A 115,343-nucleotide genomic window follows, 5' to 3' on the forward strand; every position below is an offset into this window, starting at 1 on the left:
GGTGGAAGGCTATCACCGGCAACTGCGAAAGGTCACCAAGACCAAAGGCGCGTTCACCAGTGATATGGCTCTGCTAAAACTGGTCTATTTAGCCACTAAAAACATTGAAAAGAAATGGACATCGCCCTTGCAAAACTGGGCCTTAACTGTTCAGCAGCTGGCTATTCGATATGGCGATCGGCTGCCGTTGGACTTAACCCGTAACCACGAAAAATAAACAAACCAGACAGAGTTTAGTTTACACACCCGAACAGATAAAAAGAGGAAAGGTCATTGATCAGATATTGGCACTGCCAATACCCTTTATTTCTGACTTTTCAAATTGTATATAAAAAACTGTTCCCTTTCCCGGAGATGTATAGCTATAGGTAGCTTCTAATTGTTTAGCAAGGGTGTCAATCAGGCGATATCCTAATGAATTGCTATTCTTAATATCAAAATCTTTGGAAAATCCTACTCCATTATCCCGGATGATTAATGTTAATTGCTCGTTATTTTCTGATTGATTAATAGTAATTTTACCCGTTTCTCTTCCCTTAAAAGCATGTTTGATAATATTTGTAATTATTTCATTAACAATTAAGGAACAGGGGATTGCTTGGTTTAAATTTAATTGAATGGGTTCAAGATCCAGATCAAGAGTAATATCTGTTGGTATCTGCATGGTATCAATGATCTTGTTAACCAGCGCTCTTAAGTTTTCAGAAAAATCAAGTTTTGAAAAATTGTTGGATTGATACAATTGTTCGTGAATCGTTGCCATAGAACCTATTCGCACGACACTGTCCAGTAACTTTTCTTTTAATTCCTCATTTGTTTCTTCAAAGACCTGTAACTGCATCATCCCAGATACTACAGCTAAGTTATTCTTAACCCGGTGATGGACTTCAGCTAAAAGTATTTCTTTTTCTTTAAGAGTCTCCCTTATTTTTTCTTCCTGTTTTTTCTGTTCTGTTATATCCTGAGCAATACCTTCAAGTAATTTTGCATTTCCCTCGTCATCTCTGTGAAGCGTTATGCGTTCCATAATCCATTTTACTTTACCATCCGGGGTAATAATTCTGTGTTCAGAGTCATAAAAACTTTTATCGGGGAAAGCCTCTTCTGCGTCGACTATGAACATAGCGCGATCTTCGGGATGAATGGTTTCTAAAAATTTTTCAAAGGTAGGGTCAAAACTTTCAGGATTCCGCTCCCATATATTATAAACCTCTTCGGTCCATTCTGATTTATCTTCAACTAAATCATGGGTCCAATAACCCATTTTGGCTATTTGGTGGGCTGTTTTTAGCTTTTCATATGCTTCTTCCAACTCTTCTTGGTCTTTTTTCTTTTGAGTAACATCTTCCAGTGTTCCATATACTTTGGTAACCTTTGCACCTTCGGTTTGTGGAAAGCCATTAACACGTATAATTTTATTTTCCTCCGCACGCGTTAAAGTCAGTTCTATTTCGTATGATTTTTTATGACTTATAGCCTTTTTTAAAGCGCTATCAATTTTGTCAAGTGATTGTTTGTTAAATAATTTTTTATTGATTTCCAGATCTAATGATTCAACTTTCGATATTTCATAAATTTCATAGGCTTTGGGAGTCATGAAAATTTTTTTAGTCATAACGTCGTACTCCCAGCCGGCAACACCCGAAATTTCCTCCGTCCGCTCATTGATTAGTTGGAGTCGACGTTGTTCAGTAATATCCCGGAAATACGCAGAGATACCTTCTTTTGTAGGATAAACATCAAACGTAAACCACTTTCCCCAAGGCTCGTAATATTCTTCGAATGAGGTTGGAACTCTTTTGTTCATTACCTTTTTGAACTCGGGATAAAATTTTAACTCTTTCCCCTCGGGAAAAGCATCCCATATTTTTTCTCCAAGAATATCTTCCCGTTTTATACCCAGAAGATTTTCAGCTTCTGGATTCCAACTTGTTATGACCCAGTTCTTATCTATTTCATAAAATCCATCAGTAATACTTTCCAAGATATGGCCTTTTTCTTCGTAGTCCTGTTGTGACTCTGTCTTATCTGGAATAGATTTGGCTTGTTCTTGACAGATAACCAAAACACCATCGGTATCACCATTTTGATCTGTAACAGGATTAATATCATAAATCCATGAATTCTCTTTAGGTGTAGGTATTAGCTCTCTACAATGAATGGATTTTTCTTCGTAAAAAATCTGATTGATAGAAGGTTTAATAGAACTCCAAGTTTCTGGCCATACCTTTTCCCCTTTTTTACCTATTGCTTTTGTGTGTATGTCTTGAGTATCCAAAAAGGGGACAAAAGCGTCATTATAAAAACAGTTAAAATTGGGCCCCCAAAATAATATCATAGGAATATTGGACCCTAAAACAATTCCGAGAGTGGTTTTTAAATTGGGCGGCCAAGTGATATAAGCACCCAGAGGATGGTCAGACCAATCATTAGACTGTATAAATTCCCCGACTTCCCCACTATTACTCAAAAATTCAGGATATGGGTTCTTTTGTTCTGTCATAACAATAAGGAAGAATTGCCCAAATGCATAAAGGGGTATTAATCAGCATAATATCTTTTATCAAGATATTACACCCATGGCCCATGGGCAAAGTTATTTATCTAATAGAAAAGAATAGCTATTTAATGCAAATAGGGCAAACCCTACAACTATCGGGTTTGGGTACCCCCCCCTTAAAGCAGTAGAGGAATTAATTAGAGAAGGACAAGCAAATATTAAAAGGTTATACCTTTTTAAAAACCACAATACCATTGTGACCACCAAAGCCAAAGGTATTGCTCATCACCACATCCACCTGCTTCTCTCTGGCTTCACCCAGCACAATATCCAGTGACGAGGGAATTTCCTCATCAATATTCTCCGTATTAATAGTTGGAGGAATTACACCGTCGTTAATTGCTTTAATGCTGGCAATGGCTTCAATAGCTCCGGCCGCACCGAGCAGGTGTCCTGTCATCGATTTTGTAGCTCCGATAGTCAAGTGATCGGGAGATTCTCCAAATACGTTAACAGTTGCTTTTATTTCGCTGATGTCTCCCACAGGGGTAGAGGTTGCGTGGGTGTTCAGGTAGTCAACCTCTTCAGCATTGTGCTCACCGTCTTGTAGTGCCTGTTTCATAGCGGCAGTCGCTCCCTTTCCTTCGGGATGGGTGGCCGTCATGTGATAGGCGTCGGCGGTCATTGCAGCTCCGGTAACCTCAGCATAAATGTTGGCACCGCGAGCTTTGGCGTGTTCATATTCTTCGAGGATAAGAGTAGCTGCCCCCTCTCCCATTACAAAACCATCGCGGTCTTTATCAAATGGACGTGAGGCTCCTTTGGGATCATCGTTGCGCTGCGACATGGCACGCATAGCCGAAAATCCACCGAAAGAAGCTTCGGTAATTCCTGCTTCAGAACCGCCGGTGATCATAACTTTAGCTTTACCCCAGCGGATGTAATTAAGTGCATCCATAATGGCTGTGTTCGAAGTAGCACAGGCCGAAACGGTAGCATAGTTGATACCCATGAGCCCGTATTTCATAGAGATAAGACCCGGCGCCATATTAATGATCAGCTTGGGAACAAAGAAGGGATTAAAGCGCGGATTAAAGTCACGCTGCGTATAATTCTTTACTTCTTCTTCAAAGGTCTTCATCCCTCCTTGACCGCTACCCCAGATGACCCCCGTATCAAAAGGATCCATTTCGTCAAAATCGAGTCCGGAATCCCTTACAGCCTGATCAGTAGAAACCAGCGCATATTGGCTATAGGGATCCGACCGGCGAATCATGTTGTGTTCCAAGTGGTCGGCGGGATCATAGTCTTTGAGTTCGCAAGCAAAATGCGTGCGGAATTGGGAAGGATCAAAATGGGTGATACGATCGGCACTACTCACGCCATCGGTTAAATTGGACCAAAATTCATCGACAGTATTTCCAAGGGGTGATAATGCTCCCAATCCGGTGACAACTACGCGCTTTGGTTTGCTCATTGTGAAAAAAGAGAATTTATTTGAAGTAAATGTATGTGCTAAAAATTGATGAGGTGAAGCGCGTGGAAATTACGGATTCTTTCTCCCTCAACCAATTTGATATCGGGAAATAGAATAAGAGTAATAAAATAAGGGTATGAATAAATAAAAAAGCCCTCCTGTTAAAGGAGGGCTTAGGTAACGGGTCTATGGGAGTGTGTTAGTCCGTCTGTGTACCATAAAAACGCTCGGTATCAATTTTATCACCGTCCCAGTGCTGTACGGCAACTTGCTCAAGATCCATAGGTTCGTCGGTACCTTTAAAGGTAACGGTCATGGTAGATTCAACAGCTGTAATTCCTTCGTCTTCGTTAGCGGTAATACCTTTGACTTCGATACCATGAAATTCTTCAACGCTGCTGAAAAACTCGTTTTCACGTTCGCGATTGGCATCTTTACCTTCTACAGCGGTACCGTCTTCTAAGATCATAGTAACATCTTCGGCATAATACTCTTCAAAAGCATCCATTGCTGTTCCCTGGGCAATGTGATCGTAAATGTCAGAAATTTTATCGAAATAACTCATAAATGCTATATAGTTTGATATTAAAGTATCTGTGAGTATATATAACGGAGGTCGATGAAAAATCGTTTACGCAAAAGAACATTTTTTTGGTTGCAGGGGGGCACGCATCAATCTATCTTTACCTATAACAGAAAACAGAATGCAGAGCACAAAAAATTATGGCTACAGTTAAGCTCATCGATATTGCACATGGACGCAGCGGCGACAAAGGAGACGGCAGCAATGTGGGAGTAATTGCACGTCACCCGGATGTATATCCCTTCTTAAAAGAAAAGCTCACTGCTGATGTTGTTAAAGAACACATGAAGCATATCTGCCAAGGAGAAGTTGAGCGTTTTGAATTGCCCAATATCGGGGCACTTAACTTTGTACTGCACGAAAGCTTAGGCGGTGGCGGTACGGTATCCCTGAAATTGGATGCGCAGGGTAAAACCCATGCCTCTATGTTATTGAGAATGGAGCTGGAAGTACCGGATGAGCTCTTGGAGAAAGTGAAAGAAAAAGCGTAAATATTTACTACTATAATTGAGTCTTGATGTAGTTAAATGCCCGATATTTTCGAAGTAGTGAACATTTATATTAATTGGTCTTTACAGTTTTTGGCAATTCTTCACGATTAATTATCCTGCCATCTGACGAATTCCATCATAAATAAATTGGATGGAAAGTGCCGCCAGAAGCACCCCTAAAAATCGACGGAGAATCTCATCTCCTGTTCTCCCGATAATCATTTTGAGATATTTAGATGTAAGCATCAAAATAAAGGTAAGTAGTAAAATAGAAAGAATAGCTGCAATAACTGATAGGTTGGCGGATGTTTCTGAAGCCTTGGAAAATAGAAGAATGGATAACGTGAGTGCACCCGGTCCGGCCAGCAGCGGGATAGTCATAGGAAAAACTGATATATCCTTTTTGTGAGTGGTATCTTCGTATTCTACAGCTTCAGTAATCATATTAAAAGCGGTATAGAATAAAAGTAGTCCGCCGGCAATACGCAGCGAATTGATGTTGATACCCAGCTGATCGAGTAGCGGTTCTCCATAATTGCCGAATACAATGAGCAGAAAAATTGATATTAAAATTGATTTTACAGCCATCATCCGGCGATGATGCTTTTCCCCTTCAGGAATAAGGGAGTGAAAAATCAAGGCAGCACCGATGGGATCGATAATCACAAAAAAACCGGTTAAGGCATTTAGAAAAACAGCTAAATCCATATTGAGTTACGACTTTTACTAATTAGAGAATTCAACGGGGATTCTAACCTCCGTCTGATCCCATTCCATAATAATGTTGGTTGAATCTTCCTGTATATCAGCAAAGCGAATAGTAAAGGCTTCGGTAACTTTTTCTGTGTATTGGGATGGAACATTAACTCGAAGAACATCGTGGGCTGAGTTGTAATCGAAAGCACCCCATTGTCCTAATTTACTGTTTAGGATAATGGTCCAATTCCCATTTTCTTTGGGGATACTGAATAAAGCATAAGTTCCGGCCTCAAGTAACTTATCGGCAAAGGTAACGTCTCTGGTAGTTGTCAGCTCGGTTGCTTCGTTGGCACCAGTTCTCCATACCTCATTATAAGGAACTAACTCACCAAAAATTTGGCGACCGTTTTTGTAAGGTTGACCATATACAATCTTGATATAGGTATTGCTTGGTTCATGAGTTGTTTGGGCAATGGCAATGGGACTTTTCCGCCGTTCGCGGTCCGGTTCCTGAGGCTGCGACTCTCCGCATCCTGTCAGTAAGAAAAGCCCGATCAAAAAACTTGGAATTACTTCTCGAAAAAAGTAAAATGGCAGTTTCATAGGATGTTGATAAACTAAAATTCTGAGGTAAGTATACGTTTAAAAATCTCCTATAAAAAATTGTGTCTGGTTACGAGTGGGTTCGTATCCAAAACCGAAACCAATATTGAATCTAAGATTTGAAATTTGAAAATTTGTCCGCACACCAATCCCAAAAACAGTGCGTGAATCCTGATACCAATTAGAAAATGTAGGATCGGTAACCGTATTAGAAAAAGCGACTAAATAAATATTGCTCAAGTATAAAGGGAGTAGCAGTCCACCGTCATCAACATACGTGACAGGAATAGTATAACGAGTATTAAAGCTCAAAAGATTAGGTGAATTAGGGAGAACAAAATCAGAGAATCCATCGGAAACGATGGATTGATTATCAAAAAGCAGTCCCGATTGCGTAAGTCCGCGAATCCCAACTCTTAACGATTGATTCCACCGTTTGAGCGGTGCAACAAAACCATAAATCCCTACCTGCAGAGCTGTTGCATTGGGGGGAGAAAAAGTAATTTCATTATTCGAGGATTCAAATGTAACCTCATCACCGGACAAGTAATGTTCGAATTCAGAAAATACCATAATACCGGTATTGGGTTGGAGATCCCGAACATTTTGTTGGAGGCGGTAATTAAACTGGCCATATATATTGCCGACAGAAATATTGGCAAAATCAGAGATCGAATTGTCAAAATCTGCGTCAAAAAAGCGCACTTGTGATCGACGAATTTCAGGCTCTACAAATAGCGAAGTGCTGTATATATTTTGATTGATATTTACTCGCATTGGTACGCTCATTGCCAAACTTCGTTCTTGCCGGCCTAACAGCCCAATGTCCGAAGCCGAACGGTATGAAGGCTCGTTGAATGCACGAAGTTTTATCCCCGGCCAAAATGATTTGTTCTGGTAGGTGATATCATACCATCCTCGCTCTTTGAAGTAAGAGACATCCGCGGAGTAAGCTTGGGTCGACAATGTATTTGCGCTGTGAAGCGATATTCCGGCCTGGTATTCATTATTGTTTGAAACTTCTTCAGCAAATGGTAAAAACGTACGCGGCTTCAGCCAGCCCAAACCCGATGCATATGAGTCCGTTTGCCAACTTGCAGAAGCTTGGGCAACAGAATCAGAAACAAGATCTGTAAACCCGGTCGCACCTTTTGGCAACGGCGTTTGCCAGAGCCTGCCCTTTACTGGTTTTTGTAAAAATGCTGTTCGCTCCAGCACTCCCGGTAGCCGCATATTCTCTTTTTGTCGAACAAAAGCAACCCGGTTACCGTCCGGGCTGTAGCTCCCCTCAAAAGCGTTGAATTTTGAATCGGTTACCTGCAGAATTTCTTGCTCTGAAAGATGATATTCGTAGAGCTGCATGGTGCCCGAAAAATCACTGCTGAATAACAATTTGTTGTCCTCCGGATGCCATTCGGGATCAAATATTGATCCTTGTTCAAAAGCCACATCAGGCGCCCTATTTAATTGCTCAGATATCTCATCTCGTCCTGTAATCCACAGGGCTTGCTGCCCGTTTTTGTTGGATACAATAGCCAGTTGTCCGTGGTTTGGGTGAGCTGCCACAGTTTTAATCTCGTGATTCGGTGCCGAAAAAACCTCTCGCTTATCGCTGTAGTCAGAGCTGTCCAACGTCACCAGCTTCGAGCGGCCTGGATGTGATTTGAGGGCAAGTAGCTCATCTCCATTAAAAGCGGGAGCATACAACCGGGCGTTTTTGGTAAGCTGCTTTTTCTGATGGGTATTAAAATTATACTGTACTAATTCAGTTTTGGTCGTATTATCGTAAAGCGGATTGGTTTCGTAATAACTGAAGATCATCTGAGAACGATCGGAAGATAGATCATACTGGAAATCGCTAACTGAATTTGTAGTGATCAGACGACGAATTTTCTTGTTGGGCAAATCATAGATATAGAAACCGGAACGAGCATTGTAAAATGATCCGTAGAAGATTAGTTCGGATTCGGACAGCCAATCAGGCCGTCGGATTTCTGCTCCCTTGTAAGGCAAATCCAATTCTAAGAAGCGAGAGCCATTTTCGTTCTCCGAAAGTCGGTCTTTATGATAGGCTTCGAATCGGTTGTAAAGCTGCCCCGGCCACAAACTGGTAGTATGACGCAGGGCAACACCGTAGCCCAAGAATGGGAAATCCATATAAAAACCCAGTGTCTTTCGGGTAATACTATCACCAAATTTGGTGTGGAGCCAGTCGGTAAACTCGTAACCTCCAATATAGTGCCGCCCAAATGGTTGCGTGTAGCTGGAGGTCTGCATTAGCTGCCCCATCGACCAGCGTTGCCCGCTTTTAAAGGTAGCATCAAATTGATTGGTAAAAACAGGGTAATTGCCTCTACCACCGTCCCTGGTAATCTGTTCTGTTTCGTGATAAACGGCAATACCCTCGAGCATGCCCATTGGAATGGCAGCGTGAAACATGCGTGCCAGGTCGGGTGAAAACAGGCTGACGAAACGTGGGATATTGTAATCTCCAAGATTGTTGAATTGCAGGGCATGTACCAGCTCATGCGGTCCCACGTTAGCAAGCCAATTTCCCGTTTGGGGATTCAGTGACTTGCCTTTGATGGGGGGGAGTTCAATTTCCGAGCGGAAGTTATAGGGCGTCACAAATCCGTTGGAGCGATCATTGTAGTTGTTTAAAATGATGGGAAAGTTATTGAGCTCACCCCCGACAATATCTTGTACTTTTGGATACTGTGTTTCTAATATTTGTGCCAGATCAAAGGCTTGGGACTCATTTTTCTGGGCATAAATAAACTCAAAATGAGGGGTATTTAGCTGTTGCCAGTTCTGGTTAGGCGGACGATGCTGGGTGGAATAGAACTGAGCAAAAGAGGAAGCAGAAAGTAGGAATATAAAACAGAGAGTTAACAGTGCTTTGCGAGCCATGCTTCCGTTATGGGTAGTTATTAAAAAATAGAATCTAATAAATATTTGGGGCAATCATCAATATTAGGTTTATAACCGGGTTTTAATTTCTACTTATAGGTAGGAAAACGTTGATTCAGAAACGCTCTATCCCGCGTATCCGGGCAGGTAATAATAAATAGCCCAGAAATGCGAAAAGGTGCCGGCCATTACAAACAGGTGCCAGATTTCGTGATGCCCAAACCAGTTAGGTATGGGATTTGGTTTTTTAATGCCGTAGATAACGGCACCAAGCGTGTAGGCCAGCCCACCGAGAGCAATCCAGATTAAAAAGGCCAAGGGCAATTTCTCTATCAGGGTGGGAAAAATGATGACGGCCAGCCAGCCCATCCCCAAATAAAATAAGGTAGAAAGCCAACGCGGGGCATTCATCCATAAAAACTTTTTGATGATACCAATAATTGCAAGGCTCCAAACTGTAGCAAAAAATCCCCACTTCCATCCCCCTTCAAGTACCAGTAAGCAGATGGGAGTATAAGTCCCGGCAATGAGCACATATATCATGCTGTGGTCGAGCTTTTGCAGCAGTTCCAGGGTCTTCTGTTTTACAGGCAGGGCATGATAAAGCGAGCTTGCCGTATAAAGAAGGATCATGCTAAGGCCAAATATTGAAAAGGCAACGAGCTGACTTACAGAACCGCTTTGAAGGGCTTCGTAAATGAGAAACGCTAATCCTATTACAGCAAGAATGGCACCCATTCCATGGGTAAGAGTATTGATAGGTTCTCGAATATAGTTTAACAGTTTTTTCATTGGTCCTCAGAATATTGACCAAGATAACAGTTTATCTGGTTACAGGGAATACATGTATTTAATTTTTTGAAGATTCCCAATCAGAAATTTCAATAATTTTTTCTTCCCCGTCTTCGTTTATATATACTAACCGATCTGACTGGGAAACCGTTTCCGAAGTTTTTGGAAGTTTGGATGAAGAGCGAATGATCTTTCCAGAAATTGTTTTATTCCCATCCGTGGAGTCAGAAACTGATGCAGAAAGTGATTTTCTGTTGTTGTAGATAATATATTCTGGCGTGAAATCGGAGGGCCAATTCTTTACTGTAACAGTTAGATCGGTACCTACTTCCGGCAGGTCGGAATTGCCAACAGGTGGATGGGACCAGTTATCGTAGGTCGCATTTAAAATCTGAATATGTTCATTACTTGCTGTATTTTCTGTAGATGAACACCCTGAAGAAAACAGAAATATTGATGTTGTAAATAAAATTATAAACTTCATTGGGAATAAAAGTGATCTGGAATTAGTTTTATAAGTATATAACAGCTATTACTTAATATTAGTACAAAAGTTATGAAAAATTTGCGATTAATCTGGGTTTTGTTGCTTGTATTAATGATTGGAGGGTGTGACCTTTTTACAGGTTCTGATGATGAAATCAAAGAACCTACAGCTGAGAAGAAGTTTATGTGGAATGCCATGAATTACTGGTATTACTGGCAGGGAGAAGTTGATGAATTGGATGACGAATTTAATGACGATAAAAGTAAATTCTATAACTATTTAAATAATAACTCTGATGCAGAAGAGTTGTTTGAATCCTTACGCCATCCCGAAGATGATTTTTCCTTCTTTATCGATGATTATGAAGAATTCCAAGACGAACAGGATGGTGTTTATGCTGCGTTAGGGTTTAATTATGGATTTATCAGAATCTCACAAACAGAATATATGGGCTATGTTCGGTATGTAATCCCGAATACGCCGGCAGAGGAGGCGGGTTTTAAACGATTGGATCTTTTTACTGAGGTAGATGGAAATACTATTACCGAAAATAACTATTTGGATCTTTTAACCAGTGATTCTAATCACGAACTTACGATGGTTCATTTAGAAAGAACGGAGGACGATTTTACTATCGTTGAGGATTCTACTGTGTCTGTGAACTCGGAAGAGGTGGTTGAAGATCCGGTTTTAAAAACAGAGGTGATTGATACTGCTGGGGTAAGTATTGGGTATATATCATATAATGCGTTCAGGGATAATTATCACTCTCGACTTAATGAAGTTTTTGGGGAATTCCAGTCGCAGAATATTGATGATCTTGTACTCGATTTGCGTTATAACGGAGGGGGATCGGTATTAACGAGCCAGCTTTTAGCCAGTTTAATATCTGGATTGGGAAGTAATGATAAATATGCAACGCTGGCGTATAATGAGAAGAGATCAGAAAGAAGCCGGGATTTATACTTTTTGGATGAGGTTCCGTTAAAGGATGAAGATGATGAGTTTAACAATTCTGAACCCATAAATAACCTTTCACTTTCAACAGTTTATATATTAGTAAGCAGAAGTACGGCATCGGCAAGTGAGGCTGTTATTAATAGTCTGAAGCCATATATGGATGTAACAATCATCGGATTGAAAACCGTAGGTAAAGATGAAGGATCGTTAACGTTATATGACACTTCGCCCCCTTATTTAGATGATTCTGATGCTAACCCGGATCATAAAAAAGCGATACAGCCTATAGTTACAAAAATTATAAACTCACAAGGTTCAGATTACCCAGATGGTTTTGCTCCGGATGGATACGTTAATGGAGAATGCGCAGAGAATGCGGATGGTAGTGATGTAGTTGATAATTGTATTAACGAAATAACGGTTGATAATTTAATTGAAAGGCCGGCACTTGGTAGCCCTGATGAGCCGCTATTTTCGCGAGCAATAGATCTTATTATCGGTCAAACCGCCAAGCAAAAACAGGCTACAGAAACGCGTTTGCCCACACTTCGTGAAATAGAAATAAAAAATGGAGTACAAGATCTAAGACCTAATGGTAATGGCATGTATATTGAGCCTTTTATGGTACCAACAGATGAGAAGTGATAAGCGACGGCAGATATAAATTTTTAAAGGGGAATCAGAAAAATCTGACTGATTCCCTTTTTATTTGTTTGATTAACGAATAGCTCAATATCCTTATACATTGGAAATATAAAAACATATTTTATTGATAAAATGGGCTGATAAAGGTTATCTTCTTATTTAGATTTATTCCATATTAAAACATCAATTAAAAAATCATATTTCGGCAATGAAAAAATTATTACCAAAAAAAATACCAGCATATTTATTAGCAATTATTATGGTGACCGCAGTGGCTTGCGGCGGTAGTACTGAAAAAGAGTCCGATTCGGATCAGAAAGAAACTACAGTACAAACGGATACAGCATCCACTCCGGAAACCAAGCTAAATATTAATACTGCAGACGAAAAAGCCTTTAGAACCATCCCGAATGTTGGAGACAAAATGGTACACGAATTTGAAGAATATCGTCCCTATGTTAGTATCCAGCAATTCCGAAAGGAGATTGGAAAGTATGTCGATGAAAATCGGGTAGCGGCTTACGAGAAGTATATTTATGTGCCTATTCATCGCAATGACAGTGATGTTGCTACGGTAATGCAGATTACTGGGCTCGATGAATCGGAAGCTGATGAACTGGTGTCGGGTCGTCCTTACAAGACCAATCAGGCATTCTTGGATGCATTGTCTTCTTACGTTAGCGAAGAAGCGTTGACTAAGGCTGAACGTTACCTTAAGTCAGAGTAGGGATATGACAAATGAAGCAATATTACAGCGGCTGCGCCGATTTTTGTTCGGTGTAGTCGCTTTTACTTTGATTGGAATTGTTGTTGAGCTAATCCTTCTTGAGCATACCGAAGAAACATTGCAGTGGATTCCTTTTATTGCTTCTATAGTAGGAGGAATTTCGGTTGCTACGGCATGGCTTAAACCGAATGGGATAACGCTTAAAGCGTTCCGATGGATAATGGTCGGGATGATTGTGATCAGTTTTTTGGGAGTCTACTTTCACTTTCAGGGGAACCTTGATTTCATCCGAGAAATAAATCCCTCTTATTCTCTTTCGGAGTCAATTTGGCCGGCAATAAAGGGATCATATCCACTTCTGGCCCCCGGTGTGTTTTTCCTGGTAGGAATTCTCGGATCAGCAGCAACATATAAACACCCTAAACTGGAAGAGTAGTCCTTGGATTATATTTGTACGGCTCCTTTAAATTCCAAAGAACTGCTCTTTTATCAGCCACAGTTGATCTTGCTCTCTCCTCGTTATTGTAGAGTTATACACTAATTTGTACGTCATTCTATAAAATAGCTTTCGCCTATTACACGCTATGCCTATTTTGAGTGAGAAAGTATGTTGTAGATGAAATCTTATATTTAGATTTATGGCCCTCCCATACTACAATAACTAATCGAAACAGGCAGAAAAACCATTTATGAAATTTGGCAGCATTGATAGTCCCGCAGACCAAAATCTTTCGCTACCAGAAAGTCATCCCGAAACAAAAAAGGTGCTTTCTGCTCATGGTAATTCTGATACCCCGAATGTCTTTGTGGGGTGCGCGAAATGGAATAAGAAGGATCTAAAGAATTTCTATCCCAAAGGCGTGGGAGATGAGCTCGAATATTATGGAAAAAATTTTAATTCCGTGGAGCTCAACGCTACTTTTTACAATACGTTCGATGAAGATCAGATAACAACGTGGTACAATAAAGTGCCGGCAGGATTTAAATTCTTTCCCAAGGTAAATCGCTATATCAGTCACTTGAAGTGGCTGAATGGAATTGAAGAAGCTACTGATAATTATTACGACAGCATCGTGCATTTTAAAGAGAAATTAGGAACCATTTTTCTGCAGCTGCGTGGGAATTTTAAACCAAAGTTTTTTGATAGGGTCGCTAATTTTGTGGAGTATTGGCCCGATGGTGTGCCTTTAGCTATAGAATTCCGCCATCCTGATTGGTTTGCTGATTCCGGAGTAGCCGATGAGCTTTATCAGCTGCTGGAAGAAAATAATGTAGCTAATCTAATTACGGATACAGCGGGTCGGCGCGATCTGCTGCACATGCGTCTGACCAATAACGAAGCATTTGTCCGGTATGTGGGAGCGAACCATGAAACGGATTACAGTCGCCTCGATGAGTGGGTAGAGCGGCTAACAACCTGGAGTGATCAGGGACTTGATAACATCCACTTCTTTGTCCATCAGAATGAAGAGCGAAAGTCTCCTGAACTGTCGGCCTATTTTATCGAAAAGCTAAATAATGCTCTGGGAACCGATTTGGACTCTCCCAGGCTTCCGGGCGATCAAAATGATCTTTTTTAAGAAATGAGTTAATAAAGGGTAATCGGTCGTCATTCGTTAGAATAACCATACACCGGTATTGAATAAAAGGGAATATTATGGCTAACGATTTTTCCAGAAAAGATTTTCTTAAAACCGCGGGAACGGCCTTTGCTGCTGCCTCATTTGGATTTCCCAACATCCTTTTATCTAAACAAAAAGAAAAGCTGGGGGTAGCCTTGGTGGGGTTAGGCAGCTACAGCACAGGACGATTGGCTCCCGGATTGCAAAAAACGGAGCACTGCGAACTGCGGGGCATTGTAACGGGATCTCCTCACAAAATTCCAAAGTGGCAAAAGCAATATAATATTCCCGATAGCAATGTATATAACTACGAAAATATGCACGAGGTGGCCAAAAACGATGATATTGATATCATCTATGTGGTTACACCGCCGGGACTGCATGCCAAGTATTCGATTATTGGAGCCGAAGCTGGTAAGCATGTGTGGTGCGAAAAGCCTATGGCGATGAACGTGGAAGAATGTCAGTCAATTATTGATGCGGCCAATAAAAATGGGGTTTCACTCTCAATCGGTTACCGCCTGCAGCATGAGCCCAACAATCGCACGATCATCCGATATGGAAAAGAGGAAACGTACGGCGCAGTTCAGGAAGTAAAATCAGGAGCAGGATATAATGGTAGCCATTCGGCTGATAGCTGGCGCCGTGATCCGGAGCTGGGGGGCGGTGCGCTGTATGATATGGGGGTGTATCCCATTAATGCATCCCGTTATTCCGCAAACATGGAGCCGGTTGCAGTCCGTGGGAAACAGTGGTCGGAGCGTGATATTTACAACGAGGTGGATGAATTTACCGAGTTTGAGCTCGAGTTCCCTGATGGCGTCATGGCTTTTGGCGAAACCAGTTTTGGCAAATCTACAAATTACTTAAACGTAGATTGTACGGATGGATGGTACCGCCTGCAGCCATTTCAAACATACAGCGGTGTCAAGGGTGAAACCAGCGATGGTAAGGAACTACCACCGGACCCTCACCATCAACAGGCGCGGCAAATGGACAATGAAGCCCTGGCTATTAAAGAGGGTCGTGATCCCATCGTCCCCGGGGAAGATGGATTGCGAGATATTCGAATTGTTCAGGCCATCATGGAATCATTCCAAAACAGTGAAGCTCGAATATCGCTCTAAAAAAATTGAGACTATTTTAGGATAATTAATTTTGAAGCCTAAATACCACGGGTAAACTGTATTGTACGCGTACCGGAACGCCGCGCTGGCGGTTGGGTTCAAACTCCTATTGTTTTTTGATGGAGAAGATACTTTACATCAGAAGTATCCAGTATAGATATACCAAGGCGAAACCAGTCAAAAATACTAATCCACTCCAGCTGAGCCACTTAAGCCAGGGTTTGGGTTTGCAATTATCAGGCATGTGATCCGCGGTTACCAGCTTATAGTTGAGATACGCTAATACAGGTGCAGTTAAAAATGATAAGGTAGTAGCCAGATCAACCATCAGGGTAAAAGAATCGCCCAGAAAGTAGAGTACGCCGAGAGAAAGCAGAGAAATAACAACAATAAGTATGCGATATACGGTGAGGTTATCTTTATCTTGCATAGTGTCTGGCATGAGAACTTCCAGCATGTTGCGACTTACGCGCGGATAGGCGTCGGTGACGGTGAGCGTGGTACTGAACATAGTGGTAAAAGCACAGATGATGATCACCGGATAGAGCCAATCACCGAGGCTTTCGGTGTACAATCCAAGCAGCTGGTTGGCAAAAACAGCTCCGCTGCTTGCATACTCTTCTCCACTTCCGTACATAACGAGTCCGCCGAGCAGAAGAAATCCCAGTGCTAATAGCGCGGCACCGATGTACCCGATATTAAAATCGAGCAGTGATTCTTTAAGCTTGGGACGATACTGGGTTTGTTTTTCGCGCTCCAAGGTCCACAGCGAGTGCCAGGCCGCAGCATCAATCGGAATCGGCATCCATCCCATTAAAGCAATTAAAAACGAAACTCCGGCCACATCCCATATGTTTGGATAGTAGCTGGAAACTTCGTGTTGTCCTCCTTGAAAAAGAGCTGCCCCCAGGGCAACAATTGTTGATACGGCAAGCACAATCATAATCAATTTTATGGCGCCGTCGAGGGCTGAATATTGTCCCGAAATAAGCAGGAGAATACAGATGCCCAGTAGTATGGCGCTCCAGGCCAATGGAGAAAGGGCAATACCGGTAAGCTCGGCAGCCAGGCTTGCGCTTACAATAGTGACCGCAGCTTGCACGGCAAACATAGTGCCAATGGTGAATATCACAAAAATGCCAATAGCCCACTTTCCCAGCCTGTTGTATCCCTCAATCATGCTTTCGCCGGTGGCAATGGCATAGCGAGGTCCGTATTCTAAAAAGGGATATTTAAAGAAGTTGGCCAGAATTAAGGCCCATACCAATGCAAAGCCATAGGTAGCCCCGGCACGTGTGGATTGTACAAGGTGCGAAACACCGATGGCTGCCGCCGCCATTAGGAGTCCCGGGCCTAAACTCTGCTTTATCCCCTGCCAACGATCTGTATCCCTGTTTTTTTGTTCTTCCTTATCCTGCACAGCAGATGGTGACTCTTCAGCCATATCAGAAATCTGTGGTTAGAAAACTTTTCAAATTGAAATGAACAATAATAAAAATGGAAATGAAACAAAAAGAGATGGTTTTTATCACCAAGAACTCGATACGGTGAGAAAGATCAGGGGTTATATCATAGTATTTGGGATAAATTGTTCTGGCCCATCCATTACCACTCCAATGGGATTGAGATAATGATGAATGTTTATAGTATCCTGATGATAATTGAGTACATCATTAAGTTGGCGGTATACTTGGGGCGCTTCATCGAGTCCGCCGCCGCGCAATTCCACACCTTGTTCTTGTAGCCGATCATAAATCATGTTGGGCTTTATGGCAGATTTTGAAAGGTTGCGACCGCGGTAATCACCTTTGGCCTGAGTGCGCGACATCACACGTCCCGCCCCGTGAATAGTAGAGAACAGAGATCTTTTACTTTGCTCTGATTCAACTCCTTCCAGGATAACCGAAATATCGCCCATACTTCCGCCAACGAATCCACGCTGCCCGGGGAATGCCGGCGTAGCTCCTTTTCGAACGACAATCAGTTCTTGTCCATCGTGTTCTTCTTTCCATGCAAAATTATGGTTGTTGTGAACTTCATCTAAAATGGTAGCATCAAAAGCTTCTGCCAGGGTATGACAGACCCATTCGCGTCCGGCATAGGCATAGCGCCCGGCAAGGTTCATGGCGGCAAAATAGTCTTGTCCCAGCGGCGTATCGAGATCGAGAAGCACTTCCTTTTGTTCAAAACTGGCATTCCAGTCTTTACCCCGGGAAAGATTCATAAATCCCCGGGCTGTTTTATAGCCAAAGCCGCGACTGCCGAAGTGAACGCCAATCCAGATATGATCGTCTTCGTCGTGGAACAGATCTACATAGTGATTTCCGGACCCTACCGTGCCGAGTTGTTCGCGGGCGGTCTGTTTTAGCGATGAGGCTACCTTTTTATTTGGAAAGGCATCCCATTCGGGAGCATCAAAAATAGGGTGGTCACTCGGGGCGTCGGGATTTTGTTTCCCCACTCCGAACTGTATACGTTCTTCAATAATGTCTAAAGCAGCAGAAGTATCAAATGAAGAAAGAGCTTTGTCCAATTTTACGGCCATGTTACCACAGCCAATATCAAAGCCCACGCCTACCGGAGATACCTTATTCTGATAAGCCATAACTCCGCCAATTGGCATAATATATCCTACGTGGGCATCAGCCATAAGGGCGCCGCGCTCGGCTCGCATCAGGACATCATGAAATTGCTTAAGCGTATTTTCATCGGGCTGTCCAAAGACTGGTTTTTCCTCGGTCGATTGAGAAACCATTGTAATATCTATAGCTTTATTTGGTTATACTACCTTTACAAAATAACAGGAATCAGCTTAAAAACGATTAGCTGGCTTTGAATTTTTAAATATCAAAAACTGTTTTTAGATAACAAGCTGGCAGTTAATTAAATATTATTTGGAGGTATTTATGATTACGCGTGAAAACATCCTCAACCTTGCCCAAAAAGAAAGTGACCAATGTATATCTATTTATTTACCTACGCATAAAGCCGGAGAGGAGGTTCAGCAAGATCCTATCCGGTTAAAGAATTTGCTCACACAGGCTGTTGAGCAATTAAAAGACAGAGAGGTTAGAGAGAAAGAGATTGATGGGCTGCTGGATGAGGCCAGAGAGTTGTTGGATAATCCTAAATTTTGGCGGCATAATGATAAGGGCTTAGCATTATTTTTAAGTGATGATGAGTTTGAATATTATCGCATTCCGCATGCGTTTAAAGAGCGGGTGATGGTAGACGATCACTTTTTAATTACTCCGCTGGTGCCTATGATTACGCTGGAAGGTACCTACTGTATTTTGGCACTCAGTCAAAAGAAAATGCGGTTGCTGAAATGTACAAGAGCCAGTGTTGAAGAAATAGAGCTGGAAGATGGTCCCAATAGCCTGGAAGAGTTTTTGAAGTATGATGTTAATGAGACAAACCTTCAGCATCATGCCGGTCAAGGGGCTAATGCTCAGGCAATTTTTCACGGACAGGGTGGATCGAGTGATACCAATACCGAGGAAGTTATAAATTACTTAAAGGCTGTTGAAAATGAAGTGACTTCAATTCTTCGCAAACGCAATGATCCCTTGATTCTGGCGGGAGTGAACGAGGTAATTGCTGAATATAGAAAAGTCAATAATTATAGTCGACTGCTGGACCAAACCGTTTCGGGAAATCCTGATCCCAAAAGCAATGATGAAATAAAAGATGAGGGCTGGAAAGTTATAAAGTCGTATTTCTTGAAAGGGATGTACGAAGATATTGAGCGATTTGGCGACCTTTCCGGGTCAGAAAAACAGTCCGACAATTTATCCCAAATTGTTGAAGCGGCCTACTATGGTAAGGTTGAATCGTTATTTGTGCCGGTTGGAGAACACAGCTGGGGCTGGTTTGATATGGAACGCGATACGGTACATCACAGTGCAGAACCCAAGAATGGGGAGCATGATTTGATAAATATGGCTGCCATCAAAACATTAACCCAAAGCGGTAACGTGTATGCGCTCGATAAGGAAGATATGCCCAATGGATCTTCAATTGCGGCTATCTTTAGGTATGCATAATAATATCTGGTTAATGTGATATTTCTTAAGGCATCGGCTTTTGAGTCGATGCCTTTATTTTTTTAAAACATTTTTCATTTATAACCTTTACACTATGGCACAAACTGTTATTCGCTAAATAAAACTATCCGTTTATGAAATTACGCACACTTGTTATTTCGCTATTAGCTTTGCTCGTCGGTACGGGAGTACAGGCTCAAAGTCTGGCCGATGCCGAAGCTTCTATGGAGTACTACCTCCCACAGGATGTTGAATATGATGAATCCATTCCTACGCCGCAGGAGGTATTGGGGATGGTCCCCGGAGAATGGCATGTTCGCCATGATCAGCTTGTGCAGTATATGCACGCGGTGGCGGAAGCATCCAAGCGGGTAACGATTCACAAGTTTGGTGAAACGTACGAAGACCGAGACTTGGTTTATTTAACGGTTACTGCCCCTTCTAATCATCAAAATATTGATCAGATTCGAGAAGAGCATGTAGCGCTTACGGATCCGGCTAAGTCTGGTGAGCTGAATACAGCAGATATGCCTATTGTGTTATATATGGGATATAGTATTCATGGCGATGAACCGAGTGGCTCCAACGCGTCAATGTTGGTGGCTTATTATATGGCTGCAGCTCAGGGTCAGGAAATCGAAGAAAAGCTACAGAATAGTGTAATTTTATTGGATCCGAGTCTAAACCCTGACGGATTAAATAGATTTGCCAGCTGGGCTAATACGCACAAGAGTAAAAATACGGTGGCTGATCCTAACAGTATGGAACTTAACCAGCGCTGGCCAAGCGGACGTACTAACCACTATTGGTTTGACTTGAATCGCGATTGGATGCTGGTTCAGCATCCCACGAGCCAGGGACGTATTGATAATTTCCACAAGTGGAAGCCCAATATTTTGACGGATCATCATGAGATGGGTACGAACTCAACCTTCTTCTTTCAGCCGGGTATACAGTCGCGGACGCATCCCATTACGCCCGAGAAAAACCAGAACTTAACAAAGGCTATAGCCGATTATCACGCCGAGATTTTTGATGAAAATCAGCGGCTATATTATTCCCAGGAAAGCTTCGATGATTTTTATTATGGCAAAGGGTCAACCTATCCCGACGTAAATGGAAGTATCGGAATTCTTTTTGAACAAGCCAGCTCACGCGGACACGCACAGGAAAGTGAGCACGGTGTTTTGAAGTTTCCTTTCACCATCAAAAACCAGTTTTTGACTTCGCTTTCGACCTGGGAGGCCTCACAGAATTTACGGCAGGAGATTCTGAACTATCAGCGTAACTTTTATAAGCAGGCCAAGGAAGCTGGCGAAGATGCTGATATTGAAGGATATGTATTTGGTACTGACGATGATCAGGCTCGGACCTATCACTTGGCAGAACTGTTGCGTCGTCACAAGGTAGATTTATATGATCTGAATCAGGATATAACGGTTGATGGAAAGAATTTTAAAAGTGGTTCTTCGTACATGATTCCATCTGACCAGAAACAGTACCGATTTGTGAAAGCATTGTTTGAGCGTCGCACTACGTTTACCGACAGTTTATTTTACGATGTCTCAACGTGGACGATGCCTTACGCTTTTAATCTTCCGTTTGCTGAACTACAAGGCCGTGATTACAGCGACGATCTTCTCGGCAATAAAGTAGATGGATTGCCGGAGTTCCCTAACGGCGAAGTGCTGGGCGGCAAAAGTGATTATGCCTATGTGTTTGAGTGGGATGAATATTACTCACCGCGAGCGGTAAATCGTCTGCTGGAAGCAGGAGTACGTGTAAAAGTTGCTTCAAAACCATTTACAGGCGTAACGGCAGATGGCACGCACGAGTTTGATTATGGAACAATATTGGTGCCGTTAGGACCCCAGTCGGTAGATCAGGAAAAAATCTATAAGCTCGTTCAAAAAGCTGCAGGTGAAGATGGGTTGACAGTGTATTCTGTTGGAACAGGACTTACGCCAAACGGTATTGATCTGGGAAGTGGTTCGTTTGAAACCTTGGAACAGCCAAGCGTTGCCTTGCTATCCGGTGATGGCGCTAGCCCGTATGAAGCAGGTGAAGTCTGGCACCTTTTGGATCAACGCTTTGAAATGCCACCAACGCTTTTCCCCATGGATCGCGTAGAACGAGCTGATCTGGATCGCTACAATGTAATGGTGATGGTGAGCGGCAGTTATGATAACTTGTCTGATCGGGCTACTAAAAAGATTAAGCGCTGGACCCAAAATGGCGGGACGCTCATTACTACAAAATATGCCAATAACTGGGCCGAGCGAAATGGGCTGGCAAATATTGAGTATCTAAATGGCGATGAAGAATCCGAAGAAGAGCAAGAGGTAACCCCCAAACCGTATGCCGATATGAGTCAGGCCCGTGGCGCGCAATATATTGGCGGTACCATTTTCGATACCAAACTCGATCTGACCCATCCGCTGGGATATGGGTATAATGATGAAGATCTGACGGTCTTTCGTAATAGTACGCTCTTCATAAAGAAAGCCGAAAATCCTTACGCTACTCCCCTTTATTATACCGAAGATCCATTGGCCAGTGGATACGTTTCAGATGAAAATCTGGAAAAACTATCGGGCACCGCAGCTGTTGTGGTAAGTGATGTTGGCAGCGGACGTGTTATCTCGATGACCGATAATCCTAATTTCAGGGCCTTTTGGTTTGGTACGAACAAGCTGTTCATGAACGCTATCTTTTTTGGTCAGACCATTGATGGCGGATCGGGTAATTAATTAAAGACAATAGTCCATTAACTTCTTTAGGCATGGAAATGATTTCAATTTCCATGCCTTTTTATTTTCTCAAATATTTTGATTGAACCCTGTTATATTTCAACAATCAAAAAATAAGATGGATATATGAGCTTGTTTAAGTCAAAATTAGATTTAAAACCTGTTTTTCAGGTCCTTTTCGCTATTATTGTAATTGGTGCTATAGGGGCACTTATCCTTTCGTTAAGTATCGACAATATGGTACGGTCCAGCTTGGAAAGTACCACGGCCGAAGTACTTAATACATCGGTAGATGTTGAAGATGTTTCAATATCACTCTTGAATGGTTCCGGGACGATAAGTGGGTTTACTATTCACAATCCTGAAGGCTTTAGCGACAAGTCAGCCGCGAAGCTGCAAGAGATTTCTATTAAAATGAAGGTTTCATCGCTTCTTTCGGATACCGTTATTGTCGAAGAAATACGAGTTCAAAAACCGGTGCTTTATTATGAGCAAAAAGCGACGGGTAATAACTTTGATGCGCTTACCGAAAATATGGAGGGATCATCCTCGTCGGATACAAATCTAATTGTTGATTACCTGTTGGTTGAAAATGGACAAGTTACATTGACGGCCGACATTGGCAGTGAAAAATCTATAATAGCCGAATTTTCTAAAATAGAAATGGAGGGTATTGGCCGCACTGGTAACAATACCATGGAGCAGACGATACAGCAAATACTCAAGCCCGTTTTAGAAAAGGCGCTGCGAGAAGCAGCAACTCAGGGTTTAATGGATAAAGCAAAAGACGCCCTGCAAGATATGCTTGACGGGTAGCAGGTTTCTCCATTATCCTTGTAAAAAATAAAAAGAGACATCCCGCAAAGAGATGTCTCTTTTTTAATAAATCAGTGATTTTAAAAGCTTAGCTCCTAACTTCTACAGAGCATTAGTTAGCTTATCAGTATAATCTAACTTTTCCCAGGGAAACTCGTTGCGACCAAAGTGGCCGTATGCAGCGGTTTTGGAATAAATGGGTCGTTTTAAATTGAAACGGCTGATAATGCCTGCGGGCGTCAGATCAAAAGCCTGTTTAATAGCTTGAGCCAATTCGGCATCTTCAACTTTTCCAGAACCATAAGTATTCACGTTAATGGAAACCGGTTCGGGAATTCCGATAGCATAAGCAAGCTGTATTAAGCACTCTTCAGCCAGATCAGCAGCCACAACATTTTTGGCAATATGTCGCGAAGCATAGGCTGCACTGCGATCTACTTTTGAAGGATCCTTGCCGGAAAAAGCGCCGCCCCCATGAGCACCGCGCCCGCCATAAGTATCAACAATGATTTTACGTCCCGTAAGGCCGGTATCTCCGTGTGGTCCGCCTATTACAAACTTTCCGGTGGGATTTACATGAAAAATTGTTTCCGCATCCATCAACTCTTCTGAGATAACTTCCGGAATGAGATGCTTCTTCAAATCCTCTTTTATTTTAGCTTGATCAACCCCTTCGTCGTGCTGGGTGGAAATAACAATAGTATCTACCCTTTTGGGATTTCCTTCCTCATCATATTCAACCGTCACCTGACTTTTACTGTCGGGTGCAAGATATGGAAGCAAGGCAGTCTCTTTTCGGATATGTGCCAGCTCGCGAAGCAAATCATGAGAGTATTGGAGCGTCATCGGCATGTAGGTATCCGTTTCGTTTGTAGCGTAGCCAAACATCATACCCTGATCGCCGGCCCCCATTTTTTTGTCCTTTCCTTCGTCAACGCCTTGAGCAATATCCGGGCTCTGCTGGTGGATGGTTGTCAAAACGCCACAAGATTCCGAATCGAAGCGATATGAATTTTTAGTGTAGCCGATATTTCTTATTACCTCGCGTGTTAACTCTTGTACATCCACATAGGCGTCGGTGGTAACTTCGCCCGAGATAACGGCAAGTCCCGTAGTAACCAATGTCTCGACGGCTACCCGGGAATCGGGATCCTGTTCGAGCATGGCATCGAGGATGGAATCAGAGATTTGATCAGCGACTTTATCGGGGTGACCTTCTGATACAGATTCGGAAGTGAAAAGGTTTTTCATTTGAGTAAAAAAGTTCGTGTAAATAGTGATTATTAAGAAGCCTTGAAGCTACAAAAATATGTATAATTATGCAGAACGATCTGCCAATAGAAAAAGCCGCACTCCTTTTTACAGAGTACGGCTTTTATCAGGGATGGTGTGGCTAAAAAAAGAAAATTTTTAGCTTGGGAGTAACACACCGTCAATAATATGGACTACTCCGTTGGTGCCTTGCAGATCAACGGTAGTAACGGTAGATGTATTTCCGGTTTGATCAGTTAATGTAACGCTGCCATCACTGTTAACAGTGATTTCAAGTTCAGTTCCATTAACTGTGGTTACGGTTCCGGATGATATGTCGCCAGAAAGTACCTCCTGCGGGAGTACGTGATACTCAAGAATATCTTGTAATTCCTGATCGGAAAGGCCACTGGTATCCACTTCATCAAATGCTGCATTAGTGGGGGCGAAAACAGTAAAGGGACCATCTCCTTGAAGTGTTCCGCCCAACCCGGCCTGAACAACTGCATCTTCTAAGGCTTGCAGGTTATATCGCTTGGATATAATGCCAACAACATCCTGATAACTATCGGGAAGCAGTACATTGCCAATGGCATGTATCGTGCCATTGGATGCTTCAACATCTGCTGTCACGACGGTTGCAACATCGTTGACTACTACTTCACCATCAGCAGTGACAAAAAGGTTGCCCCCTGCTAATGCCTCAACGGATTGTTCGGCTTCCAAATCAGCAGCAAGTATATTGGCATTCACTACATGGTATTGTAGTATTTCAGCAAGTTGATCGTCAGAAAATCCACTGAGATCAACACCGGAGAAAGCATCGTCAGTGGGGGCAAAAACCGTAAACGGACCAGCTTGTTGTAATGCTTCGTCCAGCCCTGTTTGCCCGAGCACATCAACGAGTGTAGTAAAGTTTCCGTTATCGATGGCTACATCTACGACATTGGGGGCGGGATTCAGCACACCATTAATAATATGAACTACGCCATTAGTTCCCTGAAGGTCAGCTTCGGTAACTTCGTACATTTGTCCGCTGTTGTCAGTAATGGTTACGGTGCCGTCAGCCGATTCAATCGTTATTTCTTCCCCCTGTAGGGTCTCAACTGTTTGGACGGCATCAAGATCACCAGAGAGTACTTCGCCAGAAATGACGTGGTATTGCAGGACATCAGCTAAACTTTGATCGCCCAGATCAACGTTGCCAAAAGCTTCGTTAGTGGGGGCAAAAACCGTAAACGGTCCATCTTCCTGAAGTGCAGAAGCAAGGTTTTCACTGACTACGGCATCTTCAAGAGATTGCAAGTTGTACCGTTTTGTTACAATGCCAACGACATCAAGAAAACTATCTGGCAGAAGCACTTGGTCAATTGCGTGAATGGTGCCATTTGATGCTTCAATGTCGGCATCAACTACGGTTGCATTGTCATTAACGACGACATCACCGTCAGCTGTGATAAAAAGCTCTCCGCTGGAAAAAGCTTCAACAGCTTGTTCGGGTTGTAGATCTCCAGAGGCTATTTCTGAACCAGCTATAACGTGATAACTTAGTATTTCTGTAAGCTGTTCATTGGTAAGGCCGGACAGAAGTCCGTCAGGTAGGTTGCCAAAAGCTTCGTTAGTGGGAGCAAAAACGGTAAATGGTCCGTCACCTTCCAATGTTGAAACCAGGCCAGCATCACTTAGTGCAGATACAAGGTCACTGAAATTATCATCAGATTGAGCAACTTCTGCAACATTACCGGTTTCATTTAGAGGATCGGTTGGTCCGTTATCATCGTCGCCACATGCCTGCAGCGTAAAAACCAATAGAACGGCAATAAAACTGTTGAACAAAAATGTTCTCAGTTTTAATAAGGGATTGTGAGTTGTTGTTTCCATTGTGATATGTGATTAATTAAGGATTGTGATACCTGATAATCACATATCAAAACAATTAGTTCCCTAAAATATTAAGTATATATATTTAAATAATTTAATTTTATTAAATGAACGAAGGGCAAATAATCAATGTTAATCAGTTATTTTTTTACATGCCTAATTAAATAAATTTCCTTCTATTTTGTCGGGGTTGACTCCTAAATACTCAAAGGCTTGACGGGTTGCTATTCGTCCCTTTGGTGTTCGTTGAAGAAAACCCTCTTTAATTAGGTATGGTTCGTAGACTTCTTCAATAGTACCCTTGTCTTCGCCGACGGCAACACCCAGGGTGCCCAATCCTACAGGACCACCTTCATAATTTTCAATAATAGCTTTTAAAATGCGAATATCCATTTCGTCCAGGCCATTCTCGTCCACATCCAGGGCATTGAGTGCAGTGTCCGCAATTTCATCATTAATGGTATCCATATCTTTTACCTGGGCAAAATCGCGGGTACGCCGCAAAAGCTTATTAACAATTCGAGGGGTTCCCCGACTACGGCGCGCAATTTCATGTGCACCCGTTTCGGTGATACCCATATTTAAAATGCTGGCCGTGCGGAGTGCAATGCGCTGCAGAAGTTCCACATCGTAGTAGTCCAGCCGCATGTCGATACCAAAACGGGCACGCAATGGTGCCGTTAGGAGCCCCTTTCGGGTAGTTGCTCCCACCAATGTAAAGCGGTTAAGTTCAATTTGGATACTGCGGGCATTGGGGCCCGAATCGATGACAATATCCAACTGGTAATCTTCCATGGCGGAATACAGATACTCCTCAATGACCGGATTCAGCCGGTGAATTTCATCAATAAAAAGGACATCGCCCTCTTCGAGATTGGTAAGCATACCGGCAAGGTCACCGGGCTTTTCAAGAACAGGTCCCGTAGTGGGTTTAATCTGAACGCCCATTTCATTTGCAATAATATGAGCCAGCGTTGTTTTTCCCAGGCCGGGAGGGCCCGAAAGAATAACGTGATCTAATGCTTCGTCACGTTTTTGCGCTGCTCGAATAAAAACCGAAAGGTTTTGAATAACCTTTTTTTGTCCAATAAACTCGTTGATACGAGTTGGACGCAAGGTACGTTCAAACTCTTGATCATTATCAGAAGCATCTAACAGTGGGTTTTGCAAAATAAAGTATGGAATGAGTTAACCGACTTTTACGACAAGTAAATTAACTCATTATTTGCAAAGTTTCGAAAGCTTATTAGCCTTCTTTCATCTGTTCTTCAAAGTTATCAAAATCTACATTGCCCAACTCGTAATCCAGCTTTTTAAGCAGCCTGAAGGAAGGTTTGCGATAAATGCCGTCCATCGTATAAACCTTGTGGATAGCCTCGCGTGCTTTGTCTGTTTGCTCAATATTGATATAAGCATTACCCATATACCAGTATGCTTTCTCTTTTAAGACCTCTCTTTTTGTGTCTCGTTTTATAACCGCCTGAAATGATTCGATAGATTTACCAAAACTACCGTTATTGTATTGTATGATTCCTTTATTCAGGTACGCTTTTATAGCAGCCGGCTCATCATCGTATTTGTTGATTATTTCATCGTAGGCAGCTATCGCTTTTGATATATTACCGGATAGTGCGGCTTCGAATCCATGGTTCAACAGAGAATCGGCTGGGAGTGTTTCTGTTTTTTGGCTGCGAAATACTTCTGCAGAAGAAAGATTCTCTACCAGGTTAAATTGGTTGGGCACCTCACTTTGTAGGGATTGATTGGTATCAAGCTGAAAGAAGTTAATTGAAACAACTAACAGGGCTACCGCAGCAGCGGCTGCCATCCATTTCCATGAGCTCTGGATGGAATAAATAATACTGCTTTCTTTGGCAGAGGTGGAATTATTGCTGGAAGAACGTTTTTCAAGAATAGATTTTACGGCCAATTCCGTTTTTAAAAGGTCGATATAATCGGGACGCTGGAGCAGTTTTTTCCAAAGCTGTTGAGCTTCCTCCTCCGATAGCTTGCCCTTAACATAGGCATCAATTTCTTGTTCCAGTTCTATGTCTCTTGACATTTTGTTCATTCTCAAATGGTAAATTATACGCTTTAAAAAGTATTAACCCATGTTTATGTCTCAAGGTCTGTAAGTAAGACCCTTGAGAAACCCAATCCTTACATTATAATTTGCTTTTTTCTTGATAGCAGTCATTAAGTTTTTGAATGAGTCGGTGTTTCCGGGTCCATACGTTGTTAACACTGATCCCAAAATACTTGGCCACTTTTTTAGCATGGGAGTCGGGGTGATCAAACCAGTACTGCATAAACTCCTGATACTTCTCTTTAAGTTGACCTAGGCACCACTCGAGCAGACGCTCCTGTTCTTCATCCAGTAGCGACTGTAGTTGGGTAGGAGCCTGTTGATGAGTATCGGGGATTTCATCCGTTGCTTCGGGCCGCTTTTTTTTCTGCATTTTAAGGTAATTGTTTCTGCATACCGACAGAATATACGAGACCACCTGATCAGGATTGTTTAGCCGGTCCTCATTTATTACCTCAAGCGAGGTAAGAAGGGAATCTTGGGCACAATCCTCTGCATCAGATCTACTGGCATTCATGTGAATGCGTAGAAATGCTATTAACCTTGGACGAAGAGCCTCGATTATTTTATTTATCTCTTGAGTATTGTTCTCTTGTATGGCTGATACTAAATTCGCGTAATCCATAGTTTATGTTTCAAAAAGCCAATGTTGATGTAAAAAGTATAAAAAGTTAGGCAATAAACAACAGTTACATTAACTTTGAGTAGAAAAGCTACAAATAATTCCTTTTTATCCCATTAGAAATAGGTGGGAAGCCCAAATTCGAACGGTGGTTAATGTATCGAGTTCAACTTAAAAATTTTGAAGGTCCGCTCGACCTCCTTCTCTTTTTTATAAAGCGCGATGAGCTTGATATCTACGATATCCCTATCTCCTACATTACCAACCAATTCCTGGAGTATATCAATTTGATGGAGGAGCTGGATTTAGATGTCGCCAGCGAATTTATTTTGATGGCCAGCATGCTGATGTCGATTAAGGCCAAAATGATGCTGCCCCAGGAAGAATCCGATGAAGAGCTCGATGAGCACGATCCCCGGTACGAGTTGGTCCAACGGCTGCTCGAATACAAGCGCTATAAAGAGATGGCCGGGAAGATGGAAGATGTGGCTGAAGAAGCTCAGAAATCATATTTTCGCGGATATACCAAAGTTGACCAGGTTGATAAGCAGGCCAGTGGCGAAGCCCTGAAGGATGTAACCATGTTTGATTTGATGTCGGCTTTCAAAAAGGTATTGGCCGATATCAAAAAACAGGAAAGTGTACACCATGTTGAAAAGATAGAATTTACCATCGAAGAGCAGACTGAGTACGTGTTGGACCGTCTGCAGCAAAGTGGACGCACCTCTTTTAGAGCGATGTGTAGCGAGATTAAAAACCTGACAAAGATCGTTGTTACCTTTTTAGCAATTTTAGAAATGCTAAAAGAGCGGCAGATCAACCTGTATGTCGAAGATGATGATCCAACGGAGTTTTATTTAGATTTAAAGCCCGTTGATGAAATTATTGGCACCCCCGAAGCAAATTAGAACTAAAAAAGAAAGAGCGTTACTTATGAAGATGCACCTGCAAGCCGTTTTTATTGGGCTGCTGATTTTTACCGTAAGCTGTGCGGGATCAGGGCCGTCGAGCCAGGATCAACCTTCGGAACCTGTTACTGATACCGAACGGCTATTAAATTTCCAACAGGAGATATCGGCGGATTATTTGAAGCCTCATTTAACGGCTTTTGCCCACGATACCATGAAGGGGCGTGAAACAGGCACCCCTGCCGAAAAAAAGGCCGCTTATTTTCTTGCTAAAGAATATGAGAAACTGGGATTAACACCTGTTGGTGATAACGGCAGTTATTTTCAGAACTTTGAGCTCAATGCATCGAAAAGTGATAGCCTTGTTTTTGAGTTGTATAAAAAAGATAACTCTTCAAAAGAATTAATCGATCGATCTGTGGCCAACAGCAATCAAACGGCCAATTTTTCGCGATTGTTTGGGGGTACTGATACTTTGAGAGGACAGATTGTATTTGCAGGATTTGGTATTAACGATCAGGAACGCGGGGTTACCCATCTGGATGGTGTTGATCCAAAAGGTAAGTGGGTAATGGTATTTCAAAACGCCCCAAAAGTGGTGGACGGGGATACGCTTATCAATCCCAAGATTGATGCCCGGGCACGGTTTCAGATGATTATGCAACAGGGAGCATCAGGTATTTTGACTATACCGGTCAAAGAACCTCAAGAGTTTAATGTTATAGCTCAAAAAATGCAGGGTAGTTTTGGAGAAACCGGTCGTATGAGTTTAGCCTATCGGGAAAGCGAGAGCTCTTTGAGCGGATTCAGCGGCGGATATAATATTGTTAAACCGGAATTAGCTGCACAGTTGCTGGGATTGAACTCCGTAGAAGAACTGACAGAACATCGTAAAAACTTGATAGATAATATTACCGACTTTCAAGCCAAAGAGCTTAGCTATGAATTGACGCAAATCCCCTATTCATCCACAGAAACGATTAACTCCCGAAATGTTTTGGCTTTTCATGAAGGAGCTGATCCGGAGCTGAAAGATGAAGTTGTGGTGCTGACATCGCATTACGATCATGTGGGAATCGGAGAGCCAGATTCTACCGGCGATCATATTTACAACGGTGCAGATGATGACGGAAGCGGAACGATCGGGCTTTTGAATATTGCCAAAGCATTTGCAGAGGCGGAAAAGAACGGCATAAAACCCAAGCGATCTATTTTGTTCTTAAATGTGTCGGCGGAGGAAAAAGGATTGCTCGGTTCGCGTTACTATTCCGATCATCCGGTGTTTCCGATGGAAAAAACGGTGGCAAATCTAAATACGGATATGATTGGTCGAATCGATTCTACGCATAAAAGTGAAGGTATTGAAAAGTATGCCTATATCATTGGAGCGGAACTGATTTCTTCGGATTTGGATAGCCTTATTAGTGTCGCCAATAAGCAGTCGGGGCAGATAAAGCTGAACAAAAGGTATAACGATCTGAATGATCCTCAGCAGTTTTATCGCCGCAGCGACCACTGGCATTTTGGCCGGAAAAAGGTGCCTTTTGCTTTTTTCTTTTCGGGTATCCATGAAGATTATCATCGTCCATCGGATGAAGTGCATAAAATTCGTTTCGAAAAAATGGCAAGCATCCTGCAAACGATGTACGCCACTACAGTGATGATTGCCAATACCGATAATCCTCCCGCTGTTGATAATCAACAGTTTATTGAGATAACGAAGAGCGATAATTAGGGGAATTGAACTAAGATGGAAAAGGATTTATAGGATAGCCGGGATGAATATTCTAAGTTAGGGCATCTCAATCCCTGTAATCCTTTAATCTTATTAATCAGGGTTCTAAATTCTTGTTGTTAAAAAGGCGTTTAAATTGAAGGGAGCGAGAGCCAAAGTTAATGAGAAGTCCAGTTTTTAGATCGTAAGCCTCGAGATAGTTTAATGCCTGGGCCAGGTGAACGTCTTGAAGTTGAATAACGGCTTTTATTTCAAGTAAGACATCTTCTTCAATGATAAAGTCAGCTCTCCGGGTGCCTACCTGAACACCTTCGTAAAAGATTTCCATTTCTTGTTCACGCCAGAAAAGCAGGTTTCTCTTTTTAAATTCAAGAGCTAAACAACGTTGATAAATAACCTCCTGGAATCCATTTTCCAGTGTATTATGGATGTTCATCGCACAGCCAATAATATCTTGGGTGATCTTCTTATATTGCATCTCTCTGTGATTAAAATAGTCAAATAAGTAAGACCCGATGAAGAGCAAATCCTTACAAAAGTAATTTTCCTTTCTAAATTGTGGCTAAACTTACTTATTACCAATTATGGGTTTTGAACCGGGCTATATAAGATTAGAGGATAAAATGATGCCGGGCATCTAAATAAGCGCTTTACCGGCCGACCACAATAAAAGGCGCCCAGTAAACCGGATGATTAAACAGGGGATGTTTAATCATCTTTAGCTTGGCTTCGCGCATGGCTTTGGCTTTAGTCCCGAATGGAATGGATTGCTCCCAGCCGATCCAGCGCAGGGTACCATCGATCCAGCCCGTGGTTGTGTCTTGTTGGAGAAGCGACTTGTAAAACTCATTCATGAAGGAAGCCGTTGATCGGTCGTATACATTCCATAGACTTACCACAACCGTTGAGGTGCCGGCATAGAAAAAGGATCGCTGCATACCCAGCATGCCCTCGCCGCCCACTATTTTACCCAGCCCCGTGTTACAGGCACTTAGTACCACCATATCTGAATTGATGTTCATTCCGAAAATTTCGGAGCTGTGCAGCATGCCATCTTCGGTAGATGAAGCCGAAATTTCGCTGTCGGTAGAAAGGGCCAGCCCGCTGCGATTGGGTTGATTTTCATCAATAATACCGTGAGTAGCCAAGTGGACATACTGGTAGTTATTCTGGCGCAGTAAATTTTTTAGTGCTCCTTCTGATATCTGCTCATCTTTTAGGATAGAGGCATTTTTAAAGTGTGTGGCTATGGAATCAACTTCGATAAGGGTGGACGGTAGGTTGTTGAGATTATCCCGTTGTAACCCACGGTCATTATTGCGGACAAAATTGGATCCTGCAACGGCCAGTAAATTTTTACGGGCTGGGCTTTGGGGATCTTTTAAGAGCGTAAGGCTGGTAAGAGAAGGCACGTACTTGATATTAAAATTTTCAATCAGGTACTGGTCGCCCTGTGAAATAGCCTCAAACGGGAGATAGGCAAGGGCACCGTCGGGGACAATGGTCAAATTAGAAAAGTTTTCAAGGTCATTCTCAAAAGGTTTTAAAAGAATATTATACAATGCTGTGGACTGCGACCGTAATCGCGTACGCGAAGCGTTTGAAAGAATAGCATCCTTAAAATTGGTTACCATGGTTGTCAGCTCGGTAGCAAGCTCCTCGGTATTGCTCGACCGTGATATCGTTTCAACGCGTACATCCTCTCGGCTGATCATAAAAGCCAACAGCTCGTTGCCCGCCAGTGCGTATTCCAAGATGGCGGTTTGTTCGTCAACACTGTTTTGAGCCTGCTTAAGGGTAATGGGTTTGGGGGGTTGCAGCGATTTTAGCCGGGGATGTTCCCTCTGCAATTTATTTTCGTAGGAGGCATAGTCAAGTTCAGCATTTCGAATTTTTTGTCGCAGTTTTTCCCGTTTTTGGGCGTTAACGGTATTTTCAAGCTGGCTGAAGAGCTGGTCTATCTTATTTCGTTTTTGATTGCGTTCAAGGCGGATCTTCTCGGGCAGCTGCTCGTCAATATTCTGGGAGGCTTTCGCCAGCTCATCGCTGAGGGCTCGGGCCTTGGCCTGTTCAACGAGTTTATAAGCCCGGGCAACATCTGAAGTATACGTTAACACCCACGATGCCACCTCGGTGTAAAAATCGGAATGTTTGCCAAAATATCCCGACTTGAGATCTGAAAGCGCCCCGGCGTTGGAGCGATGTTGTTCAATAATATCAATAGCCTTTTGCCCGTAGGTAACGGCGCTGTCGGAGCCAAGCTTGTGATACTGCCGGGCCAGATCTTTGATGGGCGCAAGCTGACGACGAGGAGACAAATACTGACTGTAGCTGTGGGCTTTCTTGAAGTGTTGGAGAGCTTCTTCATCTTGATTTTGCGCTTGGCCAATCCGTCCTAAAAAGAAAGAAGCTTTTTGTAGCATATCGTAACTGTCGGTGGAATCGCCCATGGCTTTAAGCCGGTTGGTATAGGCGGTTGCCTGCTTAAAATCTTTTTGATCAATCGTTAACCGGAGCATGGAATTTAGAGATGAAGCAATATCTCGATTATTCCCGTTTTGCTCGCGAATTTTAAGAGCTCTGCGATAGTACTGTTCGGCTTCTTTTGTTTTGTCTTGATTAAAATAGAGCTGCCCGATATTGTTTACTGTGGTAGCGATGGAACGAGGACCGGAGTTTTCTTCACTGATAGCTAAACTTTGTTGGTAATAATCAATGGCCGTGTCATATTCGTTTAGTCTTTTATAGAGAAGGCCCAAATTGTTAAGAATGGTTGAGCTCAGTTTGGGCGTGGAGGCTTGCTGACTGTAATCCAAAGCTCTTTTATATGAAATCAGCGCTTGGTCGTAGTTTGCAAGGTTGCTTTGTATCGAACCTATTTGGCTATATCCATTAGCTAATAAATGGACACTCCCAATTTCTTCTTGAAGTTTTAAACTCCTATTGGCATACTCCAAGGCTTGGTTATAAAGGGAGAGGTCACCATAAATTCTACCAATATTAGATAAGGTAACGGACCGATATCTTTTATTGATATAGTAGTTAAGGGCCCGCTCGAAATATTCCAGTGATTTGGAGGTGTTTCCTTTGCGATTATATAACCTACCCAAATTATTATAGACTGTACCAATGAGTAGGCTGTCTCCCGATTGCTGTGCCAGTGGCAGGGCCCTATTGTAATATTTCTCGGCCTGTTTTGTTTTTCCCATTCTGTTGGAGGACCAGCCCATGCTGGTGTAAAGATCGCCGCGGTTATAGGTGTCATTGGCCGGGTGGTCGACCTCCAATAGTTTTTTATAGAGTTCCATGGCCTGTTCATTTTTTGAGCGGTAAACCATGGCGCTGCCATATTCTTTTCCGGCTTTTAGCCACGAGGCCGTATCCTGGAATTGTCGGTATATATTATAGGATTCTCGATAGTAGAATTCCGATTCCGCCATTTTTCCCTTATCGTCGTACTCCTTACCCTGTTTAAAAAGGGAATCGGCCAGCTGTATGCTTTGCCCCATGCCCGATAGAGGGAAGCAGATAAAAAGTGTGAGGCAAAGGAGAAGCCGTTTCATACCCTAATAGTTAATATCACCAAGTATTTAGATGTGTGCTAAGAGCCTTGAATATATACACAGAATTTGGGAAAAGATAAAAAGTTTGGTGTTGAGCATTAATTGTAGAATATTAAAAGAGCTTCTTCGCTGAGGAGAGGTATTTACAAATAACCGAAAATAAAAATCAGGAGATCATTATGTTTGATTTAAACAAAGATCAATTTTCACTGGCATTACCTGACCAAGATGGTGGAAGTACTAAAGAAGATGATGACGATGCCGGTAGTGTTTCTTAAATGAAAACTGCAGTTATTTTGAGCCATGTCTTTTATTGAGGCATGGCTTTTTTTATTGGCCGATAAAAACAAAGGGGGCCCAGAACTTGGGATGGGCATATTCGGCTTGGTCAATCATCTTTTGCTTGGCTTTTTGTAACGCTACGGGCATTATAGCACCATCATGGTGCTGGGCATAGAAGTTATGCATTAATTGTGCTGTAGATCGGTCGTTTACTCTCCACAGAGAGACCAGCAAGTTTCGGGCACCCGCATATTGGAAGGCCCGGCTAAGCCCAATGATTCCCTCTCCTCTTTTAAAGGTCCCCATACCGGTATTGCAGGCACTGAGCGTAACAAGATCGGCCTGCAGCTGCAGATTATAAATTTCTGAGGCGTATAATGTACCATCTTCTTGTTGGTCGGGTGTGGAGAAGAGTATTCCTGATTGTTCTGAATCTTCTTCCTGCAGAAAAGCGTGGGTGGCGAGATGGATATATCGATAGTCGGTAAGAGGCTCCTGTTTAAATGTTGATTCGGTGGCTTTTTGATCTACAAATAGATCGGCCTCATCGGTTGGTGATTTGAGGAATGAAAAGAAACCGTCGGGACTATTAAACAATTCTCCTAAATGCTGGACTTCCGTTTTGTTAAAAAGCAGCGGAGAGATGGGTCGATCAACCTGGGGATAGACTTCTCTGCTTTTAGAAGCGGCAAGATCTTTAAAGCTTGGTGCAAAGGCGGCAAGAGTTTTATTTTTAGGAGATTGTTCCTGATGGGCGCGAAGTTTCAGGTACCCCGCTGAAGGGGCATAACTTATGCTATGTTTGTTGAGCAGGTATGGGAGATCATGGAATCGGCTGGTTTCAGTTTCGGATATTGGGCGTGTCAGCAGTGCTTCAAAAGGCAGGTAATGCAGTGGGCCCGAGGGGATAATAAGGAGGTTTTTACCCGTAATATATTCTGTTACAGGATCAATGAGTTGTTGATACAGCTGATGACTTTGATTTGCAAAGGTATCCACTGAAGTGGTTTCAAGGATTGTTTCTCGAAAATTGGTAATGGTTTTATCGAGCAGCGTGTCGGTGCCAACCTCCTGTACTTCAAAAGATTCCTTGGTGATCACGAAGGCATACAGAGAGGCATCCCCAAAGAAATACGAGATCATCGTTTGGGATGGCGTTATATGATTTTGCTGTATCTCTGATATGTTGGCAACAGGCGGTTCGTATTTTAAGCCATAGTATTTTGGATATTTGTCCTCCAGCTTTTGAATGTGATTATGTAATGTTTTTTGGGCATGGAAAAGGGAATCCTGTAGGGAAATTCTTTTGAGGGAATCGCCGGCCATTCCTCGAATTGTAAACCCGGAAAGCTCTCGCTGCAATCCGGTAACGGATTCGCGCAACTGGTTTTCGCGTTCAATGAGTGAGTCGGGAATCTGTGCAAAACTTTTATTATTTAGCTCCTGTATTTGCTCCAGCAGAATCTGGTTACGACTTTTCTGGGCGAAATAGAACAGGTGATGCTTGTAGTCCTTGTCTCCGGTTTGCTCAAAGAGAGTAAGAGCAGTCTTGAATCCTTTCTGATAGATATCAACCGTGCGTTCCCTAAGTAAAAATTTTGACTTGCTACGGTTCAGCGATCGTTGAAGCTCGTCGATGAAATCCACGGCCTGTAGGTAGGTTTGCAGTGATTGGTGCAGTTGTTTGGTGTTTTCATTTTGATTGCCTGCCTGGTAGTGAGCTTCACCTTTAAGTCGCAAGGTATTAAGCATAAGCTCGGGATAAACGACATTTTCGAGCGAGAGTTCCTGGAAGGGATCTTCAGCACTATAATTGGTGAGAAGCACTTCCATTGCCTGCCGGTAATAATTGAGCGCCTGCCGATGGTTACCCATATCGGCATATATTTCCCCTATTTTTGTATAGGTATCGCCAATAAAGGGATGGTCATCCGACAGCATTCGGCGGTTGATATCCAGATCTTGAAAGTAGAAATCGAGTGCCTTGTTGTAAGCTTCTTTTTGTCCATAGGCCTGCCCCAGATTGACATAGACATTGGCTAACTCAGGGTGCCCGTCGGGAAAACGCTGTTGGTAAATCTCCTTGGATTTCTGGTAGTAAGTTATGGCTTTATCATATTGTCCGATATCCGAGTGGGTTGCGCCCAGGTTTTGGTAGCCGACGGCTACTTCGGGATGGTTAGCGCCAAGTAGTTTTTCTTTAATTTCCAATGATTTCTTGAGGTAATTGGCAGCTTGTTCCATCTCACCCATTTCGGAATAGACTACGCCAACATTGTTATATCCGGCCGCAACCAATCGGTGATTTTCTCCATGGAAAGACGCCAATACATTGGTGGCGTTTATCATATAATCGAGTGCCCGCTGGTAATCACTTTGATAATAGTATACAAGCGCCAAGTTGTTATATAAGATTGAGAGCTCGGGATGGGGATGCGGAAGTCGCTGCTGGTCTATTTCAAGAGCAAGCCTAAAAAATTTAAGTGCCTGTTGCTTGTCCCCCCTTTTTTGATGAGCCGTACCGCGGCCGTTATAGATCCGGCTTAGCAGTGCTTGGCCTTCAAGTTCATTGCGGTGGTAGCTGTCTTGGGCATTAGAAAACTGGGTTATAGCTTTTTGGTAGTTACCTTGCGATGAAAAAACTTCTCCTATGCCGGTATTCATCCGGACCTTAAATATCGTGCTATTTTCAACCAAATCTGCGAGTGACAGTCCTTTTTGATACCAATTCAGTGCGGTTTGGTACTCGGCATTGGACTCTGCCAGAACCCCTTTTTGATGATAATAGCGGAGCTTAAAAATCTCATCATCGGGAAAGTACTTGGTGGATAGAGTCCAGGCTTTTTTAAGAAAGGTAGTGGCTGCTTCGTTATCGTCTTGACTGTACTTGTTTAGGCTAACCTGGAAAAGCGCATTACGTTGTCCCTTTATATTAGATCGCTCGTCAAAAAAGTCAGCGGCCTGTTGATAATAATAGGTGGAGGAATCATACCGGGCAGTATGCTGCAGGGAGTCTGCCTTTTGCATGAGTTGTTCACCAGAGTGGACGTCATCGACACGCTCTTGCCCCCATCCCAAAAATGGGATTAATAGCAATAAGGTAGATAAAAGAATACCCCGATAAGTAATCTTTGCCCTTTTTGTAACAGCCATTGCAAGAGGATTGGCTATAAAATGCCGTACAGGCAAATGGTATCACTAAAAGTCGAAAAATAAAAATCAAATAATAGAAAAGTGATTTTGCAGCGGTATTTTTCTGTAAGAGCAGATGTTAGTCCTTGAACATAGAATTGACAAACAGCTCTCGATCAAATACCTGCAGGTCTTCGATCTCTTCGCCCACGCCGATGTACTTTACGGGTACGTCCAGTTCGCTTGAGATGCCGATAACAATTCCGCCTTTTGCCGTACCGTCCAGCTTGGTGAGCACCAGCCCGGTGATGTCTACAAAATCGGTAAAGGCTTTGGCTTGCTGCATGGCATTTTGTCCGGTGGATGCATCGAGAACCAGCAGAACTTCGTGGGGCGCACCGTCAACAACTTTGCCCATCACGCGTTTAATTTTAGCGAGCTCGTTCATCAGCGACTTTTTGTTATGTAGTCGCCCGGCCGTATCTACCAACGCGATATCGGCATCTTTGGCTTTAGCCGATTCCACAGTGTCATAAGCGACAGCAGCGGGATCGGCATTTTGTCCCTGTTGAATAATAGGAACTCCGGCGCGCTCACTCCATATTTTGAGCTGGTCAACGGCTGCAGCCCGAAACGTATCAGCGGCGCCCAGCATCACATTTTTTCCGGCTTTTTTGTAAAGATGAGCCAGTTTACCGATGGAAGTTGTCTTGCCAACGCCGTTTACGCCAACAACCATTACAATGTGAGGTTTTTGGGGAAAATCGGCATCGAATTCGGCGGGTTTATCGGGCGAATGATCTTTGAGAAGGGCAATGATTTCTTCCCGGAGAATGCGCTGTAGCTCGTCACTGTTCAGATACTTGTCTTCAGCAACGCGCGCTTCAATTCGATCGATGATTTCGATTGTAGTAGATACGCCGACGTCAGAAGTAATTAAAATCTCTTCCAGTTCATCGAGCACGGCAGCATCTACGGTATCCTTACCGGCAATAGCCTTGCCGATCTTTTTCATAATGCCGGAGCGGCTTTTTTCAACGCCCTTTTCGACTTTCTCCTTTTTCTTGAGACCAATTTTTTCTAAAAAACCCATAGTAGATACTTCGTATTAAAACATTTGTGTCATCCTGAATTTACTTCAGGATCTATATTATGTCCGTAAAATGGTAGTTTTCAGTTAAATTCCACTCCTTTGCGAATAAGATTGAAACGATGAAGATAATCAAAGAAGGAGTAAAACATAAGGGCTGCCGAAGCACCCATCAGCATAAAATGTACTTCCACTTCCTGTGGAAAGAAGAAGGCGGCCATCCAGTATAACCCCAACACGTTAACGCTTATTTTTCCCGACATTACAGCCATAGCCACTTTGCCGCGCAGATATTGAATATATGCTGATCCAATTACAATGACAGCATCGCGACCTACTTCGAGCAGGAAGAACCAGAGTGGAATAATATCAATATAAGTGGCGTACAGAAATAGAAAAAATGCACAAAATTTATCGGCAACGGGATCAAGTATTTTCCCCCACTCCGACACCTGGTTGGTCATACGAGCTACAAACCCATCCAAATAATCAGATACAATGCCATATATTACAAGTGTGGTAATAAGCCAGGTGATTTGATGCCCATTGGTATAGTGCAGGTAAATGACGGGTACAACGATCAAAATGCGTGACAGTGAGATCAGGTTTGACCATGTAAACAGGTCTTGCTTAACGTCTATCTGTTTGTGATCTATGTTAAATGTTTCTGACAATGGAAACCTAATTGTTTGTTATCATTCGCCTCTACTCTGTCTCGATGGAACAGCTTAAAAGATACATAAAAAATTTTCTATGTACGATTCTGATAAACTTGTTGAACGCAAACGGACCTCTCAAAAAGTTTTTAGCGGGCGACTGCTTCATGTTTATTTTGATGAAGTGGAGCTGCCCGACGGAACAACTTCAACCCGGGAATGGATTAAGCATCCGGGAGCATCGGCGGTCGTGCCCATTTTTGAAAATGGGGATGTGATGATGGTAAAGCAGTTTCGATATCCGATGTCACAAATATTCTACGAAGTGCCCGCCGGCAAGATTGATCCCAATGAAGATGCCGATTCAACGGCACGTCGCGAGCTTCAGGAGGAAGCGGGATTATCCTGCAAGAGCTTTCAATATATCGGGCACTATTACCCGGGTATTGGCTATTCTGATGAAATTATTCATCTTTATACAGCATGGGATATCACCTCGTTTGACCAGCAGGTAGATGATGATGAGTTTCTGATTAAGGAGCGATTGCCTTTTCAAGCCACCGTTGATATGGTGCACAATGGAGAAATATCAGATGGAAAAACGATGGTTGCTATTCTGCGCGCTTGGCACTGGTGGCAAAACGAGGGACCGTTTACGATTAACGGAGATTAGTAGCATTTTTGTAGTTGAACCGATTGCTATCGGGGAACTGCCTACTGAATAATTTCCTGCTCAACAGCCAGATCATAGAGTGACTTATGTAAGTTGGTGTCGGTAATATCACCACGGCTGATCAACTCTTCGACCTCGTCCCCGCGCAGCAGTAAAATACAGCCCATTTCGTTGAGTACTTCATCAAATTTTCGGGGATCGGCGTTGGAAAGCTTTTCCAGGTCTATCCCATCGGGACTTTTGGTGGTGTTGACCAGGCAGTAAAAGGTATCTTCGTCACTGTCATCGTCCCCAAATCCAAAAATTTCGAGCTTGGTGTCGTCTTTTTTAAGCATAATGTATTACTGATTAATTTTTTACTAAGCTGTTAAACATACATCACTTTTTAATGAATGCCCATTTTCTAAAGTCGATAAATTGCTATTAGCTATATCGATCAAGGAAATCACGTGCTTTAATGAGTTCAGTCACTTCATCAGTTTCACGATCAATAATAGCGACCTGAAATAGACTAATAATAGCCTGCTCCTCAATACATTCTATGGTTTCGTCGATTGTTTCGCATTCTTCCTGTTCGCTTACCAAATCGTTAATTCCCTTAACAACATAGCGGTAATTTTTGGGTTTCTTTTTGGGAGACTTAGCATCACCGGCAGTAGGCTCATTGAAGTACTCCCGCAAAGCCTCTTCGGTAACATACCACTTAACGCCCAGTTTGCGAGCACGTATTTTTCCCTCCCTGAGATAAGCTCGGATCGTCATTTTACTGAGTCCCAATTGTTCGTGGAGATCATCAACGGAATAAAGAGTAAGATTGCCAACTTGCTTGGGCATAAAGCACAAATAAAGTTAGTTGTTAAGTATTATACATCAATTCTATTTGATTATAACCTAACAACAATTATATAATAGATAAAGTTTAACTAATATTAGTTATATATTACCAACTTGTTAGTTGGTCTATATCAAAAATACTTGTTCTGTATGGGGTAATTCCATTATATTGTAAACAGTTGATTGAAAAAGAGCTCTGCAAGCGCAGGGCTTTTGTTATTTTAACTCCATTCTCAGCACCATTTCTCCTTTCCTTCCCTCCCTTTCTATATTGATACTCTGTATCTTATCCTTTGTACAAAAGAAGAACTTTTGTGCTATGGTTATTACATTAGTGGCCTTAAGTATTTAGAATTGACCAAATACATATGGGATCAGATAAAACAGTTCGATCATTATTGCTGGAACAACTCGAGGGTAGGAATGCACATGTTGATTTTAATCAGGCAGTGCAGGGGCTTACCTTTAAGCAGGTTGGTATACGGGTTGAAGGTGTTCCCCACACTATTTGGGAACTTATTGAGCATATCCGAATTGGACAGGATGATATCATAGAGTTCTGCAAAAATCCTGATTACGAAGCGCTCGACTGGCCCGATGACTATTGGCCCGAAGAGTCAAAACCTGAAAGCAAGGAACAGTTTGAGGAATCGGTACAGGCGGTCCAAAATGGCATTGAGGAGATGAGGGAGCTCATTCAAGATCCCCAAAACAATGTTCAAAAGGTTTTTCCCCACGGCGACGGACAAACGCTGTTTAGAGAAGCAATGCTAATTGTTGATCACAATGCGTATCATATTGGTCAAATTGTGTTAATCAGGCGTTTGCTTGGCAGCTGGTAGTTTATTGACTATGAGATAGATTAAAGTGAGTACGGTATGAAAGAGATTTTACGATTTTTGCGCGAAGCCCGGATGGGATATCTGTTTTTTACCTCCCTGATTATCCTGGGAGTGGTATTTGGCGCATTTGAGATCATTGATCAAACCTTATTTAAGGATACCTCTCAAGATACCATGCAGTGGCTCTACTTTAGCCGCGGTGTTATCGTTTCGCTTGTTTTGATGGTTTGGGCCGCGTGGACAGTCTATAACTACCGAGAGTACTATGAGGATCAGCTGGAAGCCACCAAAATGCGATACAGTGATATTATTGAGCATTCGGCTGATGCGATTATTTCTATTGACAACGATAATAACATAACTTCGTGGAATAAAGGAGCCGAAGAAATGCTTGATTGGCAGCGCAATGAAATCATCGGTGAAGAAATAAAGAAAATAGTGCCCGATGAACTAATTGAAATGCGGGAGTTGGAGTGCATTGAATTCGGGATGAAATTCAAGGGGAATGTTAGCAACTACGAGACTGAACGACTGACGAAAACAGGAGAAAAGAAGCTGGTTCATTTAACCGAATCCTATATCCGTAACAAGGACGATGAAATTGTAGGACGCTCCCAGATTTTACGGGACCTGACGGATGTTAAAATGAAGGAGGAGCAGATTCAGCAGTCGGAGCGTCTGGCTACAGTGGGACATATGGCCGCTGGCGTGGCCCACGAAGTTGGAAATCCATTGACAGCTATTTCGTCGTTGGTACAGGTTTGTCAGCGTAAGACGGATGATGAGTTTATTCAGGATCAGCTGAAAAAAGTGCGGGACCATATTCAGCGCATTAACAAGATTGTACGGGATTTGGTAGACTTCTCCCGACCTTCGAACATGCAGTCTGAAAATGTGCAAATCAATGAAATTATTGAATCGGCAGTGGGTTTACTGCAGCACGATGCCCGCTGTCGCGATGTGGAATTTGAGATGAATCTATCCAGTAAATTGCCACTTGTTTCTTGTGTGCCCGATCAGATTCACCAGGTGCTGGTAAATTTATTGCTTAATTCTGTTGACGCGATGGAAGGCGAGGATAAGCCTAAAGTTACGATCGTGACTGAGGAGCAAGATGGAATGGCTAAACTTACGGTTTCAGATATTGGAAAGGGAATTAAAGAGGAGCACAAATCTCGAATTTTTGAACCGTTCTTTACGACTAAAGAAGTGGGCAGCGGAACCGGTTTGGGGCTTTCAGTTAGTCACGGTATTATCAATAAGATTGGAGGCTCCATCCAGGTGGAATCGGACTACGGCGAAGGAACAACATTTATTATCAAATTACCGACTAAAAATTAATTTATGAACGGATCGATTTTAATTGCAGATGATGAAGACAGTATCAGGGAATCATTAACCATTGTACTGGAGGATGAAGGGTATAATTGCACCGCGGTAAAAGATGGCAATGGGGCTATTGAGGCAATCGACAAGGCCAGCTACGATATTATTATTACCGACCTTAAAATGCCAAATGCCAGCGGTATTGATGTACTTGAGTACGCTTTGAAGCATTCATCGGATACGTTGACGATTATTATTACGGCTCATGGTACTATTGAAACTGCGATTCAGGCCCTTCGAAAAGGAGCGGCAGATTACATTTTAAAGCCGCTGGAGTTTGATGAAGTGCTTATCCGGATCCAAAATTTGTTGGAGCATAAGAACTTAGCTCAGGAGAATAAATACCTGCGCGAACAGATCGATAAGGAGTATAACTTTAATCATATTATCGGTGAGAGTTCCGCCATGAAGGAAGTGTATAAAATGGTGGAGCGAGTCAGCCAGGCAAAAAGCAATGTGCTGGTAACTGGACAGAGTGGTACGGGCAAGGAGTTGGTGGCTCGTGCTATACACTCCAACAGTGATCGGTCCAAGAAACCGTTTTTGGCTATTAACTGTGGCGCAATTCCCGAAAACCTGGTGGAGTCGGAGTTATTTGGCCATAAAAAAGGTTCTTTTACCGGGGCTAATGCCGACAAAGACGGTGTGTTTGTTGCAGCTCACGGGGGAACCGTCTTTTTAGATGAGGTAGCTGAGATTCCACTGAATCTGCAGGTGAATTTATTACGTGTTATCCAGGAGCGAGAGGTAAAGCCAGTGGGGTCAAACCAGATGGTTTCATTTGATACACGAATTATTGCAGCGACGAATAAAGATTTGGAGAAAGAGGTTGAAGAGGGCAATTTCAGGGATGATTTGTACTATCGCTTAAATGTGGTTGAAATTTCCCTGCCTCCATTAGAGCAGCGCAGAGAAGATATCCCATTGCTGGCCCATCATTTTTTACAGAAATATAACAAAGAGCTTAAACGAAATTTAAAAGGTATTAATAGCGATGCCATGGGCGCCATGATGTCGTATCAATGGAAAGGCCAGGTACGGGAGCTTGAAAATGTCATTGAGCGCGCGGTGTTGTTAAGTGATGGCGACTTTCTAACAGTTGAAGACCTTCCGGCAGCGGTTAAGAAATCATCAGATAGTGAAGATTTTCAAATGGATAGTGACAAACTGGATGAGGCCATTCAGGTTTTCGAGAAACATCATATACAAAGTGTATTAAAACGAACGGATGGCAATAAATCTGAGGCGGCGCGTCTGCTGGGTATCGACCCTTCTACGCTGTATCGCAAAATGGAGCGACTTGGGGTTACAGATTAATTATTTAATCTGCGTGGTATCCTCCTCAAGCTGAACAGTCACATTAAAATGGACGCTCAGGTCTTTGCTCGCTTTGATAAGACCTAACATGGCTGTGGGCCGCTCAATATTAAAGGTATCCATGTGGATTTTTTTGGATCCTTTTACTTGGAATCTATTGTCATTCAGTAACTTCCCTTGCACGGTGAAAGAAGTGGTGTCCTGCACTCCTGCAATTTCCATAATACCGCGGGTATGAATGTCCATCCATTCGGTAGTATCACTACTCTCATCGGCCAGTTCAGCGCTTAAAAGCCTGTAGCTAATATTCGGATAGTTATCCGATTTGAGTGCCTTATACATGTCTTTATCCATAGCACGCTTGCCACAACTAAGAGCCTCGACCGGTAACGAAACCGAAATCTCAATTTCGCCGTCTTCTTGATTGATATTGTTTCGGGGATTATTTGGATTGTTGATTTTACCGACTCCGGATAGGTTTTCGGCATTACATTGATAACTTATCATCCCGGCTTCACCTTCAATCCAAACCTTTCCTCCTTTTTCGATAGTGATGTTTTCTAAGAGATAAGATTGCGCCCCGCTTTGGGATATATTGGCAAGGATTAACAAGGGGGTTAGTAGCAGTAAGAACTGCCATCTAACCTTTTCCAATATAGAGGAGGATAATAGAGAGGTAGCGGGGCGCATTAATTAATTTTTATTAGGATTTACCTACATAAATCTCAAAAGGTATTGTAACCATTTCTCCGGCTTTAATAGTTCCGAGCATAGCTGATGGAGGATCGACCTTATAATCTTTCATGTTGATTTCATATTCGCCGGTAAATTTAAAGGACCCATCGTCTTGCTTTGTACCGGTAACGGGCAGTGTAATGTTATTGCTTGTTCCGGCAATGGTCAAACTTCCTTCTACATTGAGCTTCATTGATGTTAGCGAAGAGTCAGAACTAACGAGCTCAGCTTTGTTCATTTGAAACATGATGTTGGGAAAATCATCAGATTTAAGGGCATCATACGTTCTTCGGTTCATTCCACCTTTTCCACTTTCGATGCTTTTAACGGGGATGGTGAGCGAGAGTGATTCCACTGGATTATTTAAGGTATCCCCTTCTAACGCGGCTGCATTAAACTTAATGTACGAACTAAACTTTTCTACGTCGGATGTCCAGTCATGTAGAGTAGAAGTTCCCTCAACTTGTATGGTACTTTTTTCAAGAATTTTATAAGAATCAGACTGTGCCAGGACATTGCCTGATATTGTGAATAAAAAGATTAAAAGTGTTGTAAATAAAGATTTCATAGTGACCCCTTCTTAACTGTGGTTATTGGGTTATTATAGTTTGTCTGCTATTAATAATGCAACCATCGTTCCAAACTATTCTTAGGGTGCTATTTTTTTATAAAGGGCTGTTTGAAGCGTATTAATTGGTTTAAATCATTAAAATAAATGCAACAGGATAATTTATTATAGATAGTTTAAAAACATAAGCTTGCAGTAATGCAAGCTGCATTATGAGTCTTGTTGCAGCTCTGCAAATGAATAATAAGAGTTTTTGAAAACGAGTTTAAAAATATGCCTTTATATAGCTTAAGGGGCACTTATTGATAAATTTGATATAGATGAAAAAAGTGGTCTTGTAATTGCATTACTAATAATGAAAACGTAGAAATGCTAACCACTTTGCTTTCCATGGAGCCTCAGTCAATTCTTATTGTTGATCAGCAGGAAGTAGTGCGCGACTCTCTTCAGCTTATCCTGAGCGAAGAGGGCTTTCGTTGTTATACGTCATGTAACGCAAGAAAAGCACAAAACGTATTGACGACTAAAGCTGTTGATTTGATAATAGTAGACAGCCAGCTGCTGGACCGCAATGGATTGTTTTCGTTTCTTCGGGCAAGATATCCAACGATTAAAATTATTGTGATGAGCTCCTATGTTGAGATTGAAGTAACTCAAAAAGCACTTATCGACGGAGCGCATGACTTTGTGATTAAGCCTCTCGATTTTAAGGAGCTGATCGACAAGATCAACTATCATCTTTCTGTTGTCCGCTCCTGATTATATTCTGGTTATTAGCTGGTTAACTTTTCCATATCTCTCCCTCAAAAAGCTAATAGTTAAATTTACTCCCTTAAGAAATAGGGTTTAGTAAAGAGTAATTATCTTAGTTGATGAAATTATCAGGATGCCTACATCAAATAAGAGAGGGTGTTTTGAAATCACGCCCTGTCTCAATTAAATTGGCAATTTTTAAGCATGCCCCTCATATATAGATTCTTGAGATAGGGCCTTACAAGACAATTGTGGGATTAATATTAGTAGCAAGATCAAACATCCGGTTCAATACAACCGCAGGTAAGTTATAGAAGGCTGTTCATGAATTTAAATGATTAATCAATAGTAAAAGGTTCCGGTTCCTCGTTTGTATATACCAGTTAACTCCTCAATAAAGGGGAACAAAAAAGCTGTGATTACTATGCCAGTCCTTTCAGGTAAGGTAACCTGCTGGGATATGACCTTGTCCTACTCTTGCGCTACAGACTATGGAGAATCATCATGCCCGGCGGAACCCAAGTATTGATGTGGGGGGGACTGTGGCATAAACCCATACCAAACACGCTACTAAAAAAGAAGATCTGTTTAGTTACTTAGCGTGATACTGTATGATAAATTATAGTAGCCGGGCAATGACATAAATCCTACAGGAAAGGGATGATACCTTATAGCGTCACTTTAAGCAGTCAAACATACCGTACTGTGTGAGAACATCATGACTGATGTAGGTGTGGGCTAATAAAAGAAATAGATCAGTGAGGGAAGAAAAATTGTGATCTATAGGGTTGGCATTTCTTGGGGTCTGAAAATAGGTACAAATAAAAAACGGTGTTGCCTTTTCACAGGCAACACCGCATCAGGGGATCGGAACTTAGACTTAGGGATAAGTCATACGCTCCTATGGTTAAAAACTTGTGTTAGAAGCTAATTACGGCTTCGAGCATAACGCCGTCGAATTTTCCGTCTTCATACTTAGTTCCAACATAACCGTCACCGCTGTATGATTGTGTTACATACTCAAGCTTGGCCATTACGTTTTTGGTTAGGAACCAGCCACCGCCAATATTGAAGCGATCAATTTCGATATCGCCACTAGTCATTTCACCATCAACCAAGTTGTAGCGGGCACCGAGATAGAAGTCTTCATTGGCTCCGAAACGATAGAGTGCTTCTGCACCATACTGGTTAAATGTTCTGCTATCATTTCCTTTAATATTTCCAGTAGTGTTTTCATACACACCGTAGAATTCCAGTCCGCCGAACTTAACAAAAGGGTTCAGCATAAACGCAGTCATCTCTCCGGCTGCAGCAGGGGCGCCACGTCCAGGAGTAAAGCTTGGAGCAAAACGTCCACTACGGAATCCATCATCCATTACGCTGTAGTAACGAGAACCGGCACGGTCTCCAGAGTACAAGTACATTGATGGTGAGTTGGATACGTTAAGGATAGATGCACTTAAACGGAAACGCATGTCTTCGCCCATCTTCTTGTCATAAGCTAACTTACCATAAACGGTAGCGTGTGTCTTAATATCTCCTGCAACAACGCTTTGGTTTAGTTTACCGTTACTTAAACCAAACATTGCCATTATGCCTTTGTCATAGTAGTAAATCTCACCGGCTACCTCAGTAGTAAAGGAATCCATGATGTAGTTTCCTACAAATGGGTTGTGGATAGCAGAAGCATTATCTGTACGGCGGAAGTGGTTGTCACCGTAGTTGAGCTCCATGTGACCTACTTTAATACGCAACTTGTCCATTAGGCCTGAAAGTAGTCCTTCAGAAATAAAGTCAAGGCGATCTACCTGCATATATCCACTTTTAACATAGGCCTCGGTGTGGTGCTGTGAGGTCAAATAGGTTCGCAAGTGCATGCGAAGACCTGTTGCCAAGGCTACGTCAAGATCTAAATTAGAAGTAGCAAGGTTAAAGTTGTTTTCTAACTCAGGAAGCGTTCCTGCATCGTTGTCTTGCGAAATACCTTGGAATTGTAGAGTATTGGCGCCGCCAATGCGAACATTAACGCCATCAAATTCTACATCGGTTTCAAAGGGTGCCTCAAACTGGTTTAGCCCCGTCTGGTCAGGATTAGTAAAGTATTGCATGTCCCGATCGAATTGAGCAGAAGCAATTCCGACAGCCCCGAAGATCAAAAGTAATACCAAGCTTAAGGACTTGGTTATGTGTTGTAACGTCTTCATAATAGAACCTCTGGTTAATTTATGTTTGTGAAGATTATGTTGTTTTTGTGGTTCGTTAGATAGTGCTACAAGATCTGTTCCAAAAGAGTATTTTGTCTCTAGATTATTTTCAATACTTCTTAAAAAGCTCGTTTAAATGGTCTAAGGGGCGAAAATAATCTCCTTTTTTTTGAGTATCTGAGGCAAGCTAAACGCAGGATATCAGACTATTGCATTTCTGCATTAGCTTTAGGCTTGTATCTTTGCAGATGTGCATAAGAACTGAACATCCCTACTTATTAGAAAGGATATACCGGTTACAAATGGTGAGGGAAGCAAGACTTGATGTGCTTTTTTCAGATGCTGGAGCTTATTAATAGTAAACGGATGAGGTTGAATGACTCGAAAGAATAGAAATTAAAAAAGCCCGATGGCGACTGGCCACGGGGCTTTTTTAATTAGTGATTAAGTAAAATACTATGCTTTTGCAGGTTCAGCTGTTTCTCCGGTCATCCATGAGGGGACCCAGCTCTGTGATTTAACTTTCGATAACAGGCTTTCGGCAGAAATATACACTACGGGGATAAATACCAGGGTTACAAGTGTTGAAGCTGTTAAGCCCCCAATAACCACCCGGGCCAAAGAAGCTTGAATTTCGGCGCCGGAGCCAATGCCGAAAGAAAGCGGCAGAAGTCCTAATATAGTAGTTAGGGTTGTCATCAAGATAGGTCGCAGTCGCAGTCGCCCCGATTCAATGACGGCTTCGCGTATTCCCATATCATGTTCCCGTCTCATCAGATTAATATAGTCGACTAACACAATTGCGTTGTTTACTACAATACCTATTAGCATCACCACGCCCATCATACTTTGCATGTTAATGGTTGTGCCGGTGAGCATCAGCGTTGGGACCACCCCGATAATAGCGAGGGGGACAGAAAACATAACAACCAGCGGATCAAAGAATCGTTCAAACTGGGCAGCCATCACCATATAAATAAGTATCAGTGCCATGATGATGGAAAGCTGAAAGTCGGCTGCTGCTTTTTGCTGTTCCTCGTATTCCCCACCGTAAACGATAGAGAACCCTTCAGGCAGCTGCATATCAGAAAGTTTGGCCTGGATTTTCTCAACGGCTTCGCTCAGGGCTACACCGCTTTCGAGGTTGGCCGATATATAGGACACGCGCTGACTGTTAACGCGATTGATATCCGTAGGTCCGCGTCCCTTAGATTGTGAAACGACTGCAGTAACCGGCAGCACCTCTCCATCGGCTGTACGGATTGAAATATTCTCCAAGTCTTTGGTACTTAGGCGATCTTCGGGCTGCAGGCGAACGCGGATAGGAAACTCATCACCGCCTTCTCTGAAAGTGCCGGCGCGGCTCCCGCCTACATTTGTTTGGATCACGCGGGCCACCCCACTTACGGTGAGACCCAGATCAGCAATTTTTTCGCGATCGAATATTAGATTCTGTTCCGGCCGGCCTTCACGTCGATCAGTACGAACGCCCGTAACTTCAGGGATTTGTTCCATTCGCTTTTTAATCTCTTCGGAAAGCGTTTTGGCTTGCTCTAAATCATATCCGCGAAGCTGGAGCTCTACGGCTTCTCCGCCGCCTGAGCCAAAAATACGCCGTAAAATCCACAGCCCGGATTGTGCACTTACGCGGATATCACCGCCGGGGACGGTACCGGCAACGTTTTCCCGAATCTGATCAGCTATTTTTGATGTGCTCATAGAACGCTCTGAGGCTTCAACCATAGCAATTTCAACTTCAGCACGTCCATCTCGTACATCCGTTGTAATATGCTCAACATCGTCCATGGGTAAATGAGCACGGACAACTGTTTCTAACTCTTTGAGATACTCGTTTTGTACGGCAATATTGGTACCCTCGGCCATCATAAAGTCTATATCAATTTCGTCGGCATCCGATTGTGGGGCCAGTTCCACAGGAATTAGAGGGATAAGAAGAACTGATCCAAGAACCAACACACCGGTAATGGTATAAACAGCCGGTTTATGGTGTAAGGTATAATCGATAAAATCGGTGTACCGCTGTTCCAGAGCAGCAAATGTCCGCTGGAACCAACTCTTTTTCGCGGCCTTTTCTGAGTTATCAGGTTGGACGGTCAAGAATTTGCTACACAGCATTGGTACCAGGGTAAGGGCTACAAACAACGAGCAAACCAAGGCAAAGACAACTACCAGTGCAAGTTCCTGAAAGATGCTGCCCGATATTGTTTGCATGAATACCACCGGCAAAAATATAACCGATGTTGTAATCGTAGAGGCAACAATAGCTCCCCCTACCTCTCGCGTGCCTATCAGCGAGCTTGCTTTTAGATCTTTGCCGCGCTCCTCCCTGAGGCGAATAATATTTTCGAGTACCACAATGGCATTATCAACAATCAGGCCCACCCCCAGGGCAAGTCCACCAAAGCTCATTTGGTTAAGGGTTAAGCCATTAAAATAAAGTAATCCAAAGGTTGCAATAATGGATATAGGAATGGCCAGCGAGATAATAAATGTAGATGAGCCGTTCCGTAAAAACAGGTAGAGCACAACAATGGCCAGCAAAGCTCCCCAGATAGCTGAACTTTGGACATTGTCTATAGAATTTTGAATAAACTCACTTTGATCGGTCGTAACGAACAGGTTCATGTCACTCCGTTCGTTATTCACTTTTTCAATTTCCTGTCGGATATCTTCTGCAACCGAAACAGTGTTGGCTCCCGTCTGTTTACGGATACCAAAACGAACCATCGGTTTTTTATCAATGGTTACAAGGCGATTAAGATCTTCATATCCCCATCGTACTTCCGCTACATCCTTAACGCGGATCGGTTTGCCATCCTCCATGCGAATAATAGTATTGGCAATTTGATCGATGGATTCATACTCACCGAGGGTGCGGACATAAAGTTGCTGGATCCCGGAATTTACATTCCCGCCCGGGAGATTAATATTTTCACTGGCAATAGCTTGTTGTACCTCGGCAGATGAAAGTCCACTTGCAATTAGTCGGTCGCGCTTGATTTCTACATGAACTTCTCGGTAGACGCCACCCCAGATGTCAATAGAGCCTACTCCGGGTACTTGCTCAAAGCGCTTGGTTACTTCGCGATCAAGAATCTGAGTGAGCTCCTGCAGGTTCATATCCGAGTTGGCTCCTACAATAACAATCGGGAAGTTATTAGGATCAAACTTCCAGATTCGAGGCGGTTCGGCCTCGGGCGGGAGCTCGTCACGAACCCGATCTAATGCAGCGCGAATATCGTTGGCGGCAACGTCAATATCAGTGCTCTGGGCGAATTCAAGCGTTACACGGCTCTGTCCTTCTGATGAGCTTGACCGAACGCGTTCTACGCCAGGTACACCCGCGATAGTATTTTCTATGCGCTGGGTGATGATGGTTTCAATTTCCTCGGGACCCACATTGGGATACTCCGTAGCTACAGTAAGCTGTGGGTATTCGACGGGCGGCAATAAATCTACCGGCAAATAGCGGAATGACATAACCCCTAAAACGATGATAATGAGGAAGAGCATCGTGGTTGCGATGGGGCGTTCTACGGCTGTTTCTGTAATCTTCATAGTGTTAGATAATCAAGTGTAGAAGTTATTGGCTCGAAGAATCGTTGAGTTCAGTTTGACGATTTAGTACGCGTTGCAACAGGTCTTGACGTTGTAATCCCTGAAGGGCTAAAATCCGCTCCCATGAGCTGGTGCGAACACGGGCTTGCTGGCTTCCGCTCGACAGCAGGTTTTGGCCAACAGTAATAACCCAGTTGCCGGGCTCAATACCTTCCACCCCTACTTCCATGCGACCTTCGGCAATGACATCAATTGACTTGAACTGTACTTCGGTGGGTGCTGTGAGCGGAGGCGGATTTTCGGGATCAACCTGTTCGGCAGGCTGTATCTCAGATCCTAAAGAAGTTGCTACAAAAACACCTTCTTCTCCCGAATTAGGATCGGTATAAATGGCGCTTGTGGGCACTAAGGTAGCTCGCTCACTTTGTCCATATAAAATGTCAACAGGCACAAACATTCCTGGTCGGAGCTTATTACCTGTGTTTTGAACATCAATTTCTCCCTCAGTGCTTCGTGTTATATTATTAAGGAATGGGGATATTCTTGATAGTTCGGCTTCGATAAAGTCACTGTTGTTAGCATTAGAACTGGTATAAATACGTGCTGTTTGTCCTACCTCGATATCATCGAGCATCTGGTCGGTCAATACCACTTCTACGCGCAAATTATCGAGATCTCCAATCGTATAAAGTTGGGTACTACTGCTTACCTGCATTCCGGTTTCAGCGGATCGCTGACCTACCGTTCCCGATATCGGAGCTTTAATTACTGTTTTTGAAAGCATGTCCTGTTGTTCGGCAAGGCTGGATCGAGCCTGCTCAACCTGGGCTTCAGCTAAATCCACATCGGCCTCGGCAGACGACATCTGGGCTTGTAGGGTTTCCATTTCAAGTTCACTCGATAACTCTTGATCGCTCAGTTGTTTTGTTCGTCTGTACTGAGCTTCAAGTTCGTTATAGCGGGCGCGTGCTTGTTTTAGGCGTGCTTCATTGATCCGCAGGTTGGCACGAGCTTGTTCTACTTGTTCCCGATATTGACTGTCTTCAAGCGAAACGATAGGTTCTCCCTTTTCAACATATTCTCCATTTTGTACATGGACAGTGGAAATTTTTCCTGAAATCTCAGGATACAGTGACACTTGGCTTTTAGCATATACTGTGCCGCTCAATCGTTCCGAAAGCGGAAGTGCTCCGTAACGAGATTTCACGGCTTCTACCGACGGCGTAGATGAAGAATTACTCATAGCCGGGCTACTATTGTTATCACTGTCACCGGAACAGGAAATGACCAGGCTTGAGGCAAGTAGTAATAATGATAAATAGAATACTTTTTGGAATAGAGAAAGCTTCATGGATGATAAATAATATTCAGGTTTAAAAAGGTCGTAATGACACAATGAAAAAATTAGCCGAAATGTTCATTACAAAATGTAATAGGATGTTATACTTTATAATGTTCTTAAACATACAACTCGATTCTGAAGCAAAGTTGAACCTTACAACACACTAAATCGTTCAAAGTATTCCTTCAGGAGAGCGTTTCTTTTTGAACTGTTTCATATTTTAAAATTCATAAAAAATTGATGGATACTGTTACACAGATTACGCTTGGTGCTGCAGTAGGAGAAGTACTGCTGGGAAAAAAGTTGGGAAATAAAGCGGCATTGTGGGGCGCTGCCTTTGGAGTGCTGCCCGACCTTGATGTGCTTGCTTCTCCGTTTGTCTCAGAAGTACAGGCGTTGGCTATCCACCGCGGTATTACGCATTCGCTGTTTTTCTGTGTGGTGGCTGCTCCTTTGTTTGGATGGTTTTTGCAGCGTTATCAAAAAAGCAATGTATCATGGAAAAAGTGGTCGTGGCTCGTATTCTGGGTGTTTCTCACCCATATTTTTATTGATGTCTGCACGAGCTACGGTACGCAGGTTCTTCAGCCATTCAGCAACTATTCCCTCAGCTTTAATTCTATTTTTATTATTGATCCCTTTTATACCTTGCCATTGTTGTTGGGACTGGCAACTGCTCTTTTTCTGAAAAGACAATCAATAAATCGCAGGTGGGCAAATTGGCTGGGGGTCGGGATAAGCTCCCTGTATTTGTTGGTTGGCTTTGGGATTAAACATCATATTAATAATGTGTTTGAGTATAATTTTGACCGGGAGCAGATTAACCCTGAGCAATATATGACCACCCCCTCTCCCCTGAACATTTTTTTGTGGACGGGCTATGCAGAGGCCAATGATACACTCTATGCCGGCTTGTATTCTGTTTTTGATGACGACCGGGAAATCAATTTTAAATCGGTTCCGAAAAATGAGGAGCTATTGCAGCCGTATCATAACCAGCTGCCAGTTGAGCGACTTATTTGGTTTTCACGGGGATACTATGCAGCTGAGAAAAAGCCTGATGGACTCATCGTTCATGACCTTCGATTTGGTCGGTCAGACTTATGGCTTACTGATCAGCCGGCCCCGTTTGTATGGAACTATAAACTGATATTTAACAGCGACTCGACTAAGGTTACGGGCTTTAAACAGTTTGAACCCAGCTTTGATATGCGGGCAGATATGTGGAATCGCTTATTAAAACGGATTCTTGGAGATGAGTAAGAGTCAGTTTGTTTGTGTGCTGTCGTTGGGTACGAAGTCCAGTACAAGGGAATTCATGCAGTAGCGCTTGCCTGTTGGAGGTGGCCCGTCGTTAAAAATATGACCGAGATGGGCATTGCAGCGCCCGCAAAGCACTTCCGTGCGCTCCATGCCAAGTGAGTTGTCCGGTTTAAATTTAACACTGTTTAACCCCACCGGTTCAAAGAAGCTGGGCCAACCGCAATGGCTCATGTATTTTGCTTCTGATTCAAAAAGTTTATTTCCGCAGGCTGCACAATAGTATGTTCCTTTTCCTTCGTGATCCCAGTACTTACCGGAGTATTCTCTTTCAGTTCCTTTTTCGCGGGCAATGTGATAGACTTTGGGTTTCAGAACCTTTTTCCAAACAGAGTCAGGGAGGTTTAATTTTGTGGTGTCAGTGCGAGAATAATAGGGATTGTGGGGTTTTATATCCGAAGTACTTTTAGCCACTTCGGGATTGGTGGTGCTATTATTTTCTTGCTGTGCCTGACAGCTTGTGAGGGGAAAGAGAATAACGATTAAGAGAACAGATAGAATTCGCATGGTCACCGCACTTATTTTTTTGTTAGTGATAATAACATCAGGGACAGTTAGATCATTCGTAATAAAAAAAACTGGCGCAAGTTGTTAACCTGCGCCAGTTGTAGTACCAGATTGATTTTAAAAGATTGGATTATGATTCATTATCCGTGTCATTTGAATCATCACTAATTTGCGGAGGCACATCAACACCCGACATATTTTTAAATACCTCGAGCATCTCCATGGGCAGAGGCATGAATGCAAATGTGGCATTTTCTTCGCTGATGTCGCTCATGGTTTGCAGAAAACGCAGCTGAAGTGCCATGGGCGCTTCTCTCATCATGGTCGCTGCTTCAACTAATCGTTCGGCAGCCTGGAATTCACCTTCGGCATTAATCACTTTAGCTCGACGGTCACGTTCGGTTTCTGCCTGACGGGCCATTGCTCGTTTCATGTTTTCGGGCAGTACTACGTCGCGAACTTCTACAGAAACAACCTTAATTCCCCACGGGTCGGTCTGTCGGTCAATAATTTCCTGGATGTTTTTATTTACTTTGTCCCGCTCGGCCAGCAGCTCATCGAGCTCCACCTGTCCAACAATACTGCGTAAGGTTGTTTGCGCCAGCATGGATGTAGCGTGGATATATTTCTCTACCTGAATGGTTGCCGCTTCGGCGTCGATAACGCGGAAAAAGGTAATGGCATCAACGTGTACCGTAACGTTGTCTTTGGTGATAACCTCTTGTCGGTCTACGTTGATCGTTAACACGCGGAGGTCAACTCGCTCAATTTTATCGATAAAGGGAATGAGCATGATAAGGCCGGGTCCCTTGGTCTTATGAAATTTTCCGAGCCGGAACACAACGGCCCGTTCATATTCCCGAAGGATTTTAAAAATCTGGGGCAACAGTATTGCTGCTAAAACAGCAATCGTGATAACCCACGTTATGATGTCAAAAAATTGATTCGAACTTTCCATAAGCTTCTTTTTTAGGGATTAAATTAATAATAGCTGTTAAAATAATTTACTATCCGTTATTTGTATTTGATGACTTTGTCAGTGGTTTTACTTTCATTTTAAGGCCTTGGATCTCGGTGATTTTACATAATTCTCCTTCCTGAATGGTATGTTCTTCACTAATTGCATCCCAGTATTCACCGTTCACAAAAACCTTTCCTTGATTGTTGTCAATCTTGTCGACGACCTCGGCCTGCTTACCAATCATAGAGTTTTTTCCCGTTTTACTATCCGTGAATTGCGCTCGAATTCCCTCCGTCACAATCCAAACAAAAAAGAGAGTCGTTAATATTGTGGCAGGGACAAGCCAAGCCCATGAAAGCTCCATAGATTCGGGTAAATCCTGGAAAAGCATGAGGGCGCCTAAAAAGAAAGATACGGATCCCCCCGCAATGAGTAGTCCAAAAGTGGGAGTAAAAGCTTCAGCGACAAATAAAATGATAGCCAGGCCAATGAGGGCAAATCCGGCAATATTGATGGGCATTGCTGCCGAGGCGTAGAGTACCAGTACCAGCGCAATGACACCGGCAACACCGGGCACAATAGCACCAGGATTGGTTACCTCACCAATGATACCGTAAATGGCAATCATCGTAAGAATGAGCATTACTTCGGGACGCATGATAAAACCGAGGAATTGTTCGGCGAAATTTGTGGGCACCTCTTTGATGGTAGCATTGTTAGTAGCCAGGGTATCACCATTAACCGTGCGGCCATCAATATTTTTCAGGAGCTCGTCGGTATTGGAGGCAATTAGATCAATCACATTTAATTCGAGTGCTTCCTCGGCTGTAATCGATTCTCCATCTCGAACTGCAGACCGGGCCCATTCGGCATTACGGTCGCGCCTGTTGGCAATACTTTCGATGAAGCTCTCGGAGTAATTAAAAATCTTTTTCTGCATGACGGTATCAGACTGTCCGCCTCCCATCTGAACCGGTGATGCAGCTCCTATCGTAGTTGTGGGAGCCATCGCCGCTACATGGGCCGCCATCGTGATAAATGTTCCGGCACTGGCGGCACGCGCACCCTCGGGAGCTACATAAACGATAATGGGTAGATCATCGGATTCAAGAAAAGACTGAACAATATTTTTGGTGGATTCCAACAGGCCGCCGGGAGTATCCATCTGTATAATTAACGCTTCGGCGCCCTGTTCGGTGGCTGTTTTTATTCCCCGGTTGATGTAGTTGGTAGTGGTAGGAGAAATAGAGCCCTCTACAGATATCATGGTTACAACCGGTTGTTGGATTTCCGATTGCTGTACAGAATCAACAACAGTTGTATCGGGTTGAATTGAAGCGTTACCCGAAAAGAAAGCAAGGAATGTGAAAATGATTAGTTGTTTCATACTGTAAAGTTATCAAAAAGGATATTGGAAACAATATCTGAACAGAATTTATAACTATGTTGAAAAATAAGTAAGCAAGATTCAACCGAATTTATGTACCAATTTAAAGATCGCTATTCTGATAGGGGTTTGTTGAACATCTCGGGGTCAGAGGGATTAACTATTCAATTAATACGCTTGCTCTTCCCCAAAGTAACAGTTAGGTTCAAAGAAATAATCCTAACTAACTATTTAGTTCTATGAGTGGGAAGGGAAAAGATACCCGGCAGGAGATTATAGAAGCAGCCAGGAATGAGTTTTTGACACACGGATTTGAAGGAACCCGCCTCCACAATATTGCCGATCATATTGGAGTAACCAAGGCGATGATACACTATTATTTTAATACTAAAAAAGAACTTTTCGAGCACGTATATAAACAATCGGTAGAGGTTATTTTTGATGATCTGAATGAAGTTCTTTCGAAAGACGTGCCGCTGTTTAAAAAAATAGAGTTACTGATCGAAAACAGTTTACAAAAAGCAGATCAGAGTCCCAGAGTGTTGGCATTTGTGATTACGGAAATCAGCAGAAAACCGGACTGGCTGCAGCCTATTTTTGAGGAGCAGGTGGTGCTACAGGTTGGGGCTTTTGAGGACGAGATTAACGGTGCTGCGGCTAATTATGAAATAGCATCCGTTAGTGTTCAAGATTTGCTCCTGAATATCTTTTCGCTTTGTTACTATCCTGTTGTTGCGGGTCCGATACATCAATCGTTGTTTAGCATAGATGATTCTTCATCAGAGAAAGGGTTTTCGGAGAAAAGGAAAGGGGTAGTTTTAGATACAATTTTAAATTGGCTGACTGCTTAATCCATTTTATTCAGTGGAAAAATGGATATTCTCAAACCAATATTTAAATTGATGAGTTTCTTTATTTCCTTGGCAATATTGGCACAGCTGGTTTCATTAATCACTTTTATATAGCCTGTAATCGGGTTTGAAGCAATATTGTTAGTTGGGAAGTGCGTTATTCATCGAGTTGGTTTAAAAATTTCATTGGAGAGAGTATTGTGATTTCAGACTGATCAAAATCTTTCTGATTTCTGGTTACAATGGCTTTGCAGGCTTCAGATTTTGCAGCGAAATAGTGAATGGCGTCTTCAAAATCATTCCATTGGGAATCAAGCGCGCTATCGATAACCGAAGATGTAACAGGGGCAACATCGAAAGCCCTGCGAATTTCTTTTAGTCCCTTATAGGCTTTTGTTCTGTTCATTTTTTTGTTGAGGATATAAAACAAGGTATCAAAGCTGTGGGCTGATATTATTCCCCTGAAATCTTTTGATTCTGATCGTTCTATGAGTTCAAGCGCTTGAGCTGCATAAGGTCTTCGGTAGATAATGGCATCCAAACAAATGTTGGTATCAATCAGTACTTTCGTCAACGTCATAGTGCTCTTCAATTACTTCCCTTTTTATTTTATTGTAGTCATAGTCACTTACTTTCTCTGATTCTGGGATAAGATTCATCAGCTCATAAGCAGCACTGCCGGGAGTTGGGGTAAAGCTATCAGGATCATCTTCTTGAGCTATTAGTTCCTCAAAAAATTGTGAAACGCTGATTCCCTTCTTCTCGGCAATTTTCTTTGCTCGTTCTTTTATTTCTTCCTCTATGGAAAGATTCAAGGTGCGTTTGCTCATAATATTGCCCATTTATATAATAGTTGCGTATGAGTATTATACATTATGCGCATAAAAAAACGAAATTAATGTCATAGTATTTTGCTGACAGGAGGTTAATGGGTAAAAATTCTAACAGAATGTACTTACGAAAAGATTTTCTTTCGAGTTTGTGGATAGACTTTTGTGCGTTTCTGTTAGTAATTTAGTTATAATGCCAGATTTGTCTTACCGGAAACAACAGAAAGTAATGGTTTTATTTGACTGTGAACCTGATGAATCCCAAAGGGGTTATATTCGAAAAATAGTTATAGTGCTCCCAGTTCCTGTATTTTCTTTTTTAACACCGATAAAATAAGATCAACATCTTCCAGGTGTGTACGAAAATTGAGAACCGCCAGCCGTAGGTACACCATTCCATTAAGATGGGTTGAGGATAAGAAAACCCGTCCATCACTGTGTATCTCATCGACCAGCTTTTTATTGAAAGCGTTGGCATCACCGGTTTCGGGAACGTATCGGAAGAATGCGATTGATAGTTCGGGCTCCGGCCCCACTTCAATACCTTCGATTTGTTGAATTTCATCATAGAAATAGCGCGTCAGCAACAGTTTTTCATCCAAGGCGGCGCGAAATGGCTGTACGCCGAAAAGTTGAAGTGGCAACCACATCCGTAAACCGCGAAAATGTTTGGAGAGTTCGGGCGAAAGATCAGCGGGAGATGCTTCTTCAGTAGCTTTATAGGTATCTTGCAGGTAATTCGCGCTCATGTGCTGCGAGTCGTATAGCTTTTCTCCATCTTTGACAAGCAGCGCCCCCGAGCCGTAGGGTAAAAACAAACCTTTATGGGGATCGATGGTAGCGGAATCAGATTTTTCAATGCCTTTCATCACTTTTTTACCGTGATCAGTAAGAAGAAAAAAGCCGCCGTAAGCCGCATCCACATGAAACCAGAGGTTATGTCGGTCAGCGATATCACCGATTTTGTCAAGGGGATCAACGGCTCCGAGATCAGTAGTACCGGCAGAGGCAAAAATCGTCAGTGGAATTAGCCCCTCGTCTTTGTCTGATTTAATTTGTTCTTCTAAAGCATCTGTCTTCATACGGTAATGGTCGTCCATAGGAATCGTACGAAGTGTGGCTTCACGCAGTCCGGCAAACTTGACGGCTTTGACCACACAGTGGTGGACCTGCCGGGTAGTGTAAATTACAGCACGATTAAAATCTTCAGCTTTTATGCCAGAATCGTCACGGGCTACAACCAACCCGATTAGATTCGCGATTGAACCTCCCGAGGTCAGGTTGCCGGAAGCCCCGTCGGGATAGCCGATGAGATCATTCATCCAGCGGATACACATGTTTTCGATGCGTACGGCCCCTGGAGAAGAGAAGAAGACACCGGTGTAACGATTGGTCACGGCCGCCAAGTAGTCAGCAATAGCTGAGGGATAGAGTCCGCCGCCGGGAATATAGCCGGTATGCTTGCCCGAAGCGGGATTGAGACCGGGCTTATCCACTTCGGATTTTAAAACATTTAAGAGTTGATCAAAGTCTGTGGGTTTTTCGTCAAAGGGCAGTTCGTATACACCCTTTCCCATAGATTCGGAATCCACATAAGCAGGCTGCTCGGAGAGTGATGACAAAAAGTTTTCACCATAATCAGCAGCTTGGTTGATTAATGATTTTCGATCCTGAGCAGTAGTTTCAAGTTTTTGAGCTTGCCGTTCGAGCTCTTTGATTTGTTGTTCCATGTATGGGATGGAAGTTCACGAAATTTCAATTAGCAAGTAGGTCATAAAATAATAAAAGCCGCGGCCAACTGAATGACCGCGGCTCCCAAAATCAAAAAGTGATATTTATTAGCTTACGTCGGTGCCTGTCAGGCGATAGCCTTCGCTGCGCCATCCGGCCAAGCCTTCTTCAAAGTCCCAAACATTATTATAGCCCATCTCAGTGAGCTTTTCAGCAAGCTTGGGAGAGGCATCGCAATCTGCATTGGCGCAGTAGACTACGATATCCTGATCTTTGTCAGGAATTACATTCGTTGCGCATTCGAGATTATGCTCTGTAATATTGATGGAACCCGGAATGCGCTTGGCCTCAAAGGCTTCTTCCGACAACGCATTGATCAAAACAGGACGATTTTCGCTCGTCATGCGATCGTGAAGATGGGTTGCAGATATACGTTGCATCGTAAGTGGCATAGTGGTCACCTCTGTTGATTTGGTTCCATATTTGTTCGCACAAATACAGCATTTTATAACAAGCTGAGCGATGGTTTCCATTCCATTGAGGAACGTCTATAAAAGATCTAAAATGTCGAAGATGGAATTTTTTGATACATGTCGGGATATCATCCCGATCTACATTTAGCGAACATTTTCAAGGATCAAATTTGTTAGGTGAAACTAAAACAAAGCGGTAATTTTTACGTTTAACAGGTAGAAAAAAAATAACTCCAAATTTTTAACGATTGCTATGAATAGAAATAGTTTACGAACAGTTTTTCTGATGACTCTGGCTGCAGTGCTATTTATGCTGGTGGGACAAATTCTCGGTGGTTCTACCGGACTGGTAATCGCTTTTATATTTGCTATGGGAATGAACTTTTTCAGCTATTGGAAATCTGACAAAATGGTGCTGCGAATGTATAATGCGGAGCCGGTAGATCAGAGATCGCATCCTGCGTTGTATAATATGATTGAAGAACTTGCTCGCAAGGCCGACCTCCCGATGCCTGCGGTGTATATCATTCCGCAGAATCAGCCCAATGCCTTTGCAACAGGACGAAATCCTAAAAATGCAGCGGTGGCAGTAACGGAAGGTATTATGCAGGCACTAAATGAGGATGAACTACGAGCAGTGATAGCCCATGAGCTGGCCCACATACAAAATAGGGATATTCTAACGCAGACGATTGTCACGACGGTCGTAAGTGCACTCACCATGTTGGCACAGTTTGCATATTTTATCCCGATAGGCGGAAGTGACCGCGGATCAAATCCGTTGGTGGCGCTTATTGTGTTGATTACAGCCCCTATTGCAGCGAGCATGCTTCAGGCAGCCATTAGCAGAACGCGTGAGTATGAAGCTGATCGGGTTGGGGCTGAAATATGTGGTCAACCGAATCAACTTGCCTCAGCATTACAGCGTATCGAAAAAGCAGCTCAGCAAATTCCAATGAATGTATCGGATACAGCCATGCGATCAACATCGCATATGTTTCCGGTGAATCCGTTTAGCGGGGGAAGTTTTATGAGCTTGTTTTCAACGCATCCCGAAACCGAAGATCGCGTAGAGCGGCTGATGCACATGCAGCGAACTGGTGAATATTTGTTTGAATGATTTCTTGGGGTACAAAAAGCGAAGATTAAATAAAAATGCCCGGCACTTCAGAAGTGCCGGGCATTTACAAGTAGCTAATTATATTTCTTTCTATTCTTCTTCCTTGTACTGCTGATCATAAGCATTTTTGATGCGCTGATTCATGTGGCGCTTATAATTTTCGTATTCATATTTTCGGACTGTAAACTCGGAATGGTAGTTTCCGTCGTTACAATCCACTTTTAATTTATTGGGATGATCAGTTTCGCTGATTTCAACAGCGATTTCGCCAAGTTTGTATGAATCGATAATTGAGCTCATAAATTCTTTTTATGTTGTTTACGCAAAGATAATTACTACAGAGCTCAATTTGAATCTTTATTCATCATTGGAATTACATATCTCCCATTCCACCTTCGGGCCCGTCCCCATTTTCGCCTTGGTCGCGACGCCGTTGTTCATTATTCCGTTCGCCAAAGAAATACTGGAAGCTAATGGTGGCTGAACGCGATGACCAGCTAAATTCGCGCTGCGTATAGAAATCAGTGCTGGGATTGCCGTCGGTATTAGCAGTGTAATTAAAGTTTTGTGAGTCCAGAAGATCACGAACGTTGAGCGTTACTTTGGCTTTGCCACCCATAAGATCTTTGGAAAGGCCGGTGTCCATCATTGTCATGCCTTCGCGGCGACCCTGGGTAGTATTGCTGGGGCCCCGATAACGCATGGAGGCCTGATAGTTCAAGCCATCCACAATTTCCCAACGCAGTCGCATGCGTGCTCGGAAGTTTTCAGATTCGCTACTGAACACTTGTGGTTCACTCAAATTTTCGGACTGATAGATGCCCTCTGATGAAGATTGAAATAGGTTTGCATTAGCTGTTAGATTCAATCGATCGGCTATTTCCTGATCAGCAGAAAACTCAACGCCCCAAGCTTTTTCGGAAGCAAGGTTGATCGGAAATATCCGTGTGACGCCTTGTTGGATCTCGGTTATTCGTTCAATAACATCCGTACGGTAACGATGATAAAAGCTCGTAAGCAGTGATCCTGAATTCCAGTAATGCAGGTATCCCAGCTCATAAGAGTTGCTGAATTCTGGCCTCAAATTGGGATTACCCGTGAACTGACTTCGTTGGTCGTCAAAATCATTAAAAGGAATAAGAGCTCGTGACCATGGACGTCGCAAACGTCGGCTATAACTCACCTGAACGGATTGTTGCTCGTTGAACGAGTAGCTCAAGAATACGCTTGGAAAAAGGTTTACATAATTTTGAGTGACGACCGTGTTATCACTTTTAACTTCTGTACGAATGTTTGTGTTTTCAAGGCGAAGGCCTACTTGTCCCGACAAGGAAGACCATTCGTAGTTTAGAGTAGCGAAAGCAGCATTCACGTTTTCGGTATAGAGAAAGTTATCGGTATAATTCTCTTCATTTACCCAGTTACCGTTGACCAGTGTTTCGGCGCGATAACTATTATCCATCCACTCGGTATCACTGCGCAGGCCGGCTTCAAGTTTACCGCCACTGAATAATGGACGTTCATATTCGGCGTTGAATCGAAGATCCATCTCTTCTTCCTCATCGATGGCACGCTGCATCAGGGGATTGGCATTCCCTTGGCGGACTGTTTCTTCAATATTATTCGTGGATTTTTCTCTGCTGATATCAAAACTTGCATCTGCAACAAGCTTGTGATCATTACCCTCAATTTTGTTTTCATAATCCAAGTTGATGTCAATATCACGCTCATTAGTTTCCTCCCTATTTTTACGGAATGTCTCTTCTAATACATCACCGGTAAACGCACCGGGACTGTATTCGAGGTCGGTATAAGTAATGTCTTCGTTATTTTCTTGGCTTTCTGCACTAAAATAGGCACTTGCCGTGAGTATCTGGGTTTCTGTGAGATAAAAGTCAGCCCCAAATTGAAGATCACCGTCAAGTTCCGATTCCTGCGAATCGGTCTGTTCACGATACATAAGGGTATCTTGTGGACCTGCAAAACGCTGAAAAGAACTACCTCCTTCGGGATCGCTGCTATAATCAAGACCGCCATTGAAGAACCAGTTAATATCTCCTACACGATAATTCAAGTTGACTGAACCCTCATACTCTTCTGGCAAACCAGTACCCACCTGAAAATTACCATTCAGTCCTCGCCGTTGATCTTTTTTAAGGATAATATTGATAATCCCACCGGAACCTTCGGCAGCATAACGCGCAGAGGGATTGGTGATAATTTCAACAGATTTAATCATGTTAGCGGGAATACTGTTGAGGGCATCTACATTGCTGCTGCTGGCCATGTTCGATGGCTTCCCATTGATGAGTACACGGACTGATTCATTACCTCGAAGGCTAATATTTCCATCGATATCGGTAGAGACCGAAGGTACATTGTTTAGTACATCTACAGCCGAGCCACCCAAGCTGGTAATATCCTGCCCCACCTGGAAGGTTCGCTTGTCAAAGTTCATCTGCATTTCTGATCGTTCGGCACGCACAAAAAGCTCCCCAAGGTCTTCAGAGGTTATGGTCATGGCAATAGTACCAAGATCATTTGTTTCACCTTCCGAAACTTGAACCTCCTTAGTATAGGGTTGATAAGAGAGAAAGGTAATTTTTAACACATATTGCCCGGGTGCTATATCGATTGAAAAGGCCCCTTCGCCGTCGGTAGAAGCACCGGTAATAATATTAGATTGGGTTGAATCATATAGGGCGACTGATGCACTGGACAATGGTTTATCTTCCTGATCTATAACAGTGCCTGTTACAGAGCCTTTCGTTTGAGCCATTGCGGATATTGAAAAAAGAAATAGCAGGGAAAGTGTTGAGACTAACTTTTTCATTACTTTCTTATGGGTGAAATTTTTGGCGGATTTATTTCGTCTGTTTGAAAAGATAAGAGGTGATGCTATTCAAACCCTGAACAAATACTGAATGAAATTTGAAGATTTCTCAGTTTTGTAAATTAATTGTGATTGTATGCCATCCATCTTCGTAGGTATACGAGATGCTATAATGGTATTGATCAACAATTCGTTTGATTATTGCTAAACCCAGCCCGATAGAATGGGAATCCACATTATCTTTTTTAAAGCGTTGGAATAATTCCTCGGGGGTAGATGATAGTGGATCCCCGGTATTTGATATGCGAAGGTGCTGGCTGGATAGTGAAATATTAATGTCCCCCTCTTCCACATTATGTTTTATAGCATTTTGGAAAAGATTAGTCCATAGGATATCAGCAAGAACAGGATGTATCTGTAGAGAAACATGATTTTCGATATCGGTTTCAACCGTTAGGCCGTTAAGAGCGATAAATTCATCAAAAGCCTGGATGCTTTCATTAATCAGCTCTGAGATGTTGACCTCTTCAGTCTCGGTAAACTCGTGGTTTTCAATTTTAGTGAGGAGGGCCAGCGATTCGCTGAGACGCGATAGTTTTTTTACCGACCGCTGACTGTCTTCTACAAATTGATACTGTTCGGGCGAAAGATCGGTTTCGGTAAGTAGTTCCAGCTTCCCTTTAATGATAGAAAGGGGCGTTTGAAGTTCATGTGAGGCATTTTCGGCAAATTCTTTGAGATTCTTATAGTCAGATACCGCCTTGCTGGTCATTTCCTCGACAAACTTATTTAAATCGTCAAATTCGACCACAGAAGTTTCTTCGGCAGTTATGGGCTCTTTATCCCGAAGTGTAAAGTTCTTGATGCGCTCCAGTGTTTTACGGAATGGTTTAAAAAGACGATTTGAGACAATAAGTCCCACTCCAACGGCACCAATGACTTGCAGCCCCAAAATCCAAAGAAGAATCTGTATTACAGCCTCGGTTATATCATCAGATTCAACAAGAGCACCGTAGGTTGTAATACGATAACTGGTGCCGTCAACGTTGCGGTGGGCAACCATCTTTAGATTGGGTTCGCGCTGCTGCAGGCGATCGTGCCAAACCAAGGTGTCACTAATTTCGACATTGGGTTCTACCCTGTTAGGCAGGGCTGTTATTTCTAAATTGATGTGATTGTTGCTTCGGACTTTGCCCTCGAACCTTTTACCCTTTTCCAGCAGATGGGTAACGCGTTCAACCCGATCCAAAAAGCGCCATTTAAGCTCGTTGTCGAGTTCGCCCTTGATAACATGGTAAGATACAAATCCACCTATCCCGAGCACGAAAATGGTTACAACAATATAAATGAGAACAAATTTTGTTATCAGCCTCATGGCAATTAGTGAACTTTTAATTTGTATCCTATGCCGTAGACACTTTCGATATAATCATCAGCCCCGGCATTCTCTAATTTTTTACGGAGATTTTTGATGTGTTGGTACACAAAGTCAAGGTTTTCCAGATGGTCCACGTAATCGCCCCAGAGATGTTCGGCAATAGTCTGCTTTGAGAGTACGTGATTTTTGTTAGATGAAAAATAGAGCAGCAATTCGTATTCCTTGGGCGTAAGGTCTACCGTACTTTCATCCACCGTAACCTCCATTGTTTTAGTGTTGATAGCGATTTCGTTCACGTTGATGATTTCCTTGCCGTCGCGCTGCTGTCTGCGATTTACGGCTTTAATACGGGCGTGTAATTCAGGTAGTTGAAAGGGTTTGGTGATATAATCATCGGCACCCAGCTCCAGCCCTTCAATTTTATCGTCCAGGGCGTTTTTGGCTGATATGATGATGGTCCCGGTTTCCGGATTTACGGATTTAAGTTCTCGCAGAACCTGTAGCCCCGACCCGCCGGGAATCATAATGTCGATGAGTACCACATCGTAGGTATACGACATTACCTTATCGAAAGCGGCAGAATACGATTTTGCAGACTCACAAATATATCCTTCACGCTTTAAATACGTTTGGATATTTTGCAGTAAATCTTCGTTGTCTTCGATAATCAGTAGTTTCATAGCTAAACAAACATAACAAATGAATTTGAAGCAAAACTGAAGGTTTGAATATTATTACTTCAATATCTTGTAGGTTAGTACTTTGAAACGCAATGGTTATATTGATTATAAAATAAAGCTGATTTTCATCTTACTCATTTATGCAGCGTATAGTACTAATTATTGTTTTGGGAATTGTTTGGTGGGGATGTGCTTTGGAGCAGGAAGCACCTTCTGCCACGGAGCAATCAGCAGATTCGGTAATAGAGCAGAAAAGTTCGAGTGATGATGTGTTACCACAAGAGCCTACTGAGTTTGAACGAAAGAATAGCAGTGTAGGTCAGCTTATTTATGTACCTGTCTACTCGCATATCTACCAGCAAAACCGTCAGAAGACCTTTAACCTGACGACGACGCTAAGTATTCGCAATGCAGATCCCTATCGTGCTTTTACTATAACTGAAGTTGCGTATTATGATTCGAAAGGAGATTTAGTTCAACAGTATGTGGATTCAACAGAGCAAATTCGACCGCTGGCCTCAACTTCTTATGTGATCGAGGAAACTGATTTGCGAGGTGGTGTCGGAGCTAATTTTCTTGTACGATGGCATTCGCAAAATCCCATCTATCCTCCGGTTGTAGAAGCCGTAAATATCAGCACTTCGCAGCAACAAGGGATATCATTTTTAAGTGTGGGCCGTGTACTTCAGGAGCGATCCATAGGGAAATCCAATAATTAGTTTAATAAGGATTTATCTTCTCCCTTACTATCACGTCTTAAAATAAAGCCTAAGTTGTTTCGAATCAGGAATTCTGATTCGTTGAATATTTGGACTCTATTTCGATCACCCCATAATGCCCTTGCATGCCATATTGTGCAGAAGCACCGGGAGGAAGTACTTTGACTGAGTTTATCTCGCCCCGAGCAAACATACTCGAAACACGGTAATAGTTTCGTCCTGCTTTTTGACCGTCAACAATAAATAACGGCTGTGAGAAAGGATTACTAATTGATTTATGTCCTCGTATTATTACTTGGATATCGTTGCCACTTCCATTGAGCTGTACTCCATTGGCTCGTCGCAGAAAATCCTCGAGAGTCCAATAGGTGGTATTATCTTGGGATTCTATAGCTTGCGAATGTTGACTGGTGGTAGCACATCCTATTGAGCCAAGCAATAACACGCAAAGTCCTATCGATATACCTAAGTTTAATCGTTTCATAACGGTGGGATTTGATTAACAGTATTAGGTATTTAGCAGTATACTTATTTTCAGTTAATTAAGTAAATGAAAAATAACCACTTGCGGATATTTTATTGGTTCTTGGTATAGATACGAATAACGCCGAAATGCCCCTCCATCCCATAACGCGCTGCTCGGCCTGGTGGAAGCACTTCGATATAATTTATTTCTCCGGGATATAGCATTTCGTTAACACGTGCAAAGCTTCGCTCGGCTTTTTGTCCATCTATGATAAACAATGGCTGGTTTCCGGGATTATTCGTACTACTTTCACCACGAATAATAACACGTTCACTTCCTTTGCTGCCGGTAATAGTTGCCTTGGCTGTTCTGCGAATATGATCTTTAAGGGTCCAGTTATTTTCTGGATTGGTCTTCTGGGTGTTTTCCTTATTTATAGTGCTGGAGGTGGAGCATCCCAGAACCGTAGCAAATAATCCTGCAGCAAGCAGTATGATAGGTAGTTTTGAAAACTTCATAGTCTTTATGGTCTCTTGGGATTATATAAATCAACCTATAATATTGTATTGATTTAAAAAATATGTGACAGAACGATCATAGCCGGTAACAAGGCACATTAATTCTTTAAGATGGTCTCATCCAGCATATCGGTATCTTTAAAAACAAATTTATTGGTGAAAAGAATCCCTAAATAGACCGAAAGTATGGTACCCGAAAAGATGGCAACCATAATCATGATTTGATATTTAATAGCAATAAGCGGTGAACTTCCGCTTAAAATTTGACCGGTCATCATGCCTGGAAGAGAAACGAGCCCTATAGTAGCCATAGAAGCCAATGTAGGGTTAGCTGACTTTTGCAGTGCTTTACTAAAAAATGAATGTACTGCTTCGGATCGTGTTGCCCCACAGGAAAGATAAAATTGATAACGCTCTTGATGTTCGTTTAAGCTGTAATAAAAAGCATTAATCCCAATAACATTACTTCTCAGACAGTTACCTAAAACCATTCCGGTAATAGGGATAGTGTATTGTGCTGCCAAAAGTTTGGGGAGCTGTATTACTACTTCCAGAAAAAAGAGATCGATAACGATAATACCTAAAAATGTAGCTCCAAAAATCGGAATAATTACCGACCATTTCCTTTTAAGGTCACTGCGATCAATAGTGGCAAAATCGGCGACGGCTACCATCACAAAAATCCATGCGGCGTTGATCCAGGGATTGTCATATTCAAACAGGTACTGCAGATAATATCCCACAAAAAGTAGTTGCAGTACCATCCGAACGGAGGCCGTTAACAGCTTTTTGTTTAATCCGGTTCGGTACTTCCATAAAATATAGGCTGGCACCAGCATGATGATGAAGCCGATACCGAGCTGTGTCCATGTGAGGTCAATAATTTCCATTACAGTTCTATTATATTATCAGCTTTGGCTACCCAGAATGGATCGTGTGAAGTGGAAATGACCGTTCTATCGTTAGTAAGCAACAATTCAGCGGCCTTTTGTTTGGAAGCTTCATCCAGTGCAGAGGTCGGCTCATCCAGTAATAAGAGCGGCTTATCAAGCAGACGGCATATTGCTAACCCTATGCGCTGACGTTGCCCTGTAGAAAGGTCACGAAACGATTTGTCGAGCGTATCCGGGGCCAATCCTAACATTTTTAATGTTTTAATGCGATTTTGCTGAGTATTTTTGTCTTGTGGGGATTGGTTAGCTGCAAATTCAAATGGTTTAGCCATAACCTCTGCAACAGTGCCGGAGCCCAGATTTAAATCCTGTGGTAGCCAGGCTGTTTTTTTTCGCACTTTTTGGGCATCATAGTCTTTGTGGCCTACTGAAATAGTACCACGCCGGGGTTCATAAAATCCCAAAAGAAGTTTTAAAAGGGTGCTTTTACCAGATCCGGATTCTCCTTTCAGCAGAGTATGCTGGCCGGGTTTTGCTTCAAATGAGAAGTTCGTTACAATCCGTTCATTTTCGAATGCAAAGGTAATATTATTAAATAATATGTTGGGTAATGGAGTCAATATTTTGATATGATTATTTGTTGTACGAGAACCATGCGCTATCGAGTGACCACCGGCCACCGCCCTTGATGATAAGAAACAGGCTGCCTAAAAACATCGCAAAATCGGTGCGCATCTCGTGGGCCATAGCCCAAAACCCATAGGTGGAAAGTTCTCGGACTTGGAATGGACCAAAAGCTTCCCCAAATAAAATGGGGATTTTTGTCACGATAATAGCAATAAGCATTATGGAAAACGTAATAAATGCACCAAGGCGGGTTGCTAAGCCGGCTAAAATGGGTAATCCGGCTATAATTTCAAGGCCGCCTACGAACGGACCAAAAAATTCCGGAGCCGGAAATCCCATTCCTTCAAACCGTCCGCATCCTCTTGCGGCGGGATATAAAAACTTTTGAATGCCCTCTGCTAAAAAACAGATCCCACCATAATTCTTATGATGATTGTGGTAGCTGAGGAATCGGTTTTTGTCAAATCAGAGAAGTAGATCATCAGGTTATTATTTTGAATGATTAAAAAGGTAACGGTTCTCCGGTTGTTTGGGCTCGCTGTCGATGTAGCTTTTGAAGTTCAGCGGTAACAGGTCCCTTGGTGCCATCACCTATTACACGCTGGTCTATCTCTACTGCAGGAACCAGTTCGCCCATGGTGCCGGTGGTGAAGCACTCGTCGGCAGAATACATCTCGGCCATACTGATTCGTTTTTCCGCTATCGGAATATCATTTTCTTTGCAGAGGTCAATAACGATACCGCGTGTAATGCCCGGCAAGCAGCTATCTGCAAATGGGGTAAGCACTTTCCCGTTGTTGACAAAAAAGATGTTTGTTGCATTTACTTCGGATACATAGCCCTCGATATCCATCATTACCGCACCATCGGCATTTGCGACATTTGCCTCAATTTTTGCCAATATATTGTTAATCAGGTTATTATGATGAATTTTGGAGTCGATACACTGCGGTGGATTGCGACGAATTGAGGAGGTAACCAGTTGTACGCCCTCTTTATCCTCGTGGATAGGCGGCTTCCATTCGGCCAGTACAATAAGCGTTGGTCCGTATTGGTTTACTTGCGGATCCATATAGGAAGTGACTTTCTTTCCGCGCGAAAGGGTCAGCCGAATATGGGTTTCATCGCGCATGTCGTTGGCTTCAAGGGTGGCAAAAAGAGCTTCTTTTATTTTCTTATTTGAAGGGACTTTATCGAAAGCCATGGCATGGGCAGAATTCTGTAATCGCTCGAGGTGTTCGTCGAGCGCAAATATTTTGCCATCGTAAACGCGCAGTCCCTCCCAGACACCGTCGCCGCCTTGAACCAAGCTGTCGAATACCGAAATTTTAGCCTCCTGACGATTATAGAGCTCACCGTCAATCCAAACTTTAATATCTTTGTTACGGGGATTTGGGATAGTGGGATGTGTATCCATAGTTCAATACTGAATATTTATAAATTAATATTATTTTTTAATTGCATGTGCAAACAATCTATCATAAATCGACTTGCAGTGTTCATAAAGTGGTTTTAGGCGATCGGGCAGTTTCTCAGTTTTAGGAGTGTAAGGTTTAAAGCCTGTAGACTTATGGACATTATCATACCAGTGTTCAGCCCATATGCCGTCCTCGGGAATGGGGCCCGGTTGCCATGAAAGCATGGATTCCTCAAACGGAATACCCAGTTGTTCACATAATGCTGATAAAACAAACTCAGGATCTTCTAACAATTCTTTTGAATCGAGGACGGTAAGAGGAAGCTCGTTGTTCTCGACTGTTTCAAAAAGATCAAGCAGATGCTGATATCCGGTATCACGCAGTGAGGGGTCGGGCAGTGATTTGTCAAGTGAAAGCAGCATGTCTGCAGGATCACGAATCAAAAATACCGGAGTAAATTCTTCAAAAAGCTGTTCCAATATATTGTCCATTTCAATCATGTGATGAGCCATATTTTTGACAAACAGGACATCAGCATTTGTGCCGGTCGCCATCAGGTTTTGCATCACAATAGAAGGATCTTTGGGCTGGCTTTCGATGACCTTTGCACGTCCGGGATGCTTGGCACCGCTTTGGAGTAGATAATGAGCATAGAAGGGTTCATCTACTACTTGAGTGTCAATGCGTTGTGCAAAGGAGTACATGATGGCCGTGGAGATATTACGAGGCCCGGACCACATGTTTATTTTAATATTGGCCATACCAAATGAATTCGAAGTATATTAGTTTCGAGATATATTGTATTGATATTTTGGGGATCATCAAAAACAATAACTAAACTGAGTAAGGAGCATTATTATCCCCCGCTTTTCTACAATAGTTTTTATATTTTAATAGTATTGGCTAATGAATTTGAATAGACCTCTGGGCTTAATGGGATACAGAGAGAATAACAGTGGTGAGACCAATTTTCGAGTTGGTAAACTGCTGAAAAAAAGTTCCATCGCATGTTATCATCGGGAGAGCGATGAGCAATTTTCCTATACCGATATCAGTTCTAATGTTAGCCGTCTTGTGGGATATTCCCAGTCCGAAATAATAGCCGATGATTTTAGCTGGCTAGGACGATTACATCCGGAAGATCGGCAGACAGTAACCTCATTTTTGGAGAATCTTGAGACAGGTCATCCCCAAACGATAGAATACCGGTTCAAGCATAAGTCCGGACACTATATTTGGCTGCGCGATGAGGTAGAACTGGTTGCCGATGAGATTAGCGAGAAGTTCGTTGGTATGCTTGTTAAAGTAGATCAATACAGGGAAATACAACAGCTAAATGTAAGAGAGCGGGAGAAACTGCAGCAGCTGGCGCTGGATAATTTGAATGATATGGTGATAATCACCAAAGCCCCCAAAGATGAGCCGTTGAACTCAAGAATTGTATTTGTTAATAAGTCATTCGAGCAGTTTACCGGTTATGAATCAGAAGAAATTATCAATAGAACGCCTACCTTCTTACACGGTCCCGAAACGTCAGAAGAGGCATTGGACCGAATCAATCAAAAGATTAAAAAAGGTGAATCACTTCGGGAAGAGTTTGTTAACTACAAGAAGGATGGTACACCGTACTGGGTTGAGTTGGACATGGCCCGCTTTCCCACCGATGACGGGAGGTATGAGTATTGGGTAGGAATTAATCGAGATATTACACAGCGGAAAAGAGCTGAAAAGAAACTCGAAGAAAGCGAGAAGCGACACCGCACTTTTACTGAGCTGTCTTTTGATGCCATATTCGAAGTCCATGTTGATGGTACGATTTTGCGATGTAACAAGCGGGCATGTGAATTGTTTGGATACTCCCGAGAAGAGCTTATTGGAATGCATGTGTTGGATCTGACCCCTGAAGAATATCATAGTAAACAGCCAGAAATATTTGGGAATATAAATACAACAGGTGATGATGCCTGGGAGCGGATTTACAAAAAGAAGGATGGTACCAAGTTCCCCACTGAAATTCACACGGCTTTTTATGAAATGGGGGGAGAAAAACGTCTTATTGCTTATGTGCGTGATAATACTGACCACAAAAGAAATGAGCAAACCATACGAAAATCTCTGAAAGAGAAAGAAACACTGCTGGCTGAGGTTCATCACCGGGTGAAAAACAATTTGGCAATTATCTCCGGTTTACTACAGATGCAGGTATTTAACACCACTGATGAAAGCCTATTGGCAAAACTTAGAGAAAGCCAGTCGCGCATACAGTCGATTGCGATGGTACATGAAAAGCTTTACAGCTCGGAAAGTTTTTCGGAAATTGCTATTGATAAATACATAAATGATTTGCTGAATATGATAGAAGGATCAATGACTAATTTTGAAAAAGACATCCGTGTAAATACGGATATGGAATCGATTCTTTTAACCGTAGGTCAGGCTATTCCGTGTGGTTTGTTACTCAATGAAATGATTACAAATTGCTACAAGCATGCATTTGAAGATAGGGATGAAGGCCAAATTGAGATATCAATTGAAGAGAATGAGAAACAAATTAAATTAAGTGTGGCGGATAATGGAATTGGACTACCGGAAGATTTTGATATTGAGCAACAATCTTCGCTGGGAATGACGATTATTAATACACTGACAACTCAGCTGAATGGCCAATTGGAGGTGGATACCGGTGAATATGGCAGTCGATTCTCATTAGCTTTTGAAATTGAGCGTGAAACTGAAGAATAAAATTATACCGTCAAAGACAGTTTGTTGAAGAAACAAAGAACCACCATTTTTATGTTAAGGGAAAGTGAGCCAGCGAATTATGAGACCCTAAAAATAATCAATAAAATCGGAGAATAAGTATGATACCATTATCACTAAAAAAACCTCTGTTATTTTTATTAATGGTCTGTTTTGTTGCCGTACAGCCATTGGTGGCACAATCGGATCAGGGATTAACTCCTAAAGATGTTGCTAAGATGCAGCAGGTAAATGAGATTGCTATTGCTCCATCCGGAGAGAAAGCAATCTATACTTTGCAGAAGCAGGCCGATCCTGAAAAGGAAAATGAGCCGGCAAGTTATCACTTGTATCTTGCGGACTTGGCCAGCGGTAATTCCATTCCTTATGTGACGACGATGAGCGTTAGTGATATTGCTTTTCGTCCCAATCATAATTCAATTACGTTTTTGGGAAAGCGTTCGTCGGATGAAACGACGAGCCTGTACGAAATTTCCATGAATGGCGGAGAAGCCCAGAAGATTTATTCTTTCGAAACTCCCATTGGGGATTATGAATGGGCTTCTGATGGGAGTCAGATCGCTTTTATGGCACAAGATACGATTACGTTTGAGCGATCATCGCTGCCCTATCATCCCGAAGTGTATGAGGAAAACCTGAAGCAGCGTCGCGGGTATATTGCAAATGTAGATATGCCCGACCGCGGACCACATCAGGTTCAGGTAGAAGGATCTGTTTACCAGATGCGGTGGAGTCCCAATGGAGAAAAGCTGGCTATAGCGGTTGCTCCTTCGCCAAAGGTTGATGATTACTACATGAAACAGCAAGTTAAATTTGTTGATCACGAGGGCAAAAAGATTCTCGGTGAAGTAGATCATGAGGGAAAGTTGGGACAAATCGGCTGGAGTCCCGACGGAAGCAAACTCGCGATGATTGCCGGTGCCGATATTCATGATCCCATTGCTGGTCGATTGCTAATTGTCTCGGCCGATGGTGGTGATCCTACCCAGTTAAAACCGCAGTACAAGGGAATGTTTGAACAGTTTAAATGGACCGGCAGCAATGAGCTGCATTACCTAAGCAGTGAAGGCGTGTGGTCTATATACGGCAGTATCAATGCCGACGGATCAAATATGAATACCATTGTTGATAAAGGTAATACAAATCTCTCTTCTTTTGATCGTACATCGAATGGGGCTACCATTTTTGCCGCCAGCTCAGCATCTCATCCCCAAGAGTTGTATCAGTTAGCTGATAACAGCGTTGATCGAGTAACGAACACAAATTCTTGGTTGAAAGATAAAACGCTTGGTAAGCAAGAGGTGGTGTCATGGACGACCGATGATGGTACGGAGTTACAGGGCATCTTGGTGTACCCTGTTGATTATGAAAAAGGTAAGCAATATCCATTGATTACAACGGTGCACGGTGGACCTGAAGCCCATTATAATCATGGCTGGGTAACAAACTATTCTGATGCCGGCCAAGTTGGTGCTGCGCAGGATTACTTCGTTTTTTATCCTAATTACCGAGGCAGTACCGGCCGCGGAGAAGCCTTTGCCAAAAGCAGTCAGGGCGATTTAGCCGGAGCAGAGTTTGATGATATTATTGCTGGCGTTGATGAATTGGTAGAAGAAGGATTGGTAGATGACAATAAAGTAGGCGTTACCGGCGGTTCTTATGGTGGGTATGCTACCGGATGGATGGCCACGAAGTATACCGACCGTTTTGCTGCCGGGGTTATGTTTGTGGGAATCAGTGATAATATCTCGAAATGGGGAACCAGCGATATCCCTGAAGAACTCTACTTGGTACATACCCGGGAGAGAATTTGGGAAGATTACCAGAAATACTTGGAGCGAAGTCCTATTTACTACGCCGGACAAGCAGATACGCCCTTGTTAATTATGCACGGTAAAGAAGATACGCGTGTTGATCCGGGACAGTCTTACGAGCTGTATCGTCATATTAAAACACGTACCGACACTCCCGTCCGATTAGTACTATATCCCGGAGAAGGGCACGGCAACAGCAATGCTACGGCGCGATATGATTATAATCTGCGTATGATGCGATGGTTTAACCAATACCTGAAAGGTCAGCAGCAGGCACGGCCCGATGTGGAAATAGAAGTCGAAAAAACGGCTGTCGAGCACTAATTAAACTTCCGTAATTAGCTTATTGATCCCCTTCTGCTTATACAGGAGGGGATTCCTATTTGGTCTTTATTCCTCTTGTGCCATTGGAGAGGTGTATTTTTGAATATTTTTAGTATCTCCGAGAAATTTCACCTCGTCAATATCTTTAGCTCGCCTAACATATGCCACGATATTGTTAAGAAGTTTTTCATGGTTGTGAAAATCTTTGCCGAAATGGATTTTTTTATCTTCGGACTCCACATAAAAGTTAGACAATGTAGATCCAAAGTGAATAGTTGTTATATCCTCAAAGTCAATAATGCTTGGTGAGATTAAACCCTGTCGGTAAAGGGATGTGCCCGTTAATTTAATTTTAAAACCTACTGCAATTAAAATAACGATAGCCCATGTCAGAAATAGGATTACCATCAATATAGCAAAGAATAATTCCCCAACACTATAGTTGAGATACGCTGCATATAGCATGGGGCCGCCTACCAGAGAAAACAAAAAGAACATACCCCATTTTGATTTTGTCCGAAGCGAAAATTCTTTTACCTCTTGCTCCATAACAATCCTATATTTAAAGTGTTAGTGTCAACGGTGATAAATGTTATATATCTATTAATAGGTTAAAATGAAAGGGAACAACAGCTTTTGCCGAACTATTTATACGGGTTAGCAGATGGATTTAACAGCACACAGTAAATTTTTAAGCTATGTATTACGCCATCACCCCGAGGCCATTGGTCTTGAAGTGGATGAAAACGGTTGGGCAGAGGTTTCAGCGCTGATTGAAAAGGCTAAGAAACATGGAAGGCATTTAGATCGAAATATAATTAAACAGATTATAGAAAAGAGTTCAAAGAACCGGTTTATTCTAAGCGGTGACGGCCAATACATCAGGGCAGGTTATGGTCATTCTATTGATGTTGATTTGCAGCTAAAATCGAAAGCTCCTCCCGAAAAGCTTTATCACGGTACGGCTCGTAATAATGTGGAGTCTATTTTGGCAGATGGCATTAAGGCCCGCAATCGAAATTTTGTGCACTTATCCACCACTGTTGATGAAGCGCGTAACGTAGGCGGACGCCATGGTAGCCCGGTAATTTTGAATATTAAAGCCTCGAAAATGCATAAAGATGGAATTAAATTTTATCAATCAGAAAGTGAACAAAGTATCTGGCTGACGAGTTATGTGCCACCGGAATATATCGAGCAACGATGAAGAATAGTGACAAATAAGCTGACTTATTATTCCCTTCCATAGATAAAGACTGCAACCGGATAATGTTATTTGTATGTTATTACTGATGCAAAAAATATCGAATATATTGTTAGCCTTTTTGGCTACTGTGCTGATTGGCCATTCGTTGGTTCAGGGTCAACCGGGAATGGAGAAAAGGTCTGCTATTCTTTCTCCTACAGAAGAAAAAAGCACCCAATCCACAAACCCTTTAGCGCAACCGAACTTATTAAATATTTATCATCCGGTAGAAAGCGGGATAAATATATTGAGTAACATTCCTGTTCCCTATCTTTCAGAAGAGGATCAGGAGCGATCAGCCGTTCAGAAATATATCATATCGGCTGCAGAAAATAGAGCAATAGAATATCTGCAGCTTTATGAAGCTGTAAATCGAGTTACAGCAGTACTAAAACTCATCTTCCCCTTCCACACATTTCTATAAGCTGTTTAATGTGTCAAGAGTTATCAGGCTTACGACAGACTGATAGCCTTTCAATCTTAAATTGATATAGCCGAAATTTTTAAAAGCAACGGAATCGGTATATCACAACGATATATTTAAAACAGTTTTAGAAATGGATATAGATTCAACAACAATTATTATTAGTGTTATTGCATCGCTGTTCTTTATTATTCCGATCGTTATGGACCAGTTGAAGAAGAGAAAGGAGAACAAAAAAAGTTAGGAATATTCTACCCATCCGACCGCTGAGTTCGTGGACGGATGGGTAAATAGAGGTGCTAAAATTCATCGGATGGCAGTTTTAGCCATCCGATGATAAAAGAGAAAAAGCCACGGAAACCCGCGGCTTTTTGAGTCGATAAATGAGCCGGATTCTGTTAATTGACTTCGATCTTTTTACCGGCTTTATCTTTCAGCTTTGGTACTGTAATTGTCAACACGCCATTATCGTAGGTGGCGCTGATGTTTTCTTCGTCAATTATGTTGGGCAGTGGCAGTGAGCGTTCAAACTTACCAAAACGGCTCTCAATGCGATGATACTTGGTGCCGTCTTCTTCTGTCAGTTTTCGCTCACCGCTTATAGTAATAGTGTTATTTTCAAATCCGATGTTAATATCGTCTTTGCTCATTCCCGGTAGAGCAACGGTTATTTCGAACTCTTTGTCTGTTTCATAGACGTTGAGTTCGGGTACAAATGTACCTTTGTTCCACGAAAATGCATCTTCCATCATCTCGTCAAGCATGTCCGAGAATCGAAGTGTATTCGTGTTTCGACTACGTCCTCGATTGTTGAACAATGTTGGAAAGTTGTTTTGTCTCATCAGCATAGCAAATACCTCCTAATGTATTTCATTTAGCAGTTCTAATTACTCATGAGTGTGATGGATGTCCATCACATTTACACTTTTATAATTACAAATGTTGTACCAATACCGAAGTGGTTGAAATTTTGACAAACCGGAACTGTAAAAACGTCATTTTAATTGTTCTAAAGGTAAGACTATTGGGTTCATGCTTGTATTTAATCTGTTCTATTGTAATTTACATGTTACTATTAATTAACCGCATGCTGTTATGAAAAAAGTGATTTCCATTTTTATATCTGTAGCATTTGTAGCGTCTTTTTTCCTGATGATCAATGCCACTGAAGAGGCGACTGTGGATGTTTCTATAACTGAATGGGAAGTACCGTGGGAGGATAGTCGACCGCGTGATCCCTATGTAGCGCCCGACGGAGATATTTGGTTTGTTGGTCAGCGCACGCATTATGTTGCGGAATTTAACCCTGAAACTGAAGAGTTTCGTAAGTTTGATCTGGATGATGGCGCCGGGCCGCATACTGTTATTGTGGATGATGAGGGTACGCCTTGGTATGCCGGTAATCGCGCGAACCACATCGGTACAATAGATCCAGAGACCGGTGACATCAACAAATATATGATGCCGGATGATAATAGTGCGCGTGATCCGCATACGATGGCCTTTAACCAAGAAGGTGACATATGGTTTACCTCACAAGGAGCTAACTCGGTGGGTAAGCTGGATGTGGAAACCGGAAACCCGAAAATTATCGAAGTGCCGACACAGCGTGCACGTCCGTATGGTATTATAATGGATCACGATATGAAAACGCCTTGGATTTGCCTGTTTGGTACCAATAAGTTGGCTACCGTTAATCCCGAAACGATGGAGCTGAAAGAAATTGAACTGCCTAATGAGGATGCGCGTCCCCGTCGACTGGCACAGACTTCAGACGGCAATATCTGGTATGGCGATTATGCGCGTGGTTACATAGGTATGTATAATACAGAGGATGGTTCGTTTAAGGAGTGGGAAATGCCCTCCGGTGAGCAATCGCGTCCCTATGCTGTTACAGTAGATGATCAGGATCGTATTTGGTTAGTTGAGACGGGCGTAAGTCCCAATATGTTTGTCGGTTTTGATACCAATGCCAAAGAATTTATAAGCGAAACCGAAATTGAAAGCGGTGGAGGTACGGTACGGCATATGGTGTTTCATGAACCGACCAGTGCGATCTGGTTTGGTACCGATACCAATTACCTCGGACGAGCGAAGATTCAGTAGTTGCTTATTTTCATCGGGCGACTGGATTTGTCTTCCGATGAATTAAACAAAGATTCGGTGTCACCCTGTCCTCCGGCTGGCGGATCAAGGGTCTATAAAAGTGGATGTTACAGATGCTGAAACCCCGAATGGTCGGGACACGACAAGTTCAGCATGACATGTTACCATGAAATAAATTAATGTAAGCAAACTGTTCATGCTTCGAATTTTTGCACTCCCGTTTTTAACGTTGATGATTGCATTTATTTTTGCGGAATTTGACCAACCAGAGTTTGAATCCACAAAAGCGATTTCCGGAAGCGTTTATCCAGAGCACTTAACCGGTGCTTTTACTGGTGGTTTCGGGGAAGAAACGTGTCGCAGCTGCCATTTTGATTATGACCTGAATCCGGATGGTGGAAGTATTGTTGTATCAGGAATTCCCACAGAGTTATCAGCAGGTGAGTCCATTGAAATCAGTATAACAGTTGAGCGGGAAGATATAGGAGCAGCAGGGTTTCAGCTTTCGGCGCGTTATGAAGACGGCACACAGGCGGGACAGTTTTTTGTTGAGGGTGACGATCGTCTGATGTTTAGTAATGATGTGCCCGATTCGTTGCAGTATGTACAGCATTCCAGTAAGGGCACAAGTCCATCCGGAGAAAACAAAAACAGCTGGGCGATACGCTGGCAAGCGCCCGACTCAACGAAAGGACCTGTAATATTTAATATTGCCGCCAATGCGGGGAATGGTGACCAGTCGGAGTTTGGAGATTATATTTATGCCAAAGAGTTTCAGGTATCACAGTAATTTACGACACCGAAATTAGTTTAGAGTACAATCGATAACTTAGATACATCATACTTACAGCAATCATAATAAAAGCCGCCTGTAGCCAGCCCGGTAAAATCCCCAATGAAACGATGAGCGTAGTGGCGTATGCGGGTGGATGACTTGCTTCGAAAATTAGCATAAGCAGTACGGTAATGACGAGCGCTAATACGGCACCAGAGCCCAGCAAGAAGCCGGACTCCTGCATTACGCCGGCCATCATATTCAGGGAGTTTGGTGCTAACCATTAAATGATACCTAAGCAATCCTCCGGCCACCCCGCAAGCATGTCCGCCAATAATCGTTTTCACGGTATATTTGGATTCAGATCGAAAAGCCATAACATAGGCAGTTGGCCCCAGGCTTTGAAAGATGAACGGTTCTCCAACTACCCAGGCAATAATGGCCAGAATAGTCAGAAATGGTCCCGAGCGAAGCGCAATGTATATCTTCTTGATGGATATGTCAGTTGTCTTGCTCAAGGATATTCAATCTGTTCTTGAGTTTTCGGGAGGCAGAAACATACCCTCCGCCACTGCCATCAACAAAATGGATATGGTCTCGGTGATATTGAAAAACCATGCAGGTAATCATGGCGGCATCAGTGAGATGTATACCGTAAGCCAGCTTTTCCTCTTGAAATAGTTTATCCAAAAAAGCTTCGAACTCTTTGCGCTGTGCCTTACTGCCACTGATTACGACGCGCAACATATCGTCAAACTTTCGGTGATCGGAATTTAGAGCCAGATCCGACTTGTAAAGTCCCCAGTGAGTGGCCGATGTTTCGTAGTTTAGCGCCATCAAGACTTTACCAATGATGGTTTGCAGCTGTACTTTAAGGATATATCCGATACGTTTTAGCAAGCCTTGCCCGTGCGTTCGAATTTGGGCCTCTCCCATTAGTTCTGAGCAGGATAGCGTCATAGAAAGCCCCGGTACATTTATGGGATTGGTCTTGTCATCAAAGCCGAAGGTGGTGCGCATTTTTTGCAATACGTCTTCGTATATTTTCTGGGGATGCTCAATATCCGGATTACTTTTCACCATCATGGTAATGACTTCATTTTGCGGCTGGCGCACTTGCTGCCAGCGGCATTCGAGCCCGCTAAAATTAACAGATTCGGCGTTTTTTAAAGCGGGGACGTGAAACTTTTCTCCATCAGACTTTTTTAATGTCTCTTCCGCAAAATTTAGACCGCCTCCCGAAAAAATAGCTTGTATGTAAAATTCTGATACTCGATATCTTGCAACCTGTATGTCACAGCCGTGGTCACGAATGTATGATATCGGGATGATGGCAGCACGCAAATCAAGGTTGTATTCGGATTTGCCAATAGTTTTGCATCCTCCTAACACCCGTCGGGCATCGTCCAGCAGGTTGGGCGGTAAACAAAAAGAAGCTCCGTCTCCGCCAAAGGTAAAGGGGATTTTATCACGGCCAGTTACATTAAGGATTCCCACAATAGGCGATGCACCCAAAATATTTACTGACTTATAACGGTTGTTCTTTATAGCATCGGTGGAGTTTACAATATCTGTTACAGCTACGTACCAATCATTGGGAAGAGGGTGGAAATTTTCTTGGTTTGAGGCATCAAAAAAGTCCTCAATAACATGAAGATCTGCGTAAAAGTCAGTGCTGTCTGCCACAGTTATTATATTGATTCGCTTTTGGAAGGATCTTAAACATACAAAAACTATTTGGTTAGGATAGCACTATTGTATCAGCGGTGGTGAGGCTTTAATGACTGTGGATCAATCTCCACTTTTTTATGATTTCCCTCAGTGGCAATTTCAGTGAAGATAGCCATGTACTTCAGGTAGTCTTTTAACGGACGTTGATCATCCCGACATTTCCGGAAGATAGTTCGGAATTCATATCGTAGCTTATGCCAGTTGACGGAATTTTCCGGCGCGCGCCGCTGGATATATGTTGCCAGTTTACGCTCAAAAGTGGGACGAAAGCACATTTCTTCTTTGGCAGCCCTGTATATTCGTTTGATATCTTTGACGGTTCGTTGATCCATGATAGTGCAATCTAAAAAACATGGATGCAACCGTACTGTCACCGGAGTTGGTGGTACTTTTTAAATTGTAGAAAGGATGACGGATATCATTTGATACTTTCGTGTCATGCTGAATTTATTTCAGCATCTATGATGAAAGACGGTATGAACACCTAAAAAGTAGATTCGTTATGTTTTTTCCACTCATTCTGGTCGTCGAAAAGCTGTGAATGAAAGACATCCATAATTTGGCAGGAATTTACAATCCCTCCGCAATAGCCCGGTTCCATGGCCAGCGTGATGCCATCGATGCGGGGGATCATATATTCAAATACGGGGTGGCCGGGGGCAATAATTTGTTTGATTTCGTCATCGGAATAACGTCGGAAATTTTCAGAGTAACGCTGCTTACCTTTACCGTGGATAAAGTAATCGAGATCTACATCAAAAAAGATGTTTTCATCTTCACGGCTGGTCATGTATTCCTGAAATTGCTCAAAATCCTGAAACTCATACACGCCGTGTTCGTTGTCTTCTTTATCAATAAAAGTACTTTCTTGATAGTCGGTCGTGTTTTGCAACAGAATGATATCACCAATTAGGTTTAGCCAGGCTGCGCAAAATATGTGTCCGTCATTGGTTTGGTCGAGTTGTGCCCAAACGTAGTTGCTTACATCGGAAAGATTGTTTTGGTCTAATTGTTCTAATGTAGCTTTCTGTTCATCAGGGACTGGAGCAAGGTCGCGATGCCAGTCGATGGTAACGAGCGTTGGTGCAGGCTGCTTAAGAAGGCCTTTGTTACTGAGGAGGTTTCGCCATTTCATCCAGAAAAAGAAGGCAAAGCGATGCTCCATGATGATGGCTTTATCGATGGAGCGATTGGGATCGGCGGCATGTGCAACTTCTTCCAAGTGGGTGCCGGGCGGGTTGCAACTGTTGGGTTCAATATTCTCGTACATGATACTTCATTAATCGGCTGTTGTGATGAATAAGAGCCCTTAAATTAGCAGACTTCGTGTTAACTTCAAGGTATATTAATTATTGATAATTTCAGACGAAACCCTATACTATAAAATTCGTAGTCGGTATGTTATTTATAAATTTAATATGAGACTATTATGAGAGTGCTTCGATTTAAAAATGTGTTATTGGGATTGCTTATTGTTGTTTTAATGCAATCGTTGGCATTGGGACAGTCATCAGCAATATTTGATAAGCAGAAGCTGGATACCTATCTGGAGAAACTGGCCGAAAAAAATAAAATGATGGGATCGTTGACCATCGATTCAGCGGGAAGTACAGTGTATCATAAATCGGTGGGTTTTAGGGACGTCGAGAATAACATTCAAGCCAATACTGATACCAAGTATCGCATTGGATCTATCACCAAAACCCATACGGCGACCATGATTATGCAGCTGGTTGATGAGGATAAGCTTGCACTCTCGACGCCGCTGGCTGGTTTTTATCCTCAAATACCGCAGGCAGAAAATATCACTATTGAGCATCTGCTTCGTCACCAATCGGGGCTGTATAACTTTACGAATGCCCCGGATTTTCCTGATTGGATGACCGAGCCGCGATCAAAAGAAGAGTTGCTGCAGATATTTTATGAGGATGATTCACAGTTTGAGCCGGGAGCTCAAGCCAGTTATAGCAATACAAACTACGTGTTGCTACAATTTATTCTGGAAGATATCACCGGTCAAAGTTATGCCGACCTGCTACAAGACCGTATTGTGGATCCGCTAAACCTACAGCATACACATTATGGTGATAGGATTGAGCCATCTGAAAATGAGGCGCTTTCGTACCAGTATCAGGGTAAGAAATGGAGAGCGGCTCCAGAAACTGCCCTCAGTATTCCGGGAGGGGCCGGGGCCATTGTATCTACTAATAGCGAGATGATTGGGTTTATTCGTGCGTTATTTAATGGAAAGTTGGTCTCTCAGCAGTCAATAGATAAAATGACTGACATTGAACAGGGGTTGGGAATGGGGTTGATGAGAGTGCCTTTCAATGATAGGTATGCTTTCGGTCATAACGGCGGTATTGATGGATTCCAGTCTCATCTCTCCTACTTTCCGGAAGAAGATGTTTCCATTGCTCTTGCGACTAATGGTTTACAGCATAGCATGAACGATATTCTGATTGGGGCCTTGAGCATTTACTTTGGACATGATTTTGAAATACCCAGTTTTGATGAAAAGACGATTACGCTAAGTGTTGAACAGATGAAAAAATATGTTGGTGTTTATACCACCGATCAGCTGCTAATGGAAATTGAGGTTTTTATTGAAGGCAGTACGTTGAAAGCCCAGGCAACAGGACAGCAGTCTTTTCCGCTGACAGCGAATAGTGAAACAAAAATGCGATTTGATCAGGCCGGTGTAGTGATGGAGTTTGATTCGCTGGAAAATGGAAAGTACCAGCACTTTACGTTGAATCAGGGGGGAGGCTCATTTCCTTTTACTCGAAAAGCCTCGAAAGAGCAATAAAGAGTTATTTTTAAATATTATTCTGAATTTTTCAGCCGAATTAAATGCTCGGCACTTTCAATGAGCCGGGCATTTGTAGTCACATAAATTAGAGAGTCGGAAAGGTTTCGGTTACCCGTAAATAACCGTATTTTTGGGGCTTCATTTGAGACAACAATAATTTGATATCATTTCAGTGAATTATCTGAGTTTTGCCCTCAAAGAGAAACGAATTTTGTCGTTTTGGGCTTTCTTTCACCTTTATGTCCAGCTTTGGACAAACCTTTCTAATCTCCCTGTTTGTCCCCTATCTCGGTAAGTGGATAGATGACTTACCTCTTCGTATGTACAGCCAGATGGTGGCTGCCGGACTGCTGGTAGCAAGTATAACGGTAGCGCTGTCTTGGCACGTGGCGCTATTGTTTGTGGGATTGGTATTACTCAGATTGTCGGGCCAAGGGCTTAGCAGTCATACTGCACAGACTGCCATGGCGCGTTACTTCGTGCACCAGCGGGGCAAGGCCCTCAGTATTTCCAGCCTGGGATATCCTGTTGGAGAAGGAATATTGCCATTAGCTATTGCGGGGCTATTGGGCATTTTTAGTTGGCGCGTGACCTGGGGCATTATAGTGTTGGTTATTGCCCTGTTTTTTATACCCCTTGTTCGTTTTATCCTGAGCAGTCGCGAATATAAAGATGTTGAGGATACAGAGGAGGGTTCCCAAGCGGCTGATAGTAGCTGGGAAGTATACAGGATGCTGGTAAAGGATTACCGCATATGGCTGGTAACGCCGGTAGTTCTACTACCACCCTTTTGGGCCACGGGATTATTTTTGTATCAGGTTTCTATTGCCGAGCAGCTTGGATGGACAGCCACGTTAATCGCTTCGGCCTTTGTAGCCTTTGCTGCCAGCAGAGTGGTAAGCTCTATTTCTATAGGTCCGTTGATAGACTATTTTAGTGCAAAAACGCTTATACCCTACTATGTACTTCCTTTCGGGGCCGGATTGGTGTTTGCCTATTATCATCCGGGAAGCTGGTCTGCCTTTGCCTACATGCTGCTTATTGGTGTTACTATGGGGGTAGGGAGTAATATAAAATCGGCACTGTGGGCCGAGTTATATGGCAGAGATGTTATTGGAACATTGCGGTCGGTATTTTCATCATTGATGGTATTAATTACGGCACTGTGCCCCTTTTTGATAGGTTGGGCCATTGATAACGGAATGGCAATGGAATCCATTATATTTATCGCTATTGCTACAATCGGCATTGCCACTTTGATGGCTTTTGCTGCATTCAATTTTACGACAAAGGAGGAGACAGTATGACAGAGCAAGAGCAGCAGGAGATGAAAGAAATATTAGGCGAAAAAAATTGAAGAGACTAAAGAGGAGATCGAACAGCTTGAAGAGCTTACAAAACCTGTGAAACCCGATAATGCCTACGGTCGATTGTCGCGAATGGATACGATCAATAATAAAACTATTAACGACAAAGCATTGCGCGAACGAAAAAAGTAGGCTTCAAAAATTAGAGCGGCCCAAAAAAGCTTGATGAGGGCAAGTACGGCACGATTTGTAAAGTGTGCTTAGAAATCATAATTATATTATTATTGATTATAGGGAACGCCACTTTGGGTATAAGTAATTTAATATGCAAAAGGGATTAATTTATTAGTATAATTCAATATTAAATCGTTTAATAAGAAAGAACACTTAATAATAAAAAAGGGGTATTATGTTAGATCGATTACGTTCTTCTAAGTTAGGTGAATTTGTGGATGCCGGAACATCGGCAGCAATTTTCCGAATTTTTGTTGCCTTCTTTATGCTGTACGGTCATGGCTGGGGGAAACTCATGAGTGTTTTCGGAGGCGAATTTCAATTTTTAGATCCTCTTGGTATTGGCCCAACAGCGTCATTAATATTAGCCGCTTTTGCCGAGGCAATCTGCTCACTGTTAATTATTGCTGGTTTTTGGACCCGCCTTGCTTCATTAATATTAACTATAAATATGGCAGTAGCTGTATTTTTTGTACATCTTCCCGGTGGCGACTGGTTTGGTGATATGGAACTTCCGGTATTATATTTATTAGCTTTTATCGTTATTTTCTTGCTTGGTCCCGGCAAATATTCTGTCGACAAAAGCTAAGGATAAATTAGAAGTATCATTGTTTATAGAGGGAGGGTATTTTACGATACTCTCCCTTTTATATATGCGTTTGTAAATGAAACTTTTCTTCCGACACAATTATATTTATTTGATATTATTTATAAGCCTAACTTTTATGGTGTTAGGCTGTAAACAGCAAGTTAAGCAAGATTCCAAAGAAATAGGTAATGGGGGCGAACTTGCTGAGTTACCCGACTTTAAATCCATAGAAACCGAGCAGGTTTTTGTCTATAATTGTGCTGACTCCCTTCAGTTTACTGCTCATGTAACTTCCGACAGTACGTGGCTTTTCTTGTCCGATACAACGTTAAAAGTGATGCCCGTAAAAGCTGGATCTGGTGCTCGGTACGAAGGGAATTCCTATTTATACTGGAGTAAGGGTAGCGAAGCTGTCTTTCAAAAGCCAAAAGGGTCATTTATGACCTGCCAGTCCGTTCCGAAAGAACGAGCCTGGGCCGCGGCAAAACTTCGGGGTGTCGATTTCAGGGCGTTGGGACAGGAACCCGGCTGGTTTTTAGAGCTTCAAAAAGAAAACCAGCTTAAATATGTGGGAAACTATGGAGAGGATACATTGATCGTTGAATCACCTGAACCCGAGGCGGATAGTCAGGATAAACGAACAGTATATCGCGCAGAAAGTGCGCAGCAGACGCTCGAGCTGGTAATTGAAGATACGCCCTGCACGGATATCATGAGCGGGTTCGATTTTCCCCAAACCGTAAGAGTCACTGTAGATGGTGAAACCTACAGGGGGTGCGGCCGATACCTGTAATAGGTTATATTTCCTAAAAAGTTATTGTAGATGGTCGACAAGCTCCCAGAGTTCAACCTTTATTAGATCTCGGGTGTTGTAGATCGTTTCAAAAAGCTCAGGCACATTACTGTTTTTACCCATCGTTTGCCGGATAATCTCTTCATTAAAACCAAACTCGAAATGTTCCAGTTCTTTAAAATGATTGCCGGTAGCGAAATTATACCCGTAATTCATTCCGGATGGCAAAACAAGTGAATATACCTCCCAGCCCGCCATTCGATCTCGTTCAATCCGTTCCAGATGAATGGGTTTGGCAATTTCATCCTCCAGCATCAAGTAGTCGGGATCTTTGCCTTGTGCTACTTCCATATAGTCCATCGATATGTACCGACTTGGCGTTGAGCCTGTATCAGCAAAGGCGCTGTCTTCGACCCTCCATATTTCAGACTTAACAAGGGTGGCAAGTTTAGTAAGTTGTTCCGCACCGCCTTTGGCTATTGCAGAAGGCACAAAGCCAGGTGCATTACTCGCAGAAAAATGGTCTCCCAACTTATCTATCGAAGAAGCCGTAGTAATACTTACAAAGTTGTAGCTGCTTTCTTGGCCACCCGGATATTTCACCTTGTATAGGTACCAGGCTTGTATATCATCATTCTCGAGGAGAGATCTAAATCCCGAGACAAGATCTTTGTCGGCCACCTTCAAGAATCGATCAAACTCTGTTTGGTTAACTTGGAGATAGTCAATTTTCTTGTAGAGATCATCCCCCGTTTGTGCAAATGAGGTTGCAAAAAAGACGAAACACAGTGCAAAAGGTAAGAGTAACTTCTTCATGTCAGCCCCCGCTTTTTTATGAAGTTGTATTACCAATTAAAGCAATTTATAATACAAATGCACTATTCGGCTGTTCTTATAACAAACAGGCCTTTCTATGCTACAGAAAATAGGTTAAGAGCGTTGGAAATGTTTTTTGGATTGAATAAGAAGTTGGAGTCATCGTTTCGTTGCGGTTACCCAAAAGTGCTCGGCGGCCGGGCTATGATTGCCCCTTCTGTTGAAGGTTGGCTTGGCAAACTACTAGCAAGGTATCTCAAAAGGTCGATTCCCGTCGATAAAAAAGATTCTCGCTCCCATAAAGTATGAGAACGAGAACCTTCAGGGGTATGATAAAAACTGTACGGATTCTAAAATGTTATGACCTGATACCCATCCGCGATAAAGTTTCTGAGGCTTGGATGCTGATCGTACTCGTCAAGTAAATCGATGTCAGATTCTTTTATCTCTTTAAAAACGCCGAATGCCTTTGCACAAAAGCGACATGCCCCGTGAATGTTACTTTTAATGGTCGCATAAAGTGGGTGAGCATCATGTTCTTCATCTTCCAGTTCGGGAATCCACTCAGTTCCTGCTCCGTCAAATACAATTTGAACTTTATCGTCGTGATCCTGGAGCTCTTTGGCAAGTTCCAGAGCGTTTACAACGCGTCCCAGTGATGCGTGAGATTCCGTTCCGGCTAATACTACGATAGCTACTTTATTCATGGCGGTAAAAGGTTAATGGATATTAGTTTTATTGTTAATGACGAGATTAGTTCAGGTTATCTTACCTGCTTATAAGTCATTTAATGCGATAAACTATATTTCTGAATTATATCGTAAGATTTTCGGAGGCCGCTTGTTCTAAAGAGTGAACTATTATTGAATCTCAAAATTATGTGATCATATCATGAAAGGATTGAACTTTGGTATTGCTGCTTTATTCTCGGCTTTACTTTTATTGGGGGCATGTTCTTCAGAAAATTCAGAATCAACGGAAAATAATAACGCCAAAAATGAGCAGAGCGAGCTTAAAAAAGCACCTGATTTTGAGGTTGAAACACTGGAAGGTGATACGGTAAGCCTGCAAAAAACGATGGAAGAAGATAAGCCACTGATGGTATATTTTACGGCTTCGTGGTGTCCCATTTGTGCTAAAAACTGGCCGGTGCTTTCCGAGGTATATCCAGATTACAAAGATCGAGTTAATTTTGTGGCAATTGGCATTGATCCCACCGATACGCGAGAGGTGATGGTAGATCTGGCTGAAGAAAAAGGATTTGAGTTTCCCACGACATGGGGGCATCCGCAAATTATGGTAGATTTCGGGGTGGAAAGCCAAGCAACGACTGTTGGAGTTAATCGTGATGGTTATATCGTTTTTCAAAAAAATAAAACGGCTCTGAACGAAGTGGAGTACAGAGAACTGTTTAACCAGTTGGTCAATAATTGAGATCCATGGAATTTATCTATTTCTCTTTTATACAGGGGGTTTTTGCATTCCTTGCTCCCTGTGCTGTAGCCATATTGCCGGGGTATATTGTCGCTTTTATTTCGAGAAATTCGCAGCAAAATCCGTCTACAACACGAAGATTTTATCGCGGATTAAAGTTAGCGATGCTAAGCATTTTGGGAATATTAGCTGTGTATGCTGTTGCAGGTGGACTGATTATCGTAGCTGCGCAGGTGTTAAAAGATAATATGGTATGGATCACTATTGGGATGGGTTCGGTGCTGGTAGTAATGGGATTTTTTATGGTGATGGGAAAAGACCTTTCATTTTCAATTAATATGAATAATCCCACCGATAGAACCGAAGCCGTTGAAGCATTTGTATTTGGCATTGCCTACGCTATTGGTGCACTGGGGTGTTTGTTCCCCCTATTTTTAGTGGTAGCAACACAGGCTATGGCCGCCCCAACAGTCTGGTTGGGAGCGTCTTACGTCGGCGCATATTTTGTAGGAATTAGCGGGATGATGGTTGGCGCTATCTTATTATCTGTTTTTGCCAAGGATTTACTCATGAAGTACCTCCGAAAAATACTTCCACACATGGAACGAATTACAGGAGGGCTCCTTATTCTGGCAGGCCTATATGTTATTTATTATCAAACGACCTTGCTTTAAAAAGTAAGATAACACGTCTTGTTGACATCAATAATTATAGCTCACAATAATAAAAGTTAGGGGTCACATATGGATCAACTAAATAAACTATCGGGAATAGCACATTGGTTACCGCGACTTTCATTGGCTGCAATATTTATTTTTCATGGATTTCCAAAGGTTGCGATGACGGGAGATGTGGCAGCTATGATGGGCATGCCATTTATCATGGTTTTAATGATAGGTATTGCAGAAGTAGGCGGAGCTTTGCTTATGCTATGGGGTGGATTTGGTCCGGATTGGGCTACACGATTATCCGGTATTATTTTTACTGGAATTATGATTGGTGCCATCGTGATGGTTCACGCCCAATATGGTTGGAACTCGATTAACATGGGTGATAACGGTGGACGCGGAATGGAGTTTCAGGTACTAATTATCGCTGTGTCCTTGCTTTATGCCTTTAAGGGAAATGCCATCAAAAAAGCGACAGAATCGGTTGCAGCATAAATATTCAATTTAAAACTGAGAAGGGATAAAGTTTTCCGCTTTATCCCTTTTTTATTTATACGTTTTTTAAAACAGATTGATCAGGTTCTCCGGTCTCAATAGGGTTTTCCGGATCGTTGCACCATTCAAACCATCCCCCATCATAGACCGAAACTTTGGGCCATCCCATCAGCCAGGCATTCATAAAAGCCTCGCTACCCCGCCAGCCGGTCCCGCAATAAAACGCTACATGTTTGTCGGGCGTTATACCCCCTTCTTTCCAGGCCGAGGCAATTTCTTGGTATTCCCGCATCGTATGGTCAAAATTGCGATAGTTTTCCATGTGGTAAGCGTCACTTCCACAATTGCCAAAAATAGCACCGGGAATTCGCCCCTTTTTTTCAATGTAGTGATAACCGCTGCGGTTGCCGATGAATTCCTCCCAGCTTCTGATGCTCACCAGTTCTCCCTTATTTGATGCCAACAGTTGCTTTGCTTCAGGTGTATCAATCATATATTCGGGGTTCCCGGGAATCTCTTTGCCGAAGTCTTCAACCGGTGTAGGATGATGTTCTTCAGTTGTCAAATCATAACCTCTCGTTTCCCAGCTGGTGATGCCGCCGTTAAGTATTCGAATGTCTTCTACACCGGCATAGAGCATGATGGCGGCACAGCGGAGCGCTCCAAGGTGACCCGCACTTTTACCCGGAAATTTTTCCTCATTATAAACGGGCGACGAAAAGCGTCCGTAAATTACGACCGTGGTATCGTGACGAATGCCCAACTTTTGAAGTGTTTCCTGAAGCTCTTCGGGCAAACGACGGTTCCATGTTTCCGTTGATTCCAGGCTGTTGGTATCAACAGGGATAGCTCCCGGAATATGGCCCTTGTGGTAATCTTCTATGTGATCATAATGGGAGTGACAAATAACATAGTCGTCATTATTAAAGTGGGGTGGTTGTTGTCCGTCAATGAGATTTTTTATCCACTCGGGATACACCAGATGCTTATATCGCGGTAATTGGTTAAGGGGAAGATCTGAATTTCCGGCCCACTCTTCTACGAAGTTGGTATAGATTTCTACATCTGAATAACCAAGATCAATTAACTTCGTGTACATTTCATTACTTTGATTCTCATCGTATCCGTACACGACAACAGGCTGATCCCGTGAAATCGATTTTTCTTCCAGCACTTCTACCCAATCCATGTATTGAGTCCATTGCATTGGAATACTTTTCGCTCCGGGGATATGTCCGCCTCGCTGCTCGTTTTGAAGGGCCCATCCATTATAAGCGGCAATGGGACGAACATCGATTAGTATAGCGTTGGTTTTTTCAAGCTTGGAAATAAGTTCTTGCGTAGATAGGGTATTCATGTTCGTAATATTTTGAGATCGTATGGGAATTAACGAATAGAGGTGTTGTAATTTGGGAAAAGTTATGTTCTCTGCAAATATTGAGTGGAAAAGTAATTATTGGCGTCAGTCCACACCTCTTTAACGGTAAACCAGAGAGAAACTAACTCCTCAAACTCTTCAATAGAGTATTTATAGGAGTTTTCGGTATGGATAGATTCTCCTTTTTGGAAAGAAAAGTCTTCGCCTGTAACCGTTACGCTATGATCTTTTTGAGCGATAAGATGCATTTCTATGCGCCCTTCATCAGCATTAAAAAATGCATGGTGCTTAAAATTACCGGAATCGAAAGTGCCGTCTAACTTACGGTTGATATGGTGCAATATATTCTTGTTAAAAGCAGCGGTAACACTCTTGTGGTCATTATAAGCGGCTTCAAGCACATCAATGTCTTTTTTTAAATCAACCCCAATTAAAATAGCTCGATCAGACAGGTCGGCATTTTTAAGTGGAGTGATGTAATTGTCTTCTTCTATACTATGGGGATCAAGCGTTAGTTCCCGTGCCAGCTGACATAGCCGCTTATCGACATCGTTAAGATCCAGTTTATTGTAGTTTGAACGCAACTGCTCAATGCGTTCTTGGTCTTTCCAGTAGTGATTAAGGACTTCTCCGTGATGCAGCTTGCAGTATTCACAATCATTGGTAGCAGAAACTACGACAGCCATCATTTCGCGCTGTGCTCTGCTCAGCGGTGATCTGGTAAACATGATGGACATATACAGGTCCATATGCGTAGTTATAGTCTCGGGATTCAAGCTTTGGATTTTGTGGATCCGGGCCAGTTTGCCTCGTCTCTGCTCAAGCTTTTTGTAAATATCTTTGAGTTTGCCATCCGCCTCATCAGGTTCAATAATATCTATAATGCCATTTGAGAACTATCCATGATTTAAATTTGACGGCGTAATTCATCCAAATATGTTAACAGATGAATTATAAACAGGTGTTCTTACAAATATTTTAAATAAGAGAAACAGTGATTCAACTAATTTTTATATTAAGGGGGGGGATGCTTAAGTCGGTGGTTTGGAAAAAGGTTATGTAAAATGAGAAGGGAAATACTTCTCCCAATTAAGTGAGCTTAATTATCATTTTCGATATTGCGCAGTGCTTCCAGCAGGGCTTGATATTCCTCACGGCAACTTCCGCACTTATCGAGATGATCTTGAACTAATGGCTTGGCTTCAGCAGGCGATTTGCCAGCTAATTCCAGTTCGGCAAACTCGTGGAGCTCATCAAAGCACTCTTCGCATCCGATCTCCTGATCGGTTGCCATCTGCGCCGATTTAATTAGTTTTTTTAGTATGTCAGGTGTTAATTCCATGTTAACTATTATGATATCTTTTGTTACTCATAGTCACTGATGTTGCAAGGTGAACAGATCTTACAGTTTATTAAGCATTTTTTCGGGATCGATCCCTTCCAGTTCCAGTTTCGTTTTTATTTTCATCCGTGCATCGTACACAAGTTTGTACAACGCATTACGGTTAGTATGCATTAGCTTAACAACAGCGGGCATAGGCAATCCTTGAATCATCAGCGCATTTATGGCTTTCTTTTGCTTATCGGTAAGCTCTTCGTTAATGATCTGCATCACTTTATCAATAAGCTGTGATTCATGTAGCGAACGGTCGGGACTTGTTTCGTTACTGGCAACAGAGAGCGAAAAGACTTCTCGGCTTTCGTCATTTGGCTTGAGATCTTCAATTGAAATGTCGTCATAACGCTTCAAGCGCAGTTCAGTAAGACCTTCGCGCACGGCAATTTTCATAGCCCAGGTAGTAAGCTTACTCTCTCCCCGAAAAGTATCAATATTATCTAAGACTTTGAGGAGTGCATCCTGGGCTACATCCTCTACAAACTGATCCAGCTCGCGATCAACATATTTGTGTAAAGCCGGCTTAAGGCCTTGAATAAGCTTTTTTCTCAATACTTCAACGGCTTGTTCGTCTACCGGTGGAGATAAAGCCTCAACCCATTCTTCGTTGGTGTCGTAAGATGTTTTCTTATTACGACGTCTCTTAAACCAGTTGATCATGTTATCCAGTTTTTATTTTTCTATCGAACTGTAAATAATAATAGTCATGTCTCTATTCAAGTTTCACGGGTTAAGTCATGCAATAATCTTATTGTTTGGAATTAGCTTATCAAGTTTTGGGCAATCTCAGAACTTGCCGGGATGGGAAACCAACTACTGTAAAGTTTTATGATCTTAAACAACGGGACGGACTGGCCAATATTGGCATCTCGGGGCTTTATAGCTTGCCTAATTTTTAAATTATCAAACCTACCTTGCAGGGTAAATTTGATTACCATAAACTATCCTGGGCAAATGAGTAGGTTGTTATTAACAACAGTGTTGGTCTTGCTGCACTGGCGGACACGCAGTATCTCCATAGGAACAAAACACACAGCAGTCTTCCTGTTTGGCTTTTAGCACCTCACCGCAATGGGGACATTCCCAGAAGTACTGGCAGGAATCCTCGGGCATGGTTTCTTCGGTCTTTTTTCCGCAATTGGGGCAGGTTACTGTGGATGTAAGGGGAACTTCACTCATAATTAATTTTACTGACGAAAGTTAAACGTTAGTTTTAGTCCAAATGCTCGAGGTTCTCGAGCATTGTAGGGATAAGTTCAGAAACTGTTGGGTGGATATGAACCGCATCCCGAATTGTGGTATAGGGTTCATCGGCGTACATCATATCAATGAGGGAGTGGATAATTTCGTCTCCTTCAATGCCCAGAATAGCCGCCCCTAAAATCTTCTCGGTATCAGCATCAATGAGAATTTTCATAAAACCCTTGGTTTCTCCCTTTTCTTTGGACCGGGCAATGTGATCCATTGCTCTTTTGCCAATTAGCACGTTACGGTCGGAGGCTCGAGCTTGTGATTCCGTCATCCCCACACGCCCCAATGCCGGATCTATATACAATGCATAACACATAATACGGTCGGACAGGCGGCGCGGATTATCATCAAAAAGGTTGGCCGCAACAATTTCAAAATCGTTGTAGGCGGTATGGGTAAAGGCCCCTTCGCCGTTGCAATCGCCTAATGCCCAGACATCATCAGCGGTCGTTTGCAGCTGATCGTCAACCTGGATAAATCCTCGATCATCGGTTTTTATAGAGGTGTTTTCCAGTCCCAGGTCATCGGTATTGGGGCGACGTCCCGTGGCTAAGAGCAGGTGAGATCCTGTTATCTTGGGAGGCCCGTCATTACAGTTAACCTCAACGACAACCTGACCATTGTTTTTAGATCCGCCAATGCATTCGGCATTAAATCGAAAGTTCACGCCTTCATCTTCCAAGATGTCCTGGATGGCTTCCGAAATATCTTCATCCTCTTTGGGTAACAAGCGTTCACCTTGTTCAACAATGGTAACTTCACTGCCGAAACGCCGGTACATCTGTCCAAATTCCAATCCAATATACCCACCGCCGACGATAATCAGGTGCTTGGGCACTTCATCCAGCTCCATGATGCTGGTATTTGTCAGATAATCAACATCTTCAAATCCGGGCGGTATAAATGCTCGTCCCCCTACATTGATAAAAATTTTGTCGCCTGTTATCTGATCATCTCCCACTGACAAAACTTTCGGTTCTTCAAAGCGGGCATGTTCCTCATATACCGTCAGGTTTTCGGTACTCTTCAGCCAGTTTTCGACGCCTTCGGTAGACTCTTTTACAATAGCATCCTTTCGGGCTTTCACTTTTTCCATATCAACTATTACCGGACCGTCAATTGATACTCCAAAATCCTCCATACGCCGGGCCATGTATGCAGCGCGGGCACTGGCCACCAGCGTTTTGGTAGGCGTACATCCGTTATTTACGCAAGTTCCTCCAAACAGATGCCGCTCAATGACGGCGGTCTTTAACCCCTCTTGTGCACAGCGGGCTGCCAAGGAAGGCCCCGCTTGTCCCGTGCCAATAACAATTGCATCGTATTTGTCCATAATTAGTTACCACTTACGTTACAGTTTAAAAACTCGCAATAAAAATTGGTAGCAGTGTTACCAAGACTCTGTTTGTACCGAAGATCTTACGATATGTTTTGGGATGGTGATATTCGAAACCTATATCGTAAGAAATGTTTGATCTTCAGGCATTTATAGATGTCGGATATAGCAAGCAAAATGTGCTGGAAGTGAACCTGATTATTGCTTTAAAGAAGATCAGCAATTACACCAATCATTTGGCAGAAACACCGCTTGATGAGGCGTTTGAGCCGAAAAAAATCGCTTTTGCAAAGGCTTAACCCCAAACAAAGTAGATTTAGATATGAGCCTGCCTGTTTAGGCAGGCTTTTTTATTATCCAATATTTATACTTGTATGTGCAATCATATAAATTATTTCTGGGCATATTTTAATCTGTATAGGCTAACCATAGTTAATTATGTTCTCCATATTATAGAGGATAAAGCGGAGTGGAGGGCAATTTTGTTTAAAATTAAGCCATTATTTAATAAGGGGTTACCAAGAAAAATTTATACTTTATTTACCATTTAGTCCCGGGTTTTAAACAAGGGCAGGACTATTAATATTTATCATAATGTCTGTTTATGGTTTTAGCGGTAGAACTTCCGTTTCTGAATGAGCTTGTTGCACTTTTCTTAGTAAGTGTTGGGATTGCCTACCTATGTTACCGGCTTAACCTGGTGCCTATTGTCGGATTTCTTATTGCCGGTGTAATTATTGGTCCCAATGCCTTGGCATTAGTTCCGGATCAAGAGCTTGTAGATATTCTTGCTGAAATAGGAGTAATTTTACTGTTGTTTACGATTGGCATTGAATTTAGCCTCAAAAAATTAAATCGGATACGAAAAGCTATTGTTATAGGAGGCGGATTCCAGGTAACCGTTACAACGCTGGTAGTGGTTGGATTATCAATGGCATTTGGGGTTTCACTAAACACTGCGATATATACGGGATTCTTGGTAGCATTGAGCAGTACCGCTATTGTGCTGGGATTATTTAGCCAACGAAATGAAACGGATACCCCCACGGGTCAGCTTTCACTGGCGGTATTAATTTTTCAGGATTTGTCTATTGTTTTAATGGTTTTGCTTGTGCCGCTCCTGGCCGGGCAGTCAGAGTCTGTATTTGATGTATTCTGGATACTTGGAAAAGCTGTACTCCTGATTCTTGCTGTGCTTGTTTTGGCGCGACGTATTGTTCCATGGATCTTGGAAAAGGTAGCAAAAACCAAGAATCCAGAGCTTTTTTTGCTGACGGTAGTAGCAGTCTGTTTCGGGACGGTTGCGCTTAGCAGTATGGCAAATGTGAGCCTGGCACTTGGAGCTTTCTTGGCGGGTTTGGTGGTAAGTGAAAGTGAATTCAGCGAGCAGGCCTTAAGTGAGATTCTGCCCCTTCGAACAATTTTCAATGCAGTCTTTTTTGTATCGGTGGGCATGCTGTTGGATCTTAGCTATGTGCTGGAATATCCTCTCTTGCTGCTTGGTATTGCAGTTTTTGTGATCTTGCTAAAGCTGATTATCACCTCAGCCGGATTGCTTACGCTTGGTTATCCCGTACGAATTGCTGCCGCTTCGGGATTGGCACTGGCACAAATTGGTGAATTTTCTTTTGTACTTGAGCGAGCCGGACGCGCAGCCGGAATAACCCCTGCCGGAATGGGAGAGTTGGGATCACAGATATTCATTGCTGTTTCGGTACTGCTGATGATTGGGACGCCCTTCCTGTTAAATGCAGGACCCCGGTTAGGTGAACTGCTTAGCCGTACACCGCTCAATAAATTGGCAGAAGACGCAAAAGGTAAACAAACGGATTACAAGAAGAGTTTGGAAGATCACGTAATAATTGTAGGGTATGGACCTGCTGGCCGTCATTTGGAGCAGGTATTGCATGAAACCGGCATTCCCTATGTGGTTATTGAAATGAATCCCGATTCAGTGGAAGAGATGAGAGCAAATGATATTCCCGCTATCTATGGAGATGCGGGACGTATTCATATAATCGAAAAAGCGGGCATTGAGAAGGCTAAAATGCTGGTAATTGCTACCAATGATCCAGCTACCAGTCCCCGAATTATACGAATAGCTCGGCATCATAATCCAACACTGCAAATTGTCGTGCGCACCCGGTATTTGTCAGATGTTGATCAGCTTAAAGAATTAGGAGCCGACGATGTAATTCCCGAGGAGATGGAAACTACAGTACGTATCTTCTCGAAGGTACTTGGAGCTTATAGGGTACCGCAGGATGAAATCAAAGGCCATATTCAAACCCTGCGGGCGCATGATTATGAAATTCTGAGGGGAAGTGTACAGGAGGCCCATCTGATGGTGCTTGAAGGGCTTGATGAGGAAGGTTTACATACACGGGCTGTGGTGGTCCGCGAAGGAGCTCCGGTAGTTGGAAAAACACTTCAGGAGTTGGAACTGCGTAAAAAGTATAGCTTAACCGTACTGGCCGTTAAGAGAGGAGATGAAACGATCGGTAATCCAGCCAGAGATTTTGAACTGGAACCCGGCGACCGGTTGGTGATGGTAGGTATGGCAGATCGTTTTGCAGAGTGTGCCGAGTTGTTCCGGACCCCGATAGGGAGTTGAAAAGTATTTGGAGTTGTATCTATAGAAAATGAGCTTGTCCCTTTATCAGGAATTGAGTCCTTCTATTTTTATATTTATCGGACTATATTCTTGTTTACCTATCTGAAATGCATTCTGTTTTTACCTCTGAAGAACATTAATAATCTTTTAAGCATCGTAAGATTCTTAGGGCAAACTACGTCTATATGTTTTAGGTGATAAGCTGTATTTCGAGTTCGATAATCTTATTAGTTTTATTCAGCAAAACGACTATACTAACAATTTTCAGAGGTATTCTATGGATGCTCCCCAACCCGATAATGAATTTGAACGACTAATCGAGCTCTCAGAACTCGATTTAGACTATAGTAATCTTGAAGATCACCTTGAGGATTTGACAACATTGGCTGCCCGTATTGTTGGTAGCAAGGTATCACTGGTAAATCTTATTGATAATTATACACAGTGGTCGGTTGCAGATTATGGAATAGATTTGCAGCAAATGCCGCGCGAAGATTCAGTTTGCCAGTACACTATTTTAGAGGATAATGATCTCGAAGTTAAGGATCTCTCCCAAGATCATCGATTTAAAGCAAAAAAATATGTGAAAAATGATCCCACCTTAAAATATTACTATGGGATACCCCTGAAGACCTCTAATGGAACCAATATTGGCGCATTATGCGTGATGGATCCTGAGGAAAAGAATATTTCGCCCGAAGATAAAGAGCTTCTCCACCTAATTGCCAAGCAGGTGGTACGGCGGTTAGAGGCTCTAAAAAGTATCAACGACCTGCAAAATAGGGTGGAAGAGCTGAGCCAGACCCATCGAAAAGTCAGCCACGATATTCGTAATCCTATTTCCGGAATTATAGGAATTGCTCAGCTGATGAAAGATGATATAAAGAATGAGCAACTTAATGAAGTTTTAGAATATGTTGAGATGATCGAGCAAGGGGGAAAGACCCTGTTAGAACTGGTGGAAGAAATCATGGACCGCGAAGACACGCAAGAAAAAGAAAAGCCCGATGCGAAAAAGTTTAGCTGCAGTAGTTTTTGTCAAAAATTGAATGAACTCTACCAGCCTCAGGCGAAGTCAAAGGGTGTGGAACTGAATATTCGGCCTTTGGAAGAGTCTGACGATGTGCTGTTTTCTAAAAGTAAGCTCCTGCAAATCGTCGGAAATCTTATAACGAATTCCATCAAATTTACAGAAGAGGGAGGAGAAATAGAGGTGGAGATAAACGTTACAGAGACAAATAAGGAGATCAAAAATAATAAACTAAGAATAAAGGTAGAAGATACGGGCGTTGGGATGGAACAAGAAAAGATTGAGGAAATATTGGATGGATCAGCCAAGTCGGAAAGTGGAACCGGGGGTGAAAAGGGATACGGTTTTGGATTGTCTCTGGTACATTATCTCGTAAGTAAAGCGGATGGAAAAATGGAGATTGAGTCGGAGCTCGGGGAAGGGACTTCATTTATAGTTCAGCTGCCAGTCTAAAAAAGCGCCATAAGCTAATAGCGAGCGGGTTACTTTGTGGACTTTAGTCAACATACTTTAGTTAGTTTTTGCCAGTGGAATTTTGACGGAGAAAATAGACCCTTCACCTTCTTCGCTGCTCACCGTTAAATTACCTTCCATTAGGGTTACAAGTTTTTTACTGATTGGGAGTCCCAGCCCAAATCCACTTTTGCCTGAGTCTGAACTATTGTTATCCATTTGGTTAAAAGGCTGGAAGATTTGATCAATTTTTTCGGCGGGGATTCCAATGCCGGTATCTTTTATATGTATTTTAGCATATTGATCCTCTTTTTCCGTAGATAGGATCACTTCGCCCCCAGACTCAGTGTATTTGATGGCATTTGTTAATAAGTTCATGATAACTTGTTTAAGTCGGTCTTTGTCGGCAAAGACTTTAAGCTCGGTTTTTTCACTTCTGGTTAGTTCGATTCCTTTGTCTTCAGCATCGTGCATAGCCATCATAAAGGAATTCATGAGAACCTCCTCAAGTAGTACCATTTCGTTGTTGACTTCAAAATAACCCGATTCAAGTTTGGCAAAGTTTAGAATGTCATCAGCTAATCTTGCCAGGTCTTTACCGGCATTTTTGATAAGACCCAAATATTTACGCTCTTCACTCCCGGCGTCACCATTAATCTCATTAGATAAAAGATCGACCATCCCGAGAATTACATTTAATGGACTACGTAGTTCATGGGACATCATCGACAGAAGTTTTTCCTTTTTGTCGCTCTTTTTTTCTGCTTTCTTCTTGTCATACAGAATTCGGTCTTCATATTCGGAGCGGCGCTCCATTTGAAGAACAATGCAGCGATTTATTGGGTCATCGTTTTCTACTATTCGTTCGGCATTAATCAATACAGGTATATTTTCCCCTTCTTTGGATTGAAAGGTTAAATAAATCTCATTCACCTGTTTTTTCATTTTTAACATGGGAAACAGGTGGGTTTGATAAAAAATCTTGGCACCCGGCGTTAGGATAATTTCAATATGATTATCAACTAATTGCTCCTCGGTATAGTTAAAAATATCACAAATTCGGTTGTTTACCTGTGTCAGTATTCCTTCATCATTAAATTCCAGATAACCGCAGGGTATTTGATTTATAACTGAGCTCATGATCTTGTTAAGTCTTGTTTCAGGTAATTGTCGATAGCTTCAATTGTCAATTCCGGATCAGACATATGCGGACAGTGGCCATTTGCCGGGAGTACTTCCAGCGTGCTATCTTTAATTTGGGAATGCACATATTTGCCAACCCGCAGTGGTGCAATGGAATCATTTTCGCACTGGATGATAAGTACAGGTACGTCTACCTCAGGGAGATCTTCACGATTATCAGAAAGGAAAGTGGCTTTGGCAAATTCACGAGCTATAACGGGATCGGTAGAGCAAAAACTTTCTTCGAGTTCTTCTGTTAACTCAGGTTTGTCTTCATTTTTCATGACTTCAGGAGCAAAAAATTCCGCCCATCCGATATAATTTTTTTGCATTAGCTGCAGTAGCTCCTCGATAGTACTACGGTCATATCCCCCATAATATTCAGGAGGATCATTGAGATAGCAGGGAGAGGGACCGATCATAATCAGGTGCTTAAACTTTTGAGGTTCTTTAATAGATGCCAGGGCACCGATAATTGAACTTACCGAATGCCCTACGAATATGACATCATCAAGTTCTAAAGCATCAATAACCTCTAAAACATCCTGTACATAACCATCGAGGGTGTTATATCGCTCAGATTTATAAGCACTGGTATCGGAATTGCCGAACCCCACATAATCAAAAAGAATAATTTTGAACTTGTCTTTGAATGCCGGGGTTATAAATCGCCACATATGTTGGTCACAGCCAAATCCATGGGCAAAAATAATGGGTATTTCTCCGTCTCCTGTAATGGTAACATTATTTCTTTCAACAATGTTATGGGACATAATTATATCAAATTAAAAATGAGTGAGGATGAGGATGTACTATTTTATAACATTTTTAATATAGTTAAGTTTATTCTGGGAAATAGCTGGCACTGGGTCCGCTGGATTGTTTTTTGGGAAATCTGATATGGAATGAAGTTCCATTTTTGGTGTCGATGTTAACTTCCCCATCGATCTGATCGATAAGTTTCCCCAAGAGAGCTATCCCCAGCGTATTAGTTCTTTCCGGAGTTTTTCGTCATAGCTCCCATCCCATTATCAGATATTTGTATTTTCAATTTACTGGGAACGTAATTTGGAAAGTGGTCCATTCATCATCCGGTAATATTTCTAACTCGCCTTCCAACTGCTGGGTTAGTGTTTGAATTAATGTCATGCCCAGTGATTGCTGGTCCTCAAGGCTAAAGTCGGTGGGAAGTCCCTGCCCGTTATCTGCAACACGGAGAGTTGCCCTCCCATTTTCTTTTGTCAAGGTTATATGTAGCTCCCCGTTTTTAACGTCTGTGAAGCCATGTTTGTAGGCATTATTCAGCAACTCGTTTAATATGAGTCCGACCGGTACGGCCTTGGTTATGTCCAAACTAAAGCTTTGAACCTCTTGTGTTATGGTAATATCTTTTTGGTCTGATCCAAAAGAGCTGGCAATCATGTTGGCAAAATCTCCAATGTATTCCTGGATGTCTATATCAGAAAGTGTTTTGGTCTGATATAGTTTTTCATGGATCATCGCAATAGAATGGATGCGAGACTGAGTATCCTGGAGTATGGGGGTCACTTCTTCACTGGCTTCATTTTTTTGGAGCTCAAGCAGGCTCGATACCACGGCCAGATTATTTTTTACGCGATGGTGGATCTCCTCTAATAGAGTCTGTTTTTCTTCAAGAGATTTTTGTGTTTCAACTTCATGTTTTTTCCGATCCGATATATCCCGTACGGTTCCTACGATGGCAGTTGGATTCCCGTCGCTGTCTTTTACCAGCGATCGTTGATTATTAACCCAGATATAATTTCCATCTTTTGTTTTGATGCGAAACTCAGTTTCTCTGGAAAAATGGTCTTCAACTCCTTTACCCTTCATCTCTTCAATTTCTTTATTCAATTTTTTAAGATCTTCGGGATGGATGCGATCCAAAATAAATTCAGGTCCTTTATTTACTATGTGATCCGGCGAATAGCCAAGCATATGTTTTACAGCGGGACTCATGTATTGGTAGGCACCGGATTCAAAATCCATCTGGTAAATTACATCGCGAGAGTTTTGAAGGACTGTGCGGAATTTGGCTTCGCTTTTAGTCAGTTTTTTGTTCAGACTATTAATATCCCTAAAATAACTGCGGGTAATGAAATACCCTGTAATGAAGATAATTGCTCCCAGCGTTACGATAGACCAGAAGAGTACCGTTCGAATCCAGCGAGCACCGTCTGCCATTGTTGCTGAAAACGAGCTTTCCAAGTTGGTTAATCGTGTATCTATAGTGGAAATTTCTTGGATAAACTGATTTCTGGCATTATTGTCTAAACGATCTTCTCGGATTGTTTGATGTAAGATGCGACCTAAGCTGTCCAGCTTCGCAATTTGTTTGTCTCCTTGTTTCCAGATGTGAAAAGCCTGTTTCAGATAGGATATATCTTCATGGAATTGGGCAAGCCATATTAACAGATCAATATCATCGGGATGAATATTATCAGCAGTTTCAAATCCCCGGAAAGCCAGGTCGTAATCCGGATTGGCTGAGATCAGCGTTTGACGAGTTGTTTTAAATGCTTTGTGCAGCTCCAGTTCTTTCCTGAACTGTTTATAAAATTCCGGTTGCTCTTTAACGCTGTATTGAATAAGCAGACTCGAAGCTTCTTTTTGGGCTTTGGTCCATTGACCTTCAGCTCCTACATACGCCCTGACCGCAGAAAGTGTTTTTGTTCCATAGTGTGTTGTTATGACTGTAAACAGAGCCAGACCTATAAAAACTGATATTATTGCAATGTTTCCCCTCTTACTGTGGATTTTTTTATTTAGGTTAGCCATGCAATATTTTATCTGTCCTGCGGTAGGTCATCCAATCATTATTAGAATATATGTAACCTTGAGGATATAACAAGTTGGTTCTTTTGATAATGCATGGAATGAGCCGTTAATGAAGATTATTGATGAGGGTAGATAACCGGGTGAGCCGGGATTCTCTTGTTGGGGAGGATATTAAACAGGGTTGTTCAGGCCCCCTGTGGATAGTAAAAAGTTATACCTCTAAGTGACTATGCGACGATAATAGACATTTCAGTGGTTCCGTAGTCTGTTACTTGCTTTAAAGGGTTACAAAGGGAAACAGGACAAACCCAAGAATTTGCAAAAATATATCAGCCCTAAAGCGAGTATTACATGATCTTTTGGGTTAAAGAAAAAGAATACGTCTGCCTCACGCCTGTGCTTCAGTGTAAGTGAATTCCGGATCCCCAAACTTTTTAAGCGTACGATAATGAGAGGCCACAGCTTCAAAAAAGGTTTCGTGGTGGTTGTAGGGGATGTCAAACTCCTTGGCCGTTTTCTCAACAATAGGACTAATAGCAGGATAGTGTACACTGCATATCCTGGGAAATAGGTGGTGCTCAATTTGAAAATTTAATCCGCCGACAAACCAGCACAAGGCCTTGTTATCTCGAGCAAAATTGTTGGTAGTCACCATTTCGTGAATCATCCAGTGCTCGTCTATCATATTTTCTTCGTCCGGCACCGGGTGATCTGTTCCCTCCACGACGTGGGCAAGCTGAAAGATTACGCCAATAATAACCCCTGCCGTCAGTTGAAGAGTTAAAAAGCCAATCAAAAGATGAACCCAGGTAATATCGAGCAGGAGCATGGGCAGTACCAGTATGTAGGTATAGTAGATGGCCTTAGTTACAAATAGAATAATCCATTCGCTTATGGGATGAGACTTATCTTTATACGGCCCGATATTTGTTTTGAGGAAATGCTTGTAATCTTTGATAAACACCCAAAAAACCATGGCCAGACTATAGGCAAAAAATGCCAGAATATGTTGCACGCGATGAATCGGCTTATGTTCGGAGTGCGGGGAGAGTCGAATAAAGCCCGCTACTTCAAGGTCTTCGTCGTGACCGTGAATATTAGTGTAGGTGTGATGGATAATATTGTGGGTGATCTTCCAGATATAGCCGTTTGCCCCGAGTAGATCAAAGGTAAATCCCAGGGCACGATTGACATACTTGTTGGAAGAATAAGCACCGTGGAGGGCGTCGTGCGATACCGAAAATCCAACCCCGGCCATTCCAATACCCATCAGAAAAGTAAGAAACCACATGGTTCCGAGTGAAAACTGCCCGGAGATAATTAAGGCATAGCATCCTAAATAGACGGATAACAAAATAATGGTTTTCAGAACCATCTGCGCGTTGGCATGCTTGGAGATATTATTCTCTTCAAAATATTGATCCACCCGCTGCTTTACCGTTTTACTAAATTCCCGGCTGGTACTATTGTTAAATGTAACTTTTTCGACGTTAGCCATATTCTTAAGCTTTTTTAGTACACTTAACATCAAAATTGACAAAACTTCGCCAAGAGAACCTTATACAATTCTTGGCTTTTGTTGCATATTTTTGACATCTGTGATGAGTGTGCCTGTTCGTTTGTGAAGGTACTGTAGGATCTACAGGAAACCAACCTTTACATCGTCTTTTCATTATATGACCTGGTAACCGTAGTTGAGGAAGTAACAAAGCTTTTAAAAATGGGGCCCTCTCCAAAATCAATGCCATCAACTGTAAATTTCTGTACCTATCAGGTTCGTTTTGGCAAAAGAATTGAATCAACGAATTATATCAGTACGGTTGCTTTTCTGATGGGTATAAGTTCAATTAAAAATCGCTAAATATCTTTAAACCTGTGATATATGTAACAGTTCAAAAATAATATATAACGCATGTTGGTTTAAATGTTCTCAGATTTAAATCGGGAGTAGTATTAACAATGTTCCCTTAATCGTTGTAACGCAAAAGCTAAAAAGAGAGAATATGAAACAAACAATTGGCAGTATCTTAAGTATAGGCGGACTGATCGGAGTTATTTATTTTGGAATTCAATACATGAATGAATCTGAATCTTTTGAATTATTAGGAGCAGATGTCGCTGTGAGCACCGGCGATTGGGTTCCAATTCTGGTATCACTAATTATCCTCGTTGTGGGGGTGCTGGTTTATCGGTCTGAATAGTCCGTTTGGTTTGCTATAGCTGATGTTACTTGATTGAAATAGTTCCTTCATGGACTCGTCCGACCAAGGGGTGTTATACTAAGATGAAGATTAGCACTTGATGGCTGGAAAAATCAATTGCCACGACCGGCATTCACAGATTAATATGCGGGAAGGGTATGCCCAATAAGAAAATAATTAGGAGAGGTTCATTATGAGATCCAAAATTTCAAATAGTTTCCTGTTATTAATTCTGGCACTTTTGTTTTCTGCCTGCAGTATTCAAGAAAGTGCGATAAGCGGGGACCGGCGGGCATACGGATACAGCTGGGACCAGGAAAAACAGATTGGCAAAGATGCTGATAAGCAGATTCAGCAGCAATATGGGATATATGATAATGAGGATCTTCAAGCGTATGTTGATAATATTGGGCAGGAGATGCTGACTATCAGCCATTTTCAGAGAGAAGACACCCCTGATGAGTATGAAGGGACAGACTTTTACTTTCGTGTTTTGGACAGCCCGGTTGTTAATGCTTTTGCCTTGCCCGGCGGATATATTTATGTAACCCGCGGACTACTTTCACATCTTGACAATGAAGCCCAACTCTCCGTGGTGCTGGGTCATGAAATCGGGCATGTTATTGCACGCCATGCCTCCCAACGGGCTTTTGAACAACAGATGGGGCAGCTTGCCCTGATCGGCGGAGCCATAGGTGGAGAATTACTGGGGCTTCCCGGTGGAGATATTCTTGGTATTGGAAGTCAGGCTGCTCAACTTTTGTTTTTGAGCTATAGCCGGGACGACGAGCGGGAATCTGATCGCCTTGGAGTAGAATATGCCTCTATGCAACATTATAAAGCGGCCGAAGGGGCACAGTTTTTTGTTTCCCTCGAGCGGATGTCAAAACAGTCCGGTCAAAGCATTCCTGATTGGCAATCAACCCACCCCGATCCTGCTGAAAGAGCAACGAGTATTCCTGAACTTGCCGAGGAGTGGAGAGCGAAAGGATATGAGCAGACCATTGAGAATACCGATCAGTATATGGATAAGCTCGACAATATGATCTATGGTGAAAATCCGAGGGAGGGATTTACCCGTAACGGCAATTTTTATCACCCGGATATGAAATTTCAATTCCCCTATCCGAATGGTTGGCAGGTCGTTAACCAGCGGTCGCTGGTTGCGGTTGTCAACGAGGATCAGGATGCCATTTCGATTATGACGCTGGACGGCGAGTCGGCGGGGGCACAGGCCTCGGTTAACGAATTTTTAAATCAGGAGGGCATTACCACGTTGGGAAAGTCAAACGCACAAAGCAATGGTCTTAACGCGTTTCGGGCAGAAGCTACCGGGCAGGCTGAGGACGGAACCCAGCTCAAATTCTATCTCTATGCGATAGAGTATGACGGTTCTATATATCGCTTTTTAAACTATACAACAGCTGAAAAGTATGGAACCTATGCTTCACGTTTTGACGAGATTACCGGCGGGTTCAGCAAGCTGACTGATGGAGAGGTACTGAATATACAACCGGTTCGTCTGCAAGTGGTACAAGCCGGGCGTTCAGGTACCTTCGAGTCCTTTCTTCCAACGAACCTCGAAACCCTTCCGATAACCGTTTCGCCAGAGGACCTTGCCATAATGAACCAGGTGGAGCTCGATGAGCAGATTAATGTCGGTACCTGGCTAAAACTCCCAAGCAAGTAATTGGGAGGCCAGAATTAAGTTTTGGCAAATAGCACCCAATAAAAAAAGGACAGAAGTTTTAATTCTGTCCTTTTAGGATATGACTCCTTGATGAATATTCGTTAGGAACTAAGAAATACTGATAGAATAGGAATAAGATGTTATGATGGTTTTACCCAGTATGATGTCATAATTAGTTGGTCCCGGCTTGGGCCATTTCTGTTCGCGCATTTTGAATAGCCGTTTGGAGTTTCTGTATTTCATATTTAAGGTTGTTTCCATCCCTGACAACTTTATCAGAAGTGGGACTAATGGACGTAATTCCCTTTTGAGTCAGATCATTGGATAGGAAAGTCTGTATTTCCTTTAGGTCAGAGACATGAGTTTTAAACGACTCATCGACGCCTATGCTGTTTTCAGCAATTTTATCATAGATTGTTTTAACTTCTGATCGTCGTTGATCACTGAGTTCTTGAATGCTGGGGTTTTTATATTCTGTACCCTCCTTTTTCCATTCTTCAAAATAATTAATGCCTTGTTTTTTCATCTGTTTGGCATGTTTGGCAAACTTCTTCTCCATGGTAGCCATTTTTTCCACATTTTTAGAATAAGCGTTAAACGCTTGTTTTATGTCAGTCTGGCCGGGTCTCAAAAGTTCATCCAGGGATGCTCCTGTAGCATCAAGCTGGCGGGAGGCTTCTTGAATATCATTATCCATGGTCTGCATGGTTATTCTCGTGTCTTGTGAACGCTGCATACCTGTAGAAGCACAACTGGTAATGACCAGTGCAGCTATTATTAGTAGTGTACAGTGCCAAATATAAGTTTGTTTTAGTAATTTCATATTAAGCTCTTTCTATTGCCCGCAACTGGCGGGGCAGGTGTGAATTAATTATCACAAAAGAAATATGAGCATTTTAACTTCGGGAAGCGTTACAAGTTACCAACGCAGATTTATATATATCACACATATTACAGGTGCCGGCAATTGCTATGAAAGGAGATTCAATAAAAAAATAAGCAGAAACCGAATATCTCTGCGTCGGATCTTTCACTAAGAGTTACCTCGGACTCAACTATAAAGGCCAATGCATTTGCCGGGAAAGTATAGCTTTTGCATCATTCTGAACTTGTTTTTGTTGAAGCGAGCGGGTTAGCTTGGGTAGGCTTGTGCAGGAACTACAAAGGCTGGAATCGTTGATATAGTTTGACAACAAAATAACATTGGCAAATCCCGAGAGATACCGATCAGGGTTCGGGATAAAACGGACACAGCGGGTGTTTTTTTAGCTATTTATGTCGTGTTTCCTCCCTCATTGACCATTCGTTCAGCGTCTTCGCCCATTTTCTTCAGCTCTTTTTTAACACCGGCAGCCGAGTCTTTTATTGTTTCTTTGGCAGTATCTGTATAGTCCCTTGCTTTGTCGAATATTTCCTTTCGCTTCGATGAGTCTCTATACGAGGTAAGTAAGATTCCAATTCCGGCGGAAAGTGCTACACCACCAAGTATGGCGAACAATGTTTTTTGTGAGTTCATAACGTTATTTTTAAAGTTGATATGTTTAGGCGAAGATTCGAAGCAATAAATTTAAATACGTTGATTTAGCCGTCATAAGATTGCTATAATAATAGCAGTAAAAACGGCACAGGTTCAGATCTGGAGCCGAGGGCAAGAGCAGCCCCGATAATCAAAATACCGACTATCAAGCAGAACGGATTTCCCTTTTGTTGCCTCAAAGTTCTATCCGAATATAATATGCCTCCTTTATGCCCAATAATCGTTATACAATGAGGGAAAAGGTTTGCATATATCACAGGTTCCGAAATATTTGAAAATTGTACTTACTTTTTCTTTGGTTTCCAAAGCACTAATTAAAATTACAGAAAGAGACAAAAGACAGACGATCTGTGATATTTACAACTTTTTTCCAAGATGATGTAATATTGATCCGGTTAAATGATGTTACCTTTCATTGTGGAGATATACTTCACCTCTGTCCCGTTAATAGCGGTTTCAAGTACGAGATCAGACCAACTGGACGGTGATTCTATTTGCCACTGTTCATGTACTGATTAAAAGTAAGACAGATAACATAATCCGGAGAGCTGGATTGTAATTTTTTAAAAAGAAACTATTATGGGAAATCTACTTTATATTGTTGCCGTAATTTTAGTAATCGGCTGGTTGGTTGGATTTATTGGATACAGTGCAGGAGGGTTGATTCACGTATTACTTGTGATTGCCGTTATAGCTATTTTATTACAGATAATTCAGGGACGAAAAGCAGTATAAAGAGATTCGGTTGAAATACTACTGCTTTGACTACTTCATAAAAGAGAGCCTGTGATAGTTCTGACTTTGTAAATAAGTGTGTTCTATTTACAAATTATATCTGCTCATGGGATTAGCCGGCAGGTTATTTGCTATAGATACTTAAGATAAAAAGTTAGAGCTGAAGACCTCAGGAATACGTTCCTGGGGTTTTCTGGGTTATACGTACTACCTGAGCGCGGCTGGTAATCACTGTTGAAGTAGATTAGCGGTTGGCAATAATCCATATCGCATGGATAATTCCAGGAATGTAGCCAAGGATGGTTAGAATAATATTTAACCAAAAAGCACCTGTTAATCCCACTTCTAAAAAAACTCCGAGAGGAGGAAGAATAACAGCAAAAATAATTTTTAGGAGATCCATGTTTATGTCGATTATTTATTATTTGAAATGAAAGTTAATCGCTTCAGATTACCCAAGAATGTTGTGAATAAAGGCCACTTTTTATTTCACGACTGCCACGCTCTACTCTTCAGCTCATCTTTTTATCTATTGGTTACCGATATTAATGTTCGGTTCTTGGAAAAATAGCGATAGCCCAAAAAGTAAGTTTGGCAATAGTCTTGCCAACAAGATCACATGTCGTTTCCACTTAGAGTATCTCTTTACATGTACTCTGTATTGTCTTTGGCATTGTGCTATGTTGAAGATTGTGTTGTTCTCTCTGTTTCTTGATCAATTCTCACGTCAAGTAAAAAGATTAGTATTTAAAACGGATCAAGTATTATACCTTTTTAAGGAAGTGTTATATATTTTACAGGTTTCGATTTATTATTTGTTAAATCGTCATCCCTACAACTACTCCAAAGGATCTTTTTAAGAGATTGTTGAATCAATCAACTTAAAAATAAGGTCATACGACCACTCAAAATTCTAACTATTATATTATAATCTATTCCATGATTGTTGTACATATTGAGCATTTTTTAAACGAAGAGGGACGACATCATTTTGAAGAGTGGGTTGCTGAAGTTGCTCAAACTCTTCGAAATTTTGAAGGCTTTATTTCAATTTCTATTCTTGAAGAATTACCTCCAAAAAATGAATCCCATTTGTTACTAACATTTGAAAATGAAAGGCTGCTTAAAAAATGGGCAAACAGTAAAGAACACGATGATTTAATTAGTAAACTCAAGCCGTATCAAAACCGTAAACAGGTATCAGATATTTTTAAACAAACAAAAAAGATAAAAAAATAAGCTATTCAATAGCCTTATAAACCCACGTGTGGGGCGGACAAGTCTTGCTAATTTCTATGTTAAGTTTAATCTTTCATTTTATAATTAACCTACACTCCGGTGCCTGCCCTCGTAGATTCCTGCAGCTTATGTGTCATATCGTTAGGTACTTTAAATTTAGAGAACACGTATGAAATGTAAAGTCCAACAAAAGTTCAGTTCATATCCAGATCAAATCAAACCCAGAATGGAGAACCTTCGCGATTTGATTTATGAAGTGGCGAAAAATACAGAGGGGGTTGGAAAACTGGAAGAGACCTTAAAATGGGGCGAACCGGCGTATTTGACCTCACAAACAAAAAGTGGGACAACAATCAGGATTGACTGGAAACCTAAAAATCCAGATCAAATAGGTATGTACGTAAGTTGCAATACAACGTTAGTGAGTACCTTTAGAACAATGTTTGGCGATGATCTAAAATTCGAAGGAAACAGGGCAATATATTTTCCAGTTGATAAGCCATTACCCAAAAAACAAGTAATGATATGCATACAAATGGCACTGCGGTATCACCTTGATAAAGGTACTTAATTCACGCATTTAGGGCATACCCCTTGGCATCCCCTTCTGGCTTTTGAGCTGATCGGTTTATTATCTAACCTTAACATTTACTTGTATACGGCCTTATTAAAGCTTGCATAGCTTAACTACTTCGGTGTAGTAGGCCGCAAGGCTGATATTGGTCTGTCCCGGACAAATATTTACAGCCCACTTAAAGAAGGTTTTGGAACGCTGTTACTTATTGTAGGAT

General features: G+C 42.4%; 108 protein-coding genes and 1 pseudogene (1 of these 109 running past the window's edge). 42 read left to right on the forward strand and 67 right to left on the reverse strand.

The genetic code is table 11. The features are described from left to right. Nucleotides 1–217 (forward strand): annotated as a pseudogene (locus CK503_RS04215) (IS256 family transposase); the annotation flags it as partial. 60 nt (nt 218–277) lie between these two features. Here the strand turns inward: CK503_RS04215 and CK503_RS04220 are convergent. The 3 genes from CK503_RS04220 to CK503_RS04230 form a co-directional block, all read right to left on the reverse strand. Further along, nucleotides 278–2,503 carry a PAS domain-containing sensor histidine kinase gene (locus CK503_RS04220; RefSeq protein WP_095605553.1) on the reverse strand — a complete coding sequence of 742 codons (2,226 nt, stop codon included), beginning with the start codon at nt 2,501–2,503 and terminating at the stop codon, nt 278–280. 223 nt (nt 2,504–2,726) lie between these two features. Next, nucleotides 2,727–3,977, reverse strand: a complete 1,251-nt coding sequence (fabF, locus tag CK503_RS04225) for a beta-ketoacyl-ACP synthase II (protein WP_095605554.1) — start codon at nt 3,975–3,977, stop codon at nt 2,727–2,729. 199 nt (nt 3,978–4,176) lie between these two features. Further along, a complete protein-coding gene (locus tag CK503_RS04230) occupies nt 4,177–4,542 on the reverse strand; it encodes a nuclear transport factor 2 family protein (RefSeq protein ID WP_095605555.1) in 366 nt (121 codons plus the stop codon). Nucleotides 4,543–4,700: 158 nt separating this feature from the next. On the opposite strand from CK503_RS04230, the gene CK503_RS04235 reads away from it, so the two are divergent. Then, on the forward strand, nt 4,701–5,051 hold the full coding sequence (locus CK503_RS04235; protein ID WP_095605556.1) for an AtuA-related protein: 351 nt from the start codon (nt 4,701–4,703) through the stop codon (nt 5,049–5,051). Between the two features lie 111 nt (nt 5,052–5,162). On the opposite strand, the gene CK503_RS04240 is transcribed toward CK503_RS04235, so the two are convergent. The 5 genes from CK503_RS04240 to CK503_RS04260 form a co-directional block, all read right to left on the reverse strand. Continuing rightward, complete coding sequence (locus CK503_RS04240) at nt 5,163–5,759, reverse strand: MarC family protein (protein WP_095605557.1); 597 nt, start codon at nt 5,757–5,759, stop codon at nt 5,163–5,165. A gap of 18 nt (nt 5,760–5,777) precedes the next feature. Beyond that, complete coding sequence (locus tag CK503_RS04245; protein ID WP_095605558.1) at nt 5,778–6,353, reverse strand: DUF2911 domain-containing protein; 576 nt, start codon at nt 6,351–6,353, stop codon at nt 5,778–5,780. Between the two features lie 39 nt (nt 6,354–6,392). Beyond that, nucleotides 6,393–9,263: a TolB family protein gene (locus CK503_RS04250; protein WP_095605559.1), complete on the reverse strand. Its 2,871-nt coding sequence runs from the start codon at nt 9,261–9,263 to the stop codon at nt 6,393–6,395. Nucleotides 9,264–9,389: 126 nt separating this feature from the next. After that, the gene (trhA, locus tag CK503_RS04255; protein WP_095605560.1) at nt 9,390–10,055 is read right to left on the reverse strand and encodes a PAQR family membrane homeostasis protein TrhA; all 666 of its coding nucleotides are present in this window, start codon (nt 10,053–10,055) and stop codon (nt 9,390–9,392) included. A 58-nt stretch (nt 10,056–10,113) separates the two neighbouring features. Beyond that, nucleotides 10,114–10,539 (reverse strand): hypothetical protein, encoded by a 426-nt coding sequence (locus CK503_RS04260; protein WP_095605561.1) that lies wholly within the window; start codon nt 10,537–10,539, stop codon nt 10,114–10,116. A 72-nt stretch (nt 10,540–10,611) separates the two neighbouring features. On the opposite strand from CK503_RS04260, the gene CK503_RS04265 reads away from it, so the two are divergent. The 5 genes from CK503_RS04265 to CK503_RS04285 all read left to right on the forward strand — a co-directional run bounded on the left by CK503_RS04265 (nt 10,612) and on the right by CK503_RS04285 (nt 15,623). Continuing rightward, a complete protein-coding gene (locus CK503_RS04265; RefSeq protein WP_095605562.1) occupies nt 10,612–12,147 on the forward strand; it encodes a S41 family peptidase in 1,536 nt (511 codons plus the stop codon). Nucleotides 12,148–12,355: 208 nt separating this feature from the next. Beyond that, nucleotides 12,356–12,874 (forward strand): ComEA family DNA-binding protein, encoded by a 519-nt coding sequence (locus CK503_RS04270; RefSeq protein ID WP_095605563.1) that lies wholly within the window; start codon nt 12,356–12,358, stop codon nt 12,872–12,874. 4 nt (nt 12,875–12,878) lie between these two features. Then, nucleotides 12,879–13,310, forward strand: coding sequence for a hypothetical protein (locus CK503_RS04275; protein WP_095605564.1), 432 nt, complete (start codon nt 12,879–12,881; stop codon nt 13,308–13,310). Between the two features lie 253 nt (nt 13,311–13,563). After that, nucleotides 13,564–14,454, forward strand: coding sequence for a DUF72 domain-containing protein (locus CK503_RS04280; protein WP_095605565.1), 891 nt, complete (start codon nt 13,564–13,566; stop codon nt 14,452–14,454). A gap of 77 nt (nt 14,455–14,531) precedes the next feature. After that, nucleotides 14,532–15,623 carry a Gfo/Idh/MocA family protein gene (locus CK503_RS04285; protein ID WP_095605566.1) on the forward strand — a complete coding sequence of 364 codons (1,092 nt, stop codon included), beginning with the start codon at nt 14,532–14,534 and terminating at the stop codon, nt 15,621–15,623. A 133-nt stretch (nt 15,624–15,756) separates the two neighbouring features. On the opposite strand, the gene CK503_RS04290 is transcribed toward CK503_RS04285, so the two are convergent. After that, nucleotides 15,757–17,067 (reverse strand): Nramp family divalent metal transporter, encoded by a 1,311-nt coding sequence (locus CK503_RS04290; protein ID WP_095605567.1) that lies wholly within the window; start codon nt 17,065–17,067, stop codon nt 15,757–15,759. Nucleotides 17,068–17,187: 120 nt separating this feature from the next. After that, the gene (locus CK503_RS04295) at nt 17,188–18,378 is read right to left on the reverse strand and encodes an RtcB family protein (protein ID WP_095605568.1); all 1,191 of its coding nucleotides are present in this window, start codon (nt 18,376–18,378) and stop codon (nt 17,188–17,190) included. A 151-nt stretch (nt 18,379–18,529) separates the two neighbouring features. On the opposite strand from CK503_RS04295, the gene CK503_RS04300 reads away from it, so the two are divergent. From CK503_RS04300 to CK503_RS04310, 3 genes are all read left to right on the forward strand, one after another. Beyond that, the gene (locus tag CK503_RS04300) at nt 18,530–19,669 is read left to right on the forward strand and encodes a baeRF7 domain-containing protein (RefSeq protein ID WP_095605569.1); all 1,140 of its coding nucleotides are present in this window, start codon (nt 18,530–18,532) and stop codon (nt 19,667–19,669) included. Nucleotides 19,670–19,803: 134 nt separating this feature from the next. Beyond that, on the forward strand, nt 19,804–22,419 hold the full coding sequence (locus CK503_RS04305; RefSeq protein WP_095605570.1) for a M14 family zinc carboxypeptidase: 2,616 nt from the start codon (nt 19,804–19,806) through the stop codon (nt 22,417–22,419). Nucleotides 22,420–22,545: 126 nt separating this feature from the next. Then, the gene (locus CK503_RS04310; protein ID WP_095605571.1) at nt 22,546–23,235 is read left to right on the forward strand and encodes a DUF748 domain-containing protein; all 690 of its coding nucleotides are present in this window, start codon (nt 22,546–22,548) and stop codon (nt 23,233–23,235) included. Between the two features lie 102 nt (nt 23,236–23,337). Here CK503_RS04310 and metK read toward each other — a convergent pair whose 3' ends face one another. From metK to CK503_RS04335, 5 genes are all read right to left on the reverse strand, one after another. Next, nucleotides 23,338–24,486, reverse strand: a complete 1,149-nt coding sequence (metK, locus tag CK503_RS04315) for a methionine adenosyltransferase (RefSeq protein ID WP_095605572.1) — start codon at nt 24,484–24,486, stop codon at nt 23,338–23,340. A 159-nt stretch (nt 24,487–24,645) separates the two neighbouring features. Continuing rightward, nucleotides 24,646–26,367, reverse strand: a complete 1,722-nt coding sequence (locus tag CK503_RS04320; RefSeq protein WP_095605573.1) for a fasciclin domain-containing protein — start codon at nt 26,365–26,367, stop codon at nt 24,646–24,648. A 156-nt stretch (nt 26,368–26,523) separates the two neighbouring features. Beyond that, the gene (gene ruvB, locus CK503_RS04325) at nt 26,524–27,537 is read right to left on the reverse strand and encodes a Holliday junction branch migration DNA helicase RuvB (protein WP_095605574.1); all 1,014 of its coding nucleotides are present in this window, start codon (nt 27,535–27,537) and stop codon (nt 26,524–26,526) included. 76 nt (nt 27,538–27,613) lie between these two features. After that, nucleotides 27,614–28,429, reverse strand: coding sequence for a tetratricopeptide repeat protein (locus tag CK503_RS04330; protein WP_095605575.1), 816 nt, complete (start codon nt 28,427–28,429; stop codon nt 27,614–27,616). 103 nt (nt 28,430–28,532) lie between these two features. After that, nucleotides 28,533–29,078 carry an RNA polymerase sigma factor gene (locus CK503_RS04335; protein ID WP_095605576.1) on the reverse strand — a complete coding sequence of 182 codons (546 nt, stop codon included), beginning with the start codon at nt 29,076–29,078 and terminating at the stop codon, nt 28,533–28,535. A gap of 152 nt (nt 29,079–29,230) precedes the next feature. On the opposite strand from CK503_RS04335, the gene CK503_RS04340 reads away from it, so the two are divergent. Next, nucleotides 29,231–29,983, forward strand: a complete 753-nt coding sequence (locus tag CK503_RS04340; RefSeq protein WP_095605577.1) for a segregation and condensation protein A — start codon at nt 29,231–29,233, stop codon at nt 29,981–29,983. Between the two features lie 25 nt (nt 29,984–30,008). Then, complete coding sequence (locus CK503_RS04345) at nt 30,009–31,718, forward strand: M28 family peptidase (RefSeq protein WP_176466205.1); 1,710 nt, start codon at nt 30,009–30,011, stop codon at nt 31,716–31,718. 97 nt (nt 31,719–31,815) lie between these two features. Here the strand turns inward: CK503_RS04345 and CK503_RS04350 are convergent, their stop codons facing one another. The 5 genes from CK503_RS04350 to CK503_RS04370 all read right to left on the reverse strand — a co-directional run bounded on the left by CK503_RS04350 (nt 31,816) and on the right by CK503_RS04370 (nt 40,459). Beyond that, entirely contained in the window at nt 31,816–32,196 is a 381-nt protein-coding gene (locus CK503_RS04350) for a GxxExxY protein (protein ID WP_095605579.1), read from the reverse strand. Nucleotides 32,197–32,368: 172 nt separating this feature from the next. Beyond that, nucleotides 32,369–35,281 carry a CHAT domain-containing protein gene (locus tag CK503_RS04355; RefSeq protein ID WP_095605580.1) on the reverse strand — a complete coding sequence of 971 codons (2,913 nt, stop codon included), beginning with the start codon at nt 35,279–35,281 and terminating at the stop codon, nt 32,369–32,371. Nucleotides 35,282–35,611: 330 nt separating this feature from the next. After that, nucleotides 35,612–38,716, reverse strand: coding sequence for a CHAT domain-containing protein (locus CK503_RS04360; RefSeq protein ID WP_095605581.1), 3,105 nt, complete (start codon nt 38,714–38,716; stop codon nt 35,612–35,614). Nucleotides 38,717–38,834: 118 nt separating this feature from the next. Then, the gene (ftsY, locus tag CK503_RS04365) at nt 38,835–39,788 is read right to left on the reverse strand and encodes a signal recognition particle-docking protein FtsY (RefSeq protein WP_095605582.1); all 954 of its coding nucleotides are present in this window, start codon (nt 39,786–39,788) and stop codon (nt 38,835–38,837) included. An 80-nt stretch (nt 39,789–39,868) separates the two neighbouring features. After that, nucleotides 39,869–40,459, reverse strand: a complete 591-nt coding sequence (locus CK503_RS04370; RefSeq protein ID WP_095605583.1) for a CDP-alcohol phosphatidyltransferase family protein — start codon at nt 40,457–40,459, stop codon at nt 39,869–39,871. A 79-nt stretch (nt 40,460–40,538) separates the two neighbouring features. Between CK503_RS04370 and CK503_RS04375 the strand changes: the two genes are divergently transcribed. Further along, on the forward strand, nt 40,539–41,114 hold the full coding sequence (locus CK503_RS04375) for an NUDIX domain-containing protein (protein WP_095605584.1): 576 nt from the start codon (nt 40,539–40,541) through the stop codon (nt 41,112–41,114). 41 nt (nt 41,115–41,155) lie between these two features. Here CK503_RS04375 and CK503_RS04380 read toward each other — a convergent pair whose 3' ends face one another. Next, entirely contained in the window at nt 41,156–41,449 is a 294-nt protein-coding gene (locus tag CK503_RS04380) for a hypothetical protein (protein ID WP_095605585.1), read from the reverse strand. An 88-nt stretch (nt 41,450–41,537) separates the two neighbouring features. Next, nucleotides 41,538–41,948, reverse strand: a complete 411-nt coding sequence (locus tag CK503_RS04385) for a helix-turn-helix domain-containing protein (RefSeq protein ID WP_095605586.1) — start codon at nt 41,946–41,948, stop codon at nt 41,538–41,540. Nucleotides 41,949–42,316: 368 nt separating this feature from the next. Between CK503_RS04385 and CK503_RS04390 the strand changes: the two genes are divergently transcribed. From CK503_RS04390 to CK503_RS04400, 3 genes are read left to right on the forward strand one after another with little or no spacing between them, the layout of a single operon-like run. Further along, nucleotides 42,317–42,790, forward strand: a complete 474-nt coding sequence (locus CK503_RS04390; RefSeq protein WP_095605587.1) for a DinB family protein — start codon at nt 42,317–42,319, stop codon at nt 42,788–42,790. Nucleotides 42,791–42,826: 36 nt separating this feature from the next. Further along, nucleotides 42,827–44,131, forward strand: coding sequence for a two-component system sensor histidine kinase NtrB (locus CK503_RS04395; RefSeq protein ID WP_095605588.1), 1,305 nt, complete (start codon nt 42,827–42,829; stop codon nt 44,129–44,131). Nucleotides 44,132–44,134: 3 nt separating this feature from the next. Then, nucleotides 44,135–45,493, forward strand: a complete 1,359-nt coding sequence (locus CK503_RS04400; RefSeq protein ID WP_095605589.1) for a sigma-54-dependent transcriptional regulator — start codon at nt 44,135–44,137, stop codon at nt 45,491–45,493. On the opposite strand, the gene CK503_RS04405 is transcribed toward CK503_RS04400, so the two are convergent. Next, nucleotides 45,494–46,147: a YceI family protein gene (locus CK503_RS04405; protein ID WP_176466206.1), complete on the reverse strand. Its 654-nt coding sequence runs from the start codon at nt 46,145–46,147 to the stop codon at nt 45,494–45,496. Between the two features lie 49 nt (nt 46,148–46,196). After that, nucleotides 46,197–46,796 carry a YceI family protein gene (locus CK503_RS04410; protein ID WP_095605591.1) on the reverse strand — a complete coding sequence of 200 codons (600 nt, stop codon included), beginning with the start codon at nt 46,794–46,796 and terminating at the stop codon, nt 46,197–46,199. Nucleotides 46,797–47,186: 390 nt separating this feature from the next. Here CK503_RS04410 and CK503_RS04415 point away from each other — a divergent pair, with 390 nt between their 5' ends. Beyond that, complete coding sequence (locus CK503_RS04415; RefSeq protein WP_176466207.1) at nt 47,187–47,555, forward strand: response regulator; 369 nt, start codon at nt 47,187–47,189, stop codon at nt 47,553–47,555. A gap of 914 nt (nt 47,556–48,469) precedes the next feature. Here CK503_RS04415 and CK503_RS04420 read toward each other — a convergent pair. The 3 genes from CK503_RS04420 to CK503_RS04430 form a co-directional block, all read right to left on the reverse strand. Beyond that, nucleotides 48,470–49,753 carry a hypothetical protein gene (locus tag CK503_RS04420; protein ID WP_095605593.1) on the reverse strand — a complete coding sequence of 428 codons (1,284 nt, stop codon included), beginning with the start codon at nt 49,751–49,753 and terminating at the stop codon, nt 48,470–48,472. Nucleotides 49,754–50,209: 456 nt separating this feature from the next. After that, entirely contained in the window at nt 50,210–53,332 is a 3,123-nt protein-coding gene (locus CK503_RS04425) for an efflux RND transporter permease subunit (RefSeq protein WP_095605594.1), read from the reverse strand. A gap of 25 nt (nt 53,333–53,357) precedes the next feature. After that, complete coding sequence (locus tag CK503_RS04430) at nt 53,358–54,683, reverse strand: efflux RND transporter periplasmic adaptor subunit (RefSeq protein WP_095605595.1); 1,326 nt, start codon at nt 54,681–54,683, stop codon at nt 53,358–53,360. 231 nt (nt 54,684–54,914) lie between these two features. Between CK503_RS04430 and CK503_RS04435 the strand changes: the two genes are divergently transcribed. Next, nucleotides 54,915–55,937 (forward strand): metal-dependent hydrolase, encoded by a 1,023-nt coding sequence (locus CK503_RS04435; protein ID WP_095605596.1) that lies wholly within the window; start codon nt 54,915–54,917, stop codon nt 55,935–55,937. A gap of 3 nt (nt 55,938–55,940) precedes the next feature. Here CK503_RS04435 and msrB read toward each other — a convergent pair whose 3' ends face one another. The 3 genes from msrB to CK503_RS04450 all read right to left on the reverse strand — a co-directional run bounded on the left by msrB (nt 55,941) and on the right by CK503_RS04450 (nt 58,849). Further along, the gene (msrB, locus tag CK503_RS04440) at nt 55,941–56,501 is read right to left on the reverse strand and encodes a peptide-methionine (R)-S-oxide reductase MsrB (protein ID WP_095605597.1); all 561 of its coding nucleotides are present in this window, start codon (nt 56,499–56,501) and stop codon (nt 55,941–55,943) included. A 130-nt stretch (nt 56,502–56,631) separates the two neighbouring features. Then, complete coding sequence (locus CK503_RS04445) at nt 56,632–57,459, reverse strand: slipin family protein (RefSeq protein ID WP_095605598.1); 828 nt, start codon at nt 57,457–57,459, stop codon at nt 56,632–56,634. A gap of 49 nt (nt 57,460–57,508) precedes the next feature. Continuing rightward, on the reverse strand, nt 57,509–58,849 hold the full coding sequence (locus tag CK503_RS04450) for an NfeD family protein (protein WP_095605599.1): 1,341 nt from the start codon (nt 58,847–58,849) through the stop codon (nt 57,509–57,511). 239 nt (nt 58,850–59,088) lie between these two features. Between CK503_RS04450 and CK503_RS04455 the strand changes: the two genes are divergently transcribed. Then, complete coding sequence (locus CK503_RS04455; RefSeq protein ID WP_095605600.1) at nt 59,089–59,700, forward strand: TetR/AcrR family transcriptional regulator; 612 nt, start codon at nt 59,089–59,091, stop codon at nt 59,698–59,700. Between the two features lie 157 nt (nt 59,701–59,857). Here CK503_RS04455 and CK503_RS04460 read toward each other — a convergent pair whose 3' ends face one another. The 4 genes from CK503_RS04460 to CK503_RS04475 form a co-directional block, all read right to left on the reverse strand. Beyond that, nucleotides 59,858–60,280 carry a type II toxin-antitoxin system VapC family toxin gene (locus tag CK503_RS04460; protein WP_095605601.1) on the reverse strand — a complete coding sequence of 141 codons (423 nt, stop codon included), beginning with the start codon at nt 60,278–60,280 and terminating at the stop codon, nt 59,858–59,860. After that, nucleotides 60,255–60,530, reverse strand: coding sequence for a DUF6364 family protein (locus tag CK503_RS04465; protein ID WP_141239882.1), 276 nt, complete (start codon nt 60,528–60,530; stop codon nt 60,255–60,257). The genes CK503_RS04460 and CK503_RS04465 overlap by 26 nt, the downstream gene beginning before the upstream one ends. A gap of 287 nt (nt 60,531–60,817) precedes the next feature. Next, a complete protein-coding gene (locus tag CK503_RS04470; RefSeq protein WP_095605603.1) occupies nt 60,818–62,260 on the reverse strand; it encodes a pyridoxal phosphate-dependent decarboxylase family protein in 1,443 nt (480 codons plus the stop codon). 108 nt (nt 62,261–62,368) lie between these two features. Further along, a complete protein-coding gene (locus CK503_RS04475; protein WP_255233331.1) occupies nt 62,369–62,713 on the reverse strand; it encodes a rhodanese-like domain-containing protein in 345 nt (114 codons plus the stop codon). A gap of 274 nt (nt 62,714–62,987) precedes the next feature. Between CK503_RS04475 and htpX the strand changes: the two genes are divergently transcribed. Then, nucleotides 62,988–63,854 carry a zinc metalloprotease HtpX gene (gene htpX / locus CK503_RS04480; protein ID WP_095605604.1) on the forward strand — a complete coding sequence of 289 codons (867 nt, stop codon included), beginning with the start codon at nt 62,988–62,990 and terminating at the stop codon, nt 63,852–63,854. 90 nt (nt 63,855–63,944) lie between these two features. Here htpX and CK503_RS04485 read toward each other — a convergent pair whose 3' ends face one another. From CK503_RS04485 to CK503_RS04500, 4 genes are all read right to left on the reverse strand, one after another. Then, the gene (locus CK503_RS04485) at nt 63,945–64,154 is read right to left on the reverse strand and encodes a hypothetical protein (protein WP_095605605.1); all 210 of its coding nucleotides are present in this window, start codon (nt 64,152–64,154) and stop codon (nt 63,945–63,947) included. A 73-nt stretch (nt 64,155–64,227) separates the two neighbouring features. After that, nucleotides 64,228–66,687, reverse strand: a complete 2,460-nt coding sequence (locus CK503_RS04490) for a TonB-dependent receptor (protein ID WP_095605606.1) — start codon at nt 66,685–66,687, stop codon at nt 64,228–64,230. Nucleotides 66,688–66,796: 109 nt separating this feature from the next. After that, the gene (porY, locus tag CK503_RS04495) at nt 66,797–68,062 is read right to left on the reverse strand and encodes a sensor histidine kinase (protein WP_095605607.1); all 1,266 of its coding nucleotides are present in this window, start codon (nt 68,060–68,062) and stop codon (nt 66,797–66,799) included. Between the two features lie 5 nt (nt 68,063–68,067). Beyond that, complete coding sequence (locus tag CK503_RS04500; RefSeq protein ID WP_095605608.1) at nt 68,068–68,745, reverse strand: response regulator transcription factor; 678 nt, start codon at nt 68,743–68,745, stop codon at nt 68,068–68,070. 140 nt (nt 68,746–68,885) lie between these two features. Here CK503_RS04500 and CK503_RS04505 point away from each other — a divergent pair, with 140 nt between their 5' ends. Then, a complete protein-coding gene (locus CK503_RS04505) occupies nt 68,886–69,464 on the forward strand; it encodes a DUF3124 domain-containing protein (RefSeq protein ID WP_095605609.1) in 579 nt (192 codons plus the stop codon). A 64-nt stretch (nt 69,465–69,528) separates the two neighbouring features. Here the strand turns inward: CK503_RS04505 and CK503_RS04510 are convergent, their stop codons facing one another. The 7 genes from CK503_RS04510 to CK503_RS04540 form a co-directional block, all read right to left on the reverse strand. Next, the gene (locus tag CK503_RS04510) at nt 69,529–69,948 is read right to left on the reverse strand and encodes a Plug domain-containing protein (protein WP_095605610.1); all 420 of its coding nucleotides are present in this window, start codon (nt 69,946–69,948) and stop codon (nt 69,529–69,531) included. Between the two features lie 92 nt (nt 69,949–70,040). Further along, nucleotides 70,041–70,448, reverse strand: coding sequence for a TonB-dependent receptor plug domain-containing protein (locus CK503_RS04515; protein ID WP_095605611.1), 408 nt, complete (start codon nt 70,446–70,448; stop codon nt 70,041–70,043). 98 nt (nt 70,449–70,546) lie between these two features. After that, nucleotides 70,547–71,338: an ABC transporter permease gene (locus tag CK503_RS04520; RefSeq protein ID WP_095605612.1), complete on the reverse strand. Its 792-nt coding sequence runs from the start codon at nt 71,336–71,338 to the stop codon at nt 70,547–70,549. Beyond that, nucleotides 71,338–71,961 (reverse strand): ABC transporter ATP-binding protein, encoded by a 624-nt coding sequence (locus tag CK503_RS04525; protein ID WP_176466208.1) that lies wholly within the window; start codon nt 71,959–71,961, stop codon nt 71,338–71,340. Before CK503_RS04525 ends, CK503_RS04520 begins: the two co-directional genes overlap by 1 nt. A 13-nt stretch (nt 71,962–71,974) precedes the next feature. Further along, nucleotides 71,975–72,379 carry a DoxX family protein gene (locus CK503_RS04530; protein WP_217988349.1) on the reverse strand — a complete coding sequence of 135 codons (405 nt, stop codon included), beginning with the start codon at nt 72,377–72,379 and terminating at the stop codon, nt 71,975–71,977. Nucleotides 72,380–72,470: 91 nt separating this feature from the next. Further along, a complete protein-coding gene (locus CK503_RS04535; RefSeq protein WP_095605614.1) occupies nt 72,471–73,385 on the reverse strand; it encodes an aminotransferase class IV in 915 nt (304 codons plus the stop codon). 30 nt (nt 73,386–73,415) lie between these two features. Continuing rightward, entirely contained in the window at nt 73,416–74,147 is a 732-nt protein-coding gene (locus CK503_RS04540; RefSeq protein WP_095605615.1) for a sulfotransferase-like domain-containing protein, read from the reverse strand. 145 nt (nt 74,148–74,292) lie between these two features. Between CK503_RS04540 and CK503_RS04545 the strand changes: the two genes are divergently transcribed. Further along, nucleotides 74,293–76,128 carry a PAS domain S-box protein gene (locus CK503_RS04545; protein ID WP_095605616.1) on the forward strand — a complete coding sequence of 612 codons (1,836 nt, stop codon included), beginning with the start codon at nt 74,293–74,295 and terminating at the stop codon, nt 76,126–76,128. 161 nt (nt 76,129–76,289) lie between these two features. Then, nucleotides 76,290–78,284 carry a S9 family peptidase gene (locus tag CK503_RS04550; RefSeq protein WP_217988332.1) on the forward strand — a complete coding sequence of 665 codons (1,995 nt, stop codon included), beginning with the start codon at nt 76,290–76,292 and terminating at the stop codon, nt 78,282–78,284. A 66-nt stretch (nt 78,285–78,350) separates the two neighbouring features. On the opposite strand, the gene CK503_RS04555 is transcribed toward CK503_RS04550, so the two are convergent. Continuing rightward, nucleotides 78,351–78,833 carry a hypothetical protein gene (locus CK503_RS04555; protein ID WP_095605618.1) on the reverse strand — a complete coding sequence of 161 codons (483 nt, stop codon included), beginning with the start codon at nt 78,831–78,833 and terminating at the stop codon, nt 78,351–78,353. 115 nt (nt 78,834–78,948) lie between these two features. On the opposite strand from CK503_RS04555, the gene CK503_RS04560 reads away from it, so the two are divergent. Both CK503_RS04560 and CK503_RS04565 read left to right on the forward strand, forming a co-directional pair. Beyond that, nucleotides 78,949–79,491 carry an RNA 2'-phosphotransferase gene (locus tag CK503_RS04560; RefSeq protein ID WP_095605619.1) on the forward strand — a complete coding sequence of 181 codons (543 nt, stop codon included), beginning with the start codon at nt 78,949–78,951 and terminating at the stop codon, nt 79,489–79,491. Between the two features lie 73 nt (nt 79,492–79,564). Beyond that, the gene (locus tag CK503_RS04565) at nt 79,565–79,954 is read left to right on the forward strand and encodes a hypothetical protein (protein WP_095605620.1); all 390 of its coding nucleotides are present in this window, start codon (nt 79,565–79,567) and stop codon (nt 79,952–79,954) included. Nucleotides 79,955–80,352: 398 nt separating this feature from the next. On the opposite strand, the gene CK503_RS04570 is transcribed toward CK503_RS04565, so the two are convergent. After that, nucleotides 80,353–80,796 (reverse strand): Hsp20/alpha crystallin family protein, encoded by a 444-nt coding sequence (locus CK503_RS04570; RefSeq protein WP_095605869.1) that lies wholly within the window; start codon nt 80,794–80,796, stop codon nt 80,353–80,355. Nucleotides 80,797–81,049: 253 nt separating this feature from the next. On the opposite strand from CK503_RS04570, the gene CK503_RS04575 reads away from it, so the two are divergent. Then, nucleotides 81,050–82,060 carry a Vgb family protein gene (locus CK503_RS04575; protein ID WP_095605621.1) on the forward strand — a complete coding sequence of 337 codons (1,011 nt, stop codon included), beginning with the start codon at nt 81,050–81,052 and terminating at the stop codon, nt 82,058–82,060. A 196-nt stretch (nt 82,061–82,256) separates the two neighbouring features. Continuing rightward, entirely contained in the window at nt 82,257–82,850 is a 594-nt protein-coding gene (locus tag CK503_RS04580; RefSeq protein WP_095605622.1) for a choice-of-anchor V domain-containing protein, read from the forward strand. 20 nt (nt 82,851–82,870) lie between these two features. Here the strand turns inward: CK503_RS04580 and CK503_RS16525 are convergent, their stop codons facing one another. The 4 genes from CK503_RS16525 to CK503_RS04600 form a co-directional block, all read right to left on the reverse strand. After that, nucleotides 82,871–83,353: a hypothetical protein gene (locus tag CK503_RS16525; RefSeq protein WP_255233332.1), complete on the reverse strand. Its 483-nt coding sequence runs from the start codon at nt 83,351–83,353 to the stop codon at nt 82,871–82,873. After that, nucleotides 83,337–84,521 (reverse strand): DUF3095 domain-containing protein, encoded by a 1,185-nt coding sequence (locus CK503_RS04590; RefSeq protein WP_176466209.1) that lies wholly within the window; start codon nt 84,519–84,521, stop codon nt 83,337–83,339. The genes CK503_RS16525 and CK503_RS04590 overlap by 17 nt, the downstream gene beginning before the upstream one ends. A gap of 74 nt (nt 84,522–84,595) precedes the next feature. Next, the gene (locus tag CK503_RS04595) at nt 84,596–84,898 is read right to left on the reverse strand and encodes a hypothetical protein (RefSeq protein WP_095605625.1); all 303 of its coding nucleotides are present in this window, start codon (nt 84,896–84,898) and stop codon (nt 84,596–84,598) included. Between the two features lie 152 nt (nt 84,899–85,050). Continuing rightward, complete coding sequence (locus CK503_RS04600; protein ID WP_095605626.1) at nt 85,051–85,836, reverse strand: hypothetical protein; 786 nt, start codon at nt 85,834–85,836, stop codon at nt 85,051–85,053. Between the two features lie 159 nt (nt 85,837–85,995). Here CK503_RS04600 and CK503_RS04605 point away from each other — a divergent pair, with 159 nt between their 5' ends. The 4 genes from CK503_RS04605 to CK503_RS04620 all read left to right on the forward strand — a co-directional run bounded on the left by CK503_RS04605 (nt 85,996) and on the right by CK503_RS04620 (nt 90,301). Next, entirely contained in the window at nt 85,996–87,375 is a 1,380-nt protein-coding gene (locus CK503_RS04605; protein ID WP_095605627.1) for a serine hydrolase domain-containing protein, read from the forward strand. A gap of 242 nt (nt 87,376–87,617) precedes the next feature. Further along, the gene (locus CK503_RS04610; protein ID WP_095605628.1) at nt 87,618–88,685 is read left to right on the forward strand and encodes an MFS transporter; all 1,068 of its coding nucleotides are present in this window, start codon (nt 87,618–87,620) and stop codon (nt 88,683–88,685) included. Nucleotides 88,686–89,094: 409 nt separating this feature from the next. Further along, nucleotides 89,095–89,508 (forward strand): DoxX family protein, encoded by a 414-nt coding sequence (locus tag CK503_RS04615; protein WP_095605629.1) that lies wholly within the window; start codon nt 89,095–89,097, stop codon nt 89,506–89,508. Nucleotides 89,509–89,644: 136 nt separating this feature from the next. After that, nucleotides 89,645–90,301: an MliC family protein gene (locus CK503_RS04620; RefSeq protein ID WP_176466210.1), complete on the forward strand. Its 657-nt coding sequence runs from the start codon at nt 89,645–89,647 to the stop codon at nt 90,299–90,301. A 21-nt stretch (nt 90,302–90,322) separates the two neighbouring features. Here the strand turns inward: CK503_RS04620 and CK503_RS04625 are convergent, their stop codons facing one another. Together CK503_RS04625 and CK503_RS04635 are read right to left on the reverse strand one after the other, a co-directional pair. Next, nucleotides 90,323–91,117, reverse strand: a complete 795-nt coding sequence (locus tag CK503_RS04625; protein WP_095605631.1) for a hypothetical protein — start codon at nt 91,115–91,117, stop codon at nt 90,323–90,325. Between the two features lie 350 nt (nt 91,118–91,467). After that, entirely contained in the window at nt 91,468–91,824 is a 357-nt protein-coding gene (locus CK503_RS04635) for a DsrE family protein (RefSeq protein ID WP_095605633.1), read from the reverse strand. A 184-nt stretch (nt 91,825–92,008) separates the two neighbouring features. On the opposite strand from CK503_RS04635, the gene CK503_RS04640 reads away from it, so the two are divergent. The 3 genes from CK503_RS04640 (at nt 92,009) to CK503_RS04650 (ending at nt 93,714) form a co-directional block, all read left to right on the forward strand. Next, a complete protein-coding gene (locus tag CK503_RS04640; RefSeq protein WP_095605634.1) occupies nt 92,009–92,551 on the forward strand; it encodes a peroxiredoxin family protein in 543 nt (180 codons plus the stop codon). A 5-nt stretch (nt 92,552–92,556) separates the two neighbouring features. Then, nucleotides 92,557–93,225 carry a cytochrome c biogenesis CcdA family protein gene (locus tag CK503_RS04645; RefSeq protein WP_095605635.1) on the forward strand — a complete coding sequence of 223 codons (669 nt, stop codon included), beginning with the start codon at nt 92,557–92,559 and terminating at the stop codon, nt 93,223–93,225. A 69-nt stretch (nt 93,226–93,294) separates the two neighbouring features. Continuing rightward, nucleotides 93,295–93,714, forward strand: coding sequence for a DoxX family protein (locus tag CK503_RS04650; RefSeq protein ID WP_095605636.1), 420 nt, complete (start codon nt 93,295–93,297; stop codon nt 93,712–93,714). Nucleotides 93,715–93,769: 55 nt separating this feature from the next. Here the strand turns inward: CK503_RS04650 and CK503_RS04655 are convergent, their stop codons facing one another. The 6 genes from CK503_RS04655 to CK503_RS04680 form a co-directional block, all read right to left on the reverse strand. Further along, complete coding sequence (locus CK503_RS04655; protein WP_095605637.1) at nt 93,770–95,071, reverse strand: rhodanese-like domain-containing protein; 1,302 nt, start codon at nt 95,069–95,071, stop codon at nt 93,770–93,772. Between the two features lie 62 nt (nt 95,072–95,133). Further along, a complete protein-coding gene (locus CK503_RS04660) occupies nt 95,134–95,976 on the reverse strand; it encodes an L-histidine N(alpha)-methyltransferase (RefSeq protein ID WP_095605638.1) in 843 nt (280 codons plus the stop codon). Between the two features lie 215 nt (nt 95,977–96,191). Further along, nucleotides 96,192–96,434 (reverse strand): anti-sigma factor, encoded by a 243-nt coding sequence (locus CK503_RS04665; protein ID WP_095605639.1) that lies wholly within the window; start codon nt 96,432–96,434, stop codon nt 96,192–96,194. Between the two features lie 60 nt (nt 96,435–96,494). Beyond that, a complete protein-coding gene (locus CK503_RS04670; RefSeq protein ID WP_095605640.1) occupies nt 96,495–97,148 on the reverse strand; it encodes an RNA polymerase sigma factor in 654 nt (217 codons plus the stop codon). Between the two features lie 309 nt (nt 97,149–97,457). Continuing rightward, nucleotides 97,458–97,667: a GDCCVxC domain-containing (seleno)protein gene (locus CK503_RS04675; protein ID WP_095605641.1), complete on the reverse strand. Its 210-nt coding sequence runs from the start codon at nt 97,665–97,667 to the stop codon at nt 97,458–97,460. Between the two features lie 34 nt (nt 97,668–97,701). Next, nucleotides 97,702–99,072 (reverse strand): FAD-containing oxidoreductase, encoded by a 1,371-nt coding sequence (locus CK503_RS04680; RefSeq protein ID WP_217988333.1) that lies wholly within the window; start codon nt 99,070–99,072, stop codon nt 97,702–97,704. A 134-nt stretch (nt 99,073–99,206) separates the two neighbouring features. On the opposite strand from CK503_RS04680, the gene CK503_RS16055 reads away from it, so the two are divergent. The 3 genes from CK503_RS16055 to CK503_RS04690 all read left to right on the forward strand — a co-directional run bounded on the left by CK503_RS16055 (nt 99,207) and on the right by CK503_RS04690 (nt 103,172). Continuing rightward, nucleotides 99,207–99,374, forward strand: a complete 168-nt coding sequence (locus CK503_RS16055; RefSeq protein ID WP_176466211.1) for a carboxymuconolactone decarboxylase family protein — start codon at nt 99,207–99,209, stop codon at nt 99,372–99,374. Between the two features lie 305 nt (nt 99,375–99,679). Next, nucleotides 99,680–101,689 carry a monovalent cation:proton antiporter family protein gene (locus CK503_RS04685; protein WP_095605643.1) on the forward strand — a complete coding sequence of 670 codons (2,010 nt, stop codon included), beginning with the start codon at nt 99,680–99,682 and terminating at the stop codon, nt 101,687–101,689. A 277-nt stretch (nt 101,690–101,966) separates the two neighbouring features. Further along, nucleotides 101,967–103,172 (forward strand): GAF domain-containing sensor histidine kinase, encoded by a 1,206-nt coding sequence (locus CK503_RS04690; protein WP_095605644.1) that lies wholly within the window; start codon nt 101,967–101,969, stop codon nt 103,170–103,172. A gap of 57 nt (nt 103,173–103,229) precedes the next feature. Here CK503_RS04690 and CK503_RS04695 read toward each other — a convergent pair whose 3' ends face one another. The 4 genes from CK503_RS04695 to CK503_RS04710 form a co-directional block, all read right to left on the reverse strand. Continuing rightward, entirely contained in the window at nt 103,230–104,312 is a 1,083-nt protein-coding gene (locus CK503_RS04695) for a sensor histidine kinase (RefSeq protein WP_095605645.1), read from the reverse strand. Beyond that, the gene (locus CK503_RS04700) at nt 104,309–105,127 is read right to left on the reverse strand and encodes an alpha/beta fold hydrolase (protein ID WP_095605646.1); all 819 of its coding nucleotides are present in this window, start codon (nt 105,125–105,127) and stop codon (nt 104,309–104,311) included. The genes CK503_RS04695 and CK503_RS04700 overlap by 4 nt, the downstream gene beginning before the upstream one ends. 274 nt (nt 105,128–105,401) lie before the next feature. Next, entirely contained in the window at nt 105,402–107,150 is a 1,749-nt protein-coding gene (locus tag CK503_RS04705) for a sensor histidine kinase (RefSeq protein ID WP_095605647.1), read from the reverse strand. Nucleotides 107,151–107,538: 388 nt separating this feature from the next. After that, nucleotides 107,539–108,648 (reverse strand): fatty acid desaturase family protein, encoded by a 1,110-nt coding sequence (locus CK503_RS04710; RefSeq protein ID WP_095605648.1) that lies wholly within the window; start codon nt 108,646–108,648, stop codon nt 107,539–107,541. A gap of 505 nt (nt 108,649–109,153) precedes the next feature. On the opposite strand from CK503_RS04710, the gene CK503_RS04715 reads away from it, so the two are divergent. Continuing rightward, nucleotides 109,154–109,351 (forward strand): hypothetical protein, encoded by a 198-nt coding sequence (locus tag CK503_RS04715; RefSeq protein ID WP_095605649.1) that lies wholly within the window; start codon nt 109,154–109,156, stop codon nt 109,349–109,351. 193 nt (nt 109,352–109,544) lie between these two features. Further along, the gene (locus CK503_RS04720) at nt 109,545–111,041 is read left to right on the forward strand and encodes a M48 family metalloprotease (protein ID WP_095605650.1); all 1,497 of its coding nucleotides are present in this window, start codon (nt 109,545–109,547) and stop codon (nt 111,039–111,041) included. A 172-nt stretch (nt 111,042–111,213) separates the two neighbouring features. On the opposite strand, the gene CK503_RS04725 is transcribed toward CK503_RS04720, so the two are convergent. Next, on the reverse strand, nt 111,214–111,864 hold the full coding sequence (locus tag CK503_RS04725) for a DUF2959 family protein (RefSeq protein WP_141239884.1): 651 nt from the start codon (nt 111,862–111,864) through the stop codon (nt 111,214–111,216). A 450-nt stretch (nt 111,865–112,314) separates the two neighbouring features. Beyond that, nucleotides 112,315–112,557 carry a YtxH domain-containing protein gene (locus CK503_RS04730; protein WP_095605652.1) on the reverse strand — a complete coding sequence of 81 codons (243 nt, stop codon included), beginning with the start codon at nt 112,555–112,557 and terminating at the stop codon, nt 112,315–112,317. Nucleotides 112,558–113,157: 600 nt separating this feature from the next. Here CK503_RS04730 and CK503_RS15970 point away from each other — a divergent pair. Beyond that, nucleotides 113,158–113,313, forward strand: coding sequence for a lmo0937 family membrane protein (locus CK503_RS15970; RefSeq protein ID WP_141239885.1), 156 nt, complete (start codon nt 113,158–113,160; stop codon nt 113,311–113,313). Between the two features lie 244 nt (nt 113,314–113,557). Here the strand turns inward: CK503_RS15970 and CK503_RS04735 are convergent, their stop codons facing one another. After that, nucleotides 113,558–113,716 carry a YqaE/Pmp3 family membrane protein gene (locus tag CK503_RS04735; RefSeq protein ID WP_095605653.1) on the reverse strand — a complete coding sequence of 53 codons (159 nt, stop codon included), beginning with the start codon at nt 113,714–113,716 and terminating at the stop codon, nt 113,558–113,560. Nucleotides 113,717–114,252: 536 nt separating this feature from the next. Between CK503_RS04735 and CK503_RS04740 the strand changes: the two genes are divergently transcribed. Further along, nucleotides 114,253–114,552, forward strand: a complete 300-nt coding sequence (locus CK503_RS04740; protein WP_095605654.1) for an antibiotic biosynthesis monooxygenase — start codon at nt 114,253–114,255, stop codon at nt 114,550–114,552. A 226-nt stretch (nt 114,553–114,778) separates the two neighbouring features. Next, entirely contained in the window at nt 114,779–115,123 is a 345-nt protein-coding gene (locus CK503_RS04745; RefSeq protein WP_217988334.1) for a DUF1801 domain-containing protein, read from the forward strand. A 208-nt stretch (nt 115,124–115,331) separates the two neighbouring features. Here CK503_RS04745 and CK503_RS04750 read toward each other — a convergent pair whose 3' ends face one another. Then, nucleotides 115,332–115,343: the 3' portion of a chemotaxis protein CheB gene (locus CK503_RS04750; RefSeq protein ID WP_095605656.1), read on the reverse strand. It continues 3,240 nt past the right edge of the window; 12 of the gene's 3,252 nt are visible here — the last part of the coding sequence; the start codon falls outside the window, past its right edge; its stop codon occupies nt 115,332–115,334.

It is taken from the genome of Fodinibius salipaludis (assembly GCF_002287075.1).
Classification (GTDB): Bacteria; Bacteroidota; Rhodothermia; order Balneolales; family Balneolaceae; genus Fodinibius; species Fodinibius salipaludis.

Bases quoted from the DNA above. Each gene is read 5' to 3' on its own strand.
- CK503_RS04220 (WP_095605553.1), bottom strand. From the start codon at position 2,503: ATGACAGAACAAAAGAACCCATATCCTGAATTTTTGAGTAATAGTGGG.
- fabF (WP_095605554.1), bottom strand. From the start codon at position 3,977: ATGAGCAAACCAAAGCGCGTAGTTGTCACCGGATTGGGAGCATTATCA.
- CK503_RS04230 (WP_095605555.1), bottom strand. From the start codon at position 4,542: ATGAGTTATTTCGATAAAATTTCTGACATTTACGATCACATTGCCCAG.
- CK503_RS04235 (WP_095605556.1), top strand. From the start codon at position 4,701: ATGGCTACAGTTAAGCTCATCGATATTGCACATGGACGCAGCGGCGAC.
- CK503_RS04240 (WP_095605557.1), bottom strand. From the start codon at position 5,759: ATGGATTTAGCTGTTTTTCTAAATGCCTTAACCGGTTTTTTTGTGATT.
- CK503_RS04245 (WP_095605558.1), bottom strand. From the start codon at position 6,353: ATGAAACTGCCATTTTACTTTTTTCGAGAAGTAATTCCAAGTTTTTTG.
- CK503_RS04250 (WP_095605559.1), bottom strand. From the start codon at position 9,263: ATGGCTCGCAAAGCACTGTTAACTCTCTGTTTTATATTCCTACTTTCT.
- trhA (WP_095605560.1), bottom strand. From the start codon at position 10,055: ATGAAAAAACTGTTAAACTATATTCGAGAACCTATCAATACTCTTACC.
- CK503_RS04260 (WP_095605561.1), bottom strand. From the start codon at position 10,539: ATGAAGTTTATAATTTTATTTACAACATCAATATTTCTGTTTTCTTCA.
- CK503_RS04265 (WP_095605562.1), top strand. From the start codon at position 10,612: ATGAAAAATTTGCGATTAATCTGGGTTTTGTTGCTTGTATTAATGATT.
- CK503_RS04270 (WP_095605563.1), top strand. From the start codon at position 12,356: ATGAAAAAATTATTACCAAAAAAAATACCAGCATATTTATTAGCAATT.
- CK503_RS04275 (WP_095605564.1), top strand. From the start codon at position 12,879: ATGACAAATGAAGCAATATTACAGCGGCTGCGCCGATTTTTGTTCGGT.
- CK503_RS04280 (WP_095605565.1), top strand. From the start codon at position 13,564: ATGAAATTTGGCAGCATTGATAGTCCCGCAGACCAAAATCTTTCGCTA.
- CK503_RS04285 (WP_095605566.1), top strand. From the start codon at position 14,532: ATGGCTAACGATTTTTCCAGAAAAGATTTTCTTAAAACCGCGGGAACG.
- CK503_RS04290 (WP_095605567.1), bottom strand. From the start codon at position 17,067: ATGGCTGAAGAGTCACCATCTGCTGTGCAGGATAAGGAAGAACAAAAA.
- CK503_RS04295 (WP_095605568.1), bottom strand. From the start codon at position 18,378: ATGGTTTCTCAATCGACCGAGGAAAAACCAGTCTTTGGACAGCCCGAT.
- CK503_RS04300 (WP_095605569.1), top strand. From the start codon at position 18,530: ATGATTACGCGTGAAAACATCCTCAACCTTGCCCAAAAAGAAAGTGAC.
- CK503_RS04305 (WP_095605570.1), top strand. From the start codon at position 19,804: ATGAAATTACGCACACTTGTTATTTCGCTATTAGCTTTGCTCGTCGGT.
- CK503_RS04310 (WP_095605571.1), top strand. From the start codon at position 22,546: ATGAGCTTGTTTAAGTCAAAATTAGATTTAAAACCTGTTTTTCAGGTC.
- metK (WP_095605572.1), bottom strand. From the start codon at position 24,486: ATGAAAAACCTTTTCACTTCCGAATCTGTATCAGAAGGTCACCCCGAT.
- CK503_RS04320 (WP_095605573.1), bottom strand. From the start codon at position 26,367: ATGGAAACAACAACTCACAATCCCTTATTAAAACTGAGAACATTTTTG.
- CK503_RS04330 (WP_095605575.1), bottom strand. From the start codon at position 28,429: ATGTCAAGAGACATAGAACTGGAACAAGAAATTGATGCCTATGTTAAG.
- CK503_RS04335 (WP_095605576.1), bottom strand. From the start codon at position 29,078: ATGGATTACGCGAATTTAGTATCAGCCATACAAGAGAACAATACTCAA.
- CK503_RS04340 (WP_095605577.1), top strand. From the start codon at position 29,231: ATGTATCGAGTTCAACTTAAAAATTTTGAAGGTCCGCTCGACCTCCTT.
- CK503_RS04345 (WP_176466205.1), top strand. From the start codon at position 30,009: ATGAAGATGCACCTGCAAGCCGTTTTTATTGGGCTGCTGATTTTTACC.
- CK503_RS04350 (WP_095605579.1), bottom strand. From the start codon at position 32,196: ATGCAATATAAGAAGATCACCCAAGATATTATTGGCTGTGCGATGAAC.
- CK503_RS04355 (WP_095605580.1), bottom strand. From the start codon at position 35,281: ATGAAACGGCTTCTCCTTTGCCTCACACTTTTTATCTGCTTCCCTCTA.
- CK503_RS04360 (WP_095605581.1), bottom strand. From the start codon at position 38,716: ATGGCTGTTACAAAAAGGGCAAAGATTACTTATCGGGGTATTCTTTTA.
- ftsY (WP_095605582.1), bottom strand. From the start codon at position 39,788: ATGGGTTTTTTAGAAAAAATTGGTCTCAAGAAAAAGGAGAAAGTCGAA.
- CK503_RS04375 (WP_095605584.1), top strand. From the start codon at position 40,539: ATGTACGATTCTGATAAACTTGTTGAACGCAAACGGACCTCTCAAAAA.
- CK503_RS04380 (WP_095605585.1), bottom strand. From the start codon at position 41,449: ATGCTTAAAAAAGACGACACCAAGCTCGAAATTTTTGGATTTGGGGAC.
- CK503_RS04385 (WP_095605586.1), bottom strand. From the start codon at position 41,948: ATGCCCAAGCAAGTTGGCAATCTTACTCTTTATTCCGTTGATGATCTC.
- CK503_RS04390 (WP_095605587.1), top strand. From the start codon at position 42,317: ATGGGATCAGATAAAACAGTTCGATCATTATTGCTGGAACAACTCGAG.
- CK503_RS04395 (WP_095605588.1), top strand. From the start codon at position 42,827: ATGAAAGAGATTTTACGATTTTTGCGCGAAGCCCGGATGGGATATCTG.
- CK503_RS04400 (WP_095605589.1), top strand. From the start codon at position 44,135: ATGAACGGATCGATTTTAATTGCAGATGATGAAGACAGTATCAGGGAA.
- CK503_RS04410 (WP_095605591.1), bottom strand. From the start codon at position 46,796: ATGAAATCTTTATTTACAACACTTTTAATCTTTTTATTCACAATATCA.
- CK503_RS04415 (WP_176466207.1), top strand. From the start codon at position 47,187: ATGGAGCCTCAGTCAATTCTTATTGTTGATCAGCAGGAAGTAGTGCGC.
- CK503_RS04420 (WP_095605593.1), bottom strand. From the start codon at position 49,753: ATGAAGACGTTACAACACATAACCAAGTCCTTAAGCTTGGTATTACTT.
- CK503_RS04425 (WP_095605594.1), bottom strand. From the start codon at position 53,332: ATGAAGATTACAGAAACAGCCGTAGAACGCCCCATCGCAACCACGATG.
- CK503_RS04430 (WP_095605595.1), bottom strand. From the start codon at position 54,683: ATGAAGCTTTCTCTATTCCAAAAAGTATTCTATTTATCATTATTACTA.
- CK503_RS04435 (WP_095605596.1), top strand. From the start codon at position 54,915: ATGGATACTGTTACACAGATTACGCTTGGTGCTGCAGTAGGAGAAGTA.
- msrB (WP_095605597.1), bottom strand. From the start codon at position 56,501: ATGCGAATTCTATCTGTTCTCTTAATCGTTATTCTCTTTCCCCTCACA.
- CK503_RS04445 (WP_095605598.1), bottom strand. From the start codon at position 57,459: ATGGAAAGTTCGAATCAATTTTTTGACATCATAACGTGGGTTATCACG.
- CK503_RS04450 (WP_095605599.1), bottom strand. From the start codon at position 58,849: ATGAAACAACTAATCATTTTCACATTCCTTGCTTTCTTTTCGGGTAAC.
- CK503_RS04455 (WP_095605600.1), top strand. From the start codon at position 59,089: ATGAGTGGGAAGGGAAAAGATACCCGGCAGGAGATTATAGAAGCAGCC.
- CK503_RS04460 (WP_095605601.1), bottom strand. From the start codon at position 60,280: ATGACGTTGACGAAAGTACTGATTGATACCAACATTTGTTTGGATGCC.
- CK503_RS04465 (WP_141239882.1), bottom strand. From the start codon at position 60,530: ATGAGCAAACGCACCTTGAATCTTTCCATAGAGGAAGAAATAAAAGAA.
- CK503_RS04470 (WP_095605603.1), bottom strand. From the start codon at position 62,260: ATGGAACAACAAATCAAAGAGCTCGAACGGCAAGCTCAAAAACTTGAA.
- CK503_RS04475 (WP_255233331.1), bottom strand. From the start codon at position 62,713: ATGCCACTTACGATGCAACGTATATCTGCAACCCATCTTCACGATCGC.
- htpX (WP_095605604.1), top strand. From the start codon at position 62,988: ATGAATAGAAATAGTTTACGAACAGTTTTTCTGATGACTCTGGCTGCA.
- CK503_RS04485 (WP_095605605.1), bottom strand. From the start codon at position 64,154: ATGAGCTCAATTATCGATTCATACAAACTTGGCGAAATCGCTGTTGAA.
- CK503_RS04490 (WP_095605606.1), bottom strand. From the start codon at position 66,687: ATGAAAAAGTTAGTCTCAACACTTTCCCTGCTATTTCTTTTTTCAATA.
- porY (WP_095605607.1), bottom strand. From the start codon at position 68,062: ATGAGGCTGATAACAAAATTTGTTCTCATTTATATTGTTGTAACCATT.
- CK503_RS04500 (WP_095605608.1), bottom strand. From the start codon at position 68,745: ATGAAACTACTGATTATCGAAGACAACGAAGATTTACTGCAAAATATC.
- CK503_RS04505 (WP_095605609.1), top strand. From the start codon at position 68,886: ATGCAGCGTATAGTACTAATTATTGTTTTGGGAATTGTTTGGTGGGGA.
- CK503_RS04510 (WP_095605610.1), bottom strand. From the start codon at position 69,948: ATGAAACGATTAAACTTAGGTATATCGATAGGACTTTGCGTGTTATTG.
- CK503_RS04515 (WP_095605611.1), bottom strand. From the start codon at position 70,448: ATGAAGTTTTCAAAACTACCTATCATACTGCTTGCTGCAGGATTATTT.
- CK503_RS04520 (WP_095605612.1), bottom strand. From the start codon at position 71,338: ATGGAAATTATTGACCTCACATGGACACAGCTCGGTATCGGCTTCATC.
- CK503_RS04535 (WP_095605614.1), bottom strand. From the start codon at position 73,385: ATGGATACACATCCCACTATCCCAAATCCCCGTAACAAAGATATTAAA.
- CK503_RS04540 (WP_095605615.1), bottom strand. From the start codon at position 74,147: ATGGCCAATATTAAAATAAACATGTGGTCCGGGCCTCGTAATATCTCC.
- CK503_RS04545 (WP_095605616.1), top strand. From the start codon at position 74,293: ATGAATTTGAATAGACCTCTGGGCTTAATGGGATACAGAGAGAATAAC.
- CK503_RS04550 (WP_217988332.1), top strand. From the start codon at position 76,290: ATGGTCTGTTTTGTTGCCGTACAGCCATTGGTGGCACAATCGGATCAG.
- CK503_RS04555 (WP_095605618.1), bottom strand. From the start codon at position 78,833: ATGGAGCAAGAGGTAAAAGAATTTTCGCTTCGGACAAAATCAAAATGG.
- CK503_RS04560 (WP_095605619.1), top strand. From the start codon at position 78,949: ATGGATTTAACAGCACACAGTAAATTTTTAAGCTATGTATTACGCCAT.
- CK503_RS04565 (WP_095605620.1), top strand. From the start codon at position 79,565: ATGTTATTACTGATGCAAAAAATATCGAATATATTGTTAGCCTTTTTG.
- CK503_RS04570 (WP_095605869.1), bottom strand. From the start codon at position 80,796: ATGAGACAAAACAACTTTCCAACATTGTTCAACAATCGAGGACGTAGT.
- CK503_RS04575 (WP_095605621.1), top strand. From the start codon at position 81,050: ATGAAAAAAGTGATTTCCATTTTTATATCTGTAGCATTTGTAGCGTCT.
- CK503_RS04580 (WP_095605622.1), top strand. From the start codon at position 82,257: ATGCTTCGAATTTTTGCACTCCCGTTTTTAACGTTGATGATTGCATTT.
- CK503_RS04595 (WP_095605625.1), bottom strand. From the start codon at position 84,898: ATGGATCAACGAACCGTCAAAGATATCAAACGAATATACAGGGCTGCC.
- CK503_RS04600 (WP_095605626.1), bottom strand. From the start codon at position 85,836: ATGTACGAGAATATTGAACCCAACAGTTGCAACCCGCCCGGCACCCAC.
- CK503_RS04605 (WP_095605627.1), top strand. From the start codon at position 85,996: ATGAGAGTGCTTCGATTTAAAAATGTGTTATTGGGATTGCTTATTGTT.
- CK503_RS04610 (WP_095605628.1), top strand. From the start codon at position 87,618: ATGTCCAGCTTTGGACAAACCTTTCTAATCTCCCTGTTTGTCCCCTAT.
- CK503_RS04615 (WP_095605629.1), top strand. From the start codon at position 89,095: ATGTTAGATCGATTACGTTCTTCTAAGTTAGGTGAATTTGTGGATGCC.
- CK503_RS04620 (WP_176466210.1), top strand. From the start codon at position 89,645: ATGGTGTTAGGCTGTAAACAGCAAGTTAAGCAAGATTCCAAAGAAATA.
- CK503_RS04625 (WP_095605631.1), bottom strand. From the start codon at position 91,117: ATGAAGAAGTTACTCTTACCTTTTGCACTGTGTTTCGTCTTTTTTGCA.
- CK503_RS04635 (WP_095605633.1), bottom strand. From the start codon at position 91,824: ATGAATAAAGTAGCTATCGTAGTATTAGCCGGAACGGAATCTCACGCA.
- CK503_RS04640 (WP_095605634.1), top strand. From the start codon at position 92,009: ATGAAAGGATTGAACTTTGGTATTGCTGCTTTATTCTCGGCTTTACTT.
- CK503_RS04645 (WP_095605635.1), top strand. From the start codon at position 92,557: ATGGAATTTATCTATTTCTCTTTTATACAGGGGGTTTTTGCATTCCTT.
- CK503_RS04650 (WP_095605636.1), top strand. From the start codon at position 93,295: ATGGATCAACTAAATAAACTATCGGGAATAGCACATTGGTTACCGCGA.
- CK503_RS04655 (WP_095605637.1), bottom strand. From the start codon at position 95,071: ATGAATACCCTATCTACGCAAGAACTTATTTCCAAGCTTGAAAAAACC.
- CK503_RS04665 (WP_095605639.1), bottom strand. From the start codon at position 96,434: ATGGAATTAACACCTGACATACTAAAAAAACTAATTAAATCGGCGCAG.
- CK503_RS04670 (WP_095605640.1), bottom strand. From the start codon at position 97,148: ATGATCAACTGGTTTAAGAGACGTCGTAATAAGAAAACATCTTACGAC.
- CK503_RS04675 (WP_095605641.1), bottom strand. From the start codon at position 97,667: ATGAGTGAAGTTCCCCTTACATCCACAGTAACCTGCCCCAATTGCGGA.
- CK503_RS04680 (WP_217988333.1), bottom strand. From the start codon at position 99,072: ATGGACAAATACGATGCAATTGTTATTGGCACGGGACAAGCGGGGCCT.
- CK503_RS16055 (WP_176466211.1), top strand. From the start codon at position 99,207: ATGTTTGATCTTCAGGCATTTATAGATGTCGGATATAGCAAGCAAAAT.
- CK503_RS04685 (WP_095605643.1), top strand. From the start codon at position 99,680: ATGGTTTTAGCGGTAGAACTTCCGTTTCTGAATGAGCTTGTTGCACTT.
- CK503_RS04690 (WP_095605644.1), top strand. From the start codon at position 101,967: ATGGATGCTCCCCAACCCGATAATGAATTTGAACGACTAATCGAGCTC.
- CK503_RS04695 (WP_095605645.1), bottom strand. From the start codon at position 104,312: ATGAGCTCAGTTATAAATCAAATACCCTGCGGTTATCTGGAATTTAAT.
- CK503_RS04700 (WP_095605646.1), bottom strand. From the start codon at position 105,127: ATGTCCCATAACATTGTTGAAAGAAATAATGTTACCATTACAGGAGAC.
- CK503_RS04705 (WP_095605647.1), bottom strand. From the start codon at position 107,150: ATGGCTAACCTAAATAAAAAAATCCACAGTAAGAGGGGAAACATTGCA.
- CK503_RS04710 (WP_095605648.1), bottom strand. From the start codon at position 108,648: ATGGCTAACGTCGAAAAAGTTACATTTAACAATAGTACCAGCCGGGAA.
- CK503_RS04715 (WP_095605649.1), top strand. From the start codon at position 109,154: ATGAAACAAACAATTGGCAGTATCTTAAGTATAGGCGGACTGATCGGA.
- CK503_RS04720 (WP_095605650.1), top strand. From the start codon at position 109,545: ATGAGATCCAAAATTTCAAATAGTTTCCTGTTATTAATTCTGGCACTT.
- CK503_RS04725 (WP_141239884.1), bottom strand. From the start codon at position 111,864: ATGAAATTACTAAAACAAACTTATATTTGGCACTGTACACTACTAATA.
- CK503_RS04730 (WP_095605652.1), bottom strand. From the start codon at position 112,557: ATGAACTCACAAAAAACATTGTTCGCCATACTTGGTGGTGTAGCACTT.
- CK503_RS15970 (WP_141239885.1), top strand. From the start codon at position 113,158: ATGGGAAATCTACTTTATATTGTTGCCGTAATTTTAGTAATCGGCTGG.
- CK503_RS04735 (WP_095605653.1), bottom strand. From the start codon at position 113,716: ATGGATCTCCTAAAAATTATTTTTGCTGTTATTCTTCCTCCTCTCGGA.
- CK503_RS04740 (WP_095605654.1), top strand. From the start codon at position 114,253: ATGATTGTTGTACATATTGAGCATTTTTTAAACGAAGAGGGACGACAT.
- CK503_RS04745 (WP_217988334.1), top strand. From the start codon at position 114,779: ATGGAGAACCTTCGCGATTTGATTTATGAAGTGGCGAAAAATACAGAG.